The sequence below is a fragment of the Streptococcus dentiloxodontae genome (assembly GCF_053206925.1).
On sequence record NZ_JBRUHR010000003.1, the window covers coordinates 1 to 111291 of the forward strand.

At 39.7% G+C, this 111291-nt stretch carries 119 protein-coding genes, 5 pseudogenes and 1 riboswitch (1 of these 125 only partly in view); of the genes and pseudogenes, 97 read left to right on the plus strand and 27 right to left on the minus strand.

What is annotated here, in order from left to right; genetic code table 11:
- From ACVRZ8_RS02765 to ACVRZ8_RS02775, 3 genes are all read right to left on the minus strand, one after another.
- A partial coding sequence (locus ACVRZ8_RS02765) for a transposase family protein (protein WP_447447938.1) occupies positions 1–449 on the minus strand: 449 nt, incomplete at its 3' end.
- Between the two features lie 342 nt (positions 450–791).
- Complete coding sequence (gene yidC / locus ACVRZ8_RS02770; RefSeq protein WP_447447811.1) at positions 792–1715, minus strand: membrane protein insertase YidC; 924 nt, start codon at positions 1713–1715, stop codon at positions 792–794.
- Positions 1716–1827: 112 nt separating this feature from the next.
- Entirely contained in the window at positions 1828–2106 is a 279-nt protein-coding gene (locus ACVRZ8_RS02775) for an acylphosphatase (RefSeq protein ID WP_447447812.1), read from the minus strand.
- Positions 2107–2200: 94 nt separating this feature from the next.
- On the opposite strand from ACVRZ8_RS02775, the gene ACVRZ8_RS02780 reads away from it, so the two are divergent.
- The 4 genes and pseudogenes from ACVRZ8_RS02780 to ACVRZ8_RS02795 all read left to right on the plus strand — a co-directional run bounded on the left by ACVRZ8_RS02780 (position 2201) and on the right by ACVRZ8_RS02795 (position 5136).
- Positions 2201–2938: a TrmH family RNA methyltransferase gene (locus tag ACVRZ8_RS02780; protein ID WP_447447813.1), complete on the plus strand. Its 738-nt coding sequence runs from the start codon at positions 2201–2203 to the stop codon at positions 2936–2938.
- Between the two features lie 107 nt (positions 2939–3045).
- Positions 3046–3549 (plus strand): HDIG domain-containing metalloprotein, encoded by a 504-nt coding sequence (locus ACVRZ8_RS02785; RefSeq protein WP_447447814.1) that lies wholly within the window; start codon positions 3046–3048, stop codon positions 3547–3549.
- 37 nt (positions 3550–3586) lie between these two features.
- Positions 3587–4276, plus strand: a complete 690-nt coding sequence (locus ACVRZ8_RS02790) for a Bax inhibitor-1/YccA family protein (RefSeq protein ID WP_447447815.1) — start codon at positions 3587–3589, stop codon at positions 4274–4276.
- A 64-nt stretch (positions 4277–4340) separates the two neighbouring features.
- A pseudogene (locus ACVRZ8_RS02795) lies at positions 4341–5136 on the plus strand (SDR family NAD(P)-dependent oxidoreductase).
- Between the two features lie 79 nt (positions 5137–5215).
- Here the strand turns inward: ACVRZ8_RS02795 and ACVRZ8_RS02800 are convergent.
- Positions 5216–6349, minus strand: a complete 1134-nt coding sequence (locus tag ACVRZ8_RS02800) for a DUF5105 domain-containing protein (RefSeq protein WP_447447816.1) — start codon at positions 6347–6349, stop codon at positions 5216–5218.
- 154 nt (positions 6350–6503) lie between these two features.
- On the opposite strand from ACVRZ8_RS02800, the gene ACVRZ8_RS02805 reads away from it, so the two are divergent.
- The 11 genes from ACVRZ8_RS02805 to yidD all read left to right on the plus strand — a co-directional run bounded on the left by ACVRZ8_RS02805 (position 6504) and on the right by yidD (position 14269).
- A complete protein-coding gene (locus ACVRZ8_RS02805) occupies positions 6504–7754 on the plus strand; it encodes a diaminopimelate decarboxylase (protein ID WP_447447817.1) in 1251 nt (416 codons plus the stop codon).
- A 123-nt stretch (positions 7755–7877) separates the two neighbouring features.
- Positions 7878–8132, plus strand: coding sequence for a YneF family protein (locus tag ACVRZ8_RS02810; protein WP_447447818.1), 255 nt, complete (start codon positions 7878–7880; stop codon positions 8130–8132).
- Between the two features lie 124 nt (positions 8133–8256).
- The gene (gene racE, locus ACVRZ8_RS02815) at positions 8257–9072 is read left to right on the plus strand and encodes a glutamate racemase (RefSeq protein ID WP_447447819.1); all 816 of its coding nucleotides are present in this window, start codon (positions 8257–8259) and stop codon (positions 9070–9072) included.
- Positions 9065–10054 carry a nucleoside-triphosphate diphosphatase gene (locus tag ACVRZ8_RS02820; RefSeq protein ID WP_447447821.1) on the plus strand — a complete coding sequence of 330 codons (990 nt, stop codon included), beginning with the start codon at positions 9065–9067 and terminating at the stop codon, positions 10052–10054. The genes racE and ACVRZ8_RS02820 overlap by 8 nt, the downstream gene beginning before the upstream one ends.
- A complete protein-coding gene (locus tag ACVRZ8_RS02825) occupies positions 10036–10557 on the plus strand; it encodes a metallophosphoesterase (RefSeq protein WP_447447822.1) in 522 nt (173 codons plus the stop codon). The genes ACVRZ8_RS02820 and ACVRZ8_RS02825 overlap by 19 nt, the downstream gene beginning before the upstream one ends.
- Positions 10554–11024: a cyclic-di-AMP-binding protein CbpB gene (cbpB, locus tag ACVRZ8_RS02830; protein WP_447447823.1), complete on the plus strand. Its 471-nt coding sequence runs from the start codon at positions 10554–10556 to the stop codon at positions 11022–11024. The genes ACVRZ8_RS02825 and cbpB overlap by 4 nt, the downstream gene beginning before the upstream one ends.
- Positions 10990–11760 carry a site-specific tyrosine recombinase XerD gene (gene xerD, locus ACVRZ8_RS02835; protein ID WP_447447824.1) on the plus strand — a complete coding sequence of 257 codons (771 nt, stop codon included), beginning with the start codon at positions 10990–10992 and terminating at the stop codon, positions 11758–11760. Before cbpB ends, xerD begins: the two co-directional genes overlap by 35 nt.
- A complete protein-coding gene (locus ACVRZ8_RS02840) occupies positions 11760–12467 on the plus strand; it encodes a segregation/condensation protein A (RefSeq protein WP_447447825.1) in 708 nt (235 codons plus the stop codon). The genes xerD and ACVRZ8_RS02840 overlap by 1 nt, the downstream gene beginning before the upstream one ends.
- Complete coding sequence (scpB, locus tag ACVRZ8_RS02845; protein WP_447447826.1) at positions 12464–13105, plus strand: SMC-Scp complex subunit ScpB; 642 nt, start codon at positions 12464–12466, stop codon at positions 13103–13105. Before ACVRZ8_RS02840 ends, scpB begins: the two co-directional genes overlap by 4 nt.
- Before the next feature lie 190 nt (positions 13106–13295).
- The gene (locus tag ACVRZ8_RS02850; protein WP_447447827.1) at positions 13296–14021 is read left to right on the plus strand and encodes a pseudouridine synthase; all 726 of its coding nucleotides are present in this window, start codon (positions 13296–13298) and stop codon (positions 14019–14021) included.
- On the plus strand, positions 14018–14269 hold the full coding sequence (gene yidD / locus ACVRZ8_RS02855; RefSeq protein WP_447447828.1) for a membrane protein insertion efficiency factor YidD: 252 nt from the start codon (positions 14018–14020) through the stop codon (positions 14267–14269). The genes ACVRZ8_RS02850 and yidD overlap by 4 nt, the downstream gene beginning before the upstream one ends.
- Before the next feature lie 46 nt (positions 14270–14315).
- On the opposite strand, the gene ACVRZ8_RS02860 is transcribed toward yidD, so the two are convergent.
- Positions 14316–15758 carry a TrkH family potassium uptake protein gene (locus ACVRZ8_RS02860; protein ID WP_447447829.1) on the minus strand — a complete coding sequence of 481 codons (1443 nt, stop codon included), beginning with the start codon at positions 15756–15758 and terminating at the stop codon, positions 14316–14318.
- A gap of 6 nt (positions 15759–15764) precedes the next feature.
- The gene (gene trkA / locus ACVRZ8_RS02865) at positions 15765–17114 is read right to left on the minus strand and encodes a Trk system potassium transporter TrkA (RefSeq protein ID WP_447447830.1); all 1350 of its coding nucleotides are present in this window, start codon (positions 17112–17114) and stop codon (positions 15765–15767) included.
- A gap of 160 nt (positions 17115–17274) precedes the next feature.
- Here trkA and ACVRZ8_RS02870 point away from each other — a divergent pair, with 160 nt between their 5' ends.
- The 13 genes from ACVRZ8_RS02870 (at position 17275) to ACVRZ8_RS02930 (ending at position 29318) form a co-directional block, all read left to right on the plus strand.
- Complete coding sequence (locus tag ACVRZ8_RS02870) at positions 17275–17586, plus strand: Imm59 family immunity protein (RefSeq protein WP_447447831.1); 312 nt, start codon at positions 17275–17277, stop codon at positions 17584–17586.
- Positions 17587–17791: 205 nt separating this feature from the next.
- A complete protein-coding gene (locus tag ACVRZ8_RS02875) occupies positions 17792–18301 on the plus strand; it encodes a tRNA (cytidine(34)-2'-O)-methyltransferase (RefSeq protein ID WP_447447832.1) in 510 nt (169 codons plus the stop codon).
- 140 nt (positions 18302–18441) lie between these two features.
- Positions 18442–18620, plus strand: a riboswitch (FMN riboswitch).
- Between the two features lie 79 nt (positions 18621–18699).
- On the plus strand, positions 18700–19257 hold the full coding sequence (locus ACVRZ8_RS02880; RefSeq protein ID WP_447447833.1) for an ECF transporter S component: 558 nt from the start codon (positions 18700–18702) through the stop codon (positions 19255–19257).
- Complete coding sequence (locus tag ACVRZ8_RS02885; RefSeq protein WP_447447834.1) at positions 19257–19907, plus strand: phosphatase PAP2 family protein; 651 nt, start codon at positions 19257–19259, stop codon at positions 19905–19907. Before ACVRZ8_RS02880 ends, ACVRZ8_RS02885 begins: the two co-directional genes overlap by 1 nt.
- Positions 19908–20061: 154 nt before the next feature.
- Positions 20062–20316, plus strand: a complete 255-nt coding sequence (locus ACVRZ8_RS02890; protein WP_447447835.1) for a DUF3923 family protein — start codon at positions 20062–20064, stop codon at positions 20314–20316.
- 51 nt (positions 20317–20367) lie between these two features.
- Entirely contained in the window at positions 20368–21699 is a 1332-nt protein-coding gene (locus tag ACVRZ8_RS02895; RefSeq protein WP_447447836.1) for a bifunctional metallophosphatase/5'-nucleotidase, read from the plus strand.
- A 29-nt stretch (positions 21700–21728) separates the two neighbouring features.
- Entirely contained in the window at positions 21729–22412 is a 684-nt protein-coding gene (locus tag ACVRZ8_RS02900; RefSeq protein ID WP_447447837.1) for a YutD family protein, read from the plus strand.
- Between the two features lie 3 nt (positions 22413–22415).
- Positions 22416–23570, plus strand: coding sequence for a dual-specificity RNA methyltransferase RlmN (rlmN, locus tag ACVRZ8_RS02905; RefSeq protein ID WP_447447839.1), 1155 nt, complete (start codon positions 22416–22418; stop codon positions 23568–23570).
- The gene (locus ACVRZ8_RS02910; RefSeq protein ID WP_447447840.1) at positions 23557–24105 is read left to right on the plus strand and encodes a VanZ family protein; all 549 of its coding nucleotides are present in this window, start codon (positions 23557–23559) and stop codon (positions 24103–24105) included. Before rlmN ends, ACVRZ8_RS02910 begins: the two co-directional genes overlap by 14 nt.
- Before the next feature lie 126 nt (positions 24106–24231).
- Positions 24232–25977 carry an ABC transporter ATP-binding protein gene (locus ACVRZ8_RS02915; protein WP_447447841.1) on the plus strand — a complete coding sequence of 582 codons (1746 nt, stop codon included), beginning with the start codon at positions 24232–24234 and terminating at the stop codon, positions 25975–25977.
- A complete protein-coding gene (locus ACVRZ8_RS02920) occupies positions 25967–27712 on the plus strand; it encodes an ABC transporter ATP-binding protein (protein WP_447447939.1) in 1746 nt (581 codons plus the stop codon). The genes ACVRZ8_RS02915 and ACVRZ8_RS02920 overlap by 11 nt, the downstream gene beginning before the upstream one ends.
- A 395-nt stretch (positions 27713–28107) precedes the next feature.
- Positions 28108–28239: a hypothetical protein gene (locus tag ACVRZ8_RS02925; protein WP_447447842.1), complete on the plus strand. Its 132-nt coding sequence runs from the start codon at positions 28108–28110 to the stop codon at positions 28237–28239.
- Positions 28240–28307: 68 nt separating this feature from the next.
- Positions 28308–29318, plus strand: a complete 1011-nt coding sequence (locus tag ACVRZ8_RS02930; protein ID WP_447447843.1) for a hypothetical protein — start codon at positions 28308–28310, stop codon at positions 29316–29318.
- Between the two features lie 48 nt (positions 29319–29366).
- On the opposite strand, the gene ACVRZ8_RS02935 is transcribed toward ACVRZ8_RS02930, so the two are convergent.
- Entirely contained in the window at positions 29367–31643 is a 2277-nt protein-coding gene (locus tag ACVRZ8_RS02935; RefSeq protein ID WP_447447845.1) for a Xaa-Pro dipeptidyl-peptidase, read from the minus strand.
- 128 nt (positions 31644–31771) lie between these two features.
- On the opposite strand from ACVRZ8_RS02935, the gene gla reads away from it, so the two are divergent.
- Positions 31772–32638: an aquaglyceroporin Gla gene (gene gla, locus ACVRZ8_RS02940; protein WP_447447846.1), complete on the plus strand. Its 867-nt coding sequence runs from the start codon at positions 31772–31774 to the stop codon at positions 32636–32638.
- A gap of 139 nt (positions 32639–32777) precedes the next feature.
- Here the strand turns inward: gla and ACVRZ8_RS02945 are convergent, their stop codons facing one another.
- On the minus strand, positions 32778–33449 hold the full coding sequence (locus tag ACVRZ8_RS02945; RefSeq protein ID WP_447447847.1) for a CPBP family intramembrane glutamic endopeptidase: 672 nt from the start codon (positions 33447–33449) through the stop codon (positions 32778–32780).
- A 156-nt stretch (positions 33450–33605) separates the two neighbouring features.
- Here ACVRZ8_RS02945 and ACVRZ8_RS02950 point away from each other — a divergent pair, with 156 nt between their 5' ends.
- Together ACVRZ8_RS02950 and ACVRZ8_RS02955 are read left to right on the plus strand one after the other, a co-directional pair.
- A complete protein-coding gene (locus ACVRZ8_RS02950) occupies positions 33606–34358 on the plus strand; it encodes a CppA family protein (protein WP_447447848.1) in 753 nt (250 codons plus the stop codon).
- Positions 34359–35300 (plus strand): serine hydrolase domain-containing protein, encoded by a 942-nt coding sequence (locus tag ACVRZ8_RS02955; protein ID WP_447447849.1) that lies wholly within the window; start codon positions 34359–34361, stop codon positions 35298–35300.
- A gap of 6 nt (positions 35301–35306) precedes the next feature.
- Here ACVRZ8_RS02955 and ACVRZ8_RS02960 read toward each other — a convergent pair whose 3' ends face one another.
- Positions 35307–35753: a GNAT family N-acetyltransferase gene (locus tag ACVRZ8_RS02960; protein WP_447447850.1), complete on the minus strand. Its 447-nt coding sequence runs from the start codon at positions 35751–35753 to the stop codon at positions 35307–35309.
- Between the two features lie 212 nt (positions 35754–35965).
- Here ACVRZ8_RS02960 and ACVRZ8_RS02965 point away from each other — a divergent pair.
- A pseudogene (locus ACVRZ8_RS02965) lies at positions 35966–36199 on the plus strand (serine hydrolase domain-containing protein); the annotation flags it as partial.
- A 91-nt stretch (positions 36200–36290) separates the two neighbouring features.
- On the opposite strand, the gene ACVRZ8_RS02970 reads toward ACVRZ8_RS02965, so the two are convergent.
- Together ACVRZ8_RS02970 and pflB are read right to left on the minus strand one after the other, a co-directional pair.
- Positions 36291–36842, minus strand: a complete 552-nt coding sequence (locus ACVRZ8_RS02970; RefSeq protein ID WP_447447851.1) for a hypothetical protein — start codon at positions 36840–36842, stop codon at positions 36291–36293.
- A 381-nt stretch (positions 36843–37223) separates the two neighbouring features.
- On the minus strand, positions 37224–39551 hold the full coding sequence (gene pflB, locus ACVRZ8_RS02975; RefSeq protein ID WP_447447852.1) for a formate C-acetyltransferase: 2328 nt from the start codon (positions 39549–39551) through the stop codon (positions 37224–37226).
- 244 nt (positions 39552–39795) lie between these two features.
- Between pflB and dinB the strand changes: the two genes are divergently transcribed.
- The 7 genes from dinB (at position 39796) to ACVRZ8_RS03010 (ending at position 47181) form a co-directional block, all read left to right on the plus strand.
- Entirely contained in the window at positions 39796–40902 is a 1107-nt protein-coding gene (gene dinB, locus ACVRZ8_RS02980) for a DNA polymerase IV (protein ID WP_447447853.1), read from the plus strand.
- Positions 40903–40992: 90 nt separating this feature from the next.
- Complete coding sequence (locus tag ACVRZ8_RS02985) at positions 40993–41892, plus strand: peptidase (protein ID WP_447447854.1); 900 nt, start codon at positions 40993–40995, stop codon at positions 41890–41892.
- Positions 41893–42046: 154 nt separating this feature from the next.
- Positions 42047–42883 (plus strand): amino acid ABC transporter substrate-binding protein, encoded by an 837-nt coding sequence (locus ACVRZ8_RS02990; protein ID WP_447447855.1) that lies wholly within the window; start codon positions 42047–42049, stop codon positions 42881–42883.
- 192 nt (positions 42884–43075) lie between these two features.
- Positions 43076–43993: a MetQ/NlpA family ABC transporter substrate-binding protein gene (locus ACVRZ8_RS02995; RefSeq protein ID WP_447447856.1), complete on the plus strand. Its 918-nt coding sequence runs from the start codon at positions 43076–43078 to the stop codon at positions 43991–43993.
- A 62-nt stretch (positions 43994–44055) separates the two neighbouring features.
- Positions 44056–45429, plus strand: a complete 1374-nt coding sequence (locus ACVRZ8_RS03000) for a M20/M25/M40 family metallo-hydrolase (RefSeq protein WP_447447857.1) — start codon at positions 44056–44058, stop codon at positions 45427–45429.
- Entirely contained in the window at positions 45422–46489 is a 1068-nt protein-coding gene (locus ACVRZ8_RS03005; RefSeq protein ID WP_447447858.1) for a methionine ABC transporter ATP-binding protein, read from the plus strand. Before ACVRZ8_RS03000 ends, ACVRZ8_RS03005 begins: the two co-directional genes overlap by 8 nt.
- Positions 46489–47181: a methionine ABC transporter permease gene (locus tag ACVRZ8_RS03010; protein WP_447447859.1), complete on the plus strand. Its 693-nt coding sequence runs from the start codon at positions 46489–46491 to the stop codon at positions 47179–47181. The genes ACVRZ8_RS03005 and ACVRZ8_RS03010 overlap by 1 nt, the downstream gene beginning before the upstream one ends.
- Before the next feature lie 65 nt (positions 47182–47246).
- On the opposite strand, the gene rsmG is transcribed toward ACVRZ8_RS03010, so the two are convergent.
- Entirely contained in the window at positions 47247–47960 is a 714-nt protein-coding gene (gene rsmG, locus ACVRZ8_RS03015) for a 16S rRNA (guanine(527)-N(7))-methyltransferase RsmG (protein ID WP_447447860.1), read from the minus strand.
- 164 nt (positions 47961–48124) lie between these two features.
- Here rsmG and ACVRZ8_RS03020 point away from each other — a divergent pair, with 164 nt between their 5' ends.
- The 15 genes from ACVRZ8_RS03020 (at position 48125) to ACVRZ8_RS03090 (ending at position 61422) form a co-directional block, all read left to right on the plus strand.
- Positions 48125–48676: a LemA family protein gene (locus tag ACVRZ8_RS03020; RefSeq protein WP_447447861.1), complete on the plus strand. Its 552-nt coding sequence runs from the start codon at positions 48125–48127 to the stop codon at positions 48674–48676.
- A gap of 72 nt (positions 48677–48748) precedes the next feature.
- On the plus strand, positions 48749–49645 hold the full coding sequence (gene htpX / locus ACVRZ8_RS03025; protein WP_447447862.1) for a zinc metalloprotease HtpX: 897 nt from the start codon (positions 48749–48751) through the stop codon (positions 49643–49645).
- A gap of 9 nt (positions 49646–49654) precedes the next feature.
- Positions 49655–50191 carry a DUF177 domain-containing protein gene (locus ACVRZ8_RS03030; protein WP_447447863.1) on the plus strand — a complete coding sequence of 179 codons (537 nt, stop codon included), beginning with the start codon at positions 49655–49657 and terminating at the stop codon, positions 50189–50191.
- Between the two features lie 161 nt (positions 50192–50352).
- Entirely contained in the window at positions 50353–51042 is a 690-nt protein-coding gene (locus tag ACVRZ8_RS03035) for a response regulator transcription factor (RefSeq protein WP_447447864.1), read from the plus strand.
- Entirely contained in the window at positions 51039–52538 is a 1500-nt protein-coding gene (locus tag ACVRZ8_RS03040) for an ATP-binding protein (protein WP_447447865.1), read from the plus strand. The genes ACVRZ8_RS03035 and ACVRZ8_RS03040 overlap by 4 nt, the downstream gene beginning before the upstream one ends.
- 609 nt (positions 52539–53147) lie before the next feature.
- Positions 53148–53384, plus strand: coding sequence for a hypothetical protein (locus ACVRZ8_RS03045; RefSeq protein ID WP_447447866.1), 237 nt, complete (start codon positions 53148–53150; stop codon positions 53382–53384).
- A gap of 133 nt (positions 53385–53517) precedes the next feature.
- Positions 53518–54417, plus strand: coding sequence for a CPBP family intramembrane glutamic endopeptidase (locus ACVRZ8_RS03050; protein ID WP_447447867.1), 900 nt, complete (start codon positions 53518–53520; stop codon positions 54415–54417).
- Positions 54404–54685, plus strand: coding sequence for an autorepressor SdpR family transcription factor (locus tag ACVRZ8_RS03055; protein WP_447447868.1), 282 nt, complete (start codon positions 54404–54406; stop codon positions 54683–54685). Before ACVRZ8_RS03050 ends, ACVRZ8_RS03055 begins: the two co-directional genes overlap by 14 nt.
- Positions 54672–55313: an SdpI family protein gene (locus ACVRZ8_RS03060; protein ID WP_447447940.1), complete on the plus strand. Its 642-nt coding sequence runs from the start codon at positions 54672–54674 to the stop codon at positions 55311–55313. Before ACVRZ8_RS03055 ends, ACVRZ8_RS03060 begins: the two co-directional genes overlap by 14 nt.
- A gap of 413 nt (positions 55314–55726) precedes the next feature.
- Entirely contained in the window at positions 55727–56215 is a 489-nt protein-coding gene (gene nrdR, locus ACVRZ8_RS03065; RefSeq protein WP_447447869.1) for a transcriptional regulator NrdR, read from the plus strand.
- Positions 56202–57371: a DnaD domain protein gene (locus ACVRZ8_RS03070; protein WP_447447870.1), complete on the plus strand. Its 1170-nt coding sequence runs from the start codon at positions 56202–56204 to the stop codon at positions 57369–57371. Before nrdR ends, ACVRZ8_RS03070 begins: the two co-directional genes overlap by 14 nt.
- A gap of 3 nt (positions 57372–57374) precedes the next feature.
- The gene (gene dnaI, locus ACVRZ8_RS03075; protein ID WP_447447871.1) at positions 57375–58277 is read left to right on the plus strand and encodes a primosomal protein DnaI; all 903 of its coding nucleotides are present in this window, start codon (positions 57375–57377) and stop codon (positions 58275–58277) included.
- A gap of 193 nt (positions 58278–58470) precedes the next feature.
- The gene (gene der, locus ACVRZ8_RS03080) at positions 58471–59781 is read left to right on the plus strand and encodes a ribosome biogenesis GTPase Der (protein ID WP_447447872.1); all 1311 of its coding nucleotides are present in this window, start codon (positions 58471–58473) and stop codon (positions 59779–59781) included.
- A 48-nt stretch (positions 59782–59829) separates the two neighbouring features.
- Positions 59830–60456, plus strand: a complete 627-nt coding sequence (locus ACVRZ8_RS03085) for an HI_0552 family protein (protein WP_447447873.1) — start codon at positions 59830–59832, stop codon at positions 60454–60456.
- A 294-nt stretch (positions 60457–60750) separates the two neighbouring features.
- Positions 60751–61422 (plus strand): CPBP family intramembrane glutamic endopeptidase, encoded by a 672-nt coding sequence (locus tag ACVRZ8_RS03090; protein ID WP_447447874.1) that lies wholly within the window; start codon positions 60751–60753, stop codon positions 61420–61422.
- A 689-nt stretch (positions 61423–62111) separates the two neighbouring features.
- Here ACVRZ8_RS03090 and serS read toward each other — a convergent pair.
- The 6 genes from serS to ACVRZ8_RS03120 form a co-directional block, all read right to left on the minus strand.
- Positions 62112–63392 carry a serine--tRNA ligase gene (serS, locus tag ACVRZ8_RS03095; protein WP_447447875.1) on the minus strand — a complete coding sequence of 427 codons (1281 nt, stop codon included), beginning with the start codon at positions 63390–63392 and terminating at the stop codon, positions 62112–62114.
- A gap of 201 nt (positions 63393–63593) precedes the next feature.
- Positions 63594–63968 (minus strand): DUF956 family protein, encoded by a 375-nt coding sequence (locus tag ACVRZ8_RS03100; RefSeq protein WP_447447876.1) that lies wholly within the window; start codon positions 63966–63968, stop codon positions 63594–63596.
- Positions 63969–64047: 79 nt separating this feature from the next.
- The gene (locus tag ACVRZ8_RS03105) at positions 64048–64959 is read right to left on the minus strand and encodes a PTS system mannose/fructose/sorbose family transporter subunit IID (RefSeq protein ID WP_447447877.1); all 912 of its coding nucleotides are present in this window, start codon (positions 64957–64959) and stop codon (positions 64048–64050) included.
- A gap of 17 nt (positions 64960–64976) precedes the next feature.
- Positions 64977–65798, minus strand: a complete 822-nt coding sequence (locus ACVRZ8_RS03110) for a PTS mannose/fructose/sorbose transporter subunit IIC (RefSeq protein ID WP_447447878.1) — start codon at positions 65796–65798, stop codon at positions 64977–64979.
- An 18-nt stretch (positions 65799–65816) separates the two neighbouring features.
- Positions 65817–66812: a PTS sugar transporter subunit IIB gene (locus tag ACVRZ8_RS03115; RefSeq protein ID WP_447447879.1), complete on the minus strand. Its 996-nt coding sequence runs from the start codon at positions 66810–66812 to the stop codon at positions 65817–65819.
- Positions 66813–67049: 237 nt separating this feature from the next.
- On the minus strand, positions 67050–67862 hold the full coding sequence (locus ACVRZ8_RS03120) for an HAD family hydrolase (protein WP_447447880.1): 813 nt from the start codon (positions 67860–67862) through the stop codon (positions 67050–67052).
- A gap of 266 nt (positions 67863–68128) precedes the next feature.
- On the opposite strand from ACVRZ8_RS03120, the gene ACVRZ8_RS03125 reads away from it, so the two are divergent.
- The 14 genes and pseudogenes from ACVRZ8_RS03125 to ACVRZ8_RS03190 all read left to right on the plus strand — a co-directional run.
- Complete coding sequence (locus tag ACVRZ8_RS03125; RefSeq protein ID WP_447447881.1) at positions 68129–69550, plus strand: NCS2 family permease; 1422 nt, start codon at positions 68129–68131, stop codon at positions 69548–69550.
- Between the two features lie 79 nt (positions 69551–69629).
- Positions 69630–70073 carry a tRNA (adenosine(37)-N6)-threonylcarbamoyltransferase complex ATPase subunit type 1 TsaE gene (tsaE, locus tag ACVRZ8_RS03130; RefSeq protein WP_447447882.1) on the plus strand — a complete coding sequence of 148 codons (444 nt, stop codon included), beginning with the start codon at positions 69630–69632 and terminating at the stop codon, positions 70071–70073.
- Positions 70066–70590, plus strand: a complete 525-nt coding sequence (locus ACVRZ8_RS03135; protein ID WP_447447883.1) for a GNAT family N-acetyltransferase — start codon at positions 70066–70068, stop codon at positions 70588–70590. Before tsaE ends, ACVRZ8_RS03135 begins: the two co-directional genes overlap by 8 nt.
- Positions 70591–70599: 9 nt before the next feature.
- Positions 70600–71778, plus strand: a complete 1179-nt coding sequence (gene lytR, locus ACVRZ8_RS03140; protein WP_447447884.1) for a glycopolymer--peptidoglycan transferase LytR — start codon at positions 70600–70602, stop codon at positions 71776–71778.
- Between the two features lie 184 nt (positions 71779–71962).
- Positions 71963–72436 carry a ribosome maturation factor RimP gene (gene rimP, locus ACVRZ8_RS03145; protein WP_447447885.1) on the plus strand — a complete coding sequence of 158 codons (474 nt, stop codon included), beginning with the start codon at positions 71963–71965 and terminating at the stop codon, positions 72434–72436.
- Positions 72437–72557: 121 nt separating this feature from the next.
- The gene (nusA, locus tag ACVRZ8_RS03150) at positions 72558–73799 is read left to right on the plus strand and encodes a transcription termination factor NusA (protein ID WP_447447886.1); all 1242 of its coding nucleotides are present in this window, start codon (positions 72558–72560) and stop codon (positions 73797–73799) included.
- Between the two features lie 17 nt (positions 73800–73816).
- On the plus strand, positions 73817–74113 hold the full coding sequence (rnpM, locus tag ACVRZ8_RS03155; RefSeq protein ID WP_447447887.1) for an RNase P modulator RnpM: 297 nt from the start codon (positions 73817–73819) through the stop codon (positions 74111–74113).
- A complete protein-coding gene (locus ACVRZ8_RS03160; RefSeq protein ID WP_447447888.1) occupies positions 74106–74408 on the plus strand; it encodes a YlxQ-related RNA-binding protein in 303 nt (100 codons plus the stop codon). Before rnpM ends, ACVRZ8_RS03160 begins: the two co-directional genes overlap by 8 nt.
- Positions 74409–74427: 19 nt before the next feature.
- Positions 74428–74590 (plus strand): annotated as a pseudogene (locus tag ACVRZ8_RS03165) (translation initiation factor IF-2 N-terminal domain-containing protein); the annotation flags it as partial.
- Between the two features lie 182 nt (positions 74591–74772).
- Positions 74773–77283, plus strand: a pseudogene (gene infB / locus ACVRZ8_RS03170) (translation initiation factor IF-2); the annotation flags it as partial.
- Between the two features lie 462 nt (positions 77284–77745).
- On the plus strand, positions 77746–78096 hold the full coding sequence (gene rbfA, locus ACVRZ8_RS03175; RefSeq protein ID WP_447447889.1) for a 30S ribosome-binding factor RbfA: 351 nt from the start codon (positions 77746–77748) through the stop codon (positions 78094–78096).
- 268 nt (positions 78097–78364) lie between these two features.
- Positions 78365–78688, plus strand: coding sequence for a MazG nucleotide pyrophosphohydrolase domain-containing protein (locus ACVRZ8_RS03180; protein WP_447447890.1), 324 nt, complete (start codon positions 78365–78367; stop codon positions 78686–78688).
- On the plus strand, positions 78685–79245 hold the full coding sequence (locus ACVRZ8_RS03185; RefSeq protein WP_447447891.1) for an LOG family protein: 561 nt from the start codon (positions 78685–78687) through the stop codon (positions 79243–79245). Before ACVRZ8_RS03180 ends, ACVRZ8_RS03185 begins: the two co-directional genes overlap by 4 nt.
- A gap of 226 nt (positions 79246–79471) precedes the next feature.
- Positions 79472–79789, plus strand: a pseudogene (locus ACVRZ8_RS03190) (transposase); the annotation flags it as partial.
- A gap of 28 nt (positions 79790–79817) precedes the next feature.
- On the opposite strand, the gene ACVRZ8_RS03195 reads toward ACVRZ8_RS03190, so the two are convergent.
- From ACVRZ8_RS03195 to ACVRZ8_RS03220, 6 genes are all read right to left on the minus strand, one after another.
- Positions 79818–80705 carry a CPBP family intramembrane glutamic endopeptidase gene (locus ACVRZ8_RS03195; RefSeq protein WP_447447892.1) on the minus strand — a complete coding sequence of 296 codons (888 nt, stop codon included), beginning with the start codon at positions 80703–80705 and terminating at the stop codon, positions 79818–79820.
- A 100-nt stretch (positions 80706–80805) separates the two neighbouring features.
- The gene (locus ACVRZ8_RS03200) at positions 80806–81810 is read right to left on the minus strand and encodes a FecCD family ABC transporter permease (protein ID WP_447447893.1); all 1005 of its coding nucleotides are present in this window, start codon (positions 81808–81810) and stop codon (positions 80806–80808) included.
- Entirely contained in the window at positions 81807–82829 is a 1023-nt protein-coding gene (locus ACVRZ8_RS03205) for a FecCD family ABC transporter permease (RefSeq protein WP_447447894.1), read from the minus strand. Before ACVRZ8_RS03205 ends, ACVRZ8_RS03200 begins: the two co-directional genes overlap by 4 nt.
- A gap of 26 nt (positions 82830–82855) precedes the next feature.
- Entirely contained in the window at positions 82856–83812 is a 957-nt protein-coding gene (locus ACVRZ8_RS03210; RefSeq protein WP_447447895.1) for an ABC transporter substrate-binding protein, read from the minus strand.
- 96 nt (positions 83813–83908) lie between these two features.
- Positions 83909–84697, minus strand: coding sequence for an ABC transporter ATP-binding protein (locus ACVRZ8_RS03215; protein ID WP_447447896.1), 789 nt, complete (start codon positions 84695–84697; stop codon positions 83909–83911).
- A 167-nt stretch (positions 84698–84864) separates the two neighbouring features.
- Positions 84865–86310, minus strand: coding sequence for a UDP-N-acetylmuramoyl-L-alanyl-D-glutamate--L-lysine ligase (locus tag ACVRZ8_RS03220; RefSeq protein WP_447447897.1), 1446 nt, complete (start codon positions 86308–86310; stop codon positions 84865–84867).
- A gap of 93 nt (positions 86311–86403) precedes the next feature.
- Between ACVRZ8_RS03220 and ACVRZ8_RS03225 the strand changes: the two genes are divergently transcribed.
- From ACVRZ8_RS03225 to upp, 4 genes are all read left to right on the plus strand, one after another.
- The gene (locus tag ACVRZ8_RS03225) at positions 86404–88041 is read left to right on the plus strand and encodes a putative polysaccharide biosynthesis protein (RefSeq protein ID WP_447447898.1); all 1638 of its coding nucleotides are present in this window, start codon (positions 86404–86406) and stop codon (positions 88039–88041) included.
- 387 nt (positions 88042–88428) lie between these two features.
- Positions 88429–89523 carry a cystathionine gamma-synthase gene (locus ACVRZ8_RS03230; RefSeq protein WP_447447899.1) on the plus strand — a complete coding sequence of 365 codons (1095 nt, stop codon included), beginning with the start codon at positions 88429–88431 and terminating at the stop codon, positions 89521–89523.
- A 49-nt stretch (positions 89524–89572) separates the two neighbouring features.
- Entirely contained in the window at positions 89573–90736 is a 1164-nt protein-coding gene (locus tag ACVRZ8_RS03235; protein ID WP_447447900.1) for a MalY/PatB family protein, read from the plus strand.
- A gap of 86 nt (positions 90737–90822) precedes the next feature.
- The gene (upp, locus tag ACVRZ8_RS03240) at positions 90823–91452 is read left to right on the plus strand and encodes a uracil phosphoribosyltransferase (protein ID WP_447447901.1); all 630 of its coding nucleotides are present in this window, start codon (positions 90823–90825) and stop codon (positions 91450–91452) included.
- Between the two features lie 202 nt (positions 91453–91654).
- On the opposite strand, the gene ACVRZ8_RS03245 is transcribed toward upp, so the two are convergent.
- Positions 91655–92212, minus strand: coding sequence for a hypothetical protein (locus ACVRZ8_RS03245; protein WP_447447902.1), 558 nt, complete (start codon positions 92210–92212; stop codon positions 91655–91657).
- Positions 92213–92439: 227 nt separating this feature from the next.
- Between ACVRZ8_RS03245 and clpP the strand changes: the two genes are divergently transcribed.
- The 8 genes from clpP (at position 92440) to ACVRZ8_RS03285 (ending at position 98534) form a co-directional block, all read left to right on the plus strand.
- Positions 92440–93030, plus strand: a complete 591-nt coding sequence (gene clpP / locus ACVRZ8_RS03250; RefSeq protein ID WP_447447903.1) for an ATP-dependent Clp protease proteolytic subunit ClpP — start codon at positions 92440–92442, stop codon at positions 93028–93030.
- 60 nt (positions 93031–93090) lie between these two features.
- Positions 93091–93543 carry a YlbF/YmcA family competence regulator gene (locus tag ACVRZ8_RS03255; protein ID WP_447447904.1) on the plus strand — a complete coding sequence of 151 codons (453 nt, stop codon included), beginning with the start codon at positions 93091–93093 and terminating at the stop codon, positions 93541–93543.
- Positions 93533–93817, plus strand: coding sequence for a DUF2129 domain-containing protein (locus ACVRZ8_RS03260; RefSeq protein ID WP_447447905.1), 285 nt, complete (start codon positions 93533–93535; stop codon positions 93815–93817). Before ACVRZ8_RS03255 ends, ACVRZ8_RS03260 begins: the two co-directional genes overlap by 11 nt.
- Before the next feature lie 174 nt (positions 93818–93991).
- Positions 93992–95167, plus strand: coding sequence for an ABC transporter substrate-binding protein (locus ACVRZ8_RS03265; protein ID WP_447447906.1), 1176 nt, complete (start codon positions 93992–93994; stop codon positions 95165–95167).
- 53 nt (positions 95168–95220) lie between these two features.
- A complete protein-coding gene (locus ACVRZ8_RS03270; protein WP_447447907.1) occupies positions 95221–96105 on the plus strand; it encodes a branched-chain amino acid ABC transporter permease in 885 nt (294 codons plus the stop codon).
- A 1-nt stretch (position 96106) separates the two neighbouring features.
- Positions 96107–97060: a branched-chain amino acid ABC transporter permease gene (locus ACVRZ8_RS03275; RefSeq protein ID WP_447447908.1), complete on the plus strand. Its 954-nt coding sequence runs from the start codon at positions 96107–96109 to the stop codon at positions 97058–97060.
- Positions 97060–97824 (plus strand): ABC transporter ATP-binding protein, encoded by a 765-nt coding sequence (locus ACVRZ8_RS03280; RefSeq protein ID WP_447447909.1) that lies wholly within the window; start codon positions 97060–97062, stop codon positions 97822–97824. Before ACVRZ8_RS03275 ends, ACVRZ8_RS03280 begins: the two co-directional genes overlap by 1 nt.
- Positions 97824–98534 (plus strand): ABC transporter ATP-binding protein, encoded by a 711-nt coding sequence (locus ACVRZ8_RS03285; RefSeq protein WP_447447910.1) that lies wholly within the window; start codon positions 97824–97826, stop codon positions 98532–98534. Before ACVRZ8_RS03280 ends, ACVRZ8_RS03285 begins: the two co-directional genes overlap by 1 nt.
- A gap of 404 nt (positions 98535–98938) precedes the next feature.
- Here the strand turns inward: ACVRZ8_RS03285 and cysK are convergent, their stop codons facing one another.
- Together cysK and ACVRZ8_RS03295 are read right to left on the minus strand one after the other, a co-directional pair.
- Positions 98939–99868, minus strand: a complete 930-nt coding sequence (cysK, locus tag ACVRZ8_RS03290) for a cysteine synthase A (RefSeq protein ID WP_447447941.1) — start codon at positions 99866–99868, stop codon at positions 98939–98941.
- Between the two features lie 101 nt (positions 99869–99969).
- Complete coding sequence (locus ACVRZ8_RS03295) at positions 99970–100596, minus strand: YigZ family protein (RefSeq protein ID WP_447447911.1); 627 nt, start codon at positions 100594–100596, stop codon at positions 99970–99972.
- Between the two features lie 46 nt (positions 100597–100642).
- Between ACVRZ8_RS03295 and ACVRZ8_RS03300 the strand changes: the two genes are divergently transcribed.
- The 17 genes from ACVRZ8_RS03300 to ACVRZ8_RS03380 form a co-directional block, all read left to right on the plus strand.
- Positions 100643–101941 carry an ATP-dependent helicase ComFA gene (locus ACVRZ8_RS03300; RefSeq protein WP_447447912.1) on the plus strand — a complete coding sequence of 433 codons (1299 nt, stop codon included), beginning with the start codon at positions 100643–100645 and terminating at the stop codon, positions 101939–101941.
- Between the two features lie 245 nt (positions 101942–102186).
- Positions 102187–102606 carry a ComF family protein gene (locus tag ACVRZ8_RS03305; protein WP_447447913.1) on the plus strand — a complete coding sequence of 140 codons (420 nt, stop codon included), beginning with the start codon at positions 102187–102189 and terminating at the stop codon, positions 102604–102606.
- An 80-nt stretch (positions 102607–102686) separates the two neighbouring features.
- Positions 102687–103235 (plus strand): ribosome hibernation-promoting factor, HPF/YfiA family, encoded by a 549-nt coding sequence (gene hpf, locus ACVRZ8_RS03310; protein ID WP_447447914.1) that lies wholly within the window; start codon positions 102687–102689, stop codon positions 103233–103235.
- A 481-nt stretch (positions 103236–103716) separates the two neighbouring features.
- Positions 103717–103905, plus strand: a complete 189-nt coding sequence (locus ACVRZ8_RS03315) for a hypothetical protein (RefSeq protein ID WP_047208994.1) — start codon at positions 103717–103719, stop codon at positions 103903–103905.
- 36 nt (positions 103906–103941) lie between these two features.
- Positions 103942–104436: a modification methylase Sau96I gene (locus tag ACVRZ8_RS03320; RefSeq protein ID WP_447447915.1), complete on the plus strand. Its 495-nt coding sequence runs from the start codon at positions 103942–103944 to the stop codon at positions 104434–104436.
- A 189-nt stretch (positions 104437–104625) separates the two neighbouring features.
- Positions 104626–105420: a DNA adenine methylase gene (locus ACVRZ8_RS03325; protein WP_447447916.1), complete on the plus strand. Its 795-nt coding sequence runs from the start codon at positions 104626–104628 to the stop codon at positions 105418–105420.
- 13 nt (positions 105421–105433) lie between these two features.
- Complete coding sequence (locus ACVRZ8_RS03330; protein ID WP_447447917.1) at positions 105434–105790, plus strand: hypothetical protein; 357 nt, start codon at positions 105434–105436, stop codon at positions 105788–105790.
- A complete protein-coding gene (locus ACVRZ8_RS03335; RefSeq protein WP_447447918.1) occupies positions 105780–107270 on the plus strand; it encodes a primase C-terminal domain-containing protein in 1491 nt (496 codons plus the stop codon). The genes ACVRZ8_RS03330 and ACVRZ8_RS03335 overlap by 11 nt, the downstream gene beginning before the upstream one ends.
- Before the next feature lie 289 nt (positions 107271–107559).
- Entirely contained in the window at positions 107560–107763 is a 204-nt protein-coding gene (locus ACVRZ8_RS03340) for a hypothetical protein (RefSeq protein ID WP_069986518.1), read from the plus strand.
- Positions 107764–107773: 10 nt separating this feature from the next.
- A complete protein-coding gene (locus tag ACVRZ8_RS03345) occupies positions 107774–107977 on the plus strand; it encodes a transcriptional regulator (RefSeq protein WP_069986519.1) in 204 nt (67 codons plus the stop codon).
- Positions 107978–107996: 19 nt separating this feature from the next.
- Positions 107997–108179 carry a hypothetical protein gene (locus tag ACVRZ8_RS03350; RefSeq protein ID WP_026217203.1) on the plus strand — a complete coding sequence of 61 codons (183 nt, stop codon included), beginning with the start codon at positions 107997–107999 and terminating at the stop codon, positions 108177–108179.
- Entirely contained in the window at positions 108163–108573 is a 411-nt protein-coding gene (locus ACVRZ8_RS03355; RefSeq protein ID WP_069986520.1) for a hypothetical protein, read from the plus strand. The genes ACVRZ8_RS03350 and ACVRZ8_RS03355 overlap by 17 nt, the downstream gene beginning before the upstream one ends.
- Positions 108573–109028 carry a thioredoxin domain-containing protein gene (locus tag ACVRZ8_RS03360; RefSeq protein WP_395097338.1) on the plus strand — a complete coding sequence of 152 codons (456 nt, stop codon included), beginning with the start codon at positions 108573–108575 and terminating at the stop codon, positions 109026–109028. Before ACVRZ8_RS03355 ends, ACVRZ8_RS03360 begins: the two co-directional genes overlap by 1 nt.
- Positions 109012–109248: a hypothetical protein gene (locus ACVRZ8_RS03365; protein ID WP_380617278.1), complete on the plus strand. Its 237-nt coding sequence runs from the start codon at positions 109012–109014 to the stop codon at positions 109246–109248. Before ACVRZ8_RS03360 ends, ACVRZ8_RS03365 begins: the two co-directional genes overlap by 17 nt.
- Entirely contained in the window at positions 109223–109780 is a 558-nt protein-coding gene (locus ACVRZ8_RS03370) for a hypothetical protein (RefSeq protein ID WP_447447919.1), read from the plus strand. The genes ACVRZ8_RS03365 and ACVRZ8_RS03370 overlap by 26 nt, the downstream gene beginning before the upstream one ends.
- Positions 109770–110774: a coiled-coil domain-containing protein gene (locus ACVRZ8_RS03375; RefSeq protein WP_447447920.1), complete on the plus strand. Its 1005-nt coding sequence runs from the start codon at positions 109770–109772 to the stop codon at positions 110772–110774. Before ACVRZ8_RS03370 ends, ACVRZ8_RS03375 begins: the two co-directional genes overlap by 11 nt.
- A 329-nt stretch (positions 110775–111103) precedes the next feature.
- Positions 111104–111291, plus strand: partial view of a hypothetical protein gene (locus ACVRZ8_RS03380; protein WP_380617281.1) — the 5' portion only. Its footprint extends 637 nt past the window's final position; 188 of the gene's 825 nt are visible here — the first part of the coding sequence; the start codon lies at positions 111104–111106; its stop codon lies off the right edge, out of view.

The following is a 111291-nucleotide window of genomic DNA, read 5'->3' on the forward strand; positions in this document are numbered from 1 at the left end:
AGTTTGGAGAAATCCTCTTTGAAAGTGAATTGTGCTAACTTTCTCTGAACGGCAGAGACAGAGATATGGAGTTTCTTTGCGATAGCGGAGTTAGTCAGTTTTTCAGTGTGAAGCTGTGTGATTTTAGTCCAGATAGGTTTGGGAATCTGACCGTTTTTCTGAACGAGAGGCGTCTCAGCTACCCTCACTCTGCGACAAGCCTTACACTGAAAGCGACGCTTTTTGAGCTTTAGAAGGGTAGGCATGCCTTGAATGTCAAGGAGTGGGATAGTTGAGGCTTTCTGAAAGTCATATTTCATCATTTTTCCTTGACAATGGGGACAGTCAGAAGCTTGATAATCCAATTTTGCCCGTATCTCGATGTGAGTTTGGTGTTGTAAAACAAACAAGATTTTGATATTTTTGTCTTTCAATCCGATTAAATCTGTGGTATTCTTGAGATGTTCCATATGAATCTTTCTAATGATGGTTTTGTCGCTTTTCATTATAAGTCATATGGGACTTTTTTCATATAATCAAAAAGCCCTACAATACCCGAAGGGGAGTTACCCACTACAGATATTATAGAGCCATAAAAAGCAGGTCTAGTCCTGCTTTTTTTGTATTCTGCATTAGTTGATGCTATTTTTCTTATTAAGACAGATAAAAAATGAGCTTGGAACAATGTTTGTTTCAAGCTCATTCAACTTAAGATTTTTGTTTGAATCACAATAGCTGGGGAAACTGGCTGGCTATGTCGATTCTAGTCTTCCCCCTGAGTTCATTAGATATTTTTTGATACTTGCTGATTGTTATTTGCGTTTACGCTGTTTGCCAGCATTACGATTTGCTTTTGGTTTTGGCTGATTAATTGCCTTTTTACCTTGCTTTGGTGTCACATCTTTGCGTGTATTTGTTGATTTGAAAGCTTTTGGAGGATTATTTTTGAATTCCTCTTCAACTTTTTTGCGAAGACCTGGTTTAATGAGGTAAGTTGTGATTAGTTGTTGGATAATAGAGAAGATACCACCAACAAACCAATAAAGTCCCACGCTTGACGGAAGGCTCCATGCCATGAAGACCATCACCAATGGCATCGTATAGGTCATCGTCTTCATTTGAGAGCGTTGCTCTTCGGGCATGCTGAGCATTGACAAATAAGACTGAACGAAATAGAGAAGAGCAATGATCGCAATCAGTATTAGACTTCGTTCGCCGAGATTAATACCTAGGAAAGTTGATTCCGAAACTCCCTTGGTAAATCGAGCGGCAAAATAAAGAGCAGAGAAGAAAGGCATTTGAATTAAAAGCGGCAAACAGCCAAGCCCTCCTAACATGCTGACGCCATTCTCGCGCTGTGCTTGCATGAGTTCTGTTTGTGCTGCCAGCTTTTCTTCTTGAGTTGTCGCATTTTTCATACGCTCATTAATAGGATCAAAAATCGGTTTGAGGTAATCGCGTTTAGCAGCTTGATAAGCGGCTTTGCGGGACTGATGAAGTCCTAGAGGCAAGATAATTAAACGCACAACAATGGTAACAAGGATGATACCAAGCCCAAAACCAAGTCCTAAATCCTTAGCAAAATAAGTGATGACATGACTCATTGGTTTTCCAAGCAGCTCCCAAACAGTTCCTATTGGATTTCCGCTAGAATCAAGGCGAACACATCCTGAAAGGAGAAGCAGCATACCGGCGGACCAAGCAGTGAGCGCAAGACGTTTACTAGATTTATTCACGATAATATAATTCCTTTAGATTTTAATAATACCTGTATATTTTACTCTTTTTTAAGCGCTAGGACAAGCTAAAACTGCGGTTTTTATCTGGATAAATGGCTGAGCTGTTTATCTAATTTGTCATCTGGAAATCATCATAGTCTTCAAAATTAGCCATAGTAGCATTGACATAGGTAACTTTGGCAAATTGCGAAGGTCCCTTTCTGACTTCTTGGATAAATTTAGCTAATTTGGCTTTATCATTTGACTGTGCCAGAATTTCAACTGTGCCATCGTCATTATTCCAAACACGGCCGTAAATATCTCCCATTTCTCTGGCTAAAAGATAGGTTGAGTAGCGAAAACCAACACCTTGAACGCGTCCAGACACGAGTAATCTCATTTTTTGCATAGGAATACCTCCTTTTTTCTTTTAGTATATGCTGACTGGCAAAATAGGTCAAGTCAGCTCCTCTATTTTTCTCGAAATTTGGTATAATAAAGATATGGAAATCATACAGTCAAAGGCTAACAGTGCGGTCAAATCGGCTAAAAAGCTCTTGCAGAAAAAATATCGTAAGTCTTCTTATCTGATTGAAGGCTGGCATCTCTATCAAGAAGCTAAGGCCAATGGTGCTGAAATTCTTCGTGTTTTTGTCTTGGCGGATATGGCAGACCGCATTGGGAATGAAAAGCAGATCAAGCTGGTGACTCCTGAGGTTCTTAGGGAAATTTCTGATACGCCAAGCCCTCAAGGCATTGTGGCGGAAATAGCTTTGCGAGATCAGATTATTCCTGAGCGCTTATCAGGTAAGTATCTGGTTTTAGAAGATGTTCAAGACCCAGGTAATGTTGGGACGATGATTCGTACAGCAGATGCAGCAGGTTTTACGGGGGTCTTTTTATCAGATAAATCGGCAGATATTTATAATCAAAAGACTTTGCGTTCTATGCAAGGCAGCCAGTACCATTTGCCTGTTTACCGCGGAAATATTTGGAGTTTTATCCAAACCTGTCAGACCCAAGGAATTTCTGTTCTAGCGACAAGTCTATCGGAAAACTCTACAGATTATAAGAGTTTAGGGAATCAAGAAAGTTTTGCTCTTGTCATGGGAAATGAAGGACAGGGAATTTCAGAGCAGATGGAGCAAGAAGCTGATCAGCTGGTTCATATTACCATGTCAGGGCAGGCCGAGAGTCTTAATGTTGCTGTCGCTGCAGGAATTTTGATGTTCAGTCTTTAGGTCTTAGGTCTGATTTTCATAACAGTTAACAGTTTCTTTGAGTTGGCTTTAAGGAATAATGGTATAATAACATGTCTAGCAGAAAAACTGCTTAGTGAGGTATTATAATGACTAACTATAAAAAAGACAAAGATTATATGCAGGAAGTGGAGCATTTGATTCGTCATCCTCGTTTTCAAAAACTGGATGGTATCACGCATCATCATTATTCAACTCGGATGCAGCATTCTATTAATGTGAGCTATACTAGTTACAAAATCGCTAAAAAGCTTGGCTGGGATGCTAAGGCAACAGCTAGAGGCGGTCTTTTGCATGATTTGTTTTATTATGATTGGCGAGACACTAAATTTAATAAGAGTCATGCCTGGGTGCATCCAAGAATTGCTGTTCGTAATGCTAAAAAAATTACAGATCTGAACAAAAAAGAAGAAGATATTATTCTTAAGCACATGTGGGGAACAACGCTTGCCTTTCCCCGCTACAAGGAATCTTACATTGTCACTATGGTAGATAAGTACTGGGCAATCAAAGAGGTAACGGCTCCTTTTCGAAAGCGGATAAAGAATAGCAGAATTTTACGCCGTAAAACTCTAGGGAGTCATCATCATTGATAGCCATACACTTGATATTATAAAGGAGAAATAACTAATGGAAAATAATATTATTTACACACAATCAGTCAGCGGTATTAATCGCTTTTATGCAAAAATTTATGCACTTGTCGGAATGGGCTTAGGATTATCAGCAGTTATTTCTTGGCTGATGTTGGGAGTATTTTGGCAGAACTTTGTTAATATTATCATTAACTATTCATGGGTTCCTTTGGTTGCTATAGGTTTGGAATTGGTTTTGGTTGTTGTTGCTTCAGCCGCAGCACGTCGAAATACGCCAGCAGCTTTGCCGCTCTTTTTGGTTTATTCAGCTTTAAATGGATTTACCCTAAGTTTTATTATCATTCGTTATGCTCAGTCAACGGTCTTCCAAGCTCTGTTGAGCGCGGCTATTATCTTTTTCGTTATGGCTTTGATTGGTGCAACAACTAAGCGTGATTTGTCAGGAATGGCCAAGTTTTTGTTAGCAGCCTTATTTGGAATTATCATTGCCAGTGTTGTCAATTTCTTTATTGTAAGTTCAGGTTTTTCATACATTATCTCTATTGCTTCTGTTTTGATTTTCTCAGGACTAATCGCCTACGATAATCAACTGATTAAAAATGTTTACAATCAGCTGGACGGCAGACCTACTGATGGCTGGGCTGTTTCAATGGCACTTAGCCTTTATCTGGATTTCATCAATCTATTTCTTAATCTATTACGTATTTTTGGACGTAATAATTAGTTTTTTGAGCATTTAATTCTTTGTGATTGAATGCTTTTATTATTTTAGGATAGGAGGCGGTAGAATGTATTTTAAAGGGAAAAGGGTTGTTATCGTTGGAGCAACTGGAGGACTTGGGGAGACCTATGTTCGGCATTTTTTTAAAAGAAGGGGCACTCCTTTTCCTAGTTGGGCGCAATGAGCAAAAATTAGAGAGTTTACGTCAAAGGGTACCTTTGGATATTCCTATAGTCAGTGCAGATATTACCGATGAAACTTCTTTGGAAAATTTGGCTGTTCGTGTTAAAGCGTGGTCTGATAAGGTTGATATCGTTATCAATGCTACAGGATATGATGTGCGAAAACCCTTGTTAAAGCACTCTTTAGCAGATATTGAACGAACTTTGTCCGTTAATCTTTTGGGTGGTATTTTGCTTACTAGAACATTTCTGCCTTTGTTAAATAATGTCAAGGGAAATACGGTTGTTCATTCAGGTGGTTTTGTTGATGGCCGTTTAGCATTTCCGTATTACAGTGCAGACGTTGCTTCGCGTTCGGGATTATTTTCTTTTATAGAATCTATGAACAGAGAATTGAATCAGGAAGGTTCTGTTATTCGGTTGACCTATTTTTGTCCTAATGCAGCACATACGAAGGCGGAGGCTCCTTATCATAAAGTATGGGAGGAAATGGGAGTTTCTATCTCTTTGGTTGATGATGTTGCAAATGCTTTATTAAATGGTTTAAGAAAGCAAAGGCAGGTCATTTTAATGGGATTTGGTACGAGCCTTTTTGCCAAAATCAATTTGTTGTCACCTAAGCTTGCAGATTGCTTATTATTAGCAAAATACAGTCGAATTTTAAAAAAATATTTTGCTTAAAATTTGTTTGCTCAGATTTTGAGCTGCTTTTCAGTGAAAAACTCCTTACGATATTCATTCATAAGGAGTTTTTTGTTAATTAATAACCATAGGTCAAAGTGCCGAGCTGGCCTGTGTAAGCATAAAAGAGAGGATAATATTCCCAATTGCCGCTGTAGCTGTCTTTTGTTGGGAAAGCCCATTTGTCATCTTCTTTAGTCAATTCAAAGGAGTAGCCATCAAAAACATCTGTTCCAGTGCTTGTAGGTTTTGTTGGAGTTACTTCTTTAATGGAATTTGGAAGGTAGGTTTCCATGTAGTATTGCTTAGCCACACTTTGAACATTGTCGCTAGTAACACCACCATGTGATGATGCATAATTTTGAACTTCACTTTGAAGATCATGGCTGCTGGAGTAAGACTTGTCTGCTTCAGTCAGGCTGACTGTCTTCATATCTAGATTAAAATTAGCAGTATCCTCTGCAACAATGATATTATCTACTGTATAAGAACCGCGTTCGCGGTTGGCTGTTTGAATCCAGCTTAGAACTTTTGGTATTTCATCACCAGTAGGCATTAGATAAGAGGATTCTCCGCCAAAACCATAAGACAGACTGTCAGAGAAGTAGGAAGAAAATTCACTTTTAGCTGTATTTAAATCATTGGCAACATAGGTATCGTAATCTCCAGATTCCCCGCCAAGAAGTACCGCTGAGAAGTAAGAGTCAACTGCAGACTTGACGGAATTGATGGTGTCTCCGTCAAAGTTTTTAAGTTTAGCCTCTACGGTTTGTCCTTTGGTTTTTTCGTCTTTAGATTCAAAGACAACTTTATAGTCTTCTTTATTGTTAACCTTGAAGAAATAAGTGACGTTTTCTGAATCTCCTGCTAGAAGTTCATCAAAGGCGCTGCTGTCGCTAGCAGGATCTACAGAACTCATAGTATCTGGCAAATCGTCAACATCAACTTTTTGAGCTTTGACTTTATTTCCTTCACTGTCTTCTAAATAGAATTGCTTGGCCGATGTTGCAATAGTAGCATCTTTTTTGGCTGTATTTTCCAAGGTAAAGTCTACTTGAATAAGTGTCTGGTTATCTTTTAGATCTAAGTCTGTTCCAGACAGATAACTGATATTTCCAACAGATAAACTTGCTTCCAGCTCAGGTTTAGCACAAGCTGCTAAAACGATGGTTGCTCCCAAAGCGATAGCTCCTAAATAAAATGCTTTTTTCATAAAAGCCCCCTTCATTCTTTATTAAAACGTTTACAATATCATTATAGCATACTTTAATTGGACTTGTCATGACTTCTTTGGCGCTATAGGTACTAAATAGCAATGCTCTATGGTATAATAGACACACATTTTAAAGATTGCGGAGACTGCTGATATGAAAACACCATTTGCAACTGTAGAACAGTTGGCGAAAATAACCAATCAATTTCCCACTCCTTTTCATCTTTACGATGAAAAAGGTATTCGCGAAACGGCGCGTGCTGTTAACAGAGCTTTTTCTTGGAATCCTGGATTTAAAGAATTTTTTGCGGTTAAGGCAACACCCAATCCAACGATTCTTAAGATTTTAAAAGAAGAGGGCTGCGGGGTTGATTGTGCAACGGATACAGAACTTTTAATGTCTAAGAAGGTAGGTTTTGACAGCTCTGCTATTTCTTTTACATCAAATGATACCATGGCTAAAGAGTTCGTCTATGCACGTGAAATTGGAGCGACGATAAACTTGGATGCTTACGAACACATTGCTTTTTTAGATGAGGCTGCGGGGCTTCCTGAAACCGTTTCGCTGCGTTATAATCCTGGAGGGGTCTTTGCTTTAGGTACAGATATTATGGATAATCCTGAGGAATCAAAATTTGGGATGACAAAAGAACAGCTCTTTCAAGGCTACCAAGATCTGCGTGATAAAGGAGTCAAGTCGTTTGGACTTCATGCCTTTTTGGCTTCAAATACAGTAACCAATGACTATTATCCAACCTTAGCTGCCCAGCTCTTTGAATTGGCTGTTGAGCTTAAAGAGAAAATCGGAATTTGCTTAGATTTTATCAACCTTTCAGGTGGCATTGGCGTAGATTACACGCCAGCTGACCGGCAAAATGACATTGCCGTAATTGGTGAAGGAGTGCATGCTAAATTTGATGAGATTTTGGTGCCAAATGGCTTGGGTCATATTGCCATTTACACGGAACTTGGCCGTTTCATGCTGGCTGCGCACGGTCATTTGGTGACCAAGGTTTTGCATTTGAAAGATACTTATCGTCATTATGTAGGTGTTGATGCCTCAGCGGTCAATTTGCTGCGCCCAGCTATGTACGATGCTTACCATCATATTACCAATATTAGTAATCCCAAAGGGAAGCTGCAACTTGTTGATGTGACTGGTTCGCTCTGTGAAAATAATGATAAGTTTGCAAAAAATCGCGAACTGCCAGAAGCGCGTGTTGGAGATATTCTTGTCATTCATGATACAGGTGCACATGGATTTTCTATGGGCTATAATTACAATGGCCGCCTGCGTTCGGCTGAGATTTTGCTTCAAGAAGATGGCAGCGCCCGAATGATTCGCCGTGCTGAGACTGCTGATGATTATTTTGCAACACTTTATGGTTTTGATTTTGAAAAATAATAAGGCAGCAAATAATTTTCAGCCTGCTGTTTAAAATAGTGAAATAACAGTGGCCGCTATTTGTCAGGGTAAGGTATTTTTGCTATAATAAGGCTTGTAAAAAATAGAGGAGAATTTGAATTTATGAACACCATCCTTTGGATTATTATCGTTTTTGTTGCTGTAATCGGCGGCTTTTATGGAGGAGCTTATTTTGCTCGTAAACAAATGGAAAAAGAACTTGCAGAAAATCCTCGTTTAAATGTTGATGCGGTACGTACCATGATGTCAGCAGCAGGACAAAAACCAAATGAGGCCAAGGTTCGTCAAACTTATAATCAAATTATCAAGCAGCAAAAAACAGCACTTGCTGATAGTAAAAAGAAGAAAAGAAAATAATAAATAAAGATAATAAGGGATAGGTCAGCTGTTTGGCGGCTTATTTCCTAATTAGTGGGGAGAGGAGCTGGGAATTGACCTGCTCCTCTTTCTAGTATAAAGGCCGTGTGCCTAGGGAGTTTTTATGGATAATCGTCCTATCGGTTTTTTAGATTCCGGCGTTGGCGGCTTAACTGTAGTGCGTGAGTTGATGCGTCAGCTACCTCATGAGGAAATCATTTATATCGGGGATTCGGCTAGGGCTCCTTATGGACCAAGGCCAGCCAAACAAATTCGAGAATATACTTGGCAATTAGTTAACTTTCTCTTGACCAAAGATGTCAAAATGATTGTAATTGCCTGCAATACGGCAACAGCGGTAGTTTGGGAAGAAATCAAACGAACCCTTTCCATTCCCGTTTTAGGTGTCATTTTACCTGGCTCAAGCGCAGCTATTAAATCAACACAAAGCAAAAAAATTGGTGTGATTGGGACTCCCATGACCATTGCTTCGAATATTTATGAGCAAAAAATCAAGAGCTTGGCACCAGATATGCAGGTTAAAAGCCTAGCTTGTCCCAAATTTGTTCCTATCGTAGAATCTAATGAAACTCGTTCAAGTTTGGCTAAAAAAGTGGTTTATGAAAGTTTGGCTCCTTTTGCGGGGAAAATAGATACGCTGGTTCTGGGCTGTACTCACTATCCGCTTTTGCGCCCGATCATTCAAAATGTAATGGGGCCTCAGGTCAAGCTGATTGACAGCGGAGCAGAAACGGTACGTGATATTTCGGTTCTGCTTAATTACTTTGAAATTAACCGCAGCCGCGAGATTTCGGATAAACAAGATCACTTTTACACAACAGCTAGCGTTACCGGTTTTAGGGAAATAGCAGAGCAGTGGTTGGGAAGAGCTGTCACAGTAGAACATGTGAATCTAGAAAAGGAAGTAAAGCATGACTGATAATATTTATGAATATAAGGACAGTCAAGATTGGTTTATCGGGACTTGGACAGGCCTTGGTGATATTGCTTGCTTGGGCGGACATGCTGATGAGGCTCTTTCACATCTTGGACAAGAGCTGAAAGGTTTGATTCCTTCTTTAACAGCAAATCAGACTGCTGGCTATAGTGTGACTGTTATTAAGCAATCGTCTGATTTTCGTCTGATTTCCTTTGTTGTGGATATGATTAATCAGGAAATGAACCGTCATCTTAAAGTGCAGCAGCACGCAGGTGCCATTTTAGTATCTGAAGCCAATCAACTGTTTCTAGTACATTTGCCTAAAAAGGGTGTTGCTATCAAAGATTTCTTTAGAAAGACAGACGCATCGTCTATTGGGGACATTCTTCTTATTGCCACACGTAATGAAGGAAAGACCAGAGAATTTCGCAAGCTCTTTGAAAAAATAGGTATCAAAGTATTAAATCTCAATGATTTTCCTGATTTACCTGAGGTTGAAGAGACAGGAACAACCTTTGAGGAGAATGCTCGCCTTAAAGCTGAAACGATTTCGGCATTGACAGGTAAAATGGTCTTGGCAGATGATTCGGGACTTAAAGTAGATGTGTTAGGAGGTTTGCCAGGAGTGTGGTCAGCTCGTTTTGCTGGGCCTGATGCAACGGATAATGACAACAATCGCAAACTTTTACATGAACTTGCAATGGTCTTTGATCAAGAAAAACGTTCAGCTCAATTTCATACGACTCTGGCAGTTGCTGCGCCTGGACGTGACAGTTTAGTGGTCGAAGCGGATTGGGAAGGCTATATTGCCACTGAACCTAAGGGTGACAATGGCTTTGGCTATGATCCCTTGTTTTTAGTAGGGGAGACAGGAAAAACATCTGCTCAGCTATTACCAGAAGAAAAAAACAGTATTTCTCATCGCGGACAGGCAGTTAAGAAACTTATGGAGGTATTTCCGTCATGGCAGAAAGCAGAATAATTGTCATGAGTGATTCTCATGGAGATCGTGAAATTGTTAAGGGTATTAAGGAACGCTATCAAGGGAAGGTTGATGCCATTTTTCATAATGGTGATTCAGAGCTTGAAGCAAGTGATTCTATTTGGTCAGGGATTTATGTGGTACGCGGCAACTGCGATTACGATAATGGTTATCCCAGTGATTTGATTGCTCATATTGGTGATATAACGATAGCTCAAACGCATGGCCATCTTTATGCCATCAATTTCACTTGGGATAAACTGGATTTATTTGCCCAAGAGGCTGATGCTGATATTTGCCTTTATGGACACTTACACCGTGCAGACGCTTGGCAAAATGGAAAAACAGTTTTCATAAATCCTGGGTCTGTTTTGCAGCCGCGCGGTGATATTAATGAAAGACTCTATGCAATGGTTACTATCACAGCTGATATTATTCGTGTGGATTATTATACTCGAGACCATAAGCTATATCCCGCTATTTCAAAGGAATTCAAGAGATGATTGCTAAAGAATTTGAACAATTTTTAATTAGCCATTTGGATGATTATCTCATCCCAGCTGAGGATTTGGTGATTTTTATTGATACGCATAATGCGGATCATGTCTTATTGTTATTAACGAGCAATGGCTATTCGCGAGTGCCTGTTATCACCAAAGACAAGGCTTATGTTGGCACCATTTCTATTTCTGATATTATCAACTATCAAGAAGAAAATAATCTTCAGGACTGGGAAATGGCCAGTTTAGATATTAGCCATGCTGTTAATGGCAAAATAGAAACAGTTTCTGAATCAGCTAGTTTGACGGAAGTCATGCACAAATTGGTGGATAATCCGTTTTTACCAGTTTTGACAGAAGAAGGCGTATTTGTTGGGATTATTACCCGTAAGTCAATTTTAAAGGCTGTTAACAGCCTCTTACATAATTTTACTAATGACTATATCATCACTCCTAAAAAATCCGACTGAGGCTATTGAATGTTTTTTGGCGAGCAAAACTTTATCGGCCAGTTCCTCTCAGGCTTATCGTTATGATTTAGAGCAGTTTATTCAGGCAGTCGGTCAAACAATTGATAGGACTCAGCTCAGTTTTTACGAGCAAAGTTTATCGGCTTTGAAACCTGCTGCCCGCAAACGTAAGCTTTCGGCTGTTAATCAGTTTTTGCGTTATCTTTACCAGCAAGGCCAGATAGAGGAGTTTTATCATTTATCGGTCAAATCTGCCCTGCAGCCACCTCGGCTTAAGACTGGACTTTTAGATCTGTCTTCACTCTATGAGGGAGAAAGCTGCGCTGGAAAATTAGCGAGTCTGCTGATTCTGGACTTAGGTCTTTTGCCTGCAGAAATACTAGCCATCGAAAATAAAAATATTGATCTAGACTTTGCTGTTGTGACAATAATTAAGGATCAGACGAAACGGGTGCTGACCTTGAGCCCAGCTCTTTTAGAGGCTTTGTCAACTTTAGCCGATAATTGGTCAGGACTTTATTTGCTTGGCCGTGGAGATAAGGCCTATTCACGTCAGTGGCTGTTTAGGCATTTGCAGGTTTATTTGACAAGCCAAGGCTTTCCTGAACTCAATGCTCAGAGTCTGCGTCAGCAATTTATCTTAAAAGAAATTAAACAGGGAACAGACGCTTTTGAATTGGCAAGAAAGCTGGGACTTAAGAGTCCGGTTACTCTGGAGAGATATTATCAAGTATAATGGATATTAAACTAAAGGATTTTGAGGGACCGCTGGACTTGCTTTTACACTTGGTCTCCAAATATGAAGTGGACATCTACGATGTGCCCATAGTGGATGTTATTGAGCAGTATCTGGCTTATCTGGCAACTTTGCAGGCCATGCGTCTGGAGATTGCCGGAGACTACATGGTCATGGCCAGTCAACTGATGCTGATTAAAAGCAGAAAGCTTCTGCCAACAGTAGTTGAGACAGAGCCAGAAGAGACTGACCCTGAATTGGAGCTCCTTAGTCAGTTGGAAGAATATGCCCGTTTTAAAGCAGCCAGTCAGGAAATGGCTAAGCAGCATGAGCGGCGTGCTCTCTTTTATTCTAAACCAAAGGTAGAACTGGTTTATGAGGATATAAGTCTCAGCCATGATAAGTCTATTCAGGATATTTTTCTGGCTTTCTCAAAAATTATGGCAGAAAAGCAGGAAGAAATCCGTCAGAACCATACAACCATTGCCAAAGATGATTATAAAATTGAAGATATGATGGTCATTATCGAGGACGCTTTTGCTGAAAAGCCTAGTATAGATTTGGCTGATATTTTTAAAGATGCAAAGGATATGGATCAAGTGATTACTCTTTTTTTGGCAACTTTAGAACTCATCAAAGTTCACCGTGTTTCTGCCAAGCAGGAGACGGTTTTTGGCAGAATTGTACTTAGAAAGGAATGGACATGAGCAGTCATTTAGCACGTCTTGAGGCTCTCCTTTTTGTAGCAGGCGAAGACGGCCTTAGTACACGGACATTGGCTCAGCTTTTGGATTTGCCGATAACAGGTGTTACTCAGTCTCTTGAAAAATTGCAGAGCAAATATAGCGCTGACGCTGATTCGGCGCTTTGTCTAATTGAGTCTTCAAATACTTATAAACTGGTTACTAAAGACAGTTTTGCAGAGCTTTTGCGGGATTATTCTAAAACGCCTATCAATCAAAGTTTATCACGAGCCAGTTTAGAGGTGCTGTCAATCGTTGCTTATAAACAGCCTATCACCAGAGCTGAAATTGATGATATTCGCGGTGTGAACTCCAGCGGAGCTATTTCTAAACTTCAAGCTTTTGAACTCATTCGTGAAAATGGTAAAAAAGACACTATCGGGCGTCCCAATCTTTATGTGACAACAGATTACTTCTTAGATTATGTGGGCATCAATCATTTAGATGAGCTAATTGCTATTGAGCATTTAGAATTGGAAGATCAAGAAAGCACACTTTTCAAAGAGGAGCAGTCAAACACTCCAGAAAAAGCAGAGGCTGCAAATGCTCTGCCAGAAGATACATCCGATACTTCGGTATCAACAGAAGGAATAAATCCCTGATTTTAAGACTAAAGCAAGACTATTGTTGGGTGTGAGAGCGCCCTTTAAAAATGAGATATTAATAAAAGTACAGACCTGAGTCTGAGGAAAGGAAAAAGAGGAACTTTGATTTAAAATCAAAGGAAAAGCATAAGATGCGTATCATCTTTGAAACATTAATTGCTTTTCAGATACTTTCTCTATCATATTTATGCGTATTAATAAATACATTGCCCATGCAGGCATAGCTAGTCGCCGTAAGGCTGAAGAATTGATTAAAGAGGGGTGCGTGACCCTTAATGGTCAGACGGTAAAAGAATTAGCCACTAAGGTAAAAAACGGAGATATTGTTGAAGTTAACGGCAGTCCCATTTACAATGAAGAAAAGGTCTACTACCTGCTCAATAAACCGCGGGGAGTGATTTCGAGTGTATCTGATGAAAAGGGACGCAGAACCGTTCTTGATTTGATGCCAGAGATCAAAGAGAGGATTTATCCAGTGGGGCGCCTTGATTGGGATACCACAGGACTTCTTATTTTAACTAATGACGGCGACTTTACAGATAAAATGATTCATCCGCGAAATGAGATTGATAAGGTTTATTTGGCGCGTGTAAAAGGCATTGCAACTAAGGAAAATTTGCGTCCGCTGACACGCGGTGTCGTCATTGAGGGCAGAAAAACCAAGCCTGCGCATTATAAGATTCTCAAAGTTGATACAGAAAAAAACCGTTCTGTGGTTGAATTAACCATTCATGAAGGGCGTAATCATCAAGTAAAGAAAATGTTTGAATCAGTTGGTCTGTTGGTTGATAAGCTGTCGCGAACGCGTTTTGGTTCCTTGGATTTAACAGGTCTTCGTCCGGGTCAGTCGCGCCGCCTCAACAAAAAGGAGATCAGTCAGCTGCATAATTTGGCTGTCAACAAGACAAAATGATAAAGAAAATATTAATTGCTCCAGTACGTTTTTATCAGCGTTATATTTCTCCTATAACACCGCCTTCTTGCCGTTTTAATCCAACTTGCTCCAACTATATGATTCAAGCTATTGAGAAGCACGGGATAAAAGGCCTCTTGATGGGTATTGCCCGTATCTTACGCTGCCATCCCTTTTCTAAACCTGGAGATGACCCTGTTCCAGATTATTTTAGTTTAAGACGAAATAACCAGCTCCACAAGAAGTAGAGCTGGTTATTCTATAATGTTGGTTAGTTATTCACTTAATCTTCAATTAGTATTTAGACCATGTTCTAGGCAGGAAGAACAGGAGCATAGGGTAAATTTCCAGACGCCCTGCAATCATTGCAAAGCTCATCACCAATTTGGATAAAGGATTAAAAATAGCGAAGGTATCTGTTGTTCCAAGCATTGGTCCGATATTATTAAAAGTAGAGGCCGACGCTGAGATGACAACCAATAGATTTTGAGGCTTATCTAAAGACAAGACCCCAACCAAGGTCAATATAATAAGAACATAAACGCTTAGGTATTTAAGAATGCCATGCTGAGTTTGTTTATCAATAGGTTCGTGATTAATATGAAGAGACAAAATCTGATTAGGGTAGAGAGTGGATAACGTTTGATTGCGGGCAATTTTAGCCATAACTAGGGCACGAATAACCTTAAAACCGCCAGCGGTGGAGCCTGCTGAACCGCCAATGAACATCAATATTAGTAAAACGTACTGAGAAAAGAGCGGCCATCTAGTAATATCTGTCAGCCCAAATCCGGTAGTTGTGATAACTGTTGAAACCTCAAAGAACGAATATTTGAACGCTTCGGCTAGATTGCCATAAAGCGATAGGATGTTGATAATAATCAGCCCAGTTGCTACAGCGACAATTCCGAAGTAAGTACGTAGTTCCTCATCCTTAAAGAAGGATTTTACCTTTCCAAGGAGAATAAAGAAATAAAGATTGAAATTGACCCCAAACAGTAATGTTCCGATAGAGACGACATAAGCGATAAGGTCACTATGATAATGAGCGATAGAATCATTGTAGACAGCGAAGCCACCGGTACCAGCGCCTCCCATAGCAACCACTAAACTGTCAAAGAAAGGCATACCGCAAATCCAAAGGATAAGAGCAAAAGTGGCGAACATGACCAGATAGATAATGTATAGAATCTGGGCTGTATTTTTAAGTTTAGCCACAATCTTGCCGAAGACAGGACCGGGAACTTCGGCGCGCATGACTTCGTGGTGGCCATTACTGTTATTGTTCATAATAGCAAGGGCAAAAACCAATACCCCCATCCCACCGATTAGGTGGGCAAAGCTGCGCCAAAAAAGAAGTGAGTGGGAAAGCACACTAACGTCAGGCAAAATAGTAGCTCCTGTTGTTGTAAAGCCTGAACTCATTTCAAAGAAAGAATCAATAACAGATGGAATTTGCCCTGCAAAGACAAAAGGAAGACCGCCAAAGAAGGACCAGAGCACCCAGCAAAGGGCCACAATTAGCATTCCTTCTTTAGTATAAATATGATAATTTTTGGGTTTAAAAGCTGTCCCTATTCCTCCAAGGAAAATTAAGATTCCCATGGTAGCCAAAATGGCAATGAAAACCCGACTGGATTCGTGGTAAATCAGAGCAACTGTCAAAGGAACCAGTAAGAGAGCTGCTTCAATCAAGAGGAGTTTTGAGACGAGGTAGCGGACCATAGAACGATTCATAAAAACTTACCTCTTTAACAAGTCATAGACATGACTGATATTTTGCGCTAAAGTAATGACAATCATTTTATCTCCTACTTGAAGGGTATCCTCGCCTGTTGGGAAAATTGCTTTTCCCTTACGAATAATAGCAGCAATCAAAACATTTTGGCGCAACTCAAGACTAGATAGCGTTTGTCCAGCCATCTTATTATTTTCCTTGATTTCAAATTGCAGAGCCTCAACACGTCCATTGGCAACATGGTGCAAGGCTTCAAGGTTGGAATCCTGAGCGTTGAAACGGCCGCGCACAAAGTGCATAATGGTATCTACTGCGATATTTTTAGGAGTGACAATGCTTGAAAATTCTTTATCGTCAATAATTTCTAAAAGACTGGTACGGTTAACCTTGGTGATATTTTTTTGTATGCCGTGACTCTCTAAATACATAGAGGTGATGATATTTTCTTCATCAACTCCTGTTAGGGTTGCAACAGCATCGTAGTCGAACGCTCGCTCTTCCATAAGGACATTTTTAGCTGTTCCATCTCCTAAAACAACGGGAACATCTGGGAATTCATTGGCAAAAAGCTGCGCACGTTCCTGATTTACTTCGATAATTTTTACTTTGATGTGAGTATTTTTCATCGTATGAAGCAGATAATAGGAGATCTTACCAGCTCCGACAATCATCAGAGTCTTAATGGCTTTAGCCTTAATGTAATTGTGGAAGAGCAGCATTTCAACACGGCTGCCAGTCACATAAATTTTATCTCCTGTTTGAATAATGGTTTCGCCATCAGGAATAAAAACCTGCCCCTGCCGCTCAATAACACAGATAAGTAAATTACCAAAAGTCTTTCTGAAATTCTCCAGATTAATACCAGACATCTGGCTTTTATCTGTTACTTTAAAAGACATAAGAATAACACGGCTGTTAGCAAATCCTTCTACCGACAGCGCATTTGGAAATTCGACAGTATTGGCAATATAGCGGGCAGCTAAAAGCTCAGGGTTAACCACGAGAGAAAATCCTAAGAAGTTCTTATCTTTAAAATAGGTATTGGAATATTCGGGGTTGCGCACGCGCACCACAGTTTCTTTTGCCCCCATTTTTTTAGCCAAAACGGCTGAGATCATATTGACCTCATCTTTATCAGTTATGGCAATGAAAATGTCACATTCAGAAACGTCAGCCTGCTCCAAAATCTTGAAATTAGCCCCATTACCTACCAACCCGATAATATCATAACGTTTGCTGGCCTGTTTTAAGACTTCTTCTTTCTCCTCAATTAAAATCACATCATGCTTTTCTTTGACTAGAGAACGACAAAGGGCGGTGCCGACCTTTCCTGCACCAACGACAATAATTCGCATGTTTACCTCCAATATAATTAGTTCTATCATACTCTTTTTTCCCTAAAAAATCACTTTTTTCCTGATTTTTTAAAGACTTTTTCTCCTTTTGCTTCAGAATGACTATCTCCAATGTTTTGGATTTTTGTTATAATAGTTTAAAAGGCTAAAGGAGTTCGGCATGTCAGATACAAATGAATACAAAAAACAGTTACACAAGCAACTGGAAGCTAAAAACTACCTGAGTCTTCGTTTTTCTCTTTTTGAAAAAGCCAAGGAAGATTATGCAGTGGTTATTGATAGAGCTTCAAATCAGAAAGGCTTTGAAGTTTATGCTACGCAGGAAAGAACCAGTGCGGGACTCAAACATTTCTATGATGATTTTGGTGAAGCCAGCCAAAAATTTATGAGTCTTTTGGATGAAGTTGCAGCGCAAAATCGCTATTATGCTCATAGCGGTTGGGAAACAGACTACGACTCAGACCTGTGGTGAAAGCCCTCCTAAATTTTCTCAAATTTTTCTTAAAAAATCTCTTACAACTTGTTGACATTTATGGCAATCGTGTTATACTGATAGTTAAGAATTCGTTAGTTTAAACCAAACCTGTTATGATTTAAGTTAATGAGTCGCCATCAACCATGTTGCCTGCTGAGACTGACTCCGGGCAGCATGGTTATTTTTATGTTTAGGAGTTAACATGTCTTACAATCACATTGTTCTTTTTCAGCCTCAGATTCCTCAAAATACTGGGAATATTGCCCGTACCTGTGCCGCAACCAATACTCCCTTGCATATCATTCGTCCCATGGGTTTTCCCATTGATGATAAAAAAATGAAACGTGCAGGTCTTGACTACTGGGATAAGCTGGATATTTATTTTTATGATAGTCTGGAAGAGTTTATGAAAAAAGCGGACGCTGGCAGACTGCATTTAGTCAGCAAGTTTGCAGAGACAGTCTATTCAAAAGAAAATTACAATGACGGGCTGACGCATTATTTTATGTTTGGCCGTGAAGACAAAGGGCTGCCTGAAGAATTTATGAGAGCTCACCCTGAAAAAGCCATTCGTATCCCAATGAATGATGAACACGTCCGCAGCCTAAACCTCTCAAATGCAGCTTGCATGATTGTTTACGAGGCTCTGCGCCAGCAGAATTTTACAGGACTTGAACTCAGTCATACCTATGAAAATGATAAATTAAAATAAAGACACTTAGAAATGAGATAGTATCAAATTTTTCAAGTGTTTTTTGAGGGAAGCAGAGAAATAAAAATCTGAGACTATCGGCTGATAGAAAATCATAAAGTTTAAAGCCTTGTTTTCTAGGCTTTTTTATGTTAATCTATAGGTGTCTTCAGGGCAGGGTGCGATTCCCGACCGACGGTAATTCTTTGTGATCTGGTTTTCTATTCTGTGGTCAGATTAAGGGGGCTAAAAATCACAAGCTAAGTCCGTGAGCTGCAATGACAGTTGATCTAGTGAGATTCTAGAGCCGACAGTATAGTCTGGATGGGAGAAGACCGGGTTTTTTGAGTGTTGATTTTTTATAAGCACTTGATACGAAGGAACTTCTTTCAAATTGTAAAATTTGGAGGAATTTTTTTATGACAAACACACGAAAACTGACCTATATTGCAATTTTGTCAGCTATTTCATTTTTATTGCTCTTTTTGAATTTTAGGCTTCTGCCTGGGGTTGATTTCTTAAAAATCGATTTCAGTGTGATTCCAATATTGATAGCCTTGCTTATGTTTGATTTAAAAAGTGCCTATGCAGTGCTTTTGTTACGTACTGTTTTAAAATTTTTATTGAACTTTGAGGGTGTTAACACCTGGGTTGGCATGCCTATGAATGTGATAGCCTTAGGGCTTTTTGTAACGGCTTTTGCTTTATTGTGGAAGAATAAGCAAACTCTTCGAAATTATATTTTAGCTGGTATAGTCGGCACGGTAGTTTTAACGGCTGCAATGGTCATTTTGAATTTGGTTTATGCAGTGCCTTTGTATGTCACATTTGCAGGATATGATCAATCCTATCTGACTTTTGGAACTTATATCGTTCCTGCTGTTTTACCCTTTAATTTATTGGAAGGATTGATTTTAACGGTGGTCTTTTATCCTATTTATTTAGGAACAAAGACTATTATTAAAAAATACGCTTAATGAAACACAGACAGACACATTATATTCATGCTTCATTTGCTATTTTAGCTTTCATGATACTGGGCTATACCGTCAAATTTTACCCTGAGAACTTGGCGGGTATTGACAGCAGTATCCAAAATGCTGTGCGAGGAGATTTACCGAGTACTTTGACTAACTTTTTTAAGTTTGTGACCATTATTGGTAATACATCGGCACAGGCTGCTATTGCAACACTGGCGGTTTTGCTTCTTTGGCTGAAACACTATAAAAGTGAGGCGCTTTATGTGGGTGGCTCTGCTATCTTGGCAGGACTTTTAATTGTTGGTCTTAAAAATTTATACCAGCGTCCGCGGCCAGCCATTACCCATTTAGTATATGCAGGTGGTTTTTCCTTTCCAAGTGGACATTCGCTGGGGGTTTTCGTGATTTTTACGGCTCTTGCCCTTGTTATTGGTCAGCGCATCATTAACCGTAACGTGCGTTTTATGATTTATGCAGCGGCAGCGCTTTTGATTTTTTTGGTTGGCTTGTCGCGTATTTATCTCGGTGTTCACCATCCGACAGATGTTTTTGCTGGTTTTTTACTGGGATATGGTTTGACACATCTTATTTACCCAACATATGATCGCATTCGTTTTGAATGGCGTTTTCAGAGTAAGCAAAAATAGTCGTAAAAATCGTAACGAATTAATGCGATTAAAAACAGTGATGATTTCTTCGCTGTTTTTTGTTATTTAGGATTTATTGTTGTTTGCAAGTTTTCAGATTAGCTTAAGTTCTTCCTGCTAGACTACAACTAATAAAAATGATAAGGAAGTGCTCATGAATAGTGTCAAAAAACGCTTAGCGATTGGTATCAATATTGCCTGTTTATTAGCTTTTTTAGATGGGACTCTTCTCATTTATCTGCGTTCGGTTAACAGTGCAGGCCGATTTCAATCGCCAGAGGAAAAATGGCTGAGCTTTCTAATTTTAAGTTTTATCTATGCGGCTTTTTTCACTGCACAAGGGGTGTTTTACTGTATCTACAAACACCACAAGAAAAAAGCACAAAAACAAGTAACAAGGTTTGTTTAAAACAAGCCTTTTTCTTATTTAACTGTTTAAAAAAAGTGATAAAATAATGGCATGAAAGAAGCAATCCGAATTCTCCATCTTAATGATTTGCATTCGCATTTTGAACATTACCCGCAGGTCAAGGCATTTTTTGAACAAGAAAGTCAAACGAAAGCCGAAGTTATCAAACTGGATTTAGGTGACAATGTTGACAAATCCCATCCAATGACAGATGCAACATCTGGCCGTTTTAATGTTGCCTTGATGAATGAACTAGGTATTGATTATGCTACCATTGGCAATAACGAAGGAATTGGCTTGTCAAAAGCGGAGCTAAACGAGCTTTATCGGGAGGCAAATTTTACGGTTATCCTGAATAATCTTAAAGAAGGAGGGAAACAGCCAAAATGGGCACAGCCATTTTTCATCCATGAGACTAAAAAAGGCCATAAGATAGCTTTTCTGGCCTATACCCATCCTTATTATTCCACCTATGCTCCTAATGGCTGGCAGGTTTTGGAACCAATAGCAGAGCTGGTCAAAGATCTTGCACGCCCAGAAGTTGCAACAGCAGATCTTGTCATTGTCCTTAGCCACCTAGGCATCAGGTTTGATGAAAAAATAGCAGAGACTTTTTCTCAGGTTGACCTTATTATTGGAAGTCATACGCATCATTTGTTTGAAGAGGGAAAACAGGTTAATGGCGTCTATCTGGCTGCAGCGGACCGTTACGGAGAATATGCTGGCCGTATTGACTTAGAACTTGAGGATGGACTTTTACGTGCCTGTACCATTGAAGCTGTACCGACAAAAACAATGCCTATGGACAAGGAAGATGAAGATTTTATCAAAGCTATTTATGAAGAGGGATATAGACATTTGGCTAAAGAAAAGGTAGTCAATTTGGGGTGTGCACTGTCTTTTGATGAGAGTTTTGACTTGATCCTATCTGCGGTTCGTCAAGAAAGTAACTCTCAGCTGACACTTTTAAATACCGGCCTGCTTCTTAAACCTTTTGAGGCAGAGGTGACCAAGGCTGATTTGCATGCTGCTCTGCCGCATCAAATGCGTCTGATACGGCTGATAGTGACAGGGCAAGAGCTTCTGACTATTTGTCGGGAAATTTTTTCTAAAGTTCCATTTTTGCAGCATCAAAAAATTAAAGGGATGGGTTTTCGCGGTGAGACGTTTGGCTCTGTCTTATCGGGCGGTTTTGCTTACAAAAATGAAGAAATAGTGTATAATAATAAGGCTATTAGTCTGGATGAAACCTTTAGTTTGGTTCTCGTTGATCAGTATTATTTTGCTTCTTATTTTCCAGCACTTAAGGAGCATGAAGCAGAGCTGCTCTTTCCAGATTTACTCAGAGAGGCTGTCGCTCATTATCTCAAAAAGTTAGTTTAAGCTGTGCTTATTTAAAAGAAAGGAATGCCATGCGCAAAGAAATTTCGCCAGAAATGTACAATTACAATAAATTTCCGGGACCAGATTTTGTCCGTGTGGCGGATTTTCTCAAGTCAGAGGACTATCAGTTCACCATTTTGGAAGATCATAAAGAAGCTCTAGATGCCACCAGCTTTGGTCAGCGTTTTTCAGAGATTATGCTCAAATATGATTATATCGTGGGTGACTGGGCTAGTGATCAGCTGCGTCTTAAAGGCTTTTACAAGGAGGGCAAAAAAAATGTTCGCCGTTTTGAGTATATTAGCCATTTGTCGGAGTATTTGAGAGAGTATTGCTCTTTTGGATGCGCCTATTTTGTTTTGGAAAATGAAAACCCAGTTCTCATCAAATTTGAGGAGGAAAATATTCCCAAACGCAAGCGCCAGAAGCGCTCCAAAAATCGTAAAACAACTACAAACCGTGACAGGGCAGCTGATAAACAGCGCAGCTATTCTCAGCAGGAAAAAACGCAAAAGGTTAATCCAAAGCAGGCCAAAAGGGCTAAGACGAAAAGAAACCGGCCTGAAAAAGAGGGTGATAAGGGCACTGAGCAGGGCTTTAAGAAATCTCGGAAAAAGCGTGACAGCCGCCGTCAATCAGAGAGAGGTCAAGCCCAGGTGTCCAAAACTTCTTCAGCTAGCCAACATTTTACAATCAGAAAAAAAGGAAAATAAGACATGACCAAAGTCAATAGTGCAGAGAAAACAGGGCGTCGTTTGCGCCATCAAAATGAAGAACAGTCTGACTGCAAACCATCAATTTATGGTTTGACACGGGATGAATTGATTGATTGGACACTTGCGCACGGTGAGAAAAAATTCCGTGCGACGCAGATTTGGGATTGGCTCTATCGTAAGCGCGTGCAGTCTTTCGAGGAGATGACCAATATTTCCAAGGAATTTATCGCTCAGTTAAATGAAAATTTTGTCCTTAATCCGCTCAAGCAGCGGATTGTACAAGAATCAAAAGATGGCACGGTCAAGTATTTGTTTGAGCTGCCAGATGGCATGCTGATTGAGACGGTTCTTATGCGGCAGCACTACGGGTTGTCTGTCTGTGTGACGACACAGGTCGGCTGCAATATCGGCTGCACCTTCTGTGCCAGCGGATTGATTAAAAAGCAACGGGATCTCAATAATGGTGAAATCACCGCCCAAATCATGTTAGTGCAGAAGTATTTTGATGACCGCGGTGAGGGAGAACGGGTCAGTCATGTTGTGGTCATGGGAATCGGTGAGCCTTTTGACAATTATGATAATGTGCTCAAATTCTTACGAACCATTAATGATGACAATGGCTTAGCTATCGGTGCCCGTCACATCACCGTATCAACCTCTGGTTTGGCTCATAAAATTCGTGATTTTGCAAACGAAGGCGTGCAGGTAAACTTAGCCGTATCCCTTCATGCACCAAATAATGAGTTGCGCTCAAGCATCATGCGCATCAACCGCTCATTTCCGCTTGAGAAACTTTTTGATGCCATTGAGTATTATATTCAGACAACCAATCGCCGTGTGACCTTTGAATATATTATGCTTTCTGAAGTCAATGACAGTCCTGAAAATGCGCAGGAATTAGCTGATTTAACAAAAGGTATCCGTAAACTGTCTTATATCAATCTGATTCCTTATAATCCTGTTTCAGAGCATGATCAATACAGCCGTTCGTCTAAGGAGCGCGTAGATGCTTTTTACGATGTTCTTAAGAAAAACGGTGTTAACTGCGTAGTACGTCAGGAGCACGGAACGGATATTGATGCAGCTTGCGGCCAGCTGCGTTCCAATACTATGAAGCGTGATCGTCAAAGGGCAGTAGCAGATGCAGCTAAGTAAAATAAAAAGCTGGCTCTTTGGACTTGTCGGTGCAGATGCAGAGCTGACAGGTGAGGGACGCAAGTTAACTTGGTTCCTGGTCTGGCTTTACGTTCTGGCTACTATTTACATGTGCTGGACGCCGCAGCCTCCCTCTTTAGAGGGAGTGGAAACGCCAGATATTCAGTATTACGGCCGCTTGGTTGTTCTTTGGACACCTTTTAACTCTATTTTAAATTTTGGTCAGCTGGACAGCCTCAAGGAAATCTTCTGGGTAGTTGCTCAGAACGTTGTTAATGTTTTCCTGCTGTTTCCTTTGATTATGGGACTGTTAGCACTTTTTCCCAAAATGCGTTCTTGGAGGAAGGCTGTGCTGATTAGCTTGGGAATCAGTCTAATCATTGAATGCGGTCAATTACTGCTGGATCTGCTTATTAATGCCAATCGTGTCTTTGAAATTGATGATCTCTGGACCAATACCTTAGGAGGGCTTCTTGCTTATTGGTTCTATGGTTTCTTGGTAAAGATGATCAAAAAAAGAAAATCTCTCAGATGAGGGGTTTTCTTATGTCTATCAGCAAATGAAAGGAAAAACAGAAAAAGACTGAAAGTTCAAAAAAGATTTTCCTGCAAGAGAGCAGCGAAGACCTCATTTTGATCATTTGGTATTTTATATATTTGTATGACTATCATAAAAAAACTTTGGTGGTTTTTTAAATTAGAAAAACGCCGTTACCTGCTGGGTATCTTGTCTCTGAGTTTGGTTTCAGTTTTGAATCTTATTCCGCCTGCTGTAATGGGAACTGTTATTGACGCTATTACAGATGGAAATCTAACCAGACATCAGCTTTTGCTTAATCTGCTCTATCTCTTGCTGTCGGCGCTGGCCATGTATTATCTGCGCTATGTTTGGCGCATGTATATTTTGGCAACTTCTTACCGTTTGGGGCAAATTATGCGTTCACGTTTATTTGAGCATTTCACGCGCATGTCTCCGTCTTTTTATCAAAAATACAGGACAGGCGATCTCATGGCTCATGCTACTAATGATATTACCTCCCTGACACGTTTGGCTGGAGGTGGAGTTATGTCTGCGGTTGACGCTTCTATTACAGCCTTAGTAACTCTGATTACCATGTTTATCAATATTTCCTGGCAAATGACCTTGGTTGCTATTATTCCACTGCCTTTTATGGCCTTGGCAACGAGCCGTTTAGGGCGTAAGACGCATAAGGCCTTTAATCAGTCTCAAGCTGCTTTTTCTGAACTTAATAATAAAGTCCAAGAATCCGTTTCGGGTGTCAAAGTCACGAAATCCTTTGGTTATCAAGAGGCTGAGCTTCGTGCTTTTCAAGAGACTAACGATATGACTTTCCAGAAAAATATGGTTACCATGAAATATGATACGCTCTTTGATCCCATGGTTTTGCTTTTTGTCGGGGCGTCTTATGTTTTAACGCTTCTAATGGGAGCCTTTATGGTATCTGCAGGTAATATTACCGTCGGCAATTTGGTTACCTTTATTACTTATCTGGATATGCTGGTTTGGCCGCTTATGGCTATTGGTTTTCTTTTTAACATGGTGCAGCGCGGCAGTGTCTCTTACGAACGTATTGACAGCCTTTTGTCGCAAGAATCTGATATTCAAAATCCTGAAACGCCTTTGACAGATGTTCAAAATGGTGATTTGGTCTATGCTGTTGACAGCTTTTCTTTTGACAATGAAGAAACCTTATCCGATATTCATTTTACGCTTAAAAAGGGGCAGACGCTTGGTTTGGTTGGTCAAACGGGTTCTGGGAAGACTAGTCTCATCAAGCTGCTTCTGCGCGAATATGATGTCAGTCAGGGTTCTATTAAGCTTAATGGCCATAATATCAAAGATTATAGCTTGTCAGATTTGCGCAGCCTGATAGGTTATGTCCCTCAGGATCAGTTTCTTTTTGCAGCTTCTGTTTTGGAAAATATTCGCTTCGGCAATCCTGCTCTGCCATTATCAGAAGTCGAAAAAGCTGCTAAGTTAGCTCAGGTCTACGACGATATTGCGGCTATGCCTGAAGGCTTTGACACGGTTGTCGGAGAAAAAGGGGTTTCCTTATCAGGCGGTCAAAAGCAGCGGATTGCTATGAGCCGTGCTATGATTCTTGACCCTGAAATTTTGGTTTTGGATGATTCATTATCAGCAGTAGATGCAAAGACGGAATATGCTATCATTGACAATCTCAAAGAAAAACGTCAAGGCAAATCAACAATTATTACGGCTCACCGTTTGTCTGCAGTTGTTCATGCTGACTTGATTTTGGTTATGCAAAATGGGCATATTATTGAACGCGGGCGTCATGAGGACTTGCTTGCACGAGATGGCTGGTACGCTAGGACTTATGAATCGCAGCAATTGGAAATGGAGGTGGCAGCTGATGAAAAATAATACCAATCAGTGGCGGGTATTCAAGCGTCTGCTGCGCTACCTTAAGTCTTATAAAGTCTTGACTTTCTTTGCTTTAGCTTTCCTTTTATTGACAACGGTTATTAAGAGTGTTATTCCCTTAGTGGCTTCTCATTTTATCGACCATTATCTGTCCAATATTAATCAAGCGGCAGCTTTGCTCTTGATTGGCTATTATGGACTTTATGTCTTACAGACCCTTGTTCAGTATCTGGGAAATCTTCTTTTTGCACGTGTCTCTTACAGTATTGTCCGTGATATTCGCCGTGATGCTTTTGCCAATATGGAAAAACTTGGCATGTCTTATTTTGACAAGACACCGGCAGGATCAATTGTTTCTCGTATCACTAATGACACTGAGACGGTCAGTGATATGTTTTCAGGTATTTTATCCAGCTTTATCTCAGCAATCTTTGTTTTTGTTACGACTCTTTATACCATGCTGATGCTGAATATGCGTCTAACTGGCTTAGTAGCTCTCTTTTTGCCTGTGATTTTTCTTTTGATCAATCTCTATCGTAAATTGTCGGTTAAGGTCATTGAAAAAACGCGTGCGCTGCTTTCTGATATTAATGCAAAATTATCTGAAAGCATAGAGGGGATCAGTATCATTCAAGCATTTAATCAAGAGGAGCGTCTGCAGAAAGAATTTGGTGTGATTAATGAAGAGCATTTAGATTATGCCAGCCGTTCTATGGCTCTGGATTCTATTTTTCTGCGCCCAGCCATGTCATTGTTAAAGCTGCTAGCTTACGCAGTTTTGATGGCTTATTTTGGCTTTCAGGGGTCTAATATTGGCATCACTGCCGGTATCATGTATGCCTTTATCCAATATGTCAACCGTCTTTTTGATCCGCTCATTGAAGTGACTCAAAATTTCTCGACCCTGCAAACTTCTATGGTATCGGCCGGCCGTGTTTTTGATTTAATTGACGAGGCGGTTTATGAGCCTAAACAGAAAAATAGCGGTGCCAAGGTTCAGGAAGGAACGATTGCATTTAAAAACGTCTCCTTTTCCTATGATGGAAAGCATCAAATTTTGGATAATGTTTCTTTTCACGTCAAAAAAGGCGAAACCATTGCTTTTGTTGGATCAACAGGTTCTGGAAAATCATCAATCATTAATGTTTTCATGCGCTTTTATGAATTTCAATCCGGTCAGGTTCTGCTTGATGGTGTAGACATTCGTGATTATGAACAAAAAGAGCTGCGTAAGACAGTTGGTCTGGTCTTACAGGAGCCCTTCCTTTATCATGGAACAATCAAATCCAATATTGCTATGTATCAAGATTTGACAGATAATGAGATTAAGGCTGCTGCCGAATTTGTGGATGCTGACCAGTTCATTCAAAAACTGCCGGAGGGTTATGACACTCCTGTTTCTGAACGCGGTTCAGGTTTTTCGACAGGCCAGCGCCAGCTTCTGACTTTTGCTAGAACAATAGCCAGTCAGCCCAAGATTTTAATCTTAGATGAAGCGACAGCCAATATTGACTCTGAAACTGAAAGTATCGTGCAGCATTCGCTGGCTAAGATGCGTCAGGGACGGACTACAATTGCCATTGCTCACCGCTTATCCACTATTCAGGATGCCAACTGCATCTATGTGTTGGACAAGGGAAAAATTATCGAATCAGGCAGTCATGAAGACTTGCTAAACCAAAAAGGCACCTACTACAAGATGTATCGGCTTCAAGCAGGTATGATGGAAATTTAAGATCAGAAAATCCGAGCCAATAAGTCTGGCTTGGATTTTTTAGTGAGAAAGCTCTATAAAGCAGTTTTGTGCTTGCTTTTTATGTTGTTCAATTGATAAAAATCAACAAATTATTGAAAGGGATAAAGCAGATTGTTGGGTGACATTTGGGTGAAATTAAAAAAATTGGTCGCTGTTCGTTAACATTTAGGAGAAAAATTTAAAAATCAGCAAATGTTGGGCAACAGACGGATGGAAATTTTGAAAAACGGTAAATGTTAATCAACATTTAGGTGAAAAATAAAAAAAATACTAACTGTTCATCAGCATTTGCATGAAAAAAAGTGAGAAAGGCTAAATATCACGCAGTATTTAGACGAAAAATAAAAAAACGGCAACTGCTGCGCAATAATTACATGAAAAAAAGAAAAATGGCTAATCGTTGCCAACAACTAAGCCAAAATGCTAAACGCTATTGGTTGACCCCAGTTAGTTTTACCTTCATTTTAATGATAGGATTTTCAAATGCTTTTGCCATTCATTGCTAATAATTATAATGAAAAATACTGACTTTTTTATGTTATAATTTAAGTTAAGATTAAGTTTGGAGAGACAGATGAATCAAACGAATTATGATTTGGTCGCAAACGCTATCTATCATCAAACCGATAGATTAACAGAAAATACCATCAAAAATCAGATTTTTCAGATTGAACTGGATTTGGCTAAAGCTGATTCAGTTGAAGAAAAACTTGCTTTGGAAAAACTTTTGAGATTCTATAAGGGAAAACTAGAAGAATTTAAAAGAAAGCAAAGAAACAGGAGACTAGTTACTGCTGTTTTGCTGTGTATCGCCCTGATTGGAGGTTACCTTGTTTTTCGATTTTACAGTGATTCTCAAAGTGCTCAGGCAGGGCGCACCATGTCTTCTAGCCTTAGCAGTACAAGCACGGTAACAAGTAGCGCAAGCAGCAGTACTAGCAGTTCGTCTTCGTCGGTCAATTCAGTCGTTCCTGCATCAGCTGTGGGAACATGGACGGGAACTATTTGGAATCAATCTGCTTCGCTGACGATTGCAGAAGATGGGAAAGTCACCAAGATTCATGGAAATTACACAACTATAGGCCAGATAACCTCTTATGAAGAAGTGGGAAAAAATCTTTATCGTTTTTATTTCGCCAATGATTCAGACACAAGCTCAATTGTCTTTGATCAGCTTGGCGGAATACAGATAGAATATGCTTTTGGCATTTATATTAGTGGCAATATTCTCTACACACAGTACTGGCAAAAGCCAATGGGTGGCAGTTTTACCTATACAGCAAGAACAGATGGTTCTAAAGCCCTCACCAAAAATGGCAGTGCTATTGATACTACCAAACTGACAGATGAGCAGGTGAAAGATTGGGTGCTGAGGACCTACTTTGCAAGCAATAATATTAGTAGCCGATCAGACTATTTTGTTAATGTAAAACTTTATAACAACTTGGTCTATGCCAGTGTTCGTAAAAACAGTGCGCCAGATACTAGGATTGCCCTTTACCGTGTCAATGCTGACGGTGAATTAGAAGAAGGTAACTTAGATGACACCAATTGGCATGTTGTTAGCACTTCTTATTCAGGTTAGCCTTTTAAGCTCGTTAAAAACCCATTTGCAAGTTCTTGCAAATGGATTTTATTTCTCAATCGGAAGCTCCAGACTTGAGTGGCCTAAATCAACAATCAACTGATAATCGCTGTTATCACGAATAGTATGCTCAAAATCAGTCGTATAAAGCAGCAAGCGTAATTTGTCTCCTTTGGTCAGTTTGTAAATGCTGGGCTGAAGGTCAAGGCTTAGGGTCATCCACTGGTCAGCTACAACTTCTTTAATGGTTAGCAAACCATCACGATTTTGCAGGTTAAGATGACTTTTTGTGATGACACGGTTTTTACCTGTCACCAAAGGAAGCTCACGTAAAGCTTCTTGTTTGAAAAGGCGGCCATTATCAACACTGTCAGAAGTTTTAACAGCAGGAAGAGGAGTCAGATATTTTTTATCTCCTATTTCAAGCAGCTGCACGGACAGCAGACCGCGGTTAACGGTGGATTTTAATGTTAGTTTAAGACGGCTGCGACCGTTGAGGTGAAGGTCTCTACCCAGTGTAAAATCAATACTGATGGCCTGAGCCTTTTGATCAAAAAGATCTGATTTAAACTCTTGATAATTTTTGCAGTATCTGTCGAAAGATGCCTTGTTATAATGGTTTGCAATCGTTGCCAGCTTATCCCCTAATTCGAACTTTTGATAGGTCTGACTGTCAAAATCTTCTAAGATTTGCCAAGTCTGCTCTGCTTGATTGTCCTGCCAAATGACTTTAGGTAAACCAAAACCATTAGCATAGCCCAGTAGTTTCTGACTCAGCAGGGCGTTTATACTCTCACGAAAATCGATGGACTGCCAAGCGTTCATGTAGACATGAGCTCCATGGTGAAAGAATAGGTGCTTATCAACAGACTCAGGCAGAGCGTGAAACATTTTGTAGACATTAATCGGTTTAACATTCCAATCTTGACTGCCATGGGTGAAAACAAGGGTCGCCTTTACCTTATCGGCATGCAGACGATAGTTGCGTTCATGCCAGAACTGATTGTAATCACCTGAATTGCGGTCAATAGCAGAGCTCAAATCATTTAAAAATTCTTGATAGTTGGCATTGGATCGTAAATACTCTCCCGCCAGAAGATTGCGTGAATAAGTAAATTCAGTCAAAGAATCCGAGTCTTCACCAGGGTAGTCTCCAGGACTTGTAACCAAGCCGTTTTCACGATAATAGTCATACCAAGATGAAATACCAGCTTCAGCGATAACAACTTCTAACCCCTCTACTCCGGTAGTTGCCAGAGCATTTGACATAGTTCCAAGATAGGAAAGACCAGTAGTTGCTACCTTTCCACTTGCCCAGTGAGCCTTAATATGATGGCTGCGATTAGGACTTGTAAAAGCTGTTGCCCGATCATTTAACCAATCGATAACTGCTTGATAAGCCAGTACTTGGTGATAGTCACCAGATGTCATGAAGCCATCAGAATTTAGTGTTCCGATACCTGCCACATAGACAGAAGCAATGCCTCGTGCCAGCATATAGTCATTAAGAGAGTAGGTATCTGTGTGACTAAAGTGTTCCTCTGCATTTTCAGCTTCCTCAGTTATTGGGTTTTTAGTCTGGAGAGTTGTAATGATAGGTTCTTCTAGGGTAATAGCTCCCGCTTTTTTAACAGTAAGCTCTCCTTCCATCTTGTGCGTTTTTTTATCGGATGCAGGAACATTGACACCCTGATGATAAGGACTAGCCGTCATCATAACAGGAACTTTAAAAGCAACCCTTGGCCGTAAGATAGAGACCTTAATAAGGTCTGTTTTACCATCTTTATCAGTATCAAGAGGTGTTTCAACATAAACTGTTTCGCGAATAAGAGCAGCAGTATCAAAGGTTGCTAAGCTTTTTCCGTTGAAATAAATATAATGATTGCTAATCGGAATCAGTCCCTCAGACACTAATTGGTCTATCAAAGTATTTCCGGATTTGCACCGTGTTGCCAGCAATTGATGGAGATTAGCAATACTGCCATCAAACACAATGGGGAAAGCTGTCTGTTTAACAAACTCTGCTGTATCGGTAAAATCTACAAAGGGAACAAAGCCGAGCAGCTGCAAGGCAGCTAAGTTAAAAATGTCCTTGGTCAGTTCAGCTTGAGAATGAAAGAAAGTAAGCAAATCTGTTTTCCAGTCTGCAATCCAATTTTTCAGTGCTAGGTCAGTATTGCCATGCAAAAAAAGAGCTTTTCTGATAAAAATCTCAAAATTAGTCTTGCTGGGCAAATCCGCATGAACATCAAAGCCCAATCGTTGAAGCTCCTGTTCAGCTGATTTTGCACTTACGGGAATGTAGCTGAATTGATTAAATCTCATCTAAAAAACCTTTTCAAACCTTATGGAGTATACGTTTACATTTTATAATTTTCTTTACATAATTCATTATACTTGATAAAATGGTAGATGTCTAAAAAATTGTAAAGTCGAAAGGAAACAAAAGACAAATGAATGATTTTCTTAAAGAAGCATTCACCAGTGAATGGATTTTGAAATACATCACTGAGTTTATTGCTACTGCTATTCTCGTTGCTCTTGGGAATGGTGCTGTTGCTAACGTTGAACTAAAAGGTTCTAAAGGATACAGATCAGGCTGGCTGGTTATTGGTTTTGGTTATGGTTTTGCTGTAATGATGCCGGCTTTAATGTTTGGTGATGTTTCAGGAAACCACATCAACCCCGCCTTTACCCTTGGTCTTGCTGTGTCAGGACTCTTTGATTGGGTAGGAGTTCCTGGTTATCTTGTTGCTCAATTTCTCGGTGCAATTTTGGGTCAGGCTTTGGTGGTTTGGGCATACAAACCTTACTATCTTCAAACTGAAAATCCAGATGCGATCCTTGGTTCATTCTCAACGATTTCAGCAGTTGATGATGGTTCGGATTCAACAGAAAATCACAATGCTGCGCTCTTCAACGGCTTTGTTAACGAGTTTATTGGAACATTCATTCTCATTTTTGGAGCTCTTGCTTTGACAAAAAACTACTTTGGTCATAGTATTGTTTCTCAATACGTAGCAGCAGGCTATGAATCAGAAGCAGTTTCAGGTCAATTGGCTAATGGTGCTCTTGCAGTTGCTCACATTGGTGTAGGTTTCTTGGTTGCTGCTTTGGTTATCTCATTTGGCGGACCTACTGGACCGGCTCTTAATCCTGCCCGTGACCTCAGCCCGCGTATCCTTCACCATTTCTTGCCAGAAACAGTTCTTGGTGAATCAAAATCAGATTCTAAATGGTGGTATGCATGGGTACCGGTTGTAGCACCTATTTTAGCAGGTGTCGCTGCCGTAGCTCTCTTTAACATTCTTTACCTCTAAGATAATTATTAGAAGAAGCTTTTTATAGAGCTTCTTTTTTTGTAACAATGGATCAAGAGATATAATGACTGTTAATCGCTGGAAAAATAGAAAATCTTACTTGAATGAAAGAAAAAAGCCAATGAGAAAACTCATTGACCTAAAGAAGTGAAAACAAAATAGCTAGGACACCTATGCTATTCCATAACATATGAAGCAGCATAGAGGTGTATATATTATCCGTTTTGTAGTAGAGAAAACCTAGGACAAATCCCATTCCAAAGTAAATGACAAAACTGCCCAAGTCACTCGGGCTATGCAGCCAGCAAAAAAAGGCAGAGCTGCCGAATAGGGCTGCCAGACGGTATTTCCCAAAGAGGGAGAAAATCCATCGTCTGCAAAATAATTCTTCGAAAAATCCAGCTGATATAGCAGAAATAGCTAACGGTACAAAAGGAACCATACTGAAAAGTTCATTAATTGAAGCTTGATTATCGGTGGAGCTGACTCCATTTAAGGACAAAATAATATTACCTAAGATATTGACAATAAAAATGCTGAGTAGTCCCCAAGCAATCATGCTCCCCTGCCCTTTTTGAAATTTAAAAGATTCAGGTAAGAGCTGCTGAGACCGAGCCCAATGATAGGTTACAAATAGCGTCAGCATAATAAAGAAAATAAGCAACAAACTCTGAAAAGTGGAAAAGCTCTGCTTATGTTGGTAGTTATAAATGAGCATAAGCTCCAGTACCAACCGAGAAAAAAAGGTAGCAATCAGAAGAAAGACCCCCTGATAGATAAGGATAGCGATACGTTTCAAATGTGATTTCATATTTCTATTATAGCGTAAAATTGAAAGATTAGCTTAAGAAAACTGGGAGGGAAATCCTTGGATAATTGAAAAGGAATTAAAATTCTGCTAAACCATTTGAAAAAACTTGTCAGTTGCTTCATTTTCAGATAGAATAGACTTAAGAACGGAGGCCGTATGACACAAGAATCTTTTACTTTTCAAACGCCGATTTTGCGCGTTAACAACCGACAAGATAATATTAACTTTTATCAAAATACACTGGGTTTTAAACTTTTGACAGAGGAAAATGCCTTGGCTGTTTTTACAGCTTGGGAAAATAGAAAAGCTCTCTTTGTGATTGAAGAGTCCCCTTCAATGAATTGCCGTGCAGTGAACGGCCCTAAAAAGCTTAATAAGATCGTTATTAGACTAAACGATCCAGTTGAAATTGAAAATCTTTTAGCGCGTGATGAGCATCAGGCAAAAGCGATTTATCAAGGAGAAAAAGGCTATGCCTTTGAGACCTTGTCGCCAGAAAATGACCTCTTCTTAGTGCATGCGGAGGATGATGTTACAACACTTAAGCCTGTTGAATTTGCTGATGTAGAAGTTTCAGACGATTTCAAGGGTGTTTCAGATTTCACGATTCAAGCTATCCACCTCAATGTTCCAAATGTAGAAGCCGCTCAGACTTTTTACGCCACTATTTTTGAGAATAGTTTCCCTTTGGAAATGACTTTTGTGCAAGCTCAAGGCAAAGATTTGACAGTATCTCCTGATACAACTTGGGATCTCGAAATTATGGAAGTCAAAGTAGATGCTGATTTTGATTTGGCTAACCTTCAGGCTCGTTTGGAAGAAAAACAGGTATCCAGCTACCTTGATAGTAAGGGCAGTGTTCTGGTTCTTAATGATTTAAGTAATATTGAGATTTGGTTAACAAAATAAATGGCTGATAACAAACAGATATTTACAAAAATAACAGAGCAAATTGAGGCTGACATCTACCATGGTGCCAGCCTTGCACTTTATGATGGTGTATCTTGGCGGGAAAGTTATTTTGGGACACAAGATGGCAATCTTCCCACTACAGCTGATCTTACTTACGACTTAGCCAGTGTTTCCAAGGTCGTTGGTGTGGGGACGCTTTGCATTTTTTTGATTAATAGCGGCGCTTTGAGCTTGGATAAGTCGTTAAAAGATTACTATCCAGATTTTCATGATGACAGTGTGACTTTACGTCAGCTATTAACCCATAGCAGCGGTATCAATCCTTTCATTCCCAATCGAGATAGTTTGAATGCTAGCCAGCTTAAAGAAGCTATCAATCATATTGAGGTGACTGAGGATAAAAGCTTTAAATACACGGATATTAATTTTCTCCTATTAGGCTTTATGCTGGAAAATCTTTTTAATAGTTCTCTGGATAAAATTTTTCGGGAGCAGATTTTTGAGACTTTTACTATGACCGAAACTTCTTTTGGTTCAGTTACTGCAGCAGTACCTACGATCAAGGGAGTTTCGGCAGGAACAGTTCATGATCCTAAGGCGCAAGTTTTGGAGATTCATGCAGGATCGGCTGGCCTTTTTTCAACAATAAAAGACTTGGAACGCTTTGTTAATCACTATTTAGCAGATGAATTTGCAGCTGGCTTAAGTCAGAATTATTCTCGGTCTAATAAAGAACGTTCGCTGGCTTGGGATCTACAGGGAAAATGGCTGCTACATACGGGTTACACAGGCACCTTTATTCTGCTGAATATCGAATATCAGCGCGCAGCTATTTTTCTTAGTAACCGTACTTACGAAAAAGATGAACGTTCTCAATGGATAAAAGATAGGGATGAGCTTATATCTATCATTAAGGAAGTGTTACTAAAAAATGATTAGCAGATGCTAATCATTTTTTAGATATTTTTCCACTGTAATGTGCTGAATTCCAGCCTCTTCGAATACCTCACCAATTTTTTGGTAGTTATTTCTAGTATAGAAGTTGTAAGCAGAAATCTGAGCATGCAAGGAAATTTTTTGGAAACCCTGCTCTTTTGCGAAATCTTCGGCTGCCTGCAGAACCTTTCGTCCAAGTCCTTGTCCTTGATAATCGCCAAGAACGGCCATACGCTGTAGGGTTACCGTAGTTTGATCGCTGTTAGGCAGCAGACGGCAAGTAGCGGCAGCTTTGCCATTGTCATCATAAAGAACAAAATGAATGCAATGTGCTTCATCACTGTCTACTTCAATAGAGTGAGGAACTCCTTGGCCAATGACAAAAACTTGGTTACGAATGCTAACAGCATCTAGGTAAGTTTGTGAAAGTGTATCTCTGGTTTGTTTGATTATCATAAACTTATTGTAGCGTAAACAGCCGCCTTGTCAAGTCGAATCATTTATGAGATAAAGAAGCGCAAAAGGAGGAAGGTATATAACTATGCAGAAAGATTTTATCAGGTACTTGAGCACGAGAGTGTGGTTGCTATTACCTCTTGGAACGGAGAAGAACCTATGTTAGCAATACTTGGAACAGCTATCTCAAAGTGACGGAGGATGAGCAGAATCTAGCAGATGAATTTGCAGCTGGCTTGAGTCAGAATTATTCTCGGTCTAATAAAGAACGTTCGCTGGCTTAGGATTTACAAGGAAAATGGCCGCTACATACTACGGGTTATACGGGCACCTTTATTCTGCTAAAGATTAAAAATTAGCGTGCAGCTATTTTTCTTAGTAACCGTACTTACGAAAAAGATAAACGTGCTCAGTGGATAAAAGATAGGATGGGCTTATTGCAGTAATCAAAGAGCAATTAGGAGTGAGATGTTACGATGTTTTCTCACTCCTATTATTTTGACAGTCTAAAAGCAAGGACTGTTAGTTATTTTTCAATTAGGTTTCCTGCAGGGTGATGTGAGGTGTTAAGGTTTGCAGTTGTTGTAAGAGTATATTGATATTGCCGTTAATGTAAGTGATTTCGATCTGAAGGGGCTCTTGTACAGACCTAGAGTTGACAGTTAGGTAGAAGTAGTAAGGTCTAGTGAGGATGCCTGTCCGATTCATATGGATAAAAGGTAGGGGAGAGAAATTCTGGAACTGGAGAGGGTATTTGCTTTTTGTGACAATGATCGAATCGATATCTTCCCATCTAAATTGATAATCCTGTCCTCTTTTATTGATCATAAGCCTCTGATTATCTCCCCTGATGAGAGGATGTGAACTGCCGCGTTTGATAGCAGCCGTGATGAGGATAATCACACCGCTGATCAGAAGGATAGCAGGCAAAAGAAAGAAAGTCCAAGATAGTCCAGATCCAGTAGATGATAAAAGAAAGCTAAAGAAGGCCGTAAATACGAACATTGGCAGAGAGACAGAGAGTAATAGGATAGCAACGATCAAAAAGAAAGGAGATAAAGTTTTTTTTACTTGATATTCAAATAGCATAAGTTATCCTTCCTGTTATGTTAGTTAATTTATAGTAATTATAACATGTTTAAGCAGAGGTGCTTTCTTTTGCTTGAAATGATAAATAGATGTAATAACTTAGTATTCTTTATTTCATCTTTAGGATAAATTGAATGTAATACTTTTTAGAATTCTCTTATGTTGATCGGAATGAGTCGGCCTTTATCTTAGAAATTTGAGGTAGCGTATTGTGAATATAAAGAAATTTTCACCCATTGAATTTTAATAAAGCCTGATTTATTAGCCTAGCTTTGCTTATGCCGTGAGACAAAGCAAAAAAGGCTTTGCCGAGAGCGAGAGGGCGCTGCCCCATTAGTGGGGTGCAGTACCAGAGTGGCAAAGCCTTTTTTTATTGCAAATTTACGCTTGACCTGAAACGGCTTCAGCTGCATCGTCCATTGAAAGCACTTCATGGAAGACACGTTGTGTCAATTCAGTTTTTTGTTCTTTTGTAAGATATTTCGTGTTAACACAGTATCCAGAGATACGAACAATAACGTCTTCACCATTCATAATCTTGTCATAAACATCTTTAAGATCCATAACGTTCAAGTTAACGTGTTGTCCACCATTTTCAAAGTAACCATCAAGGATTGTTACCAAGTTATCAACTTGTTCATCACGCGTTTTACCAAGAGCACGTGGAGAAACTTGAGTTGTGAGTGAGATACCATCTGCAGCATAAGCGAAGTCAAGGCTTGCCAATGAATTCAAGTTTTGCAGCCAGCCACCGCGAGCTTTGTTAGATGGGTTAGCACCTGGTGAGAAGAATTCAAGTTTAGAAAGGTTTACAGTACCATCTTCGTTGAGGTATACTCCTTTGTGGACTGGAGAGTTACCAGTTTGTTTAGAGTAAGCAACGTTTGAAGTGATGGTAAGAAGCGATACAGTAGCCTCAGCGTTCTTATAAAGTTTGTGACTGCGAAGGCGAGTTGTATAAGCTTCAATTAGCCATTCAGCCAATTCGTTTGAACGCGGATCATCTTCACCCCAACGTGGGTAGTCACCAGTTGTTTCGTAATCGTAGATGTAACCATCTTCGTCACGGATTGGTTTAACAGTAGCATACTTAATTGCTGACAATGTATCAACAGTGTTAGCAAAACCACAGATACCGAATCCCATGTTAGCGCGTTGGCGTGTTGGCAAGAAGGCCATTTGAACAGCTTCGTAGTTATATTTATCAGTCATGTAGTGAATGATATTAAGAGCATCTACATAAGTGTCAGTCAGCCAATCAAGAGATTTTTCAAAGTTAGCTTTAACAGTATCAAAGTCAAGGACTTCATCGCGAACAGGTTCAATGTCAAATACTTTGTAATCTTTATGCACATCGTCATAACCACCATTAAGACCTGTAAGAAGGGCTTTGAGGACGTTTACACGAGCACCGAAGTATTGGATGTTGTGACGTTGTTCTTCATTTTCTGGGTCAAGCGGTGATACACAGCATGAGATACATGACATTTCACCGTAACCATCTTTAGCCATTGTTGTCACACCTTCGTATTGGATTGAAGAGTGTTTGTGTGACATTGACATACAGTAGCGACGGAATGAGTAAGGCAATTTGTCAGTCCAAAGAACTGTCAAGTTTGGTTCTGGAGCATTACCGATGTTATCCAAAGTGTTCAAGAAACGATAATCCATCTTGGTAACACGATGGCGTCCGTCAGCACCCATACCAGCCATAGAAGTTGTGATGAAGGTTGGGTCACCTGAGTAAAGTTCATCGTAAGCTTTAGTACGTGCAAATTTAACTGTACGAAGTTTCATAACGAAGTCATCAACGAATTCTTGAATTTCACTTTCAGTGAATGTTCCGCGAGCAAGGTCACGTTCTGCAAAGATATCAAGAACGATTGGCACACGTCCAAGAGAAGTAGCGGCACCATTGATAACACGGCAGACAGCCATGAAAGCAATATTTACCCATTGGATAGCTTCTTTAACGTTTGTAGCAGGTTTGCGAACGTCAACACCGTAAAGGTCACCCAATTTAACAACTTCACCAAGTGCTTGGTATTGAAGATTAACTTCTTCACGAAGGCGGATTGATTCTTCGTCAATTTCTGTGATAGCGTTCCAGTCATTGACTTTTTCTTGCATGAGGTAATCAGCACCGTAAAGAGCAAGACGCGCATAAACACCGATAATACGTCCGCGTGAGTAAGCATCTGGAAGACCAGTTACAGTGTGAGCGTGACGTGCACGACGGATGTTGGAAGTATAAGCACGGAAAATACCGTCATTAACAGTAGTAACGTATTTTGTAAAGATTTCATGAACTGCTGGATCTGGTTCATAACCATTTTCCTTCATAGCAGTTTCAGCCATACGGATACCGCCTTTTGGCATGAAGTTCAATTTGAACAGTTCGTCATTTTGAATACCATAAATCAATTCATCTTCTTTTGAGATGTAGCCGGCAGGAATGTCAGCAATTGATGTTGGACGGCTGTCGTATGGGAAACGAGTAGCTTCATAGCCAGCTTTGGTTTCTTCTACGATTTTTTTAATTTTAAGTGAACGTTCAGTAGCTCCGGCTAAAAAGCTTTCGTCACCGTCATAAGGTGTATAGTTTGCTTGTACAAAGCGAGAAACACTAGCTTTTTCTTTCCAGTCAGTTCCTTTAAAGCCTTCCCAAGCTTTTTCAAAAACATCTGTGTTAGTTTTTACAGTTGCCATAATGAATTTCCTCTTTCTAGTAACAACTATCTGTTACATTTACGATTATATCTTATCATACAGTAACCGTTTCCACAAATAAAAACTAAGTCTGTAAGCACTTTCTTTTATAAAACAGTTTCTTAAAAATCCCTAACTGTTTTATAAGTTTTAGATAGTCATGTAATTTGATAAAATAGAGACTGAAACCATAAAATGTTGTTTAATGTTTTTTTGAAAATACAAATGAGAGAAAGGAGGTTTTATGCTGGAATTTCCGCTTATTAATGATACAAGCCGAAAAATTATTCATATTGATATGGACGCTTTTTTTGCCCAAGTGGAAGAGCGTGACAATCCTAATCTTAAAGGCAAACCAGTCATCATTGGAAGTGATCCCAGATTAACGGGTGGACGCGGTGTGGTCTCTACCTGTAATTATGAAGCTAGAAAATTTGGGGTGCATTCGGCCATGAGTTCAAAAGAAGCCTATGAACACTGTCCTCAGGCTATTTTTATATCAGGTAATTATAGCCATTATCGGGAAATAGGCATGCAGATTCGCGCTATTTTTAAACGCTATACGGATTTGGTAGAGCCTATGTCAATTGATGAAGCCTATCTTGATGTTACTGTAAATCAATTAGGTATTAAATCTGCGGTAAAAATTGCTAAGCTAATTCAGCATGACATCTGGCGGGAGCTAAATTTGACCTGTTCAGCAGGTGTCTCTTACAACAAATTCTTAGCCAAATTAGCTTCGGATTTTCAAAAGCCAGCAGGATTGACCGTAATATTGCCAGAAGATGGGCAGAGCTTCTTGGCAGATTTACCCATTGAAAAATTTCATGGTGTTGGTAAAAAATCTGTTCAGCGTCTGCATGATATGAACGTTTATACTGGCAGAGATTTACTTGCTGTTTCAGAAATGGTTCTAATAGATCAATTTGGACGTTTCGGTTTTGATCTTTACCGTAAGGCACGAGGGATTTCTAATTCTTCTGTTAAACCGAACCGTGTCCGCAAGTCTATTGGCAGCGAGAGAACCTATGCTAAATTGCTTTATCAGGAAGAAGATGTAAAAGTTGAATTGTCTAAACATGCCAGACGTGTTTCAGAAAGTTTAATAAAGGCAGATAAAGCCGGTAAAACAGTAATGATTAAGGTCCGCTACTCAGATTTCGCTACTTTAACAAAACGAACCAGCCTTGACAAGGCAACTCAGGATTTTGACAAGATAGAAGAAACAGCCCATGCAATTTACGATAGTTTAGAAGAAAACCCTTCTGGCATTCGTTTGCTGGGGGTCACCGTTACAGGCTTGGAAGATTCAGAAGGAAAACAGTTAGAACTAACTGAAGACGATTATTAATGCTAATCGTGAGCAACTTGCTAAATTATTTTCTCTGTGTTACAGTTGAAATAGCTTTTAAAATTAAGAAATTAAAGAAGAGGAAGATTAATGAAAAAATGGCTTAAAATTTTAGGGATTGGATTATTTGCTATGACTGTCTTGGCAGCCTGTTCCAGTAAATCGTCAAAATCACCAGAAAAATCAAACAGTGAAAAAATAAAAGAAGCGGCACAAGCTGATGCTGAAACCTTATTAAATACGATGCTGGGGAAATCAAGTAATGGCTTTGCGGATCTCTATGGTTATAATTATGAAACTTGGACAGAAGATAAGGTTTTTGAAGAGCAAACAAGAGATATAATTGAAGAAGATGGTTACACTCCTGAAGAGAATTATACTTATTATTACATCAGTGGTTATGATGCACAGACACCAACTCAAGTAATATCAACCTTCTTAACGACCCGCCGAGATATGATTGCTAAAATTCAAGAATATAAGACAGTGGATGTAGAAGTAAAAAATAACACTGCAACAGTGACTTTCACTTCACGTTCTATTAGTGGTTTAGGAGTAGCAAATATCTGCCGCAACCTCCTTTTACAATTATACGACAATGATCTTGGAAAGTTAGGGCGATTTAATAAAGCAGGCGCAAGCGATGAAGATACCCAAAAGGCTAAAAATCTGATAACCTATTTCTTGTTTGGGCAAACCTTTCAGGGAAATTTCTTGCAATTTGATGATATTGATAAAGAGTATTCTTATACACCTTTGACAGGCGATGAAACTTTGGAAAAATCGTTTAAGCTAACTAAAGATGATAGCGGTCATTGGACAATCTCTCCGGATGATTACAAAACATTAGTGTCTGATTTAGTAGATCAAAAAGAGAGTTCCAGTCAGGCGATTTATGCAGAGCGCTATTATGGAGATGTCTCTAAAGAAAAATCTGAAGACTCTTCAAACGACAGCTCACAAAGCGGTTCTGAATCAGATGCAGATTAGTAAAACTGGTAGCTTTGCTATCGGTTTTTTTCAATGCAGAAATTTTTGTTCGTGATAGAAATTTTTTATCACACTGATAATTTTTTAGTATTAGTTAAGGCTTGTGAAATCTGCTACAATATAGTCATTATTATTTTCAAGGAGAAATGTATTTATGAAGATTAAAAAGATTCTTGGAATAGCAGGAATTGCGGCAGCCTCGGTAGTCCTTTTAGCAGCTTGTTCTTCTAGCAAGGACAGCTCATCTGAAAAGGAAAAAGTTGTTTTTGCAACTTCGGGAGCAACAGCGCCGTTTGCTTATCAAGATGATAAAGGTGAGTTAACTGGTTTTGATATTGAGGTTGCTAAAGCTGTCTTTAAGGATTCAGATAAATATGATGTAGAATTCAAGAAAACAGAATGGTCGTCAATTTTTACAGGGCTTGATTCAGATAAATACCAAATGGCTGGTGTTAATATTTCCTATTCGGAAGAACGCGCTCAGAAATATTTGTACTCTTATCCAACAGGGGCGACTCCATCAACACTTGTTGTGGCAAATGACAGTGATATTAAGTCTTATGATGATATTGGTGGTCATTCAACTCAAGTTGTCCAAGGAACAACAACTGCTACTCAGCTGGAAGAATACAATACTAAGCATTCAAATAACCAAGTTGAATTGAATTATACAAACGAAAATATTACCCAAATCCTAGGTAACTTGAATGATGGAAAATATGATTTCAAGATTTTTGATGCTCCAACAGTTAATTCAGTTATTAAAGATCAAGGGTTGACGAATCTTAAAACGATTGAGCTTGAATCAGCTGAACAGCCATATATTTATTTCTTATTTGCTGATGGTCAGGATGATCTTCAAAAGTATGTAAACAAACGTATCAAAGAACTTTATGATGATGGTACGATTGCTAAACTGGCAGAGAAATATCTTGGCTCTGCGGATTACATTCCAACCAAGGAAGATTTGAAGGTTCCAACAGGTAAATAAATAATAGAAGGGAGGCCAAGCCTCTTTTCTGCTTTTATGAGAAAAAAGAGCTGTTTCTATCGGAAAGGTTATAAAAAACAGCTCTTTGCTATAGTTTTTAGCTATATATTTATACAATTATAAACAATTTGATTCATGATAGTATTCATGGGATAATGCTATTATCAGATTTAATGAAGAAAGAGGTAACTTATGAAATTAAAGAAAATTCTTGCAGTTGCTGGTTTGGTGATTGCTTCGACAGTAGCTCTGGCAGCTTGTGGCGCTTCAAAGTCTTCTTCGGATTCAAACGGTGACCAAAAGAAAACCCTTCGAGTTGGAATTATGACGCTGGATGATGCGACAGAACCTGTCTGGGATCATATTGTTGATGCAGCAGCAGATAAAGGTATTACGATTAAACTGACTGAATTTACAGATTACAATCAGCCCAATGAGGCTCTTCAAAATGGTGAAATTGATGTCAATGCCTTCCAGCACGTTTATTTCTTGAACAATTGGAATTCTGAAAATAAAGGTGATTTGGTAGTGGCTGGAAATACACTTCTTAGCCCGATTCATCTTTTCTCAGGAACAGACTCAGACGGTTCTGCCAAATACAAAGATGTCAAAGATCTTCCAGATGGTGCCACAATTTCTATTCCTAATGACGGGACTAACGAAAGCCGTGCTCTAGTTTTACTTCAGGCAGCAGGATTGATTAAGCTTGATGTCAAAGATGGCGAATTAGCTACCATTAAAAATATTACTGAAAATAAGAAAAACTTAGATATTCAAGAAATTGACGCATCTCAAACTGCACAGACTCTTACTTCTGTTGATGCTGCCGTGGTTAATAATTCTTATGCTCAATCCGCTAATGTTGATTATGATACGACACTTTATCAGGAAGATACCTCACAAAATTTGTCTGATTGGGTCAATGTCATTGCAGCTCAGAAGGATTGGAAAGATTCTGATGTAGCAGATGCCATCAAGGTTCTTCTTGATGTTTATCAAACTGACGAGACAGCACAGCTGATTTACGATTCATCAAATAAAGTTGACCTTCCTGCTTGGGATGGAGCTCCGACTCAAAAAGAATTGGCAGCTGATTCAAAGAAAGATTAATAGCAATTTAAGTGATAGAATAGGCGTGTGAAAGCACGTCTTTGTCGTATTAAGGAGAGACTATGACATTTTCAACTGATGAACTGCAACTTAAAAAATTCAGAAATGACGAGACTGCTCAACATTATTTTGAGGTTTTACGTACATTAATTTCTAAAAAATCCATCTTTGCTCAAGGAATTGGCTTGGCAGATGTTGCAGGTTATTTGGGTGAGATTTTCGCTGGTGTTGGAGCTGAAGTGACAATTGATGAGACCTACACGGCTCCTTTTGTTATCGCTAAATTTAAGAGTCCTAATCCTAAAGCCAAGACCATTATTTTTTACAATCATTATGATACTGTGCCAGCAGACAGCGATCAGCCTTGGACAGATGATCCTTTTAAATTAACGGTTCGTAAGGGATATATGTACGGCCGCGGTGTAGATGATGATAAAGGGCATATAACAGCCCGTTTAACGGCCGTACGCAAGTATTTGCGAGAAGAAGGAGACTTACCTGTTAACGTCACTTTTATAATAGAAGGTGCTGAAGAATCAGCTTCTACTGATTTGGATAAATATTTGGAAAAGTATAAGGCAGACTTGCTGCCAGCGGATCTTTTGGTTTGGGAACAGGGCAGCCGCAATACACAAGGGCAGCTGGAAATCACTGGAGGAAACAAGGGGATCATCACCTTTAACTTGTCTGTTGAGTCGGCCGAGGTAGATATTCATTCTAAATATGGGGCAGTTATTGAATCAGCTTCTTGGTATTTAATCAACGCTATTTCCAGTATGCGAAATCAAAATGGCCGTATTCTGATTGATGGTATTTACGATCATATTGCTGAGCCAAACGAGCGAGAGCTTGCCTTGGTTGAATCTCATGCGATTGAAAATGCAGGGAGTCTACGTAAGCTTTATGGCTTGAAATTACCAGTTCTTGAAAGTGACCGTCGTTCTTTCTTAAAAACCTACTATTTTGAACCTGCCTTGTCTATTGAGGGACTTTCAACAGGCTATCAGGGGCAGGGTGTCAAGACAATCTTGCCTGCGCAGGCATCAGCTAAAATGGAAATGAGGCTAGTGGCAGGTCTGACCCCTCAATACGTTTTAGAATGTATTCGTGAGCATCTTAAAAAAGAAGGCTTTGATCGCATCAAAGTTACCTATACTTTAGGGGAAAAATCTTATCGCAGCGATATGTCTGCGCCAGCCATTCTCAATGTCATCAAACTAGCAGAAAAATATTATCAAGATGGCGTGGCTGTATTGCCAACGGCCGCAGGAACTGGCCCAATGTACATGATCTATGAGGCTTTAGGTGTGCCAATGGCAGCCTTTGGTTTAGGAAATGCTAACAGCCGTGATCATGGCGGTGACGAAAATGTCAGTCTAGCAGATTATTATACCCATATTGAATTAGTTAAGGAGTTAATCGCATCTTATGAGTAATGTTATTATCAACTTAGAACATATTGACATCACTTTTCATCAAAAAAATCGAGTTATTGAGGCTGTAAAAGATGTTTCCATAAAAATTGACAAGGGAGATATTTATGGAATTGTGGGCTATTCCGGAGCGGGGAAATCCACACTCGTACGTTCTATAAATCTTTTACAGATACCAACAGCTGGAAAAATTACTGTGGGGGATGATGTGATTTTTGAGAATAAAGCTGTTTTGCTTCACGGCTCTGCATTGCGGCAGAAACGTCAAAAAATAGGGATGATTTTTCAGCACTTTAATCTTATGGCACAAAAAACAGCCTATGAAAATGTTGCTTTTGCTTTGCGTCATTCTCACCTGAGCAAAGAACAAAAAGATCGAAAAGTTCGGGAACTGCTGGATTTAGTTGGTTTGGCGGACAGATCAGAAAATTATCCCGCTCAGTTGTCTGGCGGTCAAAAACAGCGTGTTGCCATTGCCCGTGCTTTGGCCAATGATCCTGAAATATTGATTTCTGATGAAGCAACATCGGCTCTTGATCCTAAAACGACCAAACAGATTCTTTCCTTGCTTCAAGATTTAAATAAAAAGCTGAATCTGACGGTTGTTATGATTACCCATGAAATGCAGATTGTCAAGGAGATTTGCAATCGTGTGGCGGTTATGCAAAATGGTCAGCTCTTGGAAGAAGGATCGGTTTTAGATATTTTTTCAAATGCCAAAGAAGATTTGACTCAGGAATTTATTGAAACAGCAGCTGGAATCGAAGATGCTCTTGATAAAATCAAAGCACAGCCTCTGGTTCAAGAACTTCCCAAATCAGCTCTATTGGTTCAGCTTAAATATGCAGGTGCTTCGACTGATCAGCCGCTTCTGACCCAAATTTATAAGAATTTTGGGGTATCAAGCAATATCCTCTACGGGAATGTGGAAATCCTAGAAGAGACACCTGTAGGAGAGCTTGTTGTCGTGCTTGACGGAGACACAGATAAGGTTTTACAGGCTCAGTCTGCTATTGAGGCAGCAGGTGTTGATTTAACAGTGCTTAAGAAAGGAGATCGTTAATGGAAAATTGGATTTTAGAACATTATCCGGATATTTACAGAATTGGGATGACAGGGCCTAATTCTTGGCCGGATGCTATTGTAGCAACGCTTTATATGACGAGCATTTCTTTCATTATTGGCGGTCTTTTAGGACTTGTCATGGGGCTTTTTCTGGTTTTGACAGGGTCTCGCGGTGTTCTTGAAAATAAAACAGTCTTTTGGGTTTTAGATAAAATTACTTCAGTTTTTCGCGCGATTCCTTTTATTATCCTGTTGGCATTGCTAAAAAGTTTCACTTACTTTATTGTGGGAACTAATCTGGGAATGTCGGCTGCTCTAGTGCCTTTATCAGCAGCAACTTTTCCTTTCTTCGCTCGTCAGGTACAGGTGGTTTTATCGGAAATTGACAGTGGTGTTATTGAAGCAGCCCAAGCTTCAGGAGCTACTCCTTGGGATATCATCAAAGTTTATTTGTCTGAAGGTCTGCCTGAATTGATACGTGTGTCTACTGTGACCTTAATTTCGCTTGTTGGTGAAACGGCTATGGCTGGGGCTATTGGTGCAGGTGGTTTAGGTTATATTGCGATTTATTATGGTTATAATCGTTCCAATTTTGATGTTACTGTTTTGGCTACGCTTTTACTATTAATCTTGATCTTCATCATTCAGTTTGCAGGAGACTTCTTGACACGCCGTCTGCGCCATAAATAAAAAAACTGGCATAGCCAGTCTTTTTAGTTGACATCATCACTGCCAGAAACAGCTGTTTGGCTTTTCTAAAGAGGTTTCTTATTGGGCAGACCAGGTTTTCGAGGGTATTTATTAGGTGTTTCTTTTTTCTTAATAACAACCGTTATGTTACGACTGTCGCCATTAGGGAGCTCATAAGTATAGCTTTCCTCTGCTTTTGAAAATAGCATAGCCAGCGCATTTTTGGCATCAGCCAACTCTTTATCTGCAGCAGCAGCTTTGAGGGCGATGAGCTTGCCTCCTACCTTTAAAAAAGGAATAGTCAATTCAGCCAAGACTTGCATGCGGGCTACCGCACGAGCTGTCACGAAATCAAAGCTGGCGCGAAAATTGCGATCTTGTCCAAAATCTTCTGCTCTGCCATGGTAAAAATGAACCCCATTTAGCCCTAAATCCTCGGCCAAATGATTTAGAAAGTTGATGCGTTTATTGAGAGAATCAATAATAGTTACGTCAATCTCAGGGCATAAAATCTTCATAGGAAGACTTGGAAATCCAGCTCCAGCGCCAATATCCAAAAGTCGAAGAGGCTGATTGGGAATTTTTCCTTGAAGAATTGGGACTGCAGAATCATAAAAGTGTTTAAGGTAGACATCATTCTTGTCAGTAATAGCAGTCAAATTAATTTTTTGATTCCACTCAATCAGTAGTTCGAAATAGCGTTCAAATTGTCTTTTTTGTAAATCGCTGAGCTTAAATCCCTGCTCTGTCAAAATATTATAAAAATCAGTAGGTGTCATTTATTCTCCTTTAATGTGCTTTTATTTTATCATAAACTAAGAAGCTGGCAAATAGAGAGTAATCTTCTCCTTACTGAGCTATAGCCTTTTCTTTTGTAAACGTTAAAAAACTGCTATAATAGTACTAGCTTTAGAAAATACGATCTTTTAAAAGGAGTTTAGCCATGTTTTATATTATTTCAGTAGTTGTTGCTGTTTTGCTTGTTTGGGGTGTGGTTGTCTACAATGGTTTGGTTAAAAGCCGTATGCAGACTAAGGAAGCATGGAGTCAGATTGATGTTCAACTCAAGCGCCGCAATGATTTAATTCCAAACTTACTTGAGACCGTTAAAGGTTATGCATCTTATGAGGAAAAGACTTTAGAAAAAATAGCAGAACTGCGCACGCAAGTTGCCAAGGCTCAGACACCGACTGAGACGATGCAGGCCTCAGATGCCCTTACCAAGCAAGTATCAGGTATTTTTGCGGTAGCTGAAAATTATCCAGATTTAAAAGCCAATAACAGCTTTGTCAAATTACAGGAAGAATTAAGCAATACCGAAAATAAAATCTCCTATTCACGTCAGTTATTCAACTCAACTACTTCAAACTACAATATGAAACTTGAGACCTTCCCTACCAGTCTTATTGCAGGTATCTTTGGCTTTAAACCAAGTCAGTTTTTGGAAACACCAGCAGAAGAAAAGGAAGTTCCAAAAGTATCTTTTGATTTCTAAATGTCTTGAAATGCAATAATAAAAAATATCACAGTGCGGTACTAGTAGTGCCGTATTTTACTCAGGAGTTATATGTTATACAAGCAAATTTCCAGCAATAAACGTAAAACCATTATTTTACTTATTGTCTTTTTTCTGATCTTAACAGCCATCGGAGCAGCAGCAGGCTATCTATTTATAGGGAGTCTTGAATTAGGAGCTGTCTTAGCACTGATTATTGGTTTTATTTACGCAGTCAGTATGGTTTTCCAGTCAACAAATGTTGTGATGGCCATGAATAAGGCGCGCGAGATTACGGCAGATGAAGTGCCAGATTACTACCATATTGTTGAAGATATGGCAATGGTAGCACAGATACCTATGCCGCGTGTCTTTATTGTTGAAGACGAATCGTTAAATGCATTTGCTACAGGTTCTAGTCCTGAAAATGCAGCTGTCGCGGCGACAACAGGCTTACTTGCAGTTATGAACCGATCGGAACTAGAAGGTGTTATCGGCCACGAGGTTAGCCATATCCGCAATTATGACATTCGGATTTCAACAATAGCAGTTGCCCTAGCTAGCGCAGTGACTTTGATTGCCAGCATTAGCGGACGCATGATGTGGTTTGGAGGCGGTCGCCGCCGTTCAAACGATCGTGACTACGGTGGCTTAGGTGTGCTTATTCTGCTTTTCTCTATTTTGTCTTTAATTCTGGCTCCTTTAGCAGCAACGCTTGTTCAATTAGCCATTTCACGTCAGCGGGAGTATTTGGCAGATGCCAGTTCAGTAGAGCTAACGCGAAACCCACAGGGAATGATTAATGCTTTGAAAAAACTAGATCAGTCTGCGCCGATGCAGCATCATGTGGATCAAGCCAGCGCAGCACTTTATATTAATGATCCTGATAAAAAAGAAGGCGGGCTAAAATCATTATTTTACACTCACCCTTCAATTTCAGACCGTATTGCTCGATTAGAAACCATGTAAGGAGACAGTATGTTACATCTTGCAGAAATAAAAAAAGCTCCAGAGGGGATCGCTTTTTCAAATAACTTAGATATTTTAGAGTCTATCAAAGATCGTTATAATCAGATACTGGATTTGACAAATGCAACAGCTGTTGGTCAAGCAGTTTATGAAGATGGTTTCTATCTTCTGGATTATCAATTAAGTTACCAAATCACCTTGCCCTCCAGCCGTTCATTAGAGCCTGTAAAGTTAGTCTATAATTTTCCGGTATCAGAGACATTTATAGAAGCGGATCAAGTATCTTCAAACAAAGAACTGGTGGATGAGGATCTAGTTCTCATTTTAGAAGAAAATGTCATTAATCTGGAAGAAAGTGTTATAGATAATATTTTATTGAATATTCCTTTAAAAGTGCTGACAGAGCAGGAGGAAAATGGTAAGATTAATCTATCTGGAAATGACTGGGAGGTATTGACAGAAGAAGACTTTGACCAGCTTCAGCAGGAGAAAAAAGAGAGTAACAGCCCGTTTGCACAGCTAGAAGGTTTATTTGACCAAGATTAAAGGTGAATTTTTAAACTTTAAAAATGTTTGACAATTTTAAAATCATATAGTATTATAGATTTAGGAATTGTTTTTAACATTTATCTTACTTAGGATAAATTAACAGACTTTTTTAGGGAATGAAAGTCTAAAAATATATTGGAAAGTGGTAACTACTTATTATGAGTAAACGAATTTTGATTGTTGAAGATGAGAAAAATCTTGCTCGTTTCGTCTCTCTGGAACTTCAACATGAGGGGTATGACGTTGTGACAGCAGACAACGGACGTCAGGGGCTTGATATCGCATTAGAAAAGGATTTTGATTTGATTCTTTTGGATTTGATGCTTCCTGAAATGGATGGGTTCGAGGTGACCCGTCGTTTACAGCAAGAAAAAGATACCTACATCATGATGATGACAGCACGTGATTCTATTATGGATATTGTTGCTGGGCTTGATCGTGGTGCAGATGACTATATTGTTAAACCATTTGCTATTGAGGAGCTTTTAGCACGCATTCGTGCGACTTTCCGTCGTCAGGATATAGAAGCAGCCAAAAATGCACCGGCCAAAACTTCAACTTATCGTGATTTGAAATTGGATGTCCAAAATCGTACCGTTGTTCGTGGTGATGAGGCTATTCCATTGACAAAACGCGAATTTGATTTATTAAATACTCTTCTTAGCAATATGAACCAAGTAATGACGCGTGAGGAGCTTTTGCTCCAAGTTTGGAAATACGACGATGCTATTGAGACTAACGTTGTGGATGTTTATATTCGCTATCTCCGTGGTAAAATTGACGTTCCTGGCAAAGAGTCCTATATCCAAACCGTTCGCGGAATGGGTTATGTGATTCGTGAGAAATGAGAAAATTACTAGATAAATTATTTGGGAAGATATCTCTTAAAAAGAAACTGACCATGACAACAGCTGTGGTCTTCTTTCTTGTACTGTCGTTTTTTACCTTACTTGTCCTTTTTTTGGCAGATACACTTCTGCTAAATCACGAGCGCAACAACGTTCAAAGAACACTGAGCAGTGTTGTTTCTTATATCGAAAAAGATAAAAGTGACGAGGAATTATCCGCTGAGAGCCTTGCACAGTATCTTTATCAATCTAAACCTTTGCCAGTTTCTGTTGAAAATGGTGTTTTGTCAGAAGCCAAGGTTACTGAGGGACAAGGTGCGGTATCCAATAAACTTTACGTTAATCAGGATATTTTCATTTACAATAGCGAAGGGGCTCTGGTTTTCACAACAACGAGTGACACTAAAAATCCGCCTGGTATGACTGAAAGTGACAAATTAGCGACGGTCTCTTATAAAAAGAGGAAAGGTTACGTTTTAGTTGAGCCGATTTATGCAGCCAACGGTGAAACAATTCTTGGCTATGCTCAGATTTTTCACAATTTAGACTTCTATTATGCGCTCAAGGGGAAAATGATTTTGTTCTTGCTTCTTTTGGAGCTGGGAGCTATTGTGTTAGTTGTTATGGCTACTTTGATTGTTATGACGTCAGTACTTCGGCCAATGAAAGAGCTGCATGAGACTATGGAAACTATTGCTAATTCGCCAAATGAATTGGAATTACGCTCCAAAGTGAAGACGCGAGATGAAATCGGTGATTTGGCGGCCAATTTTAACAATATGATGGATAAGATTGAGGAAAACAATCAAATCCAGATGCGTTTTCTCAGCGATGTCAGTCATGAATTACGCACACCAATTGCTGTTATCAAAGGGCACATGGATCTTTTGCAGCGCTGGGGTAAAAATGATCCTGAAATTTTAGATGAGAGTTTGGAAGCAGCCGGTCATGAGGCTAATCGAATGACAATTATGATTAATGATATGTTAGACTCTATTCGTGTCAAAGGTTCCTTTGATATGCATAAAAATGACACATCAGATCTTAACTCTTCTCTTAAAACCGTTGTAGGAAACTTTCAGATTTTACACGAAGGCTATCGCTTTGTTCTTGATAATCGTGAAGCTTCTGGTCGGTTGGCACAAATTTACAGTCAGCACTTTGAGCAGGCTTTGACGATTTTGATTGATAATGCGGTTAAGTATTCACCGATTAATAAAGAGATTCGAATAACCATCAAGGATATTGGGACTGAGATGTTAATTCAGGTTCAAGACAAGGGTGACGGAATTTCTGATGAGGATATTGATCATATTTTTGAACGCTTTTATCGTACCGATAAAGCTCGTAATCGAACATCTACTCAGGCTGGCGTAGGTATCGGACTGTCTATTTTACACCAAATTGTGGAAGCTTACCATTGTCGAATTGAGGTCAGTTCAGAGCTTGGTGTCGGCACACGTTTTGATCTTTATATTCCGTTTGCTGACAAGTAGGAATTTAGTTCCATTGTTAACTGTTTAGTAGGTGACATATAATTAAGGCTCATTATCAACTGTAGTGGGTGACTTATAACTAAGCACGAGAGAATCAGATTGGTTCTCTCTTTTGTGATGTTCAAAGAGAGCGGGATAAAGAAAATAACCAGTGGATGTTTTCTTCATGAGATTAAAAACAAAAAAGCGAATCGGAATTTCGTAGAAATTGATTTCTCAGCAAGCCCTAATTTTTACTTGCTGACCTGAAACAGTCCGCTGGACTATTTTTGACACTTGCTTTGCAAGTTTTATTTGAGGTCTCCCAGACCTTTTTAACCCATCCCGCACAGTCGATTAGGGATTGATATGAACTAACGTTCGTGGGATTAGATAAGCTCCAACAGTTCCCCAAACTGTTGGAGCTATCACTTAGGAGAAAATGTAATATGTACTTGTGCACAAATGCTTTTTTCTTAAGTAGCCAGTTTGCTAGGTGCTTTTCCTTTTTAGTCTTGTCATGTCGGTTGCAGTAGTCTTTCTTTTGTTCTACAAAAAAAGCTGTACAGGTGAGGTTGAGACTTGTAAGTAAAGCCGATAGATGTATAATACTAACCAAAGGAGAGAAAGATGTTTGAATTATTATTGCTTTTGGTTATATTACTGTTTTTCATTTGGCACTTTATCAGAACGCTTCGTTTGAGAGGAAAGCAGGTAGCAACTGAGCCTCTGTGGGTACCCAAAGAAATTGGTTGGGGCGTTTCAATCAATCCTAAAAATCCTTTGGGCTTTCGGATAAATCTAATCACGGATATTGCTGTGCTTGTAACTGTTTTTTATCTCATCTTTGTCATAGTCTTTTCATAGGGGGGCGTGTGAAGTTAGCCGGTCTTTTTTTAACTCTATTTAGATTTTTTTCTAAATAGTGCTTGCATTTTTGAAAAGAAAGCGTATAATTCTATTTAGAAAAAGTTCTAAATAGGAAGTAGAAGTAATAAACATGTCAAAGAAATCAAATGTGCTTATTTTCGTTATCTTAGCTTACAGTCTGTCTTGGATGATTTGGTTAGGAATGCGGTTCTCAGGCGTTCAGCTAGGTCAGCCGCTTTCGCAATTAGGAAGCATGCTTGCTATGTGGATGCCAGCTCTTGCCTTCTTTATTTTAAGGAAGATGAGACCAGCAGATATAAGATTACAGACTAAATTTTCAATAACTTTGAAGGGAAGATGGTACTATTATCTGTTAGCGCTTTGGCTGCCTGCACTTTTAAGCCTGTTGGGGAGTGGTCTCTATTTCGTCGTTTTTAGAAATCAGTTTAGTCTGGGATTTGAGTCGCTTCAAAGTACGCTGGCATCATCTGGTATCTCCAAAGGAAGTGTTCCCTTACAGCTGGTGGTGCTAGCCCAGTTTTTTGCAGCTGTGACTTATGCGCCTTTCTTCAATAGTCTCTTGGCCTTGGGTGAGGAAATTGGCTGGCGGGGCTATCTTTATCCAGCTCTGCGAAAGCGATTTTCGCTAGTACAGTCGCATATTTTAGTTGGTCTGATTTGGAGCCTCTGGCATTTGCCAATTAACTTGCAAGGTTATAATTATGGTTTAACCTACTTTGCCTACCCTTGGCTGGGTGTACTTGCGATGTTTATCTTTTGTTTTAGCCTAGGTGTTTTATTAAGCTGGGTAGTGGAAAAGACAGGATCCATTTGGTCTTCAGCTCTTATGCATGGGGCAGTTAATGGCAGTGCTGGTCTGGGTCTGCTCTTTCAGTTGCCATCTGAAAAGGCGGAGGCCATGCGTATCCTTGGTCCGTCGCTTGCTGGACTTTTAGCGGGAGTCCCTCTCTTGATTTTTGCGCTAGCTATTTTACAAAAGGAAAGGAAGGCCACTCGTGAGCTTCGCTAACACTTTTAAGGCACTTTCAAATCCTGTGCGACGGGAGATTTTGGATTTGTTAAAGGCAGGTAAGCTGTCGGCTGGGGAAATAGCAGAGCAGTTTGACTTGACTGGTGCCACAATTTCAAATCATCTCAAGGTTTTAAAACAAGCCGATTTGATTTTGGAAACACGTGAGAAAAATTTTATTTACTATGAGCTGAATACTTCTGTTCTTGAAGAAGTGTTGGTCTGGTTGGCTGATTTGAAAGGGAATAAAGATGATGAAAACAAATAAAAAATTATTGGCGTTAACAAGTCTGGTTATTTTACTGCCTGTCTTGATTGGCTGCCTCTTGTGGTCATATTTGCCAGAAAAGGTGGCAACGCATTTTAGTTTGTCAGGTCAGGCTGATGGTTTTAGCAGTCGTATGCTGGCTGTTTTTGGACTGCCGATAATTTTCTTGCTGCTGCACTGGTTTTGTCTCTTTACAACAAGTAAGGATCCTAAAGTTGAGAATGTCAGCCCCAAAATGCGTCTCGTCACTTATTGGATTATTCCGCTTGTTTCATGTTTTGTTATGGCTTCGATTTATGCTACTGCTCTGGGGTATGCTGTCAACCATGCCTTGGTAGCAGATTTGCTTTTGGGTCTTATGTTCATGGCCATTGGCAACTATATGCCAAAAATCCGTCGCAATCACACAATAGGCATTCGTCTGCCTTGGACTTTAGACAATGCTGATAATTGGATTAAGACACACCGCTTGGCGGGAAAAATTTGGCTGCTTGGGGGTCTCCTAATCTTTATCAATGCTTTTGTACAGATAGCAGTTGGTTTAGTGCTTGTTTTGACTTTGATGGTGATGATTGGAGTGCCAGTGATTTATTCTTATTGGTTGAGCCGCTCGGCTCATGACAATTAAGACAGAGAGTAGTTGAAATGTAAGATGAAAAACAGTTGGCGTCATCAGATAATACTAAAAGTGTTTAACGGTAACATTTCCGTTTGCTAGAAAATAAAAAAGTGAATTGTAAATTTCGGAGTCTTCAATTTCTCAACAAGCCCTAGTTTTTAGTTGCTGCCCAGCCTCTTTTGACACTTGCGAAGCAAGTGTCATTTCCCGATTAAAAAGGTCTGAGAGACCTTTTTAACCAACCACTGCGTCCGTCTTGCAAGTAAAATGACAAAAATACAAGGGCTGGGCACTTTTATCCTAGCCAAAATTTTTCAATCTCATTTTATTTATCCAATTATAGCATGCTGTAGGGTGTGCTATTTTCTTTATTTTATGGTAAAATAAAGTATTAAAATTCTGTAGATTGGGGTGAAGGTCTCATGCGTTGTCCAAAATGTCAACATCATAAATCCAGTGTTATTGATAGCCGTCAGGCAGAAGATGGCAATACTATTCGTCGTCGCCGTGAATGTGATAATTGTCATGCACGTTTTACAACTTTTGAACGTGTTGAAGAAGTGCCGCTTTTAGTTGTCAAAAAAGACGGAACTCGTGAACAGTTTTCACGTGATAAGATTTTTAACGGTATTCTCATGAGTGCACAAAAACGCCCTGTGTCCAGTGAAGATATTGAAAATGTCATTACTCGTATTGAACGGGAAATCCGTCGCAATCACGATAGTGAAGTTGAAAGTGATGTCATTGGCAATCTCGTTATGAAGGAATTGGCGGATTTGGACGAGATAACCTATGTTCGTTTTGCTAGTGTTTACCGTAGTTTTAAGGATGTAGATGAAATTGAGAAGCTTCTCCAAGAAATTACGAATACTGTCCGTTCTAAAAAAGAGTCTAAAAATGAAACCCATTGATGATTTTATTTATCTAGCAAATCAGGCTGTTTCAGTAGATGATATGAGCCTTATGCGTTGCTATTATCCGATTATAGGATCAGATGCTTATATCCTTTATCATTATTTGGTCAGTTTTTATGATAATGGGCGCAATCGTCATAAATTTGCAGATATTCTTAACCATACTGGCTTTGGGATGGAACCTTTGGAAACGTCTCTAGCTGTATTGACAGCTTTGGATTTGATAGCTTTTTACCAATCACCATCAGGTTTTTATGTTGTTGAAATTAAAGCTCCGCTGTCCAGCCAACAGTTCCTCAACCATGCTGTTTACTGTTCTCTTCTAGAGCAGAAAATTGGAGAAGTGGAGCTGTCTGAGCTGAAGCCTGCTGTTTTTGATAATTTGCGTGATCTATCTAAAAATTTTTCAGAGGTTTTTGGAACGATTGATAAATCGCTAAAGAGTGATAAACTGCAAGTTAAAAATAATTTTGATTTGACTAGTTTTCGTAACCGTATGCTGGCAGACGGTCTGCAGTTTAGCAATGAAAAAGAGGACGTTCCTGCTCTTTATAGCTTATCAGAGATGTATGGCCTGACTTGGTATGATATTTATTTGCTGGCTAAGGAGACAGCCAGTCAAAATCGTATTTTAACAGAACGAGTAGCCGTTAAATTGACTCAATCTAAACAAGCGCAAGCCCCAGATGCCAGTTTGACTGAAGAGGAAAAAGCTTTGCTGCAGCAGGTTAGGTCTGATAAAGCTCTGCCTTTTTTAGAAAAATACAAAAGTATTTATAAGGCGGAAGTGACTAAAAGCGAACGTGATATCATCAATGGGCTGGCGCAGCGTCATTTTCTGGATGAATTGATTAATCTTATGGTTCTCTATACGCTTAATCAGACTCATTCTGTCAATATTAATAAGACTTATATCACTAAGCTAGCCAATGATTTTGCCTACAAAAATATTACCAGTGCTGAAGCAGGATTGCTGGCTCTTAGGCCAGGTCAGCCCAAAAACGCTAAATCATCTAAAAAGAGCAAAAGAAGCAATGTTCCTCAATGGAGTGATCCTAATTATAAAAATGAAACGACAGCTGAGGAGCAGGCTAAACTAGATGCTATTAAAGAGCGTGGCCTCAAGCGTTTAGAAGAAAGCAGAAAGGAGTAGTCTATGGAAAAAATCAGTCAGACTATTAGTCGAGCTAGTCATCTTAACCATGCCAATACGGCAGATCTGACACAGACTATTTTATCTGATCAGGCTGTAGCATCCTTTATTCAGAAACATGGGCTGACACAAGAGCAAATTCAGCTCAGCTTGCCTAAATTTAACCAGTTTTTACTTGAACGGCACAAATTTCAACAGAGAGATTTAACTTACATTGCCAAAGGTTATGAACCCATCTTGACCATGAATGAAGGCTATGCTGATGTAACCTATAAAGAAACCCGCGAACTTAAGGAAGCTCAAGCTAAACAGGCTGTTTCAGAGCGTATCAATCTGATTAGTTTGCCGAGATCTTATCGCGATATTACCTTTGCTGATGTCAAGCTAGATGATGCCAGACGCGTTGAAGCCTATGAAGCTATTGCAGATTTTATTGCCAACTATCCTTTGCAGGCGCAAAAAGGGCTTTATCTTTTTGGGGATATGGGTGTCGGGAAATCCTTTATGATGGCAGCTATGGCTCATGAATTGTCTGAAAGAAAAGGTGCAACGACAACTATTTTGCATTACCCGTCCTTTACTATTGATGTCAAAAATGGAATTAAAGATGGCTCTGTTAAAGAACAGATTGATGCTGTTAAAAAAGCTGAAGTGCTAATCCTAGATGATATTGGTGCAGAGCAGCCTAGTTCTTGGATTCGTGATGATGTGTTACAGGTCATCTTGCAGCATCGCATGACAGAAGAATTGCCTACCTTTTTTACTTCCAATTACAGCTTTGCTGATTTAGAGGCTAAGCTTGCAAATGGGCGCAATGGAGATGAAACATGGCAGGCCAAGCGGGTTATGGAACGTATTCGTTTTCTGGCAAAAGAGATGCATTTGCAGGGAGAAAACCGTCGTTAGAAATTCTATTTTCAAAGGTAAAGCGATTAAAATCTGGCCAGCCGTCAGATTTTAATTTTACCAATCCAAGGAAAGATTATTTTCCTAAAATAAAGAAAGGAAGAAGACACAGGCTTAAAAACTGAGAAAAAGTTGTTTGACTTCAAGTGAGCTCTGCTTTTTGCTTGGTTTGAAAAGAGTCTTTGTATTTACTATGAGTTTACCTACAGTTGCTATTGTTGGTCGTCCCAATGTTGGGAAATCAACGCTTTTTAATCGTGTTGCGGGCGAGCGCATTTCCATTGTTGAGGATGTTGAGGGTGTGACACGTGATCGTATTTATACAACCGCTGAGTGGCTTAATCGCCAATTTAGTATCATTGATACAGGTGGGATTGATGATGTGGATGCGCCTTTTATGGAACAAATCAAACACCAAGCAGATATTGCCATGACAGAAGCAGATGTGATTGTCTTTGTCGTCTCTGGTAAAGAAGGTGTGACGGATGCTGACGAATATGTGGCTCGTATCCTTTATAAGACCAATAAGCCGGTCATTCTGGCTGTTAATAAAGTGGACAATCCCGAGATGCGAAATGATATCTATGATTTCTATTCTCTCGGGCTTGGTGATCCTATGCCAGTATCATCTGTTCACGGTATTGGAACCGGAGATGTGCTTGATGCTATTGTTGAGAATCTGCCGCAGGAAATGGAAGAGGAAAATCCAGACATCATCAAATTCAGTTTGATTGGCCGTCCCAATGTCGGAAAATCAAGCTTGATTAATGCCATGCTGGGTAAAGAACGCGTGATTGCCAGTCCTATAGCGGGGACAACGCGTGACGCGATTGATACCCATTTTGTGGATGGCGATGGTCAAGAATATACCATGATTGATACGGCAGGTATGCGCAAGTCAGGCAAGGTTTATGAAAATACAGAGAAATATTCTGTCATGCGTTCTATGCGTGCCATTGACCGAAGCGATATTGTGCTTATGGTTATCAACGCCGAAGAGGGCATTCGTGAGTACGATAAGCGGATTGCCGGCTTTGCTCATGATGCTGGCAAAGGCATTATCATCGTCGTCAACAAATGGGATACCATTAAAAAGGACAATCATACCGTTGCCAAATGGGAAGAGGATATTCGCGAACAGTTCCAATTCTTAAGCTATGCGCCGATTATCTTTGTTTCTGCTGAAACGAAGCAGCGCCTCAGCAAGCTTCCAGAGATGATTAAAAAGATCAGCGAGAGTCAGAACAAGCGTATCCCATCAGCAGTGCTCAATGATGTTATTATGGATGCGATTGCTATTAATCCGACACCAACAGACAAGGGCAAACGCCTGAAAATTTTTTATGGAACGCAAGTGGCTATTAAACCGCCAACCTTTGTTATATTTGTCAATGAAGAAGAGCTCATGCACTTCTCCTATATGCGTTTCTTGGAAAACCAAATCCGTTCAGCTTTTGGTTTTGAAGGCACACCGATTCATTTGATTGCTCGTAAACGTAAATAAGTCCGTCAAGGACTTTTTTTGTTATAATTGACAAAGGAGGAAATCAATATGTTTCAAGAGATTGCTAGATATTTAACCTTTCAGGGATTTAAATACATAAAACCTGAAAAGGCTGGCCCCTTGGCTGATGAGATGACAGCTCTCAAAAAATTAGGACAAGCCGCACGCTCAGAATTCACCGAGATTGCCAAGACTCTTGCGCCCAAGGTTGCTCCTTTTGAGCTGACTCGTGTTAGCAATTGGGCTAATCAAGCTCAGGTAGCCAGACCGCATTTTTGGTGTTACTACAGGCAGCCTGAGGATGCTCAGGATGATGTGGCCTTGGCTATTCGCCTTTATGGCAGTCAAGATGATTTTGGAATCTCGGTTGAAGTCAGCTTTATTGAGCGCAAAAAATCGCAAGAAACCCTCCTCAAGCAGCATAAAGTTCTGGATTTGCCAATCGCTGAGCCGCTTTACTATTTTGTCCAAGAACAGGGTATCAGCCACCGCCTAGCAGGAACAAACAAAAACCGTCTGCGCTTAAAAGATGAGATTGCTGCAGGACAGGTTCGAAAAGTATTGGTCAAATACGATATTCCCATGACCGCAGAGCAGACCTTGCCTGAGCTGACAGATAAATTGGCAGCAGGTTTTGATAAGCTTCTACCCTATTATGAAGTGACAAGGAATTAGGAGTCGAAGTATGGGCTATTTACAGCTAAGAAAAAATTTTGAAACGCATAAAGATGCTGATAATGCCATAGTCATGGTCAAGTATAGGCGCAATCAATTCCGATTCTACAGTATTAAAAACGCTTGAGAGGCAGCTTTTGGATTGATGTTATAAAGATGAGCATCGGGAATTTTAGTATTTTGTTTATGATTATCTACTAACATTATTTTAGTATAAGTTAGAAAAATGACAAAAAGTCTTGTTGATTTTTGAATTTTGTGTTACTATAAAAACACAAAAACTGGGAGGCTTTGATGAAAATAGTTTGGTCAAAAATAAAATGGGTTTTGGTTATTTTAGGGTTAATCGTGGTTCAGGCCATACCCGATGTCTTCCAAATAAGCTTTTCAGAAGCCGGTAAAACCAAGTATCTCGCTACTTGGCAGCATGTGGTTGTCGCTGTTATCACTGCTTTAGTGATTTATTTTTTCATTCGCAAAGGTTACAAATACCAGCTGCTTGAATTTGATAAATCTTTGTTTACTTGGAAAATCTTGAGCATAGCTCTTGCTGTATATCTTTTTATAGAAGTAATAAGCTACTTTGGAGTACAAATTATGTATTTGGAGGGTGCTACAGAAACTGCAAATCAGGCAGCATTAATAGAGGGGGAGAAATACCAATCACACCTGTATACTATTTTGGAAACGGTCGTCCTCGCTCCTTTAGCAGAGGAAATTGTTTTCAGAGGGATTATTTTCAAGAAATTATTTCCTAAAATGCAGGTTCTTGCTCTGATTGTAAGCTCTCTTCTTTTTGCACTTGCCCATACGCCCACTAATATTGGCTCTTTCATTATTTATTTGGCACCTGGACTGGCTTTGGGATATATCTATTATAAGACAAATAGGTTGGAATACAGCATTGCCGCTCATGCTTTTAATAATTTAATGGTTACAATCATGTTTTGGTTAGGAATTTCCTAGTTTTAAAAACTTTAATAGCATACATTTCGTTTATCTATTAGACGATTATTAGTATTTTGTAACGAAAATTTATATTAAAATCAGAGTATCTTGCTGTTTTTAACATCATAGTGAAAAACGTAAAGAATGGTAAATATCACCATATCCTTTAAAGTTTAGCTGCTTCGCATTCTAAAAGGAAGTCTTATGATGGTTATATATAGTATTTGTATTTCTAATGGATAACTTTGGTATATAGAGGTGGCCGCTAAAATAGCGTCTGGATCGTTTAAGGTTAATTTGTGAGTCTCGTTTGTGTTTGTTCATAGGAAATTTCAGTTATGATTTTGATTAAAATTTCATTTTCAGGCGCTCTATATGATGGACAACACTTTAAATCAAGTATAGAAGTCTGAATTAATACTATTTGGGTTTTGATATTTAATCTTATAAAAAACAGGCCTCTAAATTGGATCTATTACATCCAATTTAGAGGCCTGTTAAAATTAGCAAGTCAATCCTGTCTTCTCCCATGCTCTGCTGGTCGAATCTAAAGTTTCAAATTCTTCCCATGTGATATTTGTAATTCCCATATTAACGTCCCCCTAAATGTCTAATAGTATAGTCACCCCAAGGAATTTCATCTACCACTGCTTCTGGCATATCATTAGGCGCCGCCTTTTAAGGAGACCTGTTTAGGAGTACCTTTTTTAGGCTGTTGGTTTAATCACTTCAACACCGCCCATGTATGGGCGAAGAGCTTCAGGAATAGTTACGGAACCATCTTCGTTTTGATAGTTTTCGAGAATAGCTGCGACAGTACGGCCAACGGCTAATCCTGAACCGTTGAGGGTGTGAAGAAGTTTCACTTTACCATCAGCTTCGTCACGGTAACGGATTTGCGCACGGCGAGCTTGGAAATCTTCAGTGTTTGAACATGATGAAATTTCACGATAAGTGTTTTGAGCTGGAATCCAAACTTCCAAGTCATAAGTTTTAGCAGCTGAGAAGCCCATGTCACCAGTACACAAAGTAATGACGCGATATGGCAGTTCCAATTTTTGGAGAATATTTTCAGCATTAGCGGTCATTTTTTCCAATTCATCATAAGAATCTTCTGGTTTGGCGAATTTAACCATTTCTACTTTGTGAAATTGATGAAGGCGGATAAGTCCCCGGGTATCACGACCAGCAGAACCAGCTTCTGAACGGAAAGAAGGACTCATGGCTGTGAAGTAAACGGGTAAGTCTTTGCCATCAAGGATTTCACCGCGGTAGTAGTTGGTTAATGGAACCTCAGCCGTTGGAATGAGAACATAGTCTGTATCAGCAAGTTCAAAGGTATCCTCTTTAAATTTTGGATATTGTCCCGTACCGAACATAGAATCATGATTAACCATATAAGGTGGAATAACTTCGGTATAGCCTTCTTTAGCGTGTTCATCCAGCATGAAATTGTAGATAGCACGTTCTAAACGAGCTCCCAAACCTTTGTAAAAGAGGAAACGAGAACCTGTGACTTTGGCACCACGTTCCCAATCAAGGATATCAAGGTCTTCCCCAAGATCCCAGTGAGCCTTGATATCAAAATCAAATTGACGTGGATTGCCCCAACGGCGTACTTCAACATTTTCGTCTTCATCAGCGCCAAGAGGAACAGAGTCATGCGGAGTGTTTGGTAAGCCAACGATGATGTCGTTCAATTTGTGATCAATATCAGCTAATTGGGCATCTGTTGCCTTGATATCAGCTGAGACCTTTTGCATGGCAGCGATTTGTTCAGACGCGTCTTTTTTTTCACGTTTAGCTTGGGCAATTTCAGCAGAGGCTGTGTTGCGCTGAGCTTTAAGCTCTTCAGATTTAATCAAGAGAGCACGGCGCTGGCTGTCAAGTTCTTTCAGCTCTGCCAAGGTTTCAGCAGCGACACCGCGGTTGGCTAATTTGTCAGCGACAGTGTCAAAATCATTACGAATACGTTTAATGTCTAACATAAGAATTCCTTTCAAAAAAAGCACTCATGACAATGCTGGAGCGCTAAAAAACGCGGTTCCATCCAGCTTCACATGAGTGCACTTGATTGTTATTTGTTATTTATAATACGGTAGAATTTCGTAGCCGAACCCTATCTGCTCACAGCTTCCGCAGACTTTCTGAAAGAGCAGGACCATTACTTATCCGTTAGCAGTAGTATACTAAATTTTTGTTTTTTTGGCAAATCGGCTGAGCAGCCGCTGGATTAGGGTCAAAGACCGGACTACCTTATCATTTCCAATATGTTCTCTTGCAATTTTGAGAATTTTCCCTGAATCTTTTGAAGCAAAAAGCAGACGGCGTTCTTCGGACAGAGCAATTTGAAAATGGCGGCTGATATTTTTTCTTGAGACATTTGCAGAAATGAGATAAATTTTTTCCCAAGGAATCTGGACATATTTTTCAACATTGTTATCGGGATAAAATTCGAGTGCTTTGTCTCCCAATAAAAACTTGCCAACTTTGTTGCCAGATAGGCCGATATAATAAACACCAGTAGTTGAGAGTTCAACTTTAGTATTAAGTGATTGAGCCATGAAAAACTCCTTTATATGAAATTAAGATGTTACTATTATACCAAATTCATAAAAAAAGCGCCGCAGCGCTTTTAATTAATTACATAAAGCCGACAACGTGAAGGATAACACCTGCAACGAATAGTCCAAGAATAATGATAATTGGAGAGACTTTCTTTTTAAGCAACCACATGCAGAAGAAGGTCAAGAGAAGTCCAAGAAGTCCAGGAATCAATCCATCAAGTTGACCTTGAAGGGGATTGGCCTGCTCTTTTGTAAGACTAAGACCGCTGTCTACATTTGCCAAAATTTCTCGTAATTGAGAGCCGGTCACATTACCCTTTGGAAATTCAATATAAGCCCCTTTGGATAAAGTTGTTGGCGGCAAATTAAGGACGGTTGCAACAGATACCCATCTTTCGACCAACGCAGCCAAGATAAACATACCAAGAATTGAAGCTCCTTTGGTAATGTCTTGAAGAATACCGCCAGATAAATCCTTAGTGATTTCAGAACCAGCCTTGTAACCGAGTTCCTGAGTATACCACAAGAAACTCATACGGATAATATTCCAGCCAAGGAAGAAGATGATTGGGCCAAGGATATTGCCTGCCTGTGCCAGCGATGCTCCTAAAGCACCCAGAATTGGACGAATAGTAAACCAGAAAACTGGATCCCCAATACCGGCAAGAGGTCCCATCATACCGATTTTAACCCCTTGAATGGCAGTATCGTCAATCTCCGCACCATTTGCTTTTTCTTCTTCAAGGGCAAGCGTTACCCCCAAAATTGGTGAAGCAATATATGGGTGTGTATTGAAGAATTCCAGATGGCGTTCAAGCGCAGCTGAACGCTCCTCTTTTGTTGTGTAGAGTCTTTTGATAGCAGGAATAAGTGCATAAGCCCAACCTAAGTTTTGCATACGCTCGTAGTTCCATGAACCTTGAAGGAAGGTAGAACGCCACCAAACTTTACGACGGTCAGATGTTGTAAGTTGTAATTTTTCAGTCATGGTAGTTCTCCTTTCTTCTAGTAGTCTTCTAAAATATCGCCGATTGGATCGCCTGATCCAGAAGCTGCGCCACTGCCGCCATTGCCAGAACCTCCTTGTTTAGAAAGGCTGAGGTAGATAAGGGCAAGGGCAACGCCGATAGCACCAAGGGCGATAAGCGTCAATTTCTCAAGAGCTGCAAAGACGAAACCAAGAACGAAGAATGGCCATGTTTCTTTTGAAGCCATCATGTTGATAACCATAGCATAACCAACAGCAACAACCATACCGCCGCCAAGTGTCATACCATCTGACAACCATGTTGGGATTATATTAAGCATAGCTTGAACACTTGCAGTTGGAAGCAAGAGAAGAAGTGCAGCTGGAATGGCAATACGTAAACCTTGCATAGCAAGGGCAAGATAGTGAGCGCGCTCTACAGCAGCAATGTTGCCTTGCTTAGCTGCAGCATCTGCCCCATGAACAACTGCGACAGAAAGCGTACGCACAATCATAGTAAGAGCAAGCCCTGCAACAGCAAGTGTAACAGCAAGACCATAAGCGATTGTGATACCTTTGCTGGTAAAGTCCCCGCCTTTAATCATGATAATAGTTGCAGCTACTGATGCTAAAGCGATATCAGGTGCAACGGCTGCACCGATATTAGCCCAGCCAAGGGCTAGCATTTGAAGCGTACCACCAAGAACGATACCTGCAGTTGCATGACCAGTTGCAAAACCAATCAGAGTACAAGATACCAAAGGTTGGTGGAGCTGGAATTCATCGAGGATACCATCTAACCCTGCAAAGAAGGCGATGATAACCACGAGAATAGCAGAAATCAATGACATATCTGACATAACAATCTTCCTTTTCTATTATTCTGTAATATTTGCTTTTTTAATGAGGTCAAACAAATCTTTTTTAGAGTCATTTGGTACTTTGCGGACATCAAATGTTACACCGAGATCACGCAATTTTTCAAAGGTCGTAACATCATCTTTGTCCATTGACAAAACGTTGTTAACCATTGTTTTACCGGTTGAGTGAGCCATTGATCCGATATTGAGTTCGGCAATAGGCACGCCACCTTCAATGGCTTCAAGAGCTTCTTGAGGTGTTTCAAAGAGAATCAGCGCATGTGTATTACCAAAACGAGGATCTTTGGCTGCCTCAATCAATTTCTTGATAGGGACAACATTTGCTTTAACACCATTTGGTGCAGCCTGTTTAATCAAATCTTTACGAAGTTCATCTTTAGAAACCTTGTCAGAAGCAACGATGATACGGTCAGCCTTAGAGGCAGGTGTCCAGCCTGTTGCGACCTGACCGTGCAGAAGACGTGTATCCACACGTGCCAAATTAATCTTGAGTTTACCGTCCCCCAGGACAGTGCCTTCTGGAATTGCACCTTGAGGCGCAGCATCTTGTGCAGGAGATGCTGCGTTTTCTTCGGCAGGATTGAGTTCTTCAGGAAGAGCCTTAATACCGTCTTTAGCCTCCTTAATAATATTGGCTGCAACCTGTTCAACCCCCGCATCCGCAGCCATAAGGCGTTCGGTGTAGGCTTGAATCAGCATTGGTAAGTTAAGACCAGTGATGATAGCAATCTTACGGTCAGAAGTTTCGCCAGCGATACGGCTAGCTTGGTTAAAGGGTGAACCAGACCAAAGATCGGCTAAGACAAGGACTTCGTCGTCTGCATCAAAAGCAGCAATGGCGTCATTGAAATGAGCATAAAGGTCATCAGGTCCTTCGTTTGGCATAAAAGTAACAACTTGCACTTTTTCCTGATCGCCAAAAATCATAGATCCTGACTGGTGGATACCTTCAGCAAATTTACCGTGGCTGGCAATGATAATACCGATACCCATTCGTGTTCTTCCTCCTTTTGTATTTTTTTTAGGAAAAGCAGAGCTAGGCTTAACTTTTTCTTAAGAACAGCTCTATTGTAAAGCGTTTACATGAAAAAGTCAATAGGTCTGAGTAAAAAAAGTTCAATTTCTTTCATAAGCAGTCACAATCAATCAAAATATATGCAATTTCTATCATCTCTGCTTATATAAAAAAGCTGACCACCATCAGCTTTAAAAATTTTTATGATATGCACTCTAAAGAAAGAGTTCCGTTAATTTTTTAGCAACGCCATCTTCGTCGTTTGTCCAAGCCAATTGTTCATCCGCAAAAGGCAGGAGTGTCTGGTTTGCATTGGCCATAGCGTAGCCAGTTTTTGCCAGAGCCAGCATCTCGGTATCATTGTGTTCATCACCAAAGGCAATGAGATCGTCAGTAGATTTTCTTAGAGTGTTAAGCAGATAAGAAAGGGCATAAGCTTTATTGATGCCTTTAGGGGAAAATTCTAAGATATTGAGCGGTCCGCCCCAAGAATCCACTTCCAGTTCATGATGGAAATCATCTTTAATTTGCTGAGCTAAGGCTACTTTATCTGTGTGACGTGTCTGCATGAGCAGAGCATTAGGGTCACGTGTGATTTTTTCGGGGAACAGGCGCATACTTTCAACAATTTTCTTTACACCAAAAAGTTCGGGCTGGATACGATCCAAATGCTCCATAGTAATGTAGAAATTGTGTCGGTATTCACTGGCAATGAAATCCATCTCCAATTCCTGCTGTCGCTGAAGAATAGCCATTAAATACTTTTTGTCCAGTTTAACAGAATGTTCAAAAGCCCATTTTTGGTTAGGGACATGTGTTAAAGCACCATTAAAGGTGATGATGGGGCCGTCCAGTGCCAATTCACGGTAATGGGGCAGAGCCATACGAAAAGGTCTCCCAGTTGTGATAATGATGTGATGGCCGTTCTTTCTGACAGCTGCCAATGTTTCTTTTGTGAAGGGACTGATCTTGCCAGTGCTTCTCAGCAAAGTTCCGTCTAAATCCAAGGCTATAATTTTTTTAGTCATGCTTTCTATTATAACACAGTGCCTGCTAAAAATAGTTCAGTTTTCGTTTTGAATGTATCTATTTAAAAAAGGGCAACCAAGGAAACTTATTAGTGTAACTAGCTTTTAATTGCCGTCCTTTTTAGCAGGTTTAAAATTGAGAAAAACTTCTTGAATGAGTGTCTGCTTTAGGTTACAATAGAAGAGCTATGTTTTTTGAAAAAGACATGCAAAAAGTTCGGATTTTCCGAAAGAGATTTATTATTTATTAAGGAGAAAAACTTTTCATGGATAAGTTTTTTAAACTGACAGAGCATGGCACAGATGTTCGTACAGAGGTTACGGCTGGTTTGACAACCTTTTTTGCCATGTCTTACATCTTATTTGTCAACCCCGCTATGCTGTCACAGACTGGTATGCCGGCTCAAGGTGTTTTCTTAGCGACTATTATTGGATCGGTAGCAGGAACTTTGATGATGGCTTTTTATGCCAATTTACCTTACGCGCAGGCACCTGGTATGGGACTCAACGCCTTCTTTACTTACACAGTTGTCTTTGCACTTGGCTATACTTGGCAAGAAGCATTGGCTATGGTTTTCTTGTGCGGTGTTATCTCGCTGATTATCACTTTGACCAAGGTACGGCGCATGATTATTGAATCTATCCCAACAACGCTAAAGTCAGCAATTTCAGCTGGGATTGGTATTTTTCTAGCTTATGTTGGTATCAAAAATGCTGGTTTTTTGAAATTTACTGTTGATGCTGGGAAGTACGTAGTAGCCGGTGCAAGTTTGGATCCTGCAAAGACTTCCATCACAGCAGATGCTTCAGCCACTCCGGGTTTGGTTGCTTTTAATACTCCGGGAGTTTTAGTGGCTCTCATTGGTCTTTTTTTCACTATTTTCTTTATTGTCAAAGGCATTCGCGGCGGTGTTATCTTATCAATTGCTGCGACAACAATTGTTGCGGTTCTTTTTGGTGTTGTTGATCTTGGAAGTATTGACTGGCATGCATCAAGTTTGGGCTCATCAGTTAAAGATTTAAGTAAAATCTTTGGTGCAGCACTTGGTAGCAACGGTCTTGGTTCTCTTTTTTCAGATGTGTCGCGTATTCCGGGAGTGTTGATGGCTATTCTGGCTTTCTCACTGACAGATATCTTTGATACTATTGGAACTCTCATTGGTACTGGTGAAAAAGTTGGGATTGTTGCTACAACTGGTGACAACAAAGAATCCAAAGGACTTGACCGTGCTCTTTATTCTGATCTTGTGGGAACAAGTATCGGTGCGATTGCCGGAACTTCAAATGTAACAACTTATGTAGAATCCGCTGCCGGTATTGGATCTGGCGGACGTACCGGTCTTACTGCTCTTGTGGTTGCGGTTCTTTTTGCCCTCTCAAGTTTCTTTAGCCCTCTGGTATCAATCGTACCGAGTCAGGCAACAGCTCCTATTCTTATTATTGTCGGCGTCATGATGCTGTCAAATCTTAAGAATATTGATTGGGAAGATTTGTCTGATGCTATTCCAGCCTTTTTCACTTCAATCTTTATGGGATTTGCTTACAGCATTACTTATGGTATCGCTGCAGGATTTATCACCTATACTTTGGTTAAAATGATAAAAGGACAGGCTAAAGATATTCACTTGATTATGTGGATTTTAGATTTGCTCTTTATCCTCAATTTCATAAGCCTTGCAGTGCTTTAAAAACAAGAGTCTGTCATTTTGACAGGCTTTTTTACAGTCTGTAATGGTCTGGTCAGATTTTTTCTGCTATAATAATGTCATGCTTTACAGTCAAAATGAAGAAGAATTACTAAAAATTGGCGAAAAGATAGGCTCCAAGCTTCAAAAACAGGACATTCTAGTTCTGACAGGTGACTTGGGGGCAGGAAAGACAACCCTTACTAAAGGAATCGCCAAAGGCTTAGAGATTCATCAGATGATTAAAAGTCCAACCTATACGATTGTTAGAGAATATGAGGGGCGTTTGCCGCTCTACCATCTGGACGTTTACCGCATAGGTGATGATCCTGATTCCATTGACCTGGATGACTTCATTTATGGCGAAGGCGTTGCCGTTATTGAGTGGGGTGAACTTCTGGATCAGACACTTCTGGATGACTATTTGGAAATTGTCATTACCCGTTTTGGCGATGGCCGTAAGCTGTCTTTTGAGCCGCATGGAAGCCGCAGCCAGGTTCTAAAGGAGGCTTTGGACAATGGCTGAGCAGGAACTTTTAATTGAAGAAGCACAGCCAGATGATGCGGCTGAATTGGTTGAGCTTCTTGCAGCAGTTCGGGCAGAATCTGATTTCATCATTTCCAGTGCTTCTGTTTCGGACTTAACAATCCAGCAAGCACAGGATTTCATCAAAAACAATTTAGAAAATCCCAATCAGATTTGTCTTTTGGCTAAGCTAGGGCATACTGTTCTTGGTATTATCAATGTAGCGACAGCTGATTTTGAAGAAACAAATCACATCGGTGATATTTTTATAGCAGTCCGCAAGGATTTTTGGGGACATAGAATTGGAAGTTTTTTGATGGAAGCTGTTGATGATTGGGTTTCACACACACCGCAAATCAGCCGGTTGGAACTGACTGTCCAAGCACGAAATACTCGCGCAATTAACCTGTATGAAAAGATGGGCTATGTGATAGAAGGCGTTAAAAAGAGCGGTGTTAAAACAAAGAATGGAGAACTTTTAGATGTTTACCTCATGGCTAAGCTTCTAAATGAATAAGGTATAAGAATGAAAATTGGTAAAAAAATTCTTTTAATGTTGTTAGCGATTTTGGGAACAACCGTTGTCGCAGTGGGTATCTACGTAGGGACAACCTACAGCTACGCAACAGGTGTGCTCTCTAAAACTCATAAATCTTCGAATGCTTTATCGGGGGATGCCAATGCCATTAAGCAAACAAAACCAATTACGATTTTGCTAATGGGGGTTGATACAGGTTCTGCAACACGTACAGATACTTGGGAAGGTAATTCGGATACCATGCTTTTGGTGACAGTTAACCCGCAGACTAAAAAAGCTACGATGACTAGCTTGGAGCGCGACCTTCTGACAACTATTGATGGTTATGGTCAGGCTAAGCTGAATGCTGCTTATGCAGATGGCGGAGCAGATTTAGCTATCAAGACCATTCAAAATGTCTTAGATATTGACATTAACTACTATGCATTGATTAATATGCAGGGCTTAATTGATTTGGTTGATGCAGTTGGAGGCATTGAAGTCACAAATAATTTTGACTTTGCTATCTCCATTGCAGACAATGAGCCAGAATACACAGCAACAATTGAACCTGGAACCCATACGATTAATGGAGAACAGGCCTTGGTTTATTCACGGATGCGTTATGATGATCCAGAAGGCGACTATGGCCGTCAGAAACGCCAGCGCGAAGTTATCGAAAAGGTGGTTTCTAAACTGCTCAATATGGATTCGATTAGTTCTTATAAGTCTATTCTTTCATCTATAAGTTCTAATGTTCAGACCAGTATTGATTTGAGTGATACGTCTACGTTGCAAAGTCTTATGGGCTATGGCGATGCGATGAAAAATCTCAAATCTTACCAATTAGCTGGCAGCGATGCGACTATTGACGGAGCAAGTTATCAGGTAGCCACCACTGAAAATATCCTAGAGGTGCAAAATCGCATTAAAAAGGAAATTGGAGAAGAAGAAGTTACAGAAAATACTCTTAAAACCAGTTTAGTTCTTTATGAGACAGTTGGGGCTTCTTCCTATGACAGTGGTTATGGCTATTCAGAATCTTACGGAAATAGCTACAGTGACAGCTATGGCAATGGCTATTCGGATGCTTATGGCACTGGAGGCTATAGTGATGGCACAACAGGCGGTTATGATACGGGTACTGGCGGTTCGACCACTTATGATACCGGCGGCTATGCTTATTAATATTAGGTTATAAAGAGCTGGATTTTTATGAAATCTAGCTCTTTTTATTTTTCTCCCCCAAATAGGTGCATATCTTGGATAGCTTTCTCTTGCGTCAAAGTATCTATTGTGCTATAATACTAAAAAATAAGGAAAGAGAGGCGAAGTTGTGACTTCGTCTCTTATGTGTGTAAGGAGGCAACTGATGTCACAAAAGATTATTGATTTGGTGACTCAAATAGTGGAACCTGCCATTCCTAACCCCTTTGAACTGGTTGATGTTGAGTATGGAAAGCTTGGCGGTGACTATGTGCTTTCAATCTTGATTGATAAGCCTGAGGGGATCACGGTGGAGGACACTGCTGAGCTGACAGATATTATCAGTCCTTTATTGGATACGATTAAACCTGATCCTTTTCCAGAACAGTATATGCTGGAAGTATCCAGTCCTGGACTTGAACGTCCGTTAAAGACTAAGGAGTCTTTGGAAAAAGCTGTCGGTCAGCATATCAACCTGAGTCTTTATAAAGCTATTGATAAGGTTAAAGTTTTTCAGGGAGACTTGCTTGCTTTTGACGGAGAGATACTGACTTTGGACTATCTTGATAAAACCCGCCATAAGACGGTTGCCATTCCTTATCAGACAGTTGCCAAAGCTCGCCTAGCAGTCAAGCTTTAAATCAATTTGTTTTGGTCAATAGCAAAGCTTATTAGCTTTTGTCTGACCATGTGTATTGTTACTCCTTTGGGAGTTAGAAAGGATAGAGGCTCTGCTATTTTAAGAAGGAGCCAGAAACACTATGAGCAAAGAAATGCTGGAAGCCTTCCGTGTTCTGGAAGAAGAAAAACACATCAACAAAGACGACATCATTGATGCGGTGGTTGAGTCGCTCAAATCAGCCTACAAACGTCGTTATGGTCAGTCTGAGTCGGCTGAGGTGGTATATAATGAAAAAACGGGAGATTTTCAAGTCTACACAGTTCGTGAGGTTGTTGACGAGGTTTTTGACAGCCGCTTGGAAATCAGTCTTCAGGACGCCCTTGCCATCAGCTCAGCTTATGAGATTGGCGACAAGATTCGTTTTGAAGAATCTGTTGCTGAATTTGGCCGTGTAGCTGCCCAATCAGCAAAACAGACCATTATGGAAAAAATGCGCAAACAGATGCGTGAAATCACTTTTAATGAATACAAACAGCATGAAGGCGAAATCATGCAGGGAACCGTTGAGCGTTTTGATCAGCGCTTCATTTATGTTAATTTGGGAACCCTTGAGGCACAGCTGTCACGCCAAGATCAGATTCCTGGTGAAACATTTAAATCACATGATTTGATTGATGTCTACGTCTATAAGGTTGAAAATAACCCTAAAGGGGTCAATGTCTTTGTCAGCCGCAGTCATCCTGAATTTATCAAGCGTATTATGGAGCAGGAAATTCCCGAAGTCTTTGATGGAACGGTTGAAATCATGAGTGTATCTCGTGAAGCAGGAGATCGGACTAAGGTTGCAGTGCGCAGCCATAATCCGAATGTTGATGCTATCGGAACTATCGTTGGCCGTGGAGGGGCGAATATTAAAAAGGTCATCAGCAAATTCCATCCTAAGCGTGTTGATGCTAAGACAGGCGCTGAAGTTCCTGTTGAGGAAAATATTGACGTTATTCAATGGGTTGATGATCCCGCTGAATTTATCTACAATGCTATTGCACCGGCAGAAGTTGACTATGTTCTCTTTGACGATGAAGATGCCAAGCGTGCAATGGTTGTTGTGCCAGATAACAAATTGTCACTAGCTATTGGACGCCGTGGGCAAAATGTACGTTTAGCGGCTCATCTGACTGGTTACCGTATTGATATCAAATCTGCATCAGAGTATGAAGCTATGGAAGCTGAGCAAGCAGCGCAGGCTGAAGTAACAGCTACCACAGAGGCTGTTCCTTTAGTTGATGATGATTTCGCTCAAGCTGCGGCAGCATTTGGTACAGAAGAAACTCAGGAAGAAACTGTGTCAGAAGACTCTCTGCCAGAAACTGACACTGAGTAAGAAAGTTCAGGTGTTTGATGGCTAAAACACGAAAAATACCTTTACGAAAATCAGTAGTATCTGGTGATATTATTGATAAGCGTGATCTTCTTCGCATTGTTAAAAATAAGGAAGGTCAGGTCTTTATTGATCCGACTGGCAAAAAGAATGGGCGTGGTGCTTATATCAAACTTGATAATGAAGAGGCTGCACTTGCCAAGAAAAAGCGTGTATTTAATCATAGTTTTTCAATGGATGTGCCTGAGGAATTTTATGATGAATTAATCGCTTATGTAGATCACAAGGTTAAAAGAAGAGAGTTGGGTCTTGAATAATACACAGAAACTGTCAAATTTATTAGGTCTCGCACAGCGTGCTGGCAAACTCATTTCAGGTGGGGAATTGGTAATAAAATCAATCCAGTCAGGACAAGCTTATCTTGTCTTTCTAGCTAATGATGCTGGGGCAAATTTGACCAAAAAGATTACTGATAAATGTGATTATTATAGTATAGAAGTCTCCACAGCGTTTACGACGCTGGAATTAAGCACTGCTATTGGCAAGCCCAGAAAGGCTGTTGCTGTAGCAGATGCTGGATTTTCAAAGAAAATGAGGACTCTTATGGACTAAAAGAATAGGAGGACATCACGTGTCAAAGAAACGATTATATGAGATCGCAAAAGAAACAGGACTTGCGAGTAAGGCTGTTGTTGCAAAGGCGCAGGAATTGGGCTTTGCTGTAAAAAGTCATTCGTCAAGTTTAGAAGAAGCAGATGCTAAGCGCTTGGTAGACAGTTTGAAGACTGATACTTCAAAGTCGCCTGCTATCAAAAAGTCAGAAGTAAAGACCGTGTCTAATGAAGCAGAAAAAAGAACTGTACCTCAATCAGACACGAAACCGAAGACTGTTAAGTCAGAGCCTGTAAAACAGGGTGCTCAGGCAGATACAGCCAGCAAAGAAAATACTCCTGCAGCGAGTCAGCCTGCTTTAAAGAAACCGCAGAGCCGTAATTTTAAGGCAGAACGTGAAGCGCGTGCGAAGGCAGAAGCTGAACGCAGAGCCAATAATGGCGGCAGTCGCAGTAAGAACCGTAACAATCAACGTAATGACCGTAATGACAAAGGCAATGGAAATAGCCAAGGGCAAGGCAACCGTCAAACTAAGGGTAACCGTGACCGTAATTTCCAAAACCAAAAGCGCAATGACCGCCGTCAGGACAATCGTCAAAATAACCAAAACCGTAATCAGGGAGCGGGGCCGCGTATTGATTTTAAAGCACGTGCGGCAGCATTGAAAGCCGAACAAAACGCAGAATATTCTCGCAATAGCGAAACACGTTTCCGTGAGCAAGAAGCGGCTAAACGCCAAGCACAGGCTGCTAAAGAAGAAGCACGTCAAGCTAAACTAAATGCACAAGCAGAACTTGCACAGGCAGAAGAAGCGGCAGCAAGGGCAGCGGTTAACACCCCTAAAGCAGCACAGGCGATGCCACAAGCAGAAGTTCCGGCAGCATCAACCCAAGATAAACGCCGCAGCAAACAAGGCCGTCAAGATAAATCTCGCACAAATCGCCGTGAGAACGAAGATGGACCAAAGCAAACTAAAAATAGTAAATGGAATAACCAAAACCAAGTGAGAAATCAACGAAACAGCAACTGGAATAAAAACAAACATAAAAAAGGGAAAAATAACCGTCATGGCAACTCAGCGCCTAAACCAGTAACAGAGCGCAAATTCCATGAATTGCCAAAAGAATTTGAATACTCTGAAGGAATGACCGTTGCCGAAATTGCAAAACGTATCAAACGTGAACCGGCTGAGATTGTTAAAAAACTCTTTATGATGGGTGTTATGGCAACTCAAAATCAATCCTTGGATGGGGATACCATTGAACTTCTTATGGTAGATTATGGTATTGAGGCTCATAAGAAAGTCGAAGTTGATGAGGCTGATATTGAGCGTTTCTTTGCCGAAGAAGGTTATCTCAATCCTGAAGAAATGGTAGAACGTGCACCGGTTGTAACCATCATGGGGCACGTCGACCATGGTAAAACGACACTTCTTGATACCCTTCGCAATTCACGTGTAGCAACTGGGGAAGCTGGTGGTATTACTCAGCATATTGGTGCTTATCAGATTATTGAAAATGATAAAAAAATCACTTTCCTAGATACACCGGGTCACGCAGCCTTTACAAGTATGCGTGCACGCGGAGCTTCTGTAACGGACATTACCATTTTGATTGTTGCTGCTGATGATGGTGTTATGCCGCAAACTATTGAGGCTATCAACCACTCAAAAGCAGCCGAAGTTCCTATCATCGTTGCTATTAATAAAATTGATAAACCTGGAGCTAATCCAGAGCGTGTCATCGGTGAACTTGCTGAGCATGGCGTCATTTCGACAGCTTGGGGTGGTGATTCTGAATTTGTTGAGATTTCAGCTAAATTTGGACAAAATATTGAAGAACTCTTAGAAACCGTTCTCTTAGTTGCGGAAATGGAGGAGCTTAAGGCTGATCCAACAGTTCGTGCCATCGGTACGGTTATTGAAGCTCGTCTTGATAAAGGAAAAGGTGCGGTTGCAACACTTCTCGTTCAGCAAGGTACTTTGCATGTGCAAGATCCAATTGTTGTCGGAAATACTTTCGGCCGTGTGCGTGCCATGACCAATGACCTTGGCCGCCGTGTTAAGTTTGCTGCTCCGTCAACTCCTGTATCTATTACTGGTTTAAATGAAGCTCCAATGGCAGGCGATCATTTTGCGGTTTATGAAGATGAAAAAGCTGCGCGTGCGGCTGGCGAAGAACGTGCTAAGCGTGCGCTTCAGCGTCAGCGTCAGCAAACACACCGTGTCAGTCTTGACAATCTCTTTGATACGCTTAAAGCTGGTGAAGTTAAGACCGTCAATGTCATTATCAAAGCGGATGTTCAAGGTTCTGTCGAAGCTTTGGCTGCTTCCTTGCTTAAGATTGATGTTGAAGGGGTTAAAGTTAATGTTGTCCACTCTGCTGTTGGTGCCATCAATGAATCAGATGTTACTCTAGCAGAAGCTTCAAATGCCGTTATCATTGGTTTCAACGTTCGGCCAACCCCGCAGGCGCGTACTCAAGCTGAAACTGATGAGGTTGAAATCCGCTTGCATTCAATTATCTATAAAGTGATTGAAGAAGTTGAAGATGCCATGAAGGGAATGCTTGACCCAGAATTTGAAGAAAAAGTTATTGGTGAAGCTATTATCCGAGAAACCTTCAAAGTGTCTAAAGTTGGTACTATTGGCGGATTCATGGTTACTAGCGGTAAGATTACCCGTGAATCCAGTGCTCGTGTTATCCGTGATGGTGTTGTTATCTTTGATGGCAAGCTAGCCAGTCTCAAGCACTTCAAAGACGATGTTAAAGAAGTCGGTAATGCCCAAGAAGGCGGTCTCATGATTGAGAACTATAATGATATCCAAGTAGACGACACTATTGAAGCTTATATCATGGAAGAAATTAAAAGATAAATAGCTCGCCGCTGATAGGTTCTTGGTTTGGCCTTATAGAGTCAAGTATAACCCTTGCCAAACTACTAGTATCAGCTAGATCTATTTTCTTTTAGCAGGTCAAAAAGAAAATAAAACTGCTTTTACCTCTTTCTTAATGCTTCTAGCTGTACTCAAATACAGCTGTCATCTTGCTTCCAATTAAGCTTATCTATTTTCTTAATGTCAAAAGAAAAATACAGCTAGGTCATCTGGCCTAGCTTTTGTTGAAGCAGCAAGCGGCACTAGGTTGCATAAGTAGATAGTTGCTGCTATGATAACAGAGATTTTTGAGAGTGAAACCGCCTACTTAATTTGGCCAATTTTAGGTGCGAGCTTAGAAACTAGAGAGTGAAACAGTTCAAAAATTAGCTAGGAGCCTCTGAAGAGGAATTCACAGCATTTCCATCATATCCTAAAAGTATCAAAAAGAAAGGAAAAACAATGGTAAATCATCGTGCTGACCGTGTTGGTATGGAAATCAAACGTGAGGTCAATGACATTTTGCAGAAAAAAGTTCGCGATCCGCGAGTTCAAGATGTCACTATCACTGATGTTCAGATGTTAGGGGATTTGTCAGTTGCGAAAGTTTATTACACTATTCATTCAACTCTTGCTTCTGATAATCAAAAGGCGCAAACTGGTTTGGAAAAGGCTAAGGGCACCATTAAACGTGAACTTGGAAGAAACTTGACTATGTATAAAATTCCAGATTTGGTTTTCATCAAGGATGAATCTATTGAATATGGCAATAAGATTGATCAGATGCTGCGCGACTTAGAACGTAAGGACTAATAAGAATGCAGAACTATACCAGTGTACCCGCCTCACTTAGCGGCAGTTGCAAACAAGCTAGAGTTGCCTAAGCTTAGAAACAGTGCTTAACATCTACTCAGCGGTACAAGAAAAAATTTCGACTGACTTTAGTTAGCTGAATTTCTCCCAACTGCTGCATCTTGTGTATATGAATAAAAAATAGAGTTTGGAACAAAAGCAGTTCCAAACTCTTTTATCATAGCTGTATGATATAATGAAAAGAAACATTAAGGAGAAAAGCCATTTTATGGATTTTAAAGACTATCAAAACTGGGTCAAAACCTTCTATCAGTCACGAAATTGGTATCAATACAACTCTTTTATTCGCAGCAATTTCTTGACAGAAGAGGTCGGTGAATTGGCACAAGCTGTTCGCAAATATGAAATTGGCCGTGACCGTCCTGATGAAGCAGCAGCAACGCAGGCTGAAAATCTGGCGGCTATCAAAGAAGAACTAGGTGATGTTTTAGATAATATCATCATTTTGGCTGACAAATATGATCTGTCTCTGGAAGATATAGTCATCAGTCACAAAGAAAAAATAGAAAAACGATTTGAGGAAGATAGATGAATATTACAGTTTACCTAGGAGCCAGTATCGGTCACGATCTTATTTATAGAGAAAAAACAATTGCATTGGCAGAATGGATTGCCAGAAACGACCATACCTTGATTTACGGAGGCAGTAAGGTAGGGCTTATGGGAATTTTGGCAGATACGGTGTTGGATAAGGGTGCTAAAGTTTATGGTATTATTCCTGAATTTTTACAGGACAGAGAAATTGCTCACACTAGGTTGACAGGCTTGAGTGTGGTTGAAAATATGAATCAGCGCAAGCATCTGATGATGGAAGAAGGCGATGTCTTGATTGCTCTTCCGGGAGGGCCAGGAACACTTGAGGAGATTAGCGAAGCTATTTCTTGGGCACGGGTCGGCCAAAATCCTAAGCCTTGTGTTCTTCTTAATATTAAAGGCTATTACGATGACCTCAAACAGCAGTTTGATCATATGGTCTCCGAGGGATTTCTGACACGGGACGATCGAGATAAGATATTGTTTTCTGATGATTTATTGGAAATTGAAACGTTCATCGCCAGTTACACACCACCTCAAGTCAGATCCTATTGATAATTGCAGCCCTTTTGAACAGACTGTGGAGCTTTCTGGGATATTTTAGAGTAAAATCAAACACTAGGTTCGTTTTCAGTTGATAACTAAAGCAGTTGATTTGAGAAAATCTTTGTTGGATAGATAAGCTTTTGAAGTGCTTGATGATATGAAACTATTTGTGATGTTTTGGGTATTGCTTATGTGGCAATATTAGCGCTGCAAAATCAGCTTTAGAGATAATTTTTATCAGGCAGATTCATATGTGCAGTTACAAAACTTTCAAAATACAGAGAAGTTACCTGATTGCCATTGCTTTTTGAGTTCAAAAGGGATTCGTCCGTCTATGTCACGTAAGGGCAATAGTCCCGACAATGGCATGATAGAGTCCTTCTTTGGCATTCTCAAATCTGAGATGTTCTATGGCTATGAGAAGAGTTTTAAGTCCCTTGACCAACTTGAACAAGCTATCACAGATTACATTTTTTACTACAACAACAAGTGCATTAAGTCAAAACAAAAAGGACTCAGTCCTGTCCAATACAGAACTAAATCCTTTCAATAATTATTTGTCTAACTTTTGGGGGTGCAGTTCAATTTTTGTTCCCCTCTTTTTTATTACGGAATAATCTTTTGCCAATTAGAATAAGTACCATTGTTTCATACAGAACACAGGCAATGCTGCTACCAAAAAAGCCATTGTCAAGTAAATGCTTGCTATGGTTTTCTAAGATAAAAATGGCGTATGAGGGAGCTTTATAAGCTGGTGTATCAAATGCAAAGATAGCAGAAAAAAGAAAATTATTAAAACCATGAATGGCAATAGCCCCCCAGATATTTCCTTTCTCCCAGGTATAGAGACAAAGAAAGATGGCAAATAGTATGACGTTGAGAATAAAAACACCGTCTACATAGCCTGATGCTACATGCAAAAGGCCAAAAACTAAAGAAGAAATCAGAAGGCCTGCCCATTTTCCCAGTGACTTGCTAAGGCTAGGGAAATACCAGCCGCGGGTGAGAAGTTCTTCGCTGCCAGCCTGTAAATGACGAACCACAAATGCAAATAGCAGCAGAGGCAGTGAAAATACCGATAAGTGAACGGCTTTAAGCCTGACGGCACCAGTAACTAAAAAGACTGCAACGATAAGACAACACAGTACTAAAGAAATCAGCCATCCTTGAATTAGCGTTTTCCATTTTGAGGTTTTGATAGATAACCCTAGCGAAAAAATTGATCGTTTTTCGACATAGCGAACCCAGAGAAGAAGAGGTAGGGCATTGCTGGCATAAGCAATCCCCTGCAGGATAAGATCTAAGACAGGATTGGCTGTGTTTTGCTGTGATATTCCTAAAATGTTCAGCAACAAATTGCTGAGCCCAGTACTTATTAGACTGCTGATAACAAGAAAGAGGATAAACAGTAGACTGAGACTGATAGGATGAGATAACAGCTTTTTGAATGTGGTTGGTTTGAAAGGCATAAAAGTGCTCCTATTATTTAATGAGCTTTTATCATAACATAGAAAGCGCTAATCCTTTCTTACACTTTTGTAAGGTGGAGCTAAAAGGCTGAGTGTATTTTTACTGCTGAATTTTTGTCATTAAATAGAGGAAATAAGGTGCTCCAATGACTGAAACGATAAGGCCTGTTGGGATACCTGTTCCTACCAAAAGAACCCGTCCAATGGTGTCCGCCAAAAGAAGCATAGCCGTTCCGCATAACATACTTGCTGGCAGAAGAATACGATGGTTACTGCCTAGATAACGCCTGCTAATATGACCGGCAACCAAACCAACGAAAGTGATATTTCCAATAATAACGACGCTAAAAGCAGCTAAAACAGTTGACAGCATCAGAGTTATTAGGCGTTCTTTTTGCAGGTTAAGTCCCAAGGCCAAGGCGGTTTGTTCATTGAGGTTCATGATATTGAGCTGCTGGCTGCGGCTATAGGTCATTCCCCAGGTGATTATCATCAGCGGAGCCAATAGACTAATGACTGTCCAGTCATCGCCAGTAATTTTACCGCTTAACCAATTTGTGATGTACTCTATTTTATTGTCATCCATCTTGCTGGTTAAAGATACCATAATACCAGAAAGCATAGTTGAAACGCCAACTCCTGTGATAATGAGACGGGTAGGGCTGATACCGTGATTTTTTTTGCGCGCTATTAAGTAAACCAATAAAATTGTTCCGCCTCCGCCAACCATGGCTAAAAAAGGCAGGACAGCGATGATGACAGGATTAGATAAGTCAAAAAAGCTAACTGCAATGGCGACAATTAATCCAGCACCGGTATTAATGCCTAAAATGCCAGAGTCCGCCAATGGATTGCGTGTCAGGGTTTGTAAGAGAACGCCGCTCATTGCTAGAGAAGCTCCGCCAATAATGCAGGCCATAGCACGAGGCAGCCGAATTTTAGTAATGATAAAATTGGTTGACTGTGAAGCCTTTCCCGTAAAAACGGAAAGAACATCAAGCAAGGACTTTGAGCTGTAGCCAAGAGAAAGGGAAAGGACAAATAGCACAAGAACCAGCAGTCCAAGCAAGGCAAAAATCTTTTTAATGTCATGATTGCTTGTCATAAGTTCCTCCCCTTTCTAACCAGCCAGAGGAAAGAAGGTAATCCTATGATACTGATAAGAGCATTGATAGGCACTTCTGTAGGAGCGTTAATAGTACGGCTAATGAGATCTACCCAGATCATAAAAGCAGCCCCAGAGAAAGCGGTTAGAGGAAGAATCAAGCGATAATCTTTTGGCACAAATAAACGGATGAAATGCGGAATAATTAGGCCTAAAAAAGAAATAGAGCCAACCAAAGCAACCGCAGCCCCAGATAAAAGCAGGACAATTAAAAGAAGAAAAATGGTTATTTTGAAAGTCTCTTGTCCCAGGGCCTTGGCTACCGTTTCATTGAGGCTGAGGATAGTGAGTTGATGTGCTAATAGCTGCGCTAGCAAAAGGCCGACTAGGATAAAAGGGGCAATGATAGCCAGCATTTTCCAGTTGATCTGAGAAAAACCACCTGACTGCCAGCCAATAACTGTTTTTTCTAAATCAAAATAGATAGTGACTGCCTGTCCGATAGCACTAAAAAAAGTTGCGACCATGGCTCCGGCTAAGATTAATCTGAGTTGATTATAGCCGTGTTTTGATTGATAGGCGAGGCCAAAAACCAGCAAGGTCGCCAAAAGAGATCCCAACAGGCAGATGACTAAGATAAGACTGTAATGCAGACTTCCTAAAAAAGCATAAGCTAAAATTAGTGCCAGGCCAGCGCCAGCATTGATTCCTAAGAGCCCAGGGTCAGCAATAGGATTGCGCGTAACTCCCTGCATGATGGCTCCGGCCTGAGACATAGCTGCTCCCACTAGTATAGCAGCAAAGAGTCTTGGAATACGCAGATCGAAAATGACATCTTGGATATCGGAATTTACGGCGGGATTCTTAAGCACATTCATTAACTGGTTATGAGTGTAGTTGATAGTGCCAAATCGGGCTCCAAAATAGCAGCCGCTGCCAAATAGGACAAGGATAATGAAAAAAACAAGCCAAAGTGTTTTTGGCTTATTTTGATACTGCAAGGAATTTGTTTCTGACATATGAAGTTCCTTTAAAGGGCAATGCGTTATTGATTAACTTTCTTGACAGCGTCAACAAAGGCATCAATTTGTTTATCAAGTGACATTGGATCAGAGAAATAGAAAAGATCGTAGTCAAGTTCAAGAGCCTTACCGTTTTGGACGGCTGGTAAGTTTTTGTAGACATCGCTTTCTTTTAGGGAAGCAGCAGATTCGCTGCTGTCTTTATTGACATCCATAACAAGATAGTCACCGACATAATTGCCCAGAGTTTCTTGAGAAATGCTCAGCCAGCCATCCTTATTGATGACCTCATCTTGAACGGTCTGCGGTGCTGAGTAACCAAGAGCATCATAAATCAATTCTCCTCCGCGGCCAAAATTATTGCCATAGATGGTGATATTTTTATCATAGAAATCCATAACAGTGAAGGTTGTATCTGATGAAACGTAGCTACTTAGTTCTTTTTTAGCATTTTCGACTTTTTTATCCCAAGTTTTGCGCCATTCTTTAGCTTTATCTTCTTTACCAAAAATCGCGGCTAAATCATCCAGCATTTGCAGGTAATCAGATTTACCATAGGTAACTTCGATAACTGGGGCGATTTCTTTTAGCTTGTCAATATTATCACTGCCAGCAAAGACGATGATTAAGTCTGGTTCTTGCGCAGCGATAGCTTCGGTATCGTCAGCAGTCAGCTGTACGGCATCTTTTAATTGCTCACCAAAAGCAGGGCTGTTTTTTTCTGCATCAAGAGAATAACTGGACACATTAACGCCTAATTGAAGCAGATAGCCTGTGTATGAATAGGCGAAATTAACCACCTTTTTAGGGTTTTTAGGGACATCTCCATAATATTTAACCCCATCAATTTTAGGCATTGAAGAAATAGCAGAGCTATCAGAAGAAGAGGTCTTTTTTTCTGATGAGCCTGAACAAGCAGTCAGCACAAAAACGGCTGCCAGAGCGGTTACAAGCAGAGTAACCCATTTTTTAACAGTCATAAAATACTCCTTTGTGAAATGGCTGATAATCTCAAACGATTTATCAGCCGCTTATCTAGGCTGCGATACCTAGATATCTATGTGAGCGTTCTAACCTCAGTCTGCAAGCAGCTGATAGGTCAAAACGGTAGGTTTGTTGTGAATCGGATCGCTGACAATATGGGCATCAATCTGAAAAATATCACGCAAAATCTCAGAGGTCATAACCTCCTCAGCCTTTCCCTGATAATGAACCTGACCATCTTTCATAGCAATGAGGCGGTCAGAAAAGCGGGCGGAAAGATTGAGATCATGTAAGACCATAATGATTGTTTTTCCGGATTCTTTATTGAGACGGTTTAACAGTTCTAATATTTCCAGCTGATGGTTGAGATCCAGATAAGTAGTCGGCTCGTCAAGAAAGATAGTATCTGTATCTTGAGCTAAAGCCATGGCAATCCAGACACGCTGGCGCTGTCCGCCAGACAAATCATCAACCTCCAAATTGGCAAAGCTGGTTGTGCGTGTGACTTCCATAGCCCAGTGGATTTTGTCCCGATCCTGTTTGGTCAGCATTCCCAGATATTTTTGATGGGGAAAGCGACCATAAGAAATCAATTCATAAACTGAGATACCCTCAGTAGCCTCAAGCACTTGGGGAAGCAAAGCCATTTTTTTGGCAATTTCTTTGGTGGGAAGGCTTGCAATGGAATCCCCATCAAGAAAAATAGACCCACTGTTTAAATTCTGAATGCGTGTTAAAGCCTTTAAAAGGGTTGACTTTCCGCAGCCATTTGAGCCAATAATTGTTGTTATTTTTCCTTCTGGGATTTCCAAACTGAGTTGATCAATGATGATATTTTTATCATAGCTGACCTGAATATCTTCAGCACGAATTTGTGACATGCAAAGCTCCTTTCTTTTTTATTTGATTGTCAAAATCATGCCAGTATTATACCATAGAAAAAAGGCTTAAAGAAGCCTTGTAGGATAAATAAGAATAGTTATAGAAAATAGAGCCTATACTTGTTTATATAAACCAAGCAGTTTGATTGAATATTTAGACCTTTATATCACAAAAATTGTTTAGCAACAGTTATGTCCCCAGCATAAGCTGCACGTTTACCTTCGATAATTTGAAAAGCATCGGCTCCTTTTCCGGCAATGACAAGAGCATCATTGGCAGAAGCGGTTAGTTGCATTGCCTGCTTAATGGCTTCTTGACGATCTGTTATAATACGGACATCACGGTCAATATGGCTGGCAATTTCCTGACAAATGACTAAAGGATCTTCAAAATTGGGATCATCTGCAGATAAAATCACTTCAACGTTAGGGTAGCGGTTGAGAACTGTTCCAAAATCTTTACGGCGGCTCTCTCCTTTATTTCCAGGAGCCCCCAGAATCAAGAAGAGCTGTCCAGTTTGATGCTGACTGACGACGTTTAACAATTTATCTAGACTATCGCCGTTATGGGCATAGTCCACGAAGATTTTAGCACCATTTTTCTGGGTTAAAACTTCCATGCGCCCAGGAACAGATGTGTCAGCGATACCCTTTTTAATATCTTCAAGGCTAGCATCTAAACGAAGGCAAGCAAGGCCGGCAGCTAGGGCGTTTTCCTGATTGAAGCCCCCAATTAACTGAATGTCGTAATGTCCGGCTAATTTTCCTTGAGCCTCAAAAGTAAAGGCTTTTTGCTGCTGCAAGGTATTATCCGAAACAGCTCCATAAAAATCATGTTCTTTTTGAGCGACCTGATCGCGGACGAGCTCAAAATGATCCATACCGCTATTGATAACAACAGCTCTGCTATTGTCCAATAAGAGCCGTTTATGATAAAAATAATCTTCAAAAGTTGGATGCTCAATAGGGCCGATATGGTCAGGACTGATATTAAGAAAAACACCGACATCAAAGGTCAGCCCATAGACCCGCTTAACCAGAAAAGCTTGACTGGAAACTTCCATGATGAGATGGGTCATGCCGTTTGTGACAGCTTCGGCCATCATTCGAAAAAGATCGAGACTTTCAGGTGTCGTCAGAGTGGACTTAAAGAAAGTCTTGCCATCAAGTGTAGTGTTCATGGTAGACAGCATAGCAGGTTTATGGCTTCTTTTGAGAATATGATAGGCAAAATAGGCCGCTGTGGTCTTACCTTTGGTTCCTGTAAAAGCGAGGAGTTTCAGCTTCTCCTGCGGATTTTGGTAAAAAGCCTGTGCTACTAAACTCATTGCTTGTTTAATATCGTTAACAATAACAGCAGGAATGCCTACCTCGTAATCTTTTTCAGCAACGTAAAAAGTCAATCCACGCTGTACGGCATCTTCTAGGAACTCTTTTTTAAAAGCTGCGCCTTTAACGAAAAAAAGAGTGTCGGCATCGGTATCACGACTGTCGTAGGACAGTTTTTTAAAGCTGGCATCAGACCAATTAAAGTAATAGCTGCCGTTTGCAATAATCTCACGAAAATTTTTATCTGCTTTTAAAATATCAAGCGTTGTTTCAATGCTAATCATACTACCTATTTTAGACTGAAAGCCGCCGTTTTACAAGTCACAATCAAAAGTTTATAATAAAAATAATATTATGCGATTTTTAGAAAGATGATTATGACTGAAAACAAAACAAAACTGTCTCAGCAGGAGCAAATGGTCAAGGGAACAGCATGGCTGACAACTTCTAATATTATCAGCCGTCTTCTGGGAGCTGTTTACATCATCCCTTGGTTTGCTTGGATGGGAACGCACGGAAATGAGGCCAATGCCCTTTTTGGGATGGGCTATAATATTTACGCCCTTTTTCTGCTGATTTCGACTGCGGGTATTCCTGTTGCCATTGCGAAACAAGTATCTAAATACAATACTTTAGGGCAGGAAGCAACCAGCTATTTCCTGCTCAAACGTATTTTATATTATATGCTGGGCTTGGGCCTGATTTTTGCCATCATTATGTATATAGGAGCTCCGCTTTTATCTGCTTGGTCGGGCTGGTCTGGTCAAGATGGCATACGTGTGTTAAAAAGTCTAGCTTGGGCAGTGCTAATCTTTCCATCTATGTCGGTTCTGCGTGGCTTTTTCCAAGGCTTCAATAATCTTAAACCCTATGCCATGAGTCAAATTGCAGAGCAGATTATTCGGGTTATTTGGATGCTGCTGGCCACCTTTTTCATCATGAAAATAGGCTCAGGTGATTATACAACCGCCGTTGTTCAGTCAACCTTTGCAGCCTTTATTGGAATGCTTGCCAGTGTTGCTGTACTTTTTTTCTATTTATGGAAAGAAGGTAAATTCACATCAATCTTTGGCAAACAGCAAGTTCATCCTGATATAGATGCAAGAGCTATTGTGATTGAGACCTTTAAAGAAGCTTTGCCATTTATCATCACAGGCTCTGCCATTCAAATTTTTCAAATGGTGGATCAATTTACCTTTATTAAAACCATGGAAAATATCAGCACCTACAGTCATCAAGAACTGAAAGTGCTCTATGCTTACTTCTCATCTAATCCCAATAAAATCACCATGATTTTGATTGCAGTAGCAACAGCCGTTGGCGGTGCGGGAATTCCTCTTTTGACGGAAAATTACGTTAATAAAAATCTTTACGCAGCGGCCAAGCTTATTATTGGTAATTTGCAGCTGCTGGCTCTTGTTTTGATTCCTGCTTTGGTTGGAGCTGCGATCTTGGCTGAACCGCTTTATACTGTTTTTTACGGAGCACCAACCAGCACGGCCTTAAGCCTTTTTATTGCGTGCTTGGGGCAGGTTATCTTTTTAGCCCTTTACAGTGTTATAGCTCCCATGATTCAAGCCCTTTTTGAAAACCGAAAAGCTATTCTCTACTTTCTTTATGGCCTAGGCATTAAACTGATTTTGCAAATTCCTCTGATTATGCTGCTGGGAGCTTACGGTCCAATCCTTTCGACAGCTATCGGACTTGGAGTTCCGATTGTTCTCATGTATAAGCGTATGCAAGTTGTGACTCGCTTCAGCCGTAAAACGATTTTAAAAAAGACTTTGCTTATCGTTATTATGTCTGCATTAATGGCTATACCAGTTAGTCTTGTTACTTGGCTTATGTCCTTCTTCATTGCATCTAATAGCCGTATTGGCAGCGTTATCTATCTTGTCCTTGTTGGGGCAATAGGCGTTGCTGTTTATGGCTATTTGGGACTTAAAACCCGTATGGCAGATCAGCTGTTGGGAAGAAGAGCTCAGGGCTTACGCAAAAAATTGAAGATTAATTAAAAGTCTCTCCTGCTTTTTTAGCAGGAGATTTTCTATTGAAAAATAAAAATACCAGCCTTCCAGCTGGGCTTGTAAGACCGCTAGAAAACCAGTATTTTTACCAAAATGAGGGAGCATACGTGAACTATAAAAGTTGAAAAGGGGTTGAATATAGTCTTATCTTGAAGTATTAATCACTATTTTAAAGCATTCCCACTCATTTCATTGTATCTATTGTAACATACACTATTGATATAGTCCAGTAATACAATAAAATTTTATCAATAACCTTTGTGTTTGCTATAGTTATTACTTATAACCAGTCATCAAGAAAATTAATAATCGAAATGCCGTATTTTAAGGAATATAGTGGTAGAATAGAAGCAATACAAGTAAAGGGAGTTTATAATGACACGTGATTTTAAATTAGATACTATCTTAGCGCATGCAGGAATTAATTCAGATGAAGCAACAGGAGCCTTAGCTTCGCCTATTCATTTTTCAACAACTTACCAGCATCCTGAGTTTGGCCACTCAACGGGATTTGATTATACACGTACTAAAAACCCAACACGTGCAACGCTTGAAAAGACTCTGGCAGCTATTGAAAAGGCTGATTATGCTTTGGCAACAAGTTCTGGCATGAGTGCCATTATTCTCGCTTTTGAAATTTTTCCTGTAGGCAGTAAAGTGGTTGCTGCGCGTGATTTATATGGGGGAACTTTCCGTTGGTTCAATGATAAAGAAGCAGAAGGACGCTTTGCTTTTACTTATACTAATACGGAAGAAGAAATGATTGCGGCTATCACTGATGAAACGGATATCGTTTATATCGAAACGCCGACCAACCCTCTCATGATTGAATTCGATATTGAAAAAGTCGCTCAATTAGCGCACGAAAAAGGCGCTGCTGTTATTGTGGACAATACTTTTTACAGCCCTATTTACCAAAATCCTATTCCATTGGGTGCTGATATTGTCGTTCATTCTGCAACTAAATATCTATCCGGTCACAATGATGTTTTGGCTGGTGTCGTTGTGACGAGCAATCAAGACTTCTACGATAGACTTTTTTATAATCTCAACACGACAGGTCCCAACCTCTCTCCGTTTGACAGCTACATGTTGATGCGCGGACTTAAGACGCTCAAGCTGCGCATGGAAAAGTCAACAGAAAATGCGAAAGCTGTTGCTGATTTTTTAGAAAGTCTGCCAACAGTCAAGGAAGTCCTTTATACAGGCAAGGGAGGAATGATTTCGTTCAAGGTAGCTGATGAAAGTAAAATTCCAAATATCATCAATACCCTTGACGTTTTCACTTTTGCTGAAAGCTTAGGCGGTGTAGAAAGCTTGATTACCTATCCTACTACTCAGACCCATGCAGATATCCCGTCAGATGTTCGTGCTTCATATGGTTTAACAGATGATTTGCTTCGCCTTTCCATTGGTATTGAAGACGTGGACGATTTGATTAATGATTTGAAAAATGCGCTTGAAGCTTAACCTGAAAACGAGACAAGTCTCGTTTTTATTGCACAGAAAAGAGGAAATTATGGGAAATTACGATTTCACAACACAGCCAAACCGCTTAGATCAACATTCCTACAAATGGCATAAAACGGAAGAAAATCCAGACCTGCTTCAGATGTGGGTGGCAGACATGGACTTTTTGCCAGTTCCCCAGATTAAAGAAGCTGTCATCAACTACGGTCAAAAACACATTTTTGGCTATCCTTACCTATGGGACGGCGTTTATCAGGCTGTTATTGATTGGGAAAAGGCAGAGCATGGCTATGATGTCAGCAAAGATGAGCTTGTCTTCATTGATGGTGTGGTGCCAGCTATCTCAGTTGCCATTCAAAGTTTCACCAAAGCTGGAGAAGCAGTGCTTATTAATTCGCCGGTCTATTATCCCTTTGCCCGCACTGTTCGTCTCAATGACCGTAAGTTGGTGGAAAATTCTCTTCAAATTGTCAATGGACGTTTTGAAATTGATTTTGATCAGCTGGAAAAAGATATTGTGGCTAATGACGTTAAGCTTTACCTTCTCTGCAGCCCCCACAATCCTGGCGGCCGTGTCTGGGCACGTGAGGATTTGGTGAAAATAGCAGAGCTTTGCAAAAAATATGAAGTTCTTCTCGTATCAGATGAAATTCATCAGGATTTGGCTCTTTTTGGAAATAAACACATTTCACTCAACACCATTGACGAAACCTACAAAGATTTTACTATTATTTTGGGCTCTGCAACAAAGACCTTTAATATTGCTGGAACCAAGAACAGCTTTGCCATTATCCCAAATGAAAATCTCCGCAAACGCTTTAAAATCACACAGTTGGCAAACAATCAGCATGAGGTGCCAACCTTAGGTTTGATAACAACAGAAGCAGCCTTTGTTTATGGCAAACCTTGGCTGGAAGAACTCAAAACAGTGCTTGAGGAAAATATTAATTATGTAACGGATTATCTGTCTGAGCACACGAATATCAAGGTTATAAAACCAGAAGGAACTTATTTGGTTTGGCTGGATTTTTCAGCTTATGGTTTGCCCCAGCCTGATTTGGACGAAAAACTGCAAAAAGAAGCTAGGGTTGTTCTTAATGACGGTGCTCATTTTGGGAAAGAGGGTCGTTATTTTGCCCGTCTCAATGTGGCAGCTCCTCTGGCAACAGTCAAAGAAGCCGCTGCGCGTATCGCTCAGGTCTTTGGGAAATAAATTAAAGAAAACCTTTTGAGCTAACTGTCAAACCATTACCATTTATGGTAAAATTGTCTTAAAATCATTGAAAGTTGGTAAGAGACATGGGAAAATTTCAAGTTATTTCACATCCGCTGATTCAGCATAAATTATCAATTTTGCGTCGAACGGATACTTCTACGAAACATTTTCGTGAGCTGGTCAATGAGATTGCTATGCTCATGGGTTATGAGGTTTCGCGTGATTTGCCTCTTGAGGCTGTCGAAATCCAGACACCAGTTGCAAAGACTGTTCAAAAGCAGCTGGCGGGTAAAAAATTAGCTATTGTCCCCATTTTACGTGCGGGGATTGGTATGGTTGATGGCTTGCTCAGTCTTGTTCCTGCGGCTAAGGTTGGTCATATTGGTATGTATCGAAATGAAGAAACTCTTGAGCCTGTGGAATATCTGGTCAAATTGCCTGAGGATATTGATCAGCGTCAGATTTTCTTAGTGGATCCTATGTTAGCAACAGGAGGATCAGCTATTTTGGCAGTTGATTCTCTGAAAAAACGCGGTGCAGCTAATATCAAATTTGTCTGTTTAGTCGCAGCGCCAGAGGGTGTCAAAAAACTTCAGGAAGCTCATCCTGATATTGACATTTATACAGCCGCTCTTGATGAAAAGCTTAATGAACACGGCTATATTGTTCCAGGTCTGGGTGATGCTGGTGACCGATTGTTTGGAACCAAATAATAAGAACGCAGTTCAGATTGAAGAAAATTGTCCAAAATGGACTTTTTCTTCAATCTTTTTTCTTTGTGTTCAAAATCCAAAAAAACTCCCAGAAACATTGGAATAATAGTGTTTATAGGAGTTTAATTGTAAACTATATCACCATAAGAATTTCCTAAATGTTTACATTTTTAGAGGGTATCTACATTCTTTTTCAGGGTCTTCAGCAATAATTATTGTTGAGATAATGGATAATATCAGCGATTTGGCGATCGTAGCTGTTAATGGTATCAATACCATTTTCAGTTAAGTAAGCCTCCAATTCTTCATTGCCTGTTCCAACATGTGTACTACTCGTAGGCAATGTTACAGCGTAGGATGTGTCCTTGTTAAAAATAACCTGCACCCCACTTGCTGTTTCAATGGTATAGGAACCATCTACGGATTTGATCACATGGGTACCGTCGCTGTCCTCAATTGTGTAAGAGCCATTTGCCTGATAATTGGCAGTGCTGCCTGTTGTTTGCTCCAGAACAAAACCGCCTTTACTGACCGTATAGACCTTGCCGTCGCTTTCTTCATAGACCCCGTCTGACACTAGTATTTTTGGAAATGTAGCGGCTGAACTGCTGGCAGTATTGGTTTTGCTGGATGGTGAGACAGTTTTTTCTGTGTTAGTGGTTGTTTTATGGCTTGTTTGCTTTTGATTCTGACAAGCAGTCAACAATAAGATGCTGCTTGATAAGATTGAAAAGTAGGTTAATTTTTTGATTATTGACATAATACAATAACCTCCTTATACTTATCATATCAAATATACTTTATAAATTGAGAAATAAAGCGAGTAAAATACAAAATTAACATATTTTTGTTACATGATTGTCACTTAAAAAAGGCAGTATATTCTTTAGTTTAAGTGTAAAAGCAAGATTTTGTGTTAAATATTTGACCTTTTTTGACCAAACGGTTATAATAAAAAATAATTATGTATTTAAGGAGACTGATTTTATGATTCCTGTTGTTATTGAACAAACATCACGCGGTGAACGTTCCTATGATATTTATTCACGTTTGCTTAAAGATCGTATTATTATGCTGACGGGTCCTGTTGAGGATAACATGGCTAATTCAATTATTGCTCAGCTTTTGTTCTTGGACGCTCAAGACAGTACTAAGGACATCTACCTTTACGTTAACAGCCCTGGTGGTTCAGTGTCAGCTGGTCTGGCTATTGTTGATACCATGAATTTTATCAAATCTGACGTGCAAACCATCGTTATGGGGATAGCCGCTTCCATGGGAACCATTATCGCCTCAAGCGGCGCTAAAGGCAAACGCTTCATGCTTCCAAATGCCGAATATCTGATCCATCAGCCCATGGGCGGTACTGGCAGCGGTACGCAGCAGTCAGATATGGCCATTGCAGCAGAGCAATTACTCAAAACACGTGCTAAGCTGGAAAAGATTTTGTCTGAAAATTCCGGTAAGACAATTAAACAGATTCATAAAGATGCTGAGCGTGACTACTGGATGACTGCCAAAGAAACATTGGATTACGGTTTCATTGACGAAATCATGGAAAATAATAATCTTAATTAAGGTTACAGCCTGTCTTTCAGACAGGTTTTTTAAGTTCTCATTTTATGCTATAATATTTTTATGTTAAGCATTAATGAGGAGTTTTTGGCTATTGATCAATCTTTGGATAAGATTGTAAAAGCTTTTTTAGATTTACCAGAAGCTATTAACTACAAGCAAAAACGTCAGCTTTTTTTGACTAATGCCGAGCTGCAGGAGCGTATTCAGGATTTTCAGGCACTTAAGGAAGACTTTGAAGCACAGGAAAGCTATGCTGCTTTTAGATCAGAAGTGCATCAATTGAAACGTCAGCTTTTGATGAAAAAAAGGCAGATAGATATGAATGAGACCGTGATTGCTTATCGTCAGGCAGAAACAAGTGTTCAAAAGATTTTAGCACAGATTAGTCAAGAGCTGGCTCAAGCTATTTCAGCTCAGATATTTGTTGACACTGGCTTGCCTTTAGCTCCTCACAAACCGCCTCATAAAAAAGGCAGAGGCAATAATATTAAGGAGAATATGGATGTTAAGTAACCGTCAAGGAATAGTGGTTTACCTTTATTACAATCGTGATTTACGTAAGGTAGCTAAATTCGGTGATGTATTTTATCATTCACATCGTATGCGCTATGTTTACCTTTATGTTGCTGCAGATAAAGCTCAAGATATTATGGCAGAGCTAAAAAAAATGAAAGCTGTCAAAAAGGTTGTACCATCTTACTATACAGATCTTGACATGGATTTTGTAGGCAGTCTTGAACGGCATGATATTTCCGTACCGAAAGACTACCATAACTTTTCTCGCTAATGAGAAAGTTTTTTTTATTTCTGATAAAATTTGTCAAAAAATCAGTAGGAGAGGCCTTGGTATAACTAATAGCGTTTTCTAAGCTTTTTTAATAAACAGAAGTATTGACAATTGTCTGATAATTCTGTAAGCTATAAGATAGACTTTTTTAAGAAAAAATTAAGGAGTAATGATATGTCCAAAAAGATATCACTTGCTGTGCTAGCCTTTTTCACATCACTTTTCCTTGTTGCTTGTGGTAAATCTCCTGATGTTACGGCCAATGCAACAGGAACCGAGATTGGCGACACACTCAAAATTGGAGTTAATCTCGAATTGTCAGGAACTGTAGCAGCTTACGGTAAAGCGGAGTTAAACGGTATTCAGTTGGCTGTTGATGAAATCAATGAAGCTGGCGGTGTTGATGGCAAAAAGATTGAGATTTTCAAAAAAGACAATAAATCTGAAAATGCGGAAGCCTCAACGGCAGCAACTAATTTAGCCATTCGAAGCGAAGTTAATGCTATTATTGGTCCTGCTACTTCGGGGGCGACAGCAGCTTCTAGCCTGATTTCACAAAAAACAGGTGTACCGCTTCTGACCCCTTCTGGAACACAGGATGATTTGACTTCTGATAAGAATGGTGTTAAGGAATATGTTTTCCGTACAACCTTTAAGGATAGTTTCCAAGGCCAAGTTTTAGCAGCCTATGCTTACAGCAATTTGAATGCCAAAAAAGTTGTGCTCTACTATGATAATTCGTCTGATTATGCTAAAGGAATTGCAGAAGAATTTAAATCAGAGTATCAGGGTGAAATTGTTTCTACGGCAACCTTTGCTTCAGGAGATAAAGATTATCAGTCAGCCTTGACTAAGTTTAAAAATCTGGACTACGATGCTATCGTTATGCCAGGTTATTACACCGAAACAGGTATTATTACTAAACAGGCGCGTGATATGGGTATTGAACAGCCAATCCTTGGTCCTGATGGTTTCAGTGATGCTAAATTTATAGAACTAGCCGGCAAAGATAATGCTTCTAATGTCTATTATGTTTCAGGCTATTCAACCAATGTTTCTTTGTCGGATAAGGCTTCTGCTTTTATTGATGCTTATAAGAAAAAATATGGAGAAGAGCCAAACCAATTCGCAGCTCTGGCTTATGATTCCGTTTACATGATTGCTGATGCGGCTAAGGGGGCGAATAACTCCATTGCTATTGCGAAAAATCTTGCTAATTTAACCGATTTTACAGGAGTCACAGGCAGTATGACCATTGATTCTGAGCATAATCCTATTAAGACAGCTTTGATGGTTGAAATGCAAAAAGGTAAGGAAACATCAGCTGCACCTGTTGAAATTGACAAGTAATGTAGCAAGTCTAACCTTGTTTTTATGAAATAAACTAGAAAGTTTGGTTATTTATGTTTTTAGAACAACTTCCTCAACAGTTAGTCAATGGTATTATTCTGGGAAGTATTTATGCCCTACTTGCCCTTGGCTATACCATGGTTTATGGTATCATCAAATTGATTAACTTTGCCCATGGAGATATCTACATGATGGGTGCCTTCATTGGCTATTATGCAATTAATGCCTTCCATATGAATTTCTGGCTGGCTCTAGTCACTTCAATGATTGTCTGTGCTATTCTCGGTGTGGTGATTGAATTCTTGGCTTATCGGCCTCTGCGCAACTCCACTCGAATTGCGGCTCTTATCACAGCCATAGGTGTGTCTTTCTTCCTAGAATACTCAATGGTTTACTTAGTAGGAGCAGATGCCAGATCGTTTCCTCAGGCGATCAAAATTGTTAACTTTGATATTGGTTCTGTGACAGTAACTAATATTCAGCTGATGATTTTAGCAGTTGCGGTCTTTCTTATGATTGCTCTGCAATTAATTGTTAAAAAAACTAAAATGGGTAAAGCCATGCGCGCTGTTTCTGTAGACAGCGATGCGGCTCAGTTAATGGGAATTAATGTTAATACAACGATCAGTTTCACTTTTGCCCTTGGTTCAGCTTTGGCCGGAGCAGCAGGTGTTATGATTGGCCTTTATTATAATTCGATTGATCCGTTGATGGGAATGACACCTGGGATTAAAGCTTTTGTTGCAGCCGTTCTTGGTGGTATCGGTATTATTCCTGGAGCAGCTATCGGTGGGTTCGTTATCGGTATTTTGGAAACCTTATCAACAGCGATTGGTCTGTCAAGTTACCGTGATGCCATCGTTTATGCTGTTTTGATTGTCATCCTTTTGGTTCGTCCAGCAGGTATTCTTGGTAAGAATTTGAAAGAGAAGGTGTAGCATGAAAAAGAATCTTAAAATAAATCTGATCTGGCTTGCCATCATTCTTGGAATTTTCGCCATTTTGAAAGTGCTTGAGCTGACCGGAATCATGAATCTTTACTATGTTCAAATATTAATGGGAATTGGTATTAGTGTCCTAATGGGACTTGGAACCAATCTGGTTCTTGGTTTCACAGGCCAATTCACACTGGGTCAGGCTGGCTTTATGGCAATCGGAGCCTATGCTTCAGCTATTATCACAAGCTACTATCCTACCTATGATGGCTTTTACTGGTCAATGCTTGTTGGAGCAGCCATTGCAGCATTGGTGGCACTGGTCTTTGGTATTCCGACTCTTCGCTTGAAGGGTGACTATCTTGCTATTGCCACTCTGGGAATGGCAGAAATCATTCGTATTGCGATTGTAAATGGCGGCGAAGTAACCAATGGTGCTGCCGGATTAACAGGTATCTTGCCTTATACAACTTGGCCGGTCATCTATTTCTTTGTAGTTATCATTTTGATTTTGGTTCTTAATTTCCTGCGTTCTTCAATTGGACGCCAGGCTATCACCATTCGTGAAGATGAAATTGCAGCAGAAGCAATGGGTGTTAATATTACCAAATTAAAGGTCACTATCTTTGTTATAGGTGCAATCATTTCAGCTATTGCAGGTTCACTCTATGTCAGCTATATTGGTACGGTCGTACCGAAAGATTTCACCATTATGAAATCTATCGATTATCTGATTATTGCAGTTCTTGGCGGACTTGGATCAATCACAGGAACGGTTATTGCTGCTATTGTTTTAGGAATTTTAAATATGTTCCTGCAAAACATGTCAGAACTGCGTATGATCATCTATTCATTGGCACTGATTTTGGTAATGCTTTTCCGCCCTAGCGGTCTTCTTGGAACCAAAGAGCTTTACTTATCAAAATTTTTCAATAAAAATAAGGAGGGCAAAAACTAATGGCACTTCTTGAAGTGAAAAACCTCACTAAAAATTTTGGCGGTTTAACCGCTGTTGGTCAAGTTGATATTGAACTCAACGAAGGAGAGTTAGTTGGACTGATTGGCCCTAATGGTGCTGGCAAAACGACTCTTTTTAACCTTCTGACAGGTGTTTATGAACCGACAGAAGGAACTGTCACTCTTAATGGTACGATTCTTAATGGTAAAGCACCCGCTAAAATTGCTTCACTTGGCTTGTCTCGTACTTTCCAAAATATTCGTCTTTTTAAGGATATGACTGTTATTGAAAATGTTCTGGTTGGTCTAGCTAATAAGAGCTCTTCACATGTTTTTGCTTCCTTGCTGCGCCTGCCACAATATTATTCAAGTGAAGAGAAGCTAGAAAAGAAAGCTTTGGATCTGCTTGCTATTTTTGGTTTGGAAAATGAAGCACACGCCTTGGCCAAAAATTTATCTTACGGGCAGCAGCGCCGATTGGAAATTGTTCGTGCCCTTGCAACTGAGCCGAAAATTCTTTTTCTTGATGAGCCCGCTGCAGGTATGAATCCTCAAGAAACAGCAGAATTAACGGAACTCATCCGCCAAATTCAAAAAGATTTTGGTATCACTATTATTTTGATTGAGCATGATATGAGTTTGGTTATGGATGTGACAGAGCGCATTTATGTATTAGAATACGGTCGTTTAATTGCCCATGGAACACCAGAAGAAATTAAAAACGACAAACGAGTCATCGAAGCTTATCTGGGAGGTGAAGCATAATGTCTATGTTAAAAGTTGAGAACCTCTCTATTAGCTATGGTGCTATCGAAGCTGTTCGCAATGTTAATTTTGAAGTTAATGAAGGAGAAGTTGTCACTTTAATCGGAGCAAATGGTGCAGGTAAAACATCAATTCTTCGGACGATTTCAGGACTTGTCCGTCCTAGTGATGGGAAAATTACCTATCTTGGCAATGAAATCCAAAAAACGCAAGCACGTAAAATTGTTGCTGATGGTTTGGCACAAGTTCCAGAAGGCCGTCATGTATTTTCGGGTTTGACCGTTTTAGAAAATTTAGAAATGGGCGCTTTTCTTAATAGAGACAAAGAGCAAAATGGGGCGAATCTAAAACAGGTTTTCAAACGCTTTCCGCGTTTGGAAGAACGAATGAATCAGGATGCCGCAACTCTTTCAGGAGGTGAGCAGCAAATGCTTGCCATGGGACGTGCCCTGATGAGCCGTCCTAAGTTACTCCTGCTTGATGAGCCATCAATGGGATTAGCTCCTATTTTTATTCAGGAAATCTTTGATATCATTGAATCCATCAAAGAGCAAGGAACAACGGTTCTTTTGATTGAGCAAAATGCTAATAAAGCCTTGTCAATTGCAGATCGCGGTTACGTCTTAGAAAGCGGTGAAATCGTTCTTTCAGGAACGGGAGAAGAACTTCTTGCTTCAGATGAAGTCAGAAAAGCTTATTTAGGCGGTTAAAAACATCAGCTTCTTAATTTTTAACTATCGGCTTAAAACAGTCTGTTTTCAGACCGTTTTAATACAATCTTTATTGGTGCTGATTTCCGAATTCAACTGCTGAGAGAAAAGTTGACAGTCACTCCCGTAAAGCTCAACTTTTTCTGGTTTTTAACCTTGAAAATAAGATGAAGTTAAAAAAGCTGTTATCATTTGCAGGGTAAGAGATAATATCTTCTGATTAGCAGTAATTCATTGGTGCCAAAGTTCCTAATAAATTTTGTGGAGCAAGGAAAAACTAACACAGCAGACAGTCAATCTTACTCCCAACCTCCACACTAAATTCTTGTTTAAAATATCAAAAAAGCAGAACCTTTGGTTCTGCTTTTTGTATACTTTATTGGATTGCAAATGGTTATTGAAAATCAAGATTCAAAGTCATAAAGAACAGTAGATAGATAGCGTTCGCCATTATCTGGGAGAAGTGTGAGAACTTTTTTGCCTTCCCCTAGTTCAGCGGCTACTTTTAAAGCAGCCGCAATAGCAGCTCCTGAAGAGATACCCGCAAGGAAACCTTCCTGACTTCCTATATTACGAGCTGTTTCAATTGCATCATCAGAAGGAATGCGAACAACACTATCATACGATTTTGTATCTAAAGTATCGGGGATAAACCCAGTTGAAATTCCCTGAATTTTGTGTGGTCCTGGTTTATCTCCATTAAGCACAGCTGACTCATCAGCTTCAATACCATAGATTTTAATATTTGGATTAGCTGCTCTAAGTGTTTTAGAAACGCCTGAGATGGTACCTCCGGTACCAATACCGGCAACAAAAGCATCCAGCCCATATGCACCAAAGGCATCAAGGATTTCCTGCCCAGTCGTATCTGCATGAACTTCAGGATTAGATGGGTTAGCGAATTGAAGTGGAACCCATCCGTTACGTTCAGCCGCAATTTCTTGCGCTTTAGCAATGGCGCCCTTCATTCCTTCCGCGCCTGGTGTCAAAACAAGCTCTGCACCGTAGGCTTGAATAATCTTGCGGCGTTCAATACTCATCGTATCAGGCATAACAATGACAACTTTGTAACCTTTAGCTGCACCGACCCATGCTAAACCAATTCCAGTATTACCAGATGTAGGTTCAACAATAGTATCTCCAGGCTTAATCGTGCCTGCTTTTTCTGCATCTTCAATCATGCGAAGAGCAATACGGTCTTTTACAGATGATCCTGGATTAAAAGCCTCCAATTTCACGTAAACTTCGGCAGATCCAGCTGGAACTGCATTATTTAATTTAACAATTGGTGTTTTACCGACAAGTTCAGTGATAGAGTTGTAAACTGTTGTCATAGTATCGTATACCTCTTTTTCCATTTAATGATTTCCAGTATACGCTTGCACTGTACGATTGTAAAATACATCTTTTTTATCACAGTGATAGGCTTTTTTTATCAGACAGGGAGTTCTACCAATTTGCAGCCGTTTTTTGCTACTGACACTTTTCCTTTGTAATAATCTGTCAAGCGTTCTAAGATAGCTGTAAGTTCACTTTCTTCTACGTAGATATGAGTAGAGACATTCTCTGAAAATTCAGTGTCAAATTCTTGCAGATGTTCTTGAGTTAAAAAGTTACTGAAGGTTTGATATTGGGAATAGCTGAGCTTAATAGCTATTCCGTTGAGCTTTTTAACCTGCACCAGCCCAACTTCATTTAAAGCATGGGCCACGCTGCCAGAATAGGCACGAATTAATCCCCCAGCCCCCAACTTGGTTCCGCCGAAATAGCGTGTCACTACTGCGACAGTATTAGTTAATCCTTGTTTTTCTAAGACAGTCAGCATAGGAATACCTGCTGTTCCAGAAGGCTCTCCGTCATCACTGGATCGTTTCAGAAGGCTGTTTTCTCCGATAATCATAGCAGAGCAAGAATGGCTGGCTTTATAGTGTGTTTTCTTAATCTGTGCAATGAAATCACGTCCTTCTTCTTCTGTTTTAATCCGTTTAAGATGGCAGATGAAACGTGATTTTTTGATTTCTTCTTCGACAGTACCGTCTTGTGCAATCATTTTATAATTCATAAAGAAATTCTATCATATTTTGCTTATGACCGCGAATAGATTAAGTATGAAGATAGAAGATTATTATGGCAGACTGTTAACTGCTTCTCAGGTACCCGTCGACTTGCTTGAACAAGCGCAGTCTCTTCCCAGTATGGTCTACAAGGGAAAAACACTTTATTGCAGTCGGTGTGGCACGATGATAGAAGACGATTGGCGACTGGCGGATAATGATTATTACTGCAGAGCTTGTATTGCTTTTGGACGGAATCAAGAGAAACGGCTGTTGTATCATTTTCCCGCACAGCCATTTGTAAAAGGGAAAAACCTAATGTGGAAAGGGAAACTGACCCCTTTTCAAAAAGAGGTATCACAGGGACTTTTAAAAGGCATAGCTGCAGGTCAAAATATGCTGGTGCATGCGGTAACTGGCGCCGGAAAAACAGAAATGATTTACGACTTAGTGGCAACTGTTATTGATAATGGAGGTCAGGTTGCACTTGCTAGTCCGCGTGTAGATGTCTGTATTGAACTTCATGAGCGTATGAGCAGAGATTTTCGCTGTCCGATAGCTTTGCTGCATGCAAATGGAGAAAATTACCAACGCTCTCCTCTTGTTATTGCGACAACCCATCAGCTGCTTAAGTTTTATCAAACTTTTGATTTGATTATTGTGGATGAAGTGGATGCCTTTCCTTATGTGGATAATCCTATGCTTTATCATGCGGTAGATCAGGCCATTAAACCCGAGGGTCGTCAAGTCTTTTTAACAGCAACTTCCACAGAGGATTTGGATAAAAAGGTAACTCAAGGTCTCTTAAGAAAACTGCATCTAGCTAGACGTTTTCACGCTAATCCCTTAGTTTTACCTACGTATATCTGGCAACCAAAATTTCTTTCTGATCTAAAAAAAGGCAAACTCCCTTCTGTTTTCTTGATGAAAATAAGAGAACAACGGCAAACAAATTTTCCGCTGTTAATTTTCTTTCCCAATATTGAGCTAGGTAAATTGTGCACCGCTCTGCTTCAAAAAGCTTTTCCAAATGAGAGGATTGCTTTTGTTGCCTCAACCAGCTCTGAGCGTTCAGAATATGTGCAGAGCTTTCGAGATGGTCAGCTATCTATTCTAGTTACTACGACTATTCTTGAGCGAGGAGTTACATTTCCTGGGGTAGATGTGTTTGTGGCTATGGCCAATCATAGACTTTATACCAAATCAAGTCTTATTCAAATCGGTGGGCGTGTTGGGCGTTCTATTGACCGTCCGACAGGTCTTTTCTATCTTTTTCATGATGGGCTTACTAAAAGCATGATCCGCTGTCAACGAGAAATTAAGGAAATGAACCATAAGGGAGGATTTGTATGAAATGTTTGATTTGCAATCAGGATTATCAAGATGCTACAAGACTCCTAGGTCTGCTGACCTTTCAAACTGCAAGAAATCAAGCCTGTTCTAGTTGTATGATGTCTTTTGAGAAAATACAAGATACTGCTATTGCCTGCTCTAATTGCAGGAAACTAGGTATCAAAGGACAGTGTTCAGATTGTAAAATTTGGTGTCAAAAAGGTTATATTCCCAAACATAAGGCGCTTTATTCTTATAATGACAGCATGAAAGATTATTTTAGTCATTATAAGTTCATGGGCGATTACCTTTTGCGACAGGTTTTTCAGGATGAAGTTATTAGCTATTTGAAGGTTTATTTAAAGCAGGGTTTCACTCTGGTTCCTGTACCGCTTTCTCCGGAGAGAATGGCAGAGCGGGGCTTTAATCAGGTTATAGGGCTAATAGGATCACTCCCCTACTCTCAACCCTTTCAGAAGATTGATATTGCCAAACAATCAGCTCAAGATAGAAAAGGAAGGATAAGCAGCTGTAATCCTTTTTCATTGAACGGAAATCAGGAGCTTCCCAATAAGATTTTATTAATTGATGACATCTACACAACAGGAGCAACCCTGCATCATTTGGTCACACTTTTACAAAAATCTGGCGTCACGGAGATTGAAAGTTTTTCCTTAGCGAGATAATAAAAATCCTTGCAAATTTTCATGAAAGCGATATAATAGAACCAAGAAAACGCTAACAAGCTAGAAAAGAGGTCTTTTATATGATTAAATATAGTATTCGTGGTGAAAATATTGAAGTCACAGAAGCTCTTCGTAACTATGTTGAAAATAAACTTGATCGGATTCAAAGGTATTTTCGAGGAGATCAAGAACTGAATGCGCGTGTTAATCTTAAAGTTTATCGAGAAAAAACAGCTAAAGTTGAAGTGACAATTCCAACAGGTGCTGTTACCCTGCGTGCAGAAGATGTATCGCAAGACATGTATGGTTCTATAGACCTTGTTGTTGATAAAATTGAGCGTCAAATTCGAAAAAATAAAACTAAGATTGCTAGAAAACACCGTGAAAAAACACCTACGGGGGAAGTCTTCTCTGCAGAATTCCAAGCTGAAGAAGTAGAAGAAGCACCAGCTATAGAGGTTGTTCGCACTAAAAATATTGATTTGAAACCTATGGATATTGAAGAGGCTATCCTTCAAATGGAGCTTCTAGGACATGATTTCTTTATTTATACAGATGCAGAAGACCAAACAACAAATGTTTTGTATAGGCGAGAAGATGGAAACTATGGCTTAATTGAAGCAAAATAATTAGCGTGAAAGAAGGCTGCCAGGATAGAATGTCAAACTATATCAGCCTAAGCTGCAGCCACACAAACGGTATAAAAAACGAAAAACTTGGCTATCAGGTACTGCCTCCGAATGTTGGATTGCTTGTTCAGTAACTGGGAGGTATCGCATGGATTAGCTTGAGCTTTTCTCATTTTTAGACCAATATTAAACAGTATTCATATTAGCGTTCAACTATCATTATTACTGATTGGCTTAGTGTATAGTAATTATGTTGAGTTTGTATAAGTAGGAATAAACAGTCAGCGTCCCTTAGCGGACGCTTTTTGATTTTGCAGCTGATCAGTGTCCAGCTTATGTTAGTTGCGATAATTTTAAAAAAGGGAAGAGTAAGTGGTAAGAGTTTTTAGAATAATAAATAATCCTGTATTTATGAGGAGAACGGAGAAATCTGTTCTCCTTTTTTGTTCGTTTAAAATCTTATGAAGAAGGGGGTCTTACCATGGAGGGATTGGAAATTGTGATGGACATAGACACTTTAGAAGTTTATGAAGTCATTGACCATGATCAGGAAACGAGTTCAGATGTAACAGAAGAGACTGCGGACTATATTTCTTGTCAAGAGGAACCAGAAGTTACATATCATCAAATAAATCTATTTGAAGAGATGAACTTGATGAATACGTCCTAAAGAGTGCTTGAAACGAGATATAACAAGGAGGCTAAAATGATTAGAAATGAATTTTATGATCAGTTAATCAATAGTGAGCCAATGGGGTTTATTGATCCTTTAACTGACTTAGGAGAATTTGATTCTATTCAGATGAAGTTCAAGCAACCTGTTAGAAACCTAGTAAACAAGTACTCTGGTAAACCTTATAACCATAATTGGCAAAATAAGATAGAAAAAATGAGAGTGCTGTATATTCAATACCAGAAAAGCTTGAAATTAGAAGATGAGGAACAAGCGGTTCATAACAGAGTTAGAAACAAAGAGTCTAAAGAACATGTTCATGAAATCGTTACAACATATTTGAAGTTAGGTTTCAGGTTTAAAGAGATTGAAGCAAGGGTATCACTATTCAATACTCGCCTGCGTCGAAATTGGAAGAGAAGTGACTATGTAACAACTAGCAACCCTGAGTTTTACTTAAAACAGGACTTGCAGGATGGTTATTGTTTACCTAGTTCCACACTTCCCCAAAGTATGAAAGTTAATTGAAGGAGAAGATTATGACATATAAATTGCTAGATTATGTTGGGGATCGAAGCCTAGTACTTAAAAGTATCAAGACAGCAACAGAAAAACCTCGCACACGTCAGGGGCAAGCTGCTATTAGGATGCTGAATAAAAGGTATTTTAAAAATTATAAAGGCACTTTATATTTGCCTTCTCTAAAGAGGTGAAGATATGAGATCTCTATTACGTTATCCAGGAAGCAAATGGAATCTTGCACAGAGGATTGTGGCTTTGCTGCCTGAACATAAGAGCTATCTGGAGCCCTATTTTGGTTCTGGAGCGGTGCTCTTTACCAAATCGGCCAGTCCAATTGAGACTGTAAATGACCTCAATGATGATGTTGTCAATCTCTTTCAAGTCATTCAGTCTGATCCTGACTCCCTTCAGGACAAGCTGTTTTTTACGCCCTACAGTCGCAAAATCTATGACATGGCTTGGGAAAAGAACCCCAAAACAGAAGTAGATCAGGCCGTAAATTTCCTCATTCGCTCAGTCATGTCTCATGGCTTTCGCTTGAAAGAAAAGACAGGCTGGAAAAATGATATCGTTGGGCGTGAACGTGCTTATGCTGTTAAGCATTGGAATGATTTACCTAGCCTGATTCAAGAAATTGCTCTGCGCCTGAAAAAGGTGCAGATAGAGAATCGGCCAGCTCTGGAATTGATCAGCCGTTTCGATCATCCAGAGGTCTGCATGTATATTGATCCGCCTTATGTTCTGTCAACCAGAACAAGGGAGCAGTACCAGTATGAGATGACAGACAAGGATCACATAGAACTTTTAGAAGTTTTGAATCAAAGCAAAGCTAAGATTATTCTTAGTGGCTATGCCAGTGATTTGTACAATCAGTATTTATCCAACTGGGAACACTTGGAATTTGCAGCGACTGCAGAACAAGGACTGCCACGGACGGAAGTCCTTTGGATGAATTTTCAGCCAGCCCAGCAGTTAGAATTGTTTAGTTAGTGAAGGAGAAATTATGAGTGAAAATATCCCAATAAATCTTGAGGCTATGAAGAAGGGGGAAGTGTTTAATCCCATAGCAGAAATAGAAATAATAACTAGTAGAAAAGGTTCTTCAGAACTAAGAATTAAAAAGCTGTTAGAAAATCCGAATGTGGATTCTGTTGCGATTATGGATCCAACAGGTGAATATACAGTTTTTAATCCAGTCAAAGAACTATCTAAAAAGCTTCCTATTTCTGATGGAAATATTCTTGTTGATGAGTTTGGTAAATATAAGGAAATAGCAATCATGCTAGGTTTAGAAATTACTGAATTTAAAGGAAAATTAGCTTATAAAATCGTTGATAGTAAGGAAAGAGATGAAAACTAATATTTATAGTTTGATCCTCAAAGATGGATTAAGAAAAGCAAAATTTAAAAATAGTCATTTAAAACCAGTCCCTTTCGTCGAAGAAGGAAAGCGTGGTGCAATCTTTGGTTTTCGTACGAAAGCTAACATGGTAAAAGCACGTGGGCTTGTATTGACATCGATGGAAGCTATTGAAGAAAATCAAGATCATTTCACTCACTGGACACCAAACGTGTATCGTTTCGGTGCTTATAGCGATGAAAAACGTCGAGTGACACGTGGCCACTCTGAAGATAATCTAAGGCAGATTAACACCTTCTATATTGATTTTGATATTACCTCTTCAGCTGAAGAGATGACTTCTGGAGATATTTTAACGGCTGCCATTGATTTAGGCTTCATGCCGACTTTGATTTTGAAGTCAGATAAAGGTTTTCAAGCTTACTTTGTACTAACAGAACCAGCTTATGTTACGGCACATTCTCAATTTAAAGTCGTAAAAGTGGCCAAGGCAATCTCTCAAAATTTGCGTAACTATTTTGGGCAGACATTGCCAGTTGATATGACGTGTAACCATTTCGGAATTGCTCGTATGCCACGTACAGATAATATCGAGTTTTACCATGAAGATTACACGTACTCATTCCAGGAGTGGTTAGATTGGTCTATGAAACAGTCTGACCTACCATTCCCAATTAAGAAACCAAATCTAACGGTTATTTCGGGTTCTGAAGGTGTTAAACAGGTAGATGAACCCTGGTATGGTTTGCTGCTGAGAGAAGCCAATATCAGAGGTGCTAAAGCATTGATGGGAAGAAACAACGTACTCTTCACATTGGCGCTGGCTAACTTTTCAAGTGGTGTCTCTCAGAGCGATTGTGAGGCTGTTTTAGCTGATTTCAATGAACACTTGGCCGAACCGCTATCTCAGGACGAGTTCCTAAAAATTATTCGTTCAGCTTATTCAGGAAAATATGAAGCAGCCAGTCGAGATTATATCAAATTACTATGCAAGTCCTGGGTTAATGCGAGCCTGAAGGATTCAGATTTATTTATCAAGCAACGCTGGTACAAATTCAAAAAGAAGCGTGCTGATCGCAAAAACAGTCATCTTCACGAGTGGAAAGCGGATATCATGGCTTACTTGGAAGGTTACTTTCAGTCAGAAGATCCATTCATCCAAACAACTAAGAAGGCTATCAGAGAAGAATTGAACATTCCTGAACGATCACTGGATAAAGTCTTAAAGTCTCTAAAAGCTGATCGTAAGATCTTCTTTGTGGTTAAATCTGGACGAGGTGGAGGAATTCGACTAGCTTCAGTTAAAGCGATTGTTCTTTCTCTTATTCAGGTGAAAAAGGAGCGTCAAGAGGCTTATTTTGCCAATATAGCTGCTTTCTTTGAAGAGAGCTTAGGATTCATTAAGCAGGTAATAGAAGGGGTTAAAAATGGACTTAAACAAGCTAAACAGTTATCTTTATTCGAGGCTGACATTGGATAATAAATAAAACCCGCAAGTTGCCATTACATTTATATCTAGGATACGTAGGGCTAGAAAAGTAACTGGATAAAACTAGCAGCTACTCGACTAGAAAGAAATATAGATAAGGGAGTATTGAAATGGGAATGATCTTAATTATTATAGGAGTTATTATGTTGGGGTGTTCCTCTTTACTAATTATAGGGATGCTATATGCTAACCATCAAATTCGTTATAGAGATGGATATGATAGAGAGTTAGAGAGTGATTATCAAGCACTTATGGAACAGCTTAGAAAGTGAGGTACTATATGGGATACGTAATTTTTAGCTTTGAAGATGGAGATTATCTTTATGATAGTCAAGGACAATTATTGGTGTTTAAGAGTAGAGGATTAGCTTGTCAGTATATGCAAGTTAATTATCATATTCCTTTACCTGTTCAGAAGACTAAGAGGGTGATTAACTATCCAAATTTCTATCAGGCACCATTCAAGATTCATAAGGTTTGTTAAGGGTGAAATAATGAGTGAAGACAATTTGACTCGTAGTGAAGCTAGAGAAATTGAAAGAATTAAAAAGATGGAGCTTTCACAAGATAATAAGTCATTAAGCGATGAGATAGATGAAGGTCTTGAGATATTATCAGCTATTGCTGCATTATTGATTTTTGGAGTTCCTCTATTGCTGATTTTAATTGTATCAGTTTTAATGTCTATGATTTTATAAAGTTAGTGAGGAAGTAGTGATGAAACAAAAGAAAGAGCCCCTTTATGTTGGGAGACTATGTCTATTTGGTATTCCTCTTTGGAAAGTGAAAAAGACTAAACGGGAGTGGCTGCAAGAAGCAGCTTTGATGTCCACTAAAAGGAAAATAATTGAATGTGTCTTTATTGATGATGAGGAGGACGAACATGACGGAGAATTTTAAGATCGTACGTGGTTATTATTTAACAGGAGTAGGACAAGAACCTTCTGCTCATTACTTTAAAATCACTGATACATTTCCTGAATTTGAAACACTGAAGGCAGGTGATATTGCCCTAACGTTCTATCAGAATTTAGAAGCTATTACAAGCCTACCAGCACTGATTAGAGTAGATGGGGTAATTGAAGCTGAGAAACAGGTTCTTGAGTTTCTTCAGAGTGAAAAGAAGGACCATCTTCCTATGCTGCCGTTGGTTAGTGTCTATGAAACCTTTGACCCCTTACGCTTTAATTTGGTCATGACCACTTTTGAGAAATTAAAGTCTGAGATGAAACGTTTGGCCAAGGTTAGTTATGTTCAAGGTGATTTATTTGAATTTTTAGGAGGTGAAGGGTAATGACTGATAGGTTTGAGCTTCCTAAACTGTTTCTGGGAACGTTAGTTGCTGTTGCTGTGATTCTTTTTACAGTTATTGGGATACAGACTACCTGGAGTACTTATGTCGTCAAAGATTATAATAAACATCTCACAGAACAAGTCTATGTGGATGCTGCGGTCAATCAAAATGTTAATCTGGTCTTTTATCGTAATGGCTGTCCTTATTGTAAGGCAGGGAAGGAAGCAGTTATTAATTCAGCTGAGAAGAGTTCTTATCCGACTTTTTACATCGATGTTGAATCAGAAGATGGCCAGATATTGATTGAAAAATACCACGTTGATAAAGCAGCGACTCTAGTCACAATAAGAGACGGTAAATTCGAGCTTTTTCTCTATGCTACTAAGGATAAAGCAGGTAAGATTCGGGCTGATAAGAAAGCCATTAAGGAGGCATTGAATGATTATAATTCTTAAGGCAGCTGGGCATTATCTTTTCCTTATTGTTCTTGTTTCGGCTTGGGTATTTCCTCTTTTTGAAGTTGAAATTTACGATAACTTTGGTAACAAAAAACGAACACGCTACTTAGGCCTTGCAGTTATGATGTTGGTCAAAATATTTTGGCCAAACAGTCAGGTGAGGTGGCTATTGTCAGGAAGGAGTAAAACAGATGACGAGAACAAGGAGAAAGAATAGAACATGGGAACAAAAGAACAAGCGTCGAACCTCTCATCAGGTAGGTAAACGGTTAGAGATTGATAGTTTTAAAAGCCAACCAAAAACAATGAATCCACTATTGAAAAGGAGTGTACTACTTAGAACAAATAAGGATTATCAGCGAGCTGAAAGACAGCTAACACTTGGGGCACTCCTAGTGTTAGCTTCAGTAAGCTACTCTTTTATGGGACTCATCTATTTAGGGATTGTAAAGATTGTTAAATCTTATGTTCTTCAAGTCTATCTCAGACTTTTTACCTTGGGATTTATAAAACCTTTAAATCCTACTCAAATGAAAGAATGGTCAACTTGGAGAGTTCTTAGTAGATACACCAGAGTACATCCAATTATTGCAGGAATCATTGTAATTATGGTAATAGCAATCGCCATTATCATTAGTGAAAAAGGGCGTAAGACTCAGGAATTTATTGAGGCTAACGTTGATGAAGATAAACTAGAAAAAGCCTATGAAGAAGTGAAAAAGAAAGGTAGTGATACTTATGATAGATAGAATAAAACATTGGGCTAAAGATATAAAATCTAATCCAGTCGTGAAGCCGTTTATAGCGATTAAGAGATGGTTTCAAGAAAATGTTATTAAGCGAAAGTTGGTTATTTTCTCCGTTATTTTTACAGCTTGGATCAGTTTATTGCTTGGTGCTTTTTACTCTCCACAGAGGCAAACGTATACTGATGAACAACTAAAAACAAAGCAAACATTTGAAAATGGAACAGGTGAAATTAAACTTACTAATCAAACTTATTCAGCTTCAACTGGTATCATCGTTCTACAATTTGAGACGAAAGATTCTACCTCTCCAGTTGATCGTGGAATTGATACAAAACGTCTCAAATGGAATCTATATGCTCAGAAAAAATCTTCTGATACAACAATGGAAATTGTTCCAATCGTAGACAATAAAATCTCAGTAATCATTCGTAATGTCCCTGAAGATTTTGGAGCATTTGCGATTGATATTACAAATAAAACAGTTTCTACTAGCAATATTGATATTGATATTTCTAGCTCTTCAGATGACCAGGAGCAGACTTCTAAAGCAGAAGAAAATAACAACGACAATGTTGTTCAGTTCTATGTTACAACTCAAAATAGTAAGCTGAAAAGACAAAAGATAAAGAGTGTTTCTCGTGAGGAATTTGCTTTGTCAGAAATCAAAATGGAAAAAACTTTCCAAGAGGGTCAGATCAAAAAATTGAATAAGTCTATTAAACAACTTAAAGCTTCAATTGAGGATGATAATTCTCGTAAAGAGGGGCTTCTGAAAGAAGCAGAATATCTATCTGGTGATGATTTAGAAACCAATCAAAAAGATATTGCTACCATTGAAAGTAACATCGAAACTAAGAATAGGTCTATTGAAACGGCTAATCAAAATATTGAAAAGGTCCAAGCTAAGATTGACAGCCTAGAGAAAAAAGAGGTCGCTATTAAAGATGGAACCTTTGAATTTTCTAATCCGATTGAAACAGTAGAAATGAAATAAAGGAGTTAACATGATCAGTTGTATTTATTATATGTACTTTATTAAGAAGGGGAATTTTTCTCAAATGTTATCTGGCATTTTAAAGCCTAAGAGTGTAAAGAAGTTTATGCAATTAACAGGACTTTATTTTGTCTTCCTATTCTTTTTACCGTTATCATATCAATTTTTGGTTAGCTATTTTTTATCTATTTTTTCAAGTATCCCAATAGTAAAGCTTTTTCTAATGGTAGATGCTCTAATATTACTATTTGTTGCAATGGTGTCATTATGGATATACGCATTTAGCCTACTAATTGTTAAATTCTCATCAAAAAGAAAGGAAAAGTAGCATGAAAAAATTCACTTCAAAATGGAAATCGCTAAACAAAAACGGAATCAAATTATCTCTTATTTGTGGCTTAAATTGGCTCATTGGATTTGTAGCCAAAAGTCAATTTTATCTTTTCTCAGCTGGCTTTTTAGGATTGCTGACGTATTATCTTCCACAAAATTATCGAGTCGTTATTATTGGTCTTAT

Bases quoted from the DNA above. Each gene is read 5' to 3' on its own strand.
- ACVRZ8_RS02775 (WP_447447812.1), bottom strand. From the start codon at position 2,106: ATGCAAAAAATGAGATTACTCGTGTCTGGACGCGTTCAAGGTGTTGGT.
- ACVRZ8_RS02780 (WP_447447813.1), top strand. From the start codon at position 2,201: ATGGAAATCATACAGTCAAAGGCTAACAGTGCGGTCAAATCGGCTAAA.
- ACVRZ8_RS02785 (WP_447447814.1), top strand. From the start codon at position 3,046: ATGACTAACTATAAAAAAGACAAAGATTATATGCAGGAAGTGGAGCAT.
- ACVRZ8_RS02790 (WP_447447815.1), top strand. From the start codon at position 3,587: ATGGAAAATAATATTATTTACACACAATCAGTCAGCGGTATTAATCGC.
- ACVRZ8_RS02800 (WP_447447816.1), bottom strand. From the start codon at position 6,349: ATGAAAAAAGCATTTTATTTAGGAGCTATCGCTTTGGGAGCAACCATC.
- ACVRZ8_RS02805 (WP_447447817.1), top strand. From the start codon at position 6,504: ATGAAAACACCATTTGCAACTGTAGAACAGTTGGCGAAAATAACCAAT.
- ACVRZ8_RS02810 (WP_447447818.1), top strand. From the start codon at position 7,878: ATGAACACCATCCTTTGGATTATTATCGTTTTTGTTGCTGTAATCGGC.
- racE (WP_447447819.1), top strand. From the start codon at position 8,257: ATGGATAATCGTCCTATCGGTTTTTTAGATTCCGGCGTTGGCGGCTTA.
- ACVRZ8_RS02820 (WP_447447821.1), top strand. From the start codon at position 9,065: ATGACTGATAATATTTATGAATATAAGGACAGTCAAGATTGGTTTATC.
- ACVRZ8_RS02825 (WP_447447822.1), top strand. From the start codon at position 10,036: ATGGCAGAAAGCAGAATAATTGTCATGAGTGATTCTCATGGAGATCGT.
- cbpB (WP_447447823.1), top strand. From the start codon at position 10,554: ATGATTGCTAAAGAATTTGAACAATTTTTAATTAGCCATTTGGATGAT.
- xerD (WP_447447824.1), top strand. From the start codon at position 10,990: ATGACTATATCATCACTCCTAAAAAATCCGACTGAGGCTATTGAATGT.
- ACVRZ8_RS02840 (WP_447447825.1), top strand. From the start codon at position 11,760: ATGGATATTAAACTAAAGGATTTTGAGGGACCGCTGGACTTGCTTTTA.
- scpB (WP_447447826.1), top strand. From the start codon at position 12,464: ATGAGCAGTCATTTAGCACGTCTTGAGGCTCTCCTTTTTGTAGCAGGC.
- ACVRZ8_RS02850 (WP_447447827.1), top strand. From the start codon at position 13,296: ATGCGTATTAATAAATACATTGCCCATGCAGGCATAGCTAGTCGCCGT.
- yidD (WP_447447828.1), top strand. From the start codon at position 14,018: ATGATAAAGAAAATATTAATTGCTCCAGTACGTTTTTATCAGCGTTAT.
- ACVRZ8_RS02860 (WP_447447829.1), bottom strand. From the start codon at position 15,758: ATGAATCGTTCTATGGTCCGCTACCTCGTCTCAAAACTCCTCTTGATT.
- trkA (WP_447447830.1), bottom strand. From the start codon at position 17,114: ATGCGAATTATTGTCGTTGGTGCAGGAAAGGTCGGCACCGCCCTTTGT.
- ACVRZ8_RS02870 (WP_447447831.1), top strand. From the start codon at position 17,275: ATGTCAGATACAAATGAATACAAAAAACAGTTACACAAGCAACTGGAA.
- ACVRZ8_RS02875 (WP_447447832.1), top strand. From the start codon at position 17,792: ATGTCTTACAATCACATTGTTCTTTTTCAGCCTCAGATTCCTCAAAAT.
- ACVRZ8_RS02880 (WP_447447833.1), top strand. From the start codon at position 18,700: ATGACAAACACACGAAAACTGACCTATATTGCAATTTTGTCAGCTATT.
- ACVRZ8_RS02885 (WP_447447834.1), top strand. From the start codon at position 19,257: ATGAAACACAGACAGACACATTATATTCATGCTTCATTTGCTATTTTA.
- ACVRZ8_RS02890 (WP_447447835.1), top strand. From the start codon at position 20,062: ATGAATAGTGTCAAAAAACGCTTAGCGATTGGTATCAATATTGCCTGT.
- ACVRZ8_RS02895 (WP_447447836.1), top strand. From the start codon at position 20,368: ATGAAAGAAGCAATCCGAATTCTCCATCTTAATGATTTGCATTCGCAT.
- ACVRZ8_RS02900 (WP_447447837.1), top strand. From the start codon at position 21,729: ATGCGCAAAGAAATTTCGCCAGAAATGTACAATTACAATAAATTTCCG.
- rlmN (WP_447447839.1), top strand. From the start codon at position 22,416: ATGACCAAAGTCAATAGTGCAGAGAAAACAGGGCGTCGTTTGCGCCAT.
- ACVRZ8_RS02910 (WP_447447840.1), top strand. From the start codon at position 23,557: ATGCAGCTAAGTAAAATAAAAAGCTGGCTCTTTGGACTTGTCGGTGCA.
- ACVRZ8_RS02915 (WP_447447841.1), top strand. From the start codon at position 24,232: ATGACTATCATAAAAAAACTTTGGTGGTTTTTTAAATTAGAAAAACGC.
- ACVRZ8_RS02920 (WP_447447939.1), top strand. From the start codon at position 25,967: ATGAAAAATAATACCAATCAGTGGCGGGTATTCAAGCGTCTGCTGCGC.
- ACVRZ8_RS02925 (WP_447447842.1), top strand. From the start codon at position 28,108: ATGAAAAAAAGAAAAATGGCTAATCGTTGCCAACAACTAAGCCAAAAT.
- ACVRZ8_RS02930 (WP_447447843.1), top strand. From the start codon at position 28,308: ATGAATCAAACGAATTATGATTTGGTCGCAAACGCTATCTATCATCAA.
- ACVRZ8_RS02935 (WP_447447845.1), bottom strand. From the start codon at position 31,643: ATGAGATTTAATCAATTCAGCTACATTCCCGTAAGTGCAAAATCAGCT.
- gla (WP_447447846.1), top strand. From the start codon at position 31,772: ATGAATGATTTTCTTAAAGAAGCATTCACCAGTGAATGGATTTTGAAA.
- ACVRZ8_RS02945 (WP_447447847.1), bottom strand. From the start codon at position 33,449: ATGAAATCACATTTGAAACGTATCGCTATCCTTATCTATCAGGGGGTC.
- ACVRZ8_RS02950 (WP_447447848.1), top strand. From the start codon at position 33,606: ATGACACAAGAATCTTTTACTTTTCAAACGCCGATTTTGCGCGTTAAC.
- ACVRZ8_RS02955 (WP_447447849.1), top strand. From the start codon at position 34,359: ATGGCTGATAACAAACAGATATTTACAAAAATAACAGAGCAAATTGAG.
- ACVRZ8_RS02960 (WP_447447850.1), bottom strand. From the start codon at position 35,753: ATGATAATCAAACAAACCAGAGATACACTTTCACAAACTTACCTAGAT.
- ACVRZ8_RS02970 (WP_447447851.1), bottom strand. From the start codon at position 36,842: ATGCTATTTGAATATCAAGTAAAAAAAACTTTATCTCCTTTCTTTTTG.
- pflB (WP_447447852.1), bottom strand. From the start codon at position 39,551: ATGGCAACTGTAAAAACTAACACAGATGTTTTTGAAAAAGCTTGGGAA.
- dinB (WP_447447853.1), top strand. From the start codon at position 39,796: ATGCTGGAATTTCCGCTTATTAATGATACAAGCCGAAAAATTATTCAT.
- ACVRZ8_RS02985 (WP_447447854.1), top strand. From the start codon at position 40,993: ATGAAAAAATGGCTTAAAATTTTAGGGATTGGATTATTTGCTATGACT.
- ACVRZ8_RS02990 (WP_447447855.1), top strand. From the start codon at position 42,047: ATGAAGATTAAAAAGATTCTTGGAATAGCAGGAATTGCGGCAGCCTCG.
- ACVRZ8_RS02995 (WP_447447856.1), top strand. From the start codon at position 43,076: ATGAAATTAAAGAAAATTCTTGCAGTTGCTGGTTTGGTGATTGCTTCG.
- ACVRZ8_RS03000 (WP_447447857.1), top strand. From the start codon at position 44,056: ATGACATTTTCAACTGATGAACTGCAACTTAAAAAATTCAGAAATGAC.
- ACVRZ8_RS03005 (WP_447447858.1), top strand. From the start codon at position 45,422: ATGAGTAATGTTATTATCAACTTAGAACATATTGACATCACTTTTCAT.
- ACVRZ8_RS03010 (WP_447447859.1), top strand. From the start codon at position 46,489: ATGGAAAATTGGATTTTAGAACATTATCCGGATATTTACAGAATTGGG.
- rsmG (WP_447447860.1), bottom strand. From the start codon at position 47,960: ATGACACCTACTGATTTTTATAATATTTTGACAGAGCAGGGATTTAAG.
- ACVRZ8_RS03020 (WP_447447861.1), top strand. From the start codon at position 48,125: ATGTTTTATATTATTTCAGTAGTTGTTGCTGTTTTGCTTGTTTGGGGT.
- htpX (WP_447447862.1), top strand. From the start codon at position 48,749: ATGTTATACAAGCAAATTTCCAGCAATAAACGTAAAACCATTATTTTA.
- ACVRZ8_RS03030 (WP_447447863.1), top strand. From the start codon at position 49,655: ATGTTACATCTTGCAGAAATAAAAAAAGCTCCAGAGGGGATCGCTTTT.
- ACVRZ8_RS03035 (WP_447447864.1), top strand. From the start codon at position 50,353: ATGAGTAAACGAATTTTGATTGTTGAAGATGAGAAAAATCTTGCTCGT.
- ACVRZ8_RS03040 (WP_447447865.1), top strand. From the start codon at position 51,039: ATGAGAAAATTACTAGATAAATTATTTGGGAAGATATCTCTTAAAAAG.
- ACVRZ8_RS03045 (WP_447447866.1), top strand. From the start codon at position 53,148: ATGTTTGAATTATTATTGCTTTTGGTTATATTACTGTTTTTCATTTGG.
- ACVRZ8_RS03050 (WP_447447867.1), top strand. From the start codon at position 53,518: ATGTCAAAGAAATCAAATGTGCTTATTTTCGTTATCTTAGCTTACAGT.
- ACVRZ8_RS03060 (WP_447447940.1), top strand. From the start codon at position 54,672: ATGAAAACAAATAAAAAATTATTGGCGTTAACAAGTCTGGTTATTTTA.
- nrdR (WP_447447869.1), top strand. From the start codon at position 55,727: ATGCGTTGTCCAAAATGTCAACATCATAAATCCAGTGTTATTGATAGC.
- ACVRZ8_RS03070 (WP_447447870.1), top strand. From the start codon at position 56,202: ATGAAACCCATTGATGATTTTATTTATCTAGCAAATCAGGCTGTTTCA.
- dnaI (WP_447447871.1), top strand. From the start codon at position 57,375: ATGGAAAAAATCAGTCAGACTATTAGTCGAGCTAGTCATCTTAACCAT.
- der (WP_447447872.1), top strand. From the start codon at position 58,471: ATGAGTTTACCTACAGTTGCTATTGTTGGTCGTCCCAATGTTGGGAAA.
- ACVRZ8_RS03085 (WP_447447873.1), top strand. From the start codon at position 59,830: ATGTTTCAAGAGATTGCTAGATATTTAACCTTTCAGGGATTTAAATAC.
- ACVRZ8_RS03090 (WP_447447874.1), top strand. From the start codon at position 60,751: ATGAAAATAGTTTGGTCAAAAATAAAATGGGTTTTGGTTATTTTAGGG.
- serS (WP_447447875.1), bottom strand. From the start codon at position 63,392: ATGTTAGACATTAAACGTATTCGTAATGATTTTGACACTGTCGCTGAC.
- ACVRZ8_RS03100 (WP_447447876.1), bottom strand. From the start codon at position 63,968: ATGGCTCAATCACTTAATACTAAAGTTGAACTCTCAACTACTGGTGTT.
- ACVRZ8_RS03105 (WP_447447877.1), bottom strand. From the start codon at position 64,959: ATGACTGAAAAATTACAACTTACAACATCTGACCGTCGTAAAGTTTGG.
- ACVRZ8_RS03110 (WP_447447878.1), bottom strand. From the start codon at position 65,798: ATGTCAGATATGTCATTGATTTCTGCTATTCTCGTGGTTATCATCGCC.
- ACVRZ8_RS03115 (WP_447447879.1), bottom strand. From the start codon at position 66,812: ATGGGTATCGGTATTATCATTGCCAGCCACGGTAAATTTGCTGAAGGT.
- ACVRZ8_RS03120 (WP_447447880.1), bottom strand. From the start codon at position 67,862: ATGACTAAAAAAATTATAGCCTTGGATTTAGACGGAACTTTGCTGAGA.
- ACVRZ8_RS03125 (WP_447447881.1), top strand. From the start codon at position 68,129: ATGGATAAGTTTTTTAAACTGACAGAGCATGGCACAGATGTTCGTACA.
- tsaE (WP_447447882.1), top strand. From the start codon at position 69,630: ATGCTTTACAGTCAAAATGAAGAAGAATTACTAAAAATTGGCGAAAAG.
- ACVRZ8_RS03135 (WP_447447883.1), top strand. From the start codon at position 70,066: ATGGCTGAGCAGGAACTTTTAATTGAAGAAGCACAGCCAGATGATGCG.
- lytR (WP_447447884.1), top strand. From the start codon at position 70,600: ATGAAAATTGGTAAAAAAATTCTTTTAATGTTGTTAGCGATTTTGGGA.
- rimP (WP_447447885.1), top strand. From the start codon at position 71,963: ATGTCACAAAAGATTATTGATTTGGTGACTCAAATAGTGGAACCTGCC.
- nusA (WP_447447886.1), top strand. From the start codon at position 72,558: ATGAGCAAAGAAATGCTGGAAGCCTTCCGTGTTCTGGAAGAAGAAAAA.
- rnpM (WP_447447887.1), top strand. From the start codon at position 73,817: ATGGCTAAAACACGAAAAATACCTTTACGAAAATCAGTAGTATCTGGT.
- rbfA (WP_447447889.1), top strand. From the start codon at position 77,746: ATGGTAAATCATCGTGCTGACCGTGTTGGTATGGAAATCAAACGTGAG.
- ACVRZ8_RS03180 (WP_447447890.1), top strand. From the start codon at position 78,365: ATGGATTTTAAAGACTATCAAAACTGGGTCAAAACCTTCTATCAGTCA.
- ACVRZ8_RS03185 (WP_447447891.1), top strand. From the start codon at position 78,685: ATGAATATTACAGTTTACCTAGGAGCCAGTATCGGTCACGATCTTATT.
- ACVRZ8_RS03195 (WP_447447892.1), bottom strand. From the start codon at position 80,705: ATGCCTTTCAAACCAACCACATTCAAAAAGCTGTTATCTCATCCTATC.
- ACVRZ8_RS03200 (WP_447447893.1), bottom strand. From the start codon at position 81,810: ATGACAAGCAATCATGACATTAAAAAGATTTTTGCCTTGCTTGGACTG.
- ACVRZ8_RS03205 (WP_447447894.1), bottom strand. From the start codon at position 82,829: ATGTCAGAAACAAATTCCTTGCAGTATCAAAATAAGCCAAAAACACTT.
- ACVRZ8_RS03210 (WP_447447895.1), bottom strand. From the start codon at position 83,812: ATGACTGTTAAAAAATGGGTTACTCTGCTTGTAACCGCTCTGGCAGCC.
- ACVRZ8_RS03215 (WP_447447896.1), bottom strand. From the start codon at position 84,697: ATGTCACAAATTCGTGCTGAAGATATTCAGGTCAGCTATGATAAAAAT.
- ACVRZ8_RS03220 (WP_447447897.1), bottom strand. From the start codon at position 86,310: ATGATTAGCATTGAAACAACGCTTGATATTTTAAAAGCAGATAAAAAT.
- ACVRZ8_RS03225 (WP_447447898.1), top strand. From the start codon at position 86,404: ATGACTGAAAACAAAACAAAACTGTCTCAGCAGGAGCAAATGGTCAAG.
- ACVRZ8_RS03230 (WP_447447899.1), top strand. From the start codon at position 88,429: ATGACACGTGATTTTAAATTAGATACTATCTTAGCGCATGCAGGAATT.
- ACVRZ8_RS03235 (WP_447447900.1), top strand. From the start codon at position 89,573: ATGGGAAATTACGATTTCACAACACAGCCAAACCGCTTAGATCAACAT.
- upp (WP_447447901.1), top strand. From the start codon at position 90,823: ATGGGAAAATTTCAAGTTATTTCACATCCGCTGATTCAGCATAAATTA.
- ACVRZ8_RS03245 (WP_447447902.1), bottom strand. From the start codon at position 92,212: ATGTCAATAATCAAAAAATTAACCTACTTTTCAATCTTATCAAGCAGC.
- clpP (WP_447447903.1), top strand. From the start codon at position 92,440: ATGATTCCTGTTGTTATTGAACAAACATCACGCGGTGAACGTTCCTAT.
- ACVRZ8_RS03255 (WP_447447904.1), top strand. From the start codon at position 93,091: ATGTTAAGCATTAATGAGGAGTTTTTGGCTATTGATCAATCTTTGGAT.
- ACVRZ8_RS03260 (WP_447447905.1), top strand. From the start codon at position 93,533: ATGTTAAGTAACCGTCAAGGAATAGTGGTTTACCTTTATTACAATCGT.
- ACVRZ8_RS03265 (WP_447447906.1), top strand. From the start codon at position 93,992: ATGTCCAAAAAGATATCACTTGCTGTGCTAGCCTTTTTCACATCACTT.
- ACVRZ8_RS03270 (WP_447447907.1), top strand. From the start codon at position 95,221: ATGTTTTTAGAACAACTTCCTCAACAGTTAGTCAATGGTATTATTCTG.
- ACVRZ8_RS03275 (WP_447447908.1), top strand. From the start codon at position 96,107: ATGAAAAAGAATCTTAAAATAAATCTGATCTGGCTTGCCATCATTCTT.
- ACVRZ8_RS03280 (WP_447447909.1), top strand. From the start codon at position 97,060: ATGGCACTTCTTGAAGTGAAAAACCTCACTAAAAATTTTGGCGGTTTA.
- ACVRZ8_RS03285 (WP_447447910.1), top strand. From the start codon at position 97,824: ATGTCTATGTTAAAAGTTGAGAACCTCTCTATTAGCTATGGTGCTATC.
- cysK (WP_447447941.1), bottom strand. From the start codon at position 99,868: ATGACAACAGTTTACAACTCTATCACTGAACTTGTCGGTAAAACACCA.
- ACVRZ8_RS03295 (WP_447447911.1), bottom strand. From the start codon at position 100,596: ATGAATTATAAAATGATTGCACAAGACGGTACTGTCGAAGAAGAAATC.
- ACVRZ8_RS03300 (WP_447447912.1), top strand. From the start codon at position 100,643: ATGAAGATAGAAGATTATTATGGCAGACTGTTAACTGCTTCTCAGGTA.
- ACVRZ8_RS03305 (WP_447447913.1), top strand. From the start codon at position 102,187: ATGAAAGATTATTTTAGTCATTATAAGTTCATGGGCGATTACCTTTTG.
- hpf (WP_447447914.1), top strand. From the start codon at position 102,687: ATGATTAAATATAGTATTCGTGGTGAAAATATTGAAGTCACAGAAGCT.
- ACVRZ8_RS03315 (WP_047208994.1), top strand. From the start codon at position 103,717: ATGGAGGGATTGGAAATTGTGATGGACATAGACACTTTAGAAGTTTAT.
- ACVRZ8_RS03320 (WP_447447915.1), top strand. From the start codon at position 103,942: ATGATTAGAAATGAATTTTATGATCAGTTAATCAATAGTGAGCCAATG.
- ACVRZ8_RS03325 (WP_447447916.1), top strand. From the start codon at position 104,626: ATGAGATCTCTATTACGTTATCCAGGAAGCAAATGGAATCTTGCACAG.
- ACVRZ8_RS03330 (WP_447447917.1), top strand. From the start codon at position 105,434: ATGAGTGAAAATATCCCAATAAATCTTGAGGCTATGAAGAAGGGGGAA.
- ACVRZ8_RS03335 (WP_447447918.1), top strand. From the start codon at position 105,780: ATGAAAACTAATATTTATAGTTTGATCCTCAAAGATGGATTAAGAAAA.
- ACVRZ8_RS03340 (WP_069986518.1), top strand. From the start codon at position 107,560: ATGGGATACGTAATTTTTAGCTTTGAAGATGGAGATTATCTTTATGAT.
- ACVRZ8_RS03345 (WP_069986519.1), top strand. From the start codon at position 107,774: ATGAGTGAAGACAATTTGACTCGTAGTGAAGCTAGAGAAATTGAAAGA.
- ACVRZ8_RS03350 (WP_026217203.1), top strand. From the start codon at position 107,997: ATGAAACAAAAGAAAGAGCCCCTTTATGTTGGGAGACTATGTCTATTT.
- ACVRZ8_RS03355 (WP_069986520.1), top strand. From the start codon at position 108,163: ATGACGGAGAATTTTAAGATCGTACGTGGTTATTATTTAACAGGAGTA.
- ACVRZ8_RS03360 (WP_395097338.1), top strand. From the start codon at position 108,573: ATGACTGATAGGTTTGAGCTTCCTAAACTGTTTCTGGGAACGTTAGTT.
- ACVRZ8_RS03365 (WP_380617278.1), top strand. From the start codon at position 109,012: ATGATTATAATTCTTAAGGCAGCTGGGCATTATCTTTTCCTTATTGTT.
- ACVRZ8_RS03370 (WP_447447919.1), top strand. From the start codon at position 109,223: ATGACGAGAACAAGGAGAAAGAATAGAACATGGGAACAAAAGAACAAG.
- ACVRZ8_RS03375 (WP_447447920.1), top strand. From the start codon at position 109,770: ATGATAGATAGAATAAAACATTGGGCTAAAGATATAAAATCTAATCCA.